At 44.6% G+C, this 115,343-nt stretch carries 107 protein-coding genes and 1 other annotated feature (1 of these 108 running past the window's edge); of the genes, 98 read left to right on the forward strand and 9 right to left on the reverse strand.

Going from position 1 to position 115,343, the window contains the following annotated elements:
• The first annotated feature begins 310 nt into the window (after positions 1-310).
• Together HF966_RS02930 and HF966_RS02935 are read left to right on the forward strand one after the other, a co-directional pair.
• Entirely contained in the window at positions 311-517 is a 207-nt protein-coding gene (locus HF966_RS02930; RefSeq protein ID WP_004911830.1) for a transposase, read from the forward strand.
• Positions 518-751: 234 nt separating this feature from the next.
• Complete coding sequence (locus HF966_RS02935; RefSeq protein ID WP_168676156.1) at positions 752-1,198, forward strand: DDE-type integrase/transposase/recombinase; 447 nt, start codon at positions 752-754, stop codon at positions 1,196-1,198.
• A gap of 189 nt (positions 1,199-1,387) precedes the next feature.
• Here the strand turns inward: HF966_RS02935 and HF966_RS02940 are convergent, their stop codons facing one another.
• Complete coding sequence (locus HF966_RS02940) at positions 1,388-1,744, reverse strand: helix-turn-helix domain-containing protein (RefSeq protein WP_168676157.1); 357 nt, start codon at positions 1,742-1,744, stop codon at positions 1,388-1,390.
• A 318-nt stretch (positions 1,745-2,062) separates the two neighbouring features.
• Between HF966_RS02940 and HF966_RS02945 the strand changes: the two genes are divergently transcribed.
• Entirely contained in the window at positions 2,063-2,638 is a 576-nt protein-coding gene (locus tag HF966_RS02945; RefSeq protein ID WP_246586644.1) for a hypothetical protein, read from the forward strand.
• A 69-nt stretch (positions 2,639-2,707) separates the two neighbouring features.
• A complete protein-coding gene (locus tag HF966_RS02950) occupies positions 2,708-3,337 on the forward strand; it encodes an NAD(P)H-binding protein (protein WP_168676463.1) in 630 nt (209 codons plus the stop codon).
• A gap of 42 nt (positions 3,338-3,379) precedes the next feature.
• Here the strand turns inward: HF966_RS02950 and HF966_RS02955 are convergent, their stop codons facing one another.
• On the reverse strand, positions 3,380-4,459 hold the full coding sequence (locus HF966_RS02955; protein WP_168676159.1) for a DNA/RNA non-specific endonuclease: 1,080 nt from the start codon (positions 4,457-4,459) through the stop codon (positions 3,380-3,382).
• A 387-nt stretch (positions 4,460-4,846) separates the two neighbouring features.
• Here HF966_RS02955 and HF966_RS02960 point away from each other — a divergent pair, with 387 nt between their 5' ends.
• Entirely contained in the window at positions 4,847-5,236 is a 390-nt protein-coding gene (locus HF966_RS02960; RefSeq protein ID WP_168676464.1) for a DUF805 domain-containing protein, read from the forward strand.
• Positions 5,237-5,365: 129 nt separating this feature from the next.
• A complete protein-coding gene (locus tag HF966_RS02965; RefSeq protein ID WP_168676161.1) occupies positions 5,366-5,584 on the forward strand; it encodes a CsbD family protein in 219 nt (72 codons plus the stop codon).
• Positions 5,585-5,630: 46 nt separating this feature from the next.
• Here HF966_RS02965 and HF966_RS02970 read toward each other — a convergent pair whose 3' ends face one another.
• Positions 5,631-6,176 carry a GNAT family N-acetyltransferase gene (locus HF966_RS02970; protein ID WP_168676163.1) on the reverse strand — a complete coding sequence of 182 codons (546 nt, stop codon included), beginning with the start codon at positions 6,174-6,176 and terminating at the stop codon, positions 5,631-5,633.
• 261 nt (positions 6,177-6,437) lie between these two features.
• On the opposite strand from HF966_RS02970, the gene HF966_RS02975 reads away from it, so the two are divergent.
• The 4 genes from HF966_RS02975 to HF966_RS02990 all read left to right on the forward strand — a co-directional run bounded on the left by HF966_RS02975 (position 6,438) and on the right by HF966_RS02990 (position 10,136).
• The gene (locus tag HF966_RS02975; RefSeq protein WP_168676164.1) at positions 6,438-8,444 is read left to right on the forward strand and encodes a hypothetical protein; all 2,007 of its coding nucleotides are present in this window, start codon (positions 6,438-6,440) and stop codon (positions 8,442-8,444) included.
• Positions 8,441-9,064 (forward strand): ATP-binding cassette domain-containing protein, encoded by a 624-nt coding sequence (locus HF966_RS02980; protein ID WP_168676166.1) that lies wholly within the window; start codon positions 8,441-8,443, stop codon positions 9,062-9,064. The genes HF966_RS02975 and HF966_RS02980 overlap by 4 nt, the downstream gene beginning before the upstream one ends.
• Before the next feature lie 96 nt (positions 9,065-9,160).
• The gene (locus HF966_RS02985; RefSeq protein WP_168676167.1) at positions 9,161-9,646 is read left to right on the forward strand and encodes a GNAT family N-acetyltransferase; all 486 of its coding nucleotides are present in this window, start codon (positions 9,161-9,163) and stop codon (positions 9,644-9,646) included.
• A gap of 169 nt (positions 9,647-9,815) precedes the next feature.
• Entirely contained in the window at positions 9,816-10,136 is a 321-nt protein-coding gene (locus HF966_RS02990; protein ID WP_010002201.1) for a DMT family transporter, read from the forward strand.
• Between the two features lie 61 nt (positions 10,137-10,197).
• Here the strand turns inward: HF966_RS02990 and HF966_RS02995 are convergent, their stop codons facing one another.
• A complete protein-coding gene (locus HF966_RS02995; protein ID WP_168676169.1) occupies positions 10,198-12,108 on the reverse strand; it encodes a sugar MFS transporter in 1,911 nt (636 codons plus the stop codon).
• A 167-nt stretch (positions 12,109-12,275) separates the two neighbouring features.
• Between HF966_RS02995 and HF966_RS03000 the strand changes: the two genes are divergently transcribed.
• From HF966_RS03000 to HF966_RS03025, 6 genes are all read left to right on the forward strand, one after another.
• Entirely contained in the window at positions 12,276-13,292 is a 1,017-nt protein-coding gene (locus HF966_RS03000) for a LacI family DNA-binding transcriptional regulator (RefSeq protein ID WP_168676171.1), read from the forward strand.
• A gap of 70 nt (positions 13,293-13,362) precedes the next feature.
• The gene (locus HF966_RS03005) at positions 13,363-15,576 is read left to right on the forward strand and encodes an alpha-galactosidase (RefSeq protein ID WP_168676172.1); all 2,214 of its coding nucleotides are present in this window, start codon (positions 13,363-13,365) and stop codon (positions 15,574-15,576) included.
• 40 nt (positions 15,577-15,616) lie between these two features.
• A complete protein-coding gene (locus HF966_RS03010; RefSeq protein WP_168676174.1) occupies positions 15,617-16,795 on the forward strand; it encodes a galactokinase in 1,179 nt (392 codons plus the stop codon).
• A 9-nt stretch (positions 16,796-16,804) separates the two neighbouring features.
• Positions 16,805-18,325, forward strand: coding sequence for a UDP-glucose--hexose-1-phosphate uridylyltransferase (locus tag HF966_RS03015; protein ID WP_168676176.1), 1,521 nt, complete (start codon positions 16,805-16,807; stop codon positions 18,323-18,325).
• A 13-nt stretch (positions 18,326-18,338) separates the two neighbouring features.
• Positions 18,339-19,373: an aldose epimerase family protein gene (locus tag HF966_RS03020; protein WP_168676177.1), complete on the forward strand. Its 1,035-nt coding sequence runs from the start codon at positions 18,339-18,341 to the stop codon at positions 19,371-19,373.
• Positions 19,374-19,397: 24 nt separating this feature from the next.
• Positions 19,398-22,466 carry a beta-galactosidase gene (locus HF966_RS03025; RefSeq protein WP_168676179.1) on the forward strand — a complete coding sequence of 1,023 codons (3,069 nt, stop codon included), beginning with the start codon at positions 19,398-19,400 and terminating at the stop codon, positions 22,464-22,466.
• A gap of 50 nt (positions 22,467-22,516) precedes the next feature.
• Here the strand turns inward: HF966_RS03025 and HF966_RS03030 are convergent, their stop codons facing one another.
• Complete coding sequence (locus HF966_RS03030; RefSeq protein ID WP_168676180.1) at positions 22,517-23,092, reverse strand: recombinase family protein; 576 nt, start codon at positions 23,090-23,092, stop codon at positions 22,517-22,519.
• A gap of 351 nt (positions 23,093-23,443) precedes the next feature.
• On the opposite strand from HF966_RS03030, the gene HF966_RS03035 reads away from it, so the two are divergent.
• From HF966_RS03035 to HF966_RS03215, 37 genes are all read left to right on the forward strand, one after another.
• Positions 23,444-26,059: a vWA domain-containing protein gene (locus tag HF966_RS03035; RefSeq protein WP_168676182.1), complete on the forward strand. Its 2,616-nt coding sequence runs from the start codon at positions 23,444-23,446 to the stop codon at positions 26,057-26,059.
• Complete coding sequence (locus HF966_RS03040) at positions 26,056-27,144, forward strand: SpaA isopeptide-forming pilin-related protein (RefSeq protein WP_168676184.1); 1,089 nt, start codon at positions 26,056-26,058, stop codon at positions 27,142-27,144. Before HF966_RS03035 ends, HF966_RS03040 begins: the two co-directional genes overlap by 4 nt.
• Complete coding sequence (locus HF966_RS03045; protein ID WP_168676186.1) at positions 27,134-28,648, forward strand: SpaH/EbpB family LPXTG-anchored major pilin; 1,515 nt, start codon at positions 27,134-27,136, stop codon at positions 28,646-28,648. The genes HF966_RS03040 and HF966_RS03045 overlap by 11 nt, the downstream gene beginning before the upstream one ends.
• Positions 28,649-28,696: 48 nt before the next feature.
• Positions 28,697-29,488, forward strand: a complete 792-nt coding sequence (locus HF966_RS03050) for a class C sortase (protein ID WP_168676187.1) — start codon at positions 28,697-28,699, stop codon at positions 29,486-29,488.
• 125 nt (positions 29,489-29,613) lie between these two features.
• Complete coding sequence (gene recG, locus HF966_RS03055) at positions 29,614-31,644, forward strand: ATP-dependent DNA helicase RecG (protein ID WP_168676189.1); 2,031 nt, start codon at positions 29,614-29,616, stop codon at positions 31,642-31,644.
• Positions 31,645-31,688: 44 nt separating this feature from the next.
• Positions 31,689-34,280 carry a DNA mismatch repair protein MutS gene (gene mutS, locus HF966_RS03060; protein ID WP_168676190.1) on the forward strand — a complete coding sequence of 864 codons (2,592 nt, stop codon included), beginning with the start codon at positions 31,689-31,691 and terminating at the stop codon, positions 34,278-34,280.
• Positions 34,281-34,308: 28 nt separating this feature from the next.
• Positions 34,309-36,306 carry a DNA mismatch repair endonuclease MutL gene (mutL, locus tag HF966_RS03065; RefSeq protein WP_168676192.1) on the forward strand — a complete coding sequence of 666 codons (1,998 nt, stop codon included), beginning with the start codon at positions 34,309-34,311 and terminating at the stop codon, positions 36,304-36,306.
• 35 nt (positions 36,307-36,341) lie between these two features.
• Positions 36,342-36,854 (forward strand): YehS family protein, encoded by a 513-nt coding sequence (locus HF966_RS03070; RefSeq protein ID WP_168676194.1) that lies wholly within the window; start codon positions 36,342-36,344, stop codon positions 36,852-36,854.
• Positions 36,855-36,921: 67 nt separating this feature from the next.
• The gene (gene ndk / locus HF966_RS03075; protein WP_168676196.1) at positions 36,922-37,335 is read left to right on the forward strand and encodes a nucleoside-diphosphate kinase; all 414 of its coding nucleotides are present in this window, start codon (positions 36,922-36,924) and stop codon (positions 37,333-37,335) included.
• Between the two features lie 119 nt (positions 37,336-37,454).
• Positions 37,455-38,333 carry a UDP-N-acetylmuramate dehydrogenase gene (gene murB, locus HF966_RS03080; protein ID WP_168676198.1) on the forward strand — a complete coding sequence of 293 codons (879 nt, stop codon included), beginning with the start codon at positions 37,455-37,457 and terminating at the stop codon, positions 38,331-38,333.
• Positions 38,334-38,337: 4 nt separating this feature from the next.
• Positions 38,338-40,434: a cation:proton antiporter gene (locus HF966_RS03085; RefSeq protein WP_168676200.1), complete on the forward strand. Its 2,097-nt coding sequence runs from the start codon at positions 38,338-38,340 to the stop codon at positions 40,432-40,434.
• A gap of 49 nt (positions 40,435-40,483) precedes the next feature.
• On the forward strand, positions 40,484-41,302 hold the full coding sequence (gene cdaA / locus HF966_RS03090) for a diadenylate cyclase CdaA (RefSeq protein ID WP_168676201.1): 819 nt from the start codon (positions 40,484-40,486) through the stop codon (positions 41,300-41,302).
• On the forward strand, positions 41,299-42,312 hold the full coding sequence (locus HF966_RS03095) for a CdaR family protein (protein WP_168676202.1): 1,014 nt from the start codon (positions 41,299-41,301) through the stop codon (positions 42,310-42,312). Before cdaA ends, HF966_RS03095 begins: the two co-directional genes overlap by 4 nt.
• 27 nt (positions 42,313-42,339) lie before the next feature.
• Complete coding sequence (glmM, locus tag HF966_RS03100; RefSeq protein ID WP_168676203.1) at positions 42,340-43,710, forward strand: phosphoglucosamine mutase; 1,371 nt, start codon at positions 42,340-42,342, stop codon at positions 43,708-43,710.
• Positions 43,711-43,789: 79 nt separating this feature from the next.
• Positions 43,790-44,491 carry a ribonuclease III gene (gene rnc, locus HF966_RS03105; RefSeq protein WP_168676204.1) on the forward strand — a complete coding sequence of 234 codons (702 nt, stop codon included), beginning with the start codon at positions 43,790-43,792 and terminating at the stop codon, positions 44,489-44,491.
• Positions 44,492-44,495: 4 nt separating this feature from the next.
• Positions 44,496-48,044 (forward strand): chromosome segregation protein SMC, encoded by a 3,549-nt coding sequence (gene smc, locus HF966_RS03110; RefSeq protein ID WP_168676205.1) that lies wholly within the window; start codon positions 44,496-44,498, stop codon positions 48,042-48,044.
• 2 nt (positions 48,045-48,046) lie between these two features.
• Positions 48,047-49,228: a signal recognition particle-docking protein FtsY gene (gene ftsY, locus HF966_RS03115; protein ID WP_168676206.1), complete on the forward strand. Its 1,182-nt coding sequence runs from the start codon at positions 48,047-48,049 to the stop codon at positions 49,226-49,228.
• Entirely contained in the window at positions 49,225-49,569 is a 345-nt protein-coding gene (gene ylxM, locus HF966_RS03120) for a YlxM family DNA-binding protein (protein ID WP_168676208.1), read from the forward strand. Before ftsY ends, ylxM begins: the two co-directional genes overlap by 4 nt.
• Positions 49,570-49,633: 64 nt before the next feature.
• Positions 49,634-51,109, forward strand: a complete 1,476-nt coding sequence (gene ffh, locus HF966_RS03125) for a signal recognition particle protein (RefSeq protein ID WP_168676209.1) — start codon at positions 49,634-49,636, stop codon at positions 51,107-51,109.
• Positions 51,109-51,288: a hypothetical protein gene (locus HF966_RS03130; RefSeq protein WP_168676210.1), complete on the forward strand. Its 180-nt coding sequence runs from the start codon at positions 51,109-51,111 to the stop codon at positions 51,286-51,288. Before ffh ends, HF966_RS03130 begins: the two co-directional genes overlap by 1 nt.
• A 41-nt stretch (positions 51,289-51,329) precedes the next feature.
• Positions 51,330-52,133 (forward strand): Cof-type HAD-IIB family hydrolase, encoded by an 804-nt coding sequence (locus HF966_RS03135; RefSeq protein ID WP_168676211.1) that lies wholly within the window; start codon positions 51,330-51,332, stop codon positions 52,131-52,133.
• A gap of 74 nt (positions 52,134-52,207) precedes the next feature.
• A complete protein-coding gene (gene hisJ, locus HF966_RS03140) occupies positions 52,208-53,062 on the forward strand; it encodes a histidinol-phosphatase HisJ (RefSeq protein ID WP_168676213.1) in 855 nt (284 codons plus the stop codon).
• Positions 53,063-53,379: 317 nt separating this feature from the next.
• Positions 53,380-54,996 (forward strand): ATP phosphoribosyltransferase, encoded by a 1,617-nt coding sequence (hisG, locus tag HF966_RS03145; protein WP_168676214.1) that lies wholly within the window; start codon positions 53,380-53,382, stop codon positions 54,994-54,996.
• Entirely contained in the window at positions 54,983-56,272 is a 1,290-nt protein-coding gene (hisD, locus tag HF966_RS03150) for a histidinol dehydrogenase (protein WP_168676215.1), read from the forward strand. Before hisG ends, hisD begins: the two co-directional genes overlap by 14 nt.
• A gap of 22 nt (positions 56,273-56,294) precedes the next feature.
• Positions 56,295-56,882: an imidazoleglycerol-phosphate dehydratase HisB gene (gene hisB, locus HF966_RS03155; RefSeq protein ID WP_168676216.1), complete on the forward strand. Its 588-nt coding sequence runs from the start codon at positions 56,295-56,297 to the stop codon at positions 56,880-56,882.
• 78 nt (positions 56,883-56,960) lie between these two features.
• Entirely contained in the window at positions 56,961-57,584 is a 624-nt protein-coding gene (gene hisH, locus HF966_RS03160; protein ID WP_141308132.1) for an imidazole glycerol phosphate synthase subunit HisH, read from the forward strand.
• Positions 57,581-58,294 carry a 1-(5-phosphoribosyl)-5-[(5-phosphoribosylamino)methylideneamino]imidazole-4-carboxamide isomerase gene (hisA, locus tag HF966_RS03165; RefSeq protein WP_168676218.1) on the forward strand — a complete coding sequence of 238 codons (714 nt, stop codon included), beginning with the start codon at positions 57,581-57,583 and terminating at the stop codon, positions 58,292-58,294. Before hisH ends, hisA begins: the two co-directional genes overlap by 4 nt.
• A gap of 1 nt (position 58,295) precedes the next feature.
• Positions 58,296-59,060: an imidazole glycerol phosphate synthase subunit HisF gene (gene hisF / locus HF966_RS03170; RefSeq protein WP_168676219.1), complete on the forward strand. Its 765-nt coding sequence runs from the start codon at positions 58,296-58,298 to the stop codon at positions 59,058-59,060.
• An 8-nt stretch (positions 59,061-59,068) separates the two neighbouring features.
• Positions 59,069-59,407, forward strand: a complete 339-nt coding sequence (hisI, locus tag HF966_RS03175; protein WP_210729349.1) for a phosphoribosyl-AMP cyclohydrolase — start codon at positions 59,069-59,071, stop codon at positions 59,405-59,407.
• A 28-nt stretch (positions 59,408-59,435) separates the two neighbouring features.
• Positions 59,436-59,762 carry a phosphoribosyl-ATP diphosphatase gene (gene hisE, locus HF966_RS03180; RefSeq protein ID WP_168676222.1) on the forward strand — a complete coding sequence of 109 codons (327 nt, stop codon included), beginning with the start codon at positions 59,436-59,438 and terminating at the stop codon, positions 59,760-59,762.
• On the forward strand, positions 59,759-60,823 hold the full coding sequence (hisC, locus tag HF966_RS03185) for a histidinol-phosphate transaminase (protein WP_168676223.1): 1,065 nt from the start codon (positions 59,759-59,761) through the stop codon (positions 60,821-60,823). Before hisE ends, hisC begins: the two co-directional genes overlap by 4 nt.
• Before the next feature lie 284 nt (positions 60,824-61,107).
• Positions 61,108-61,770, forward strand: coding sequence for a Firmicu-CTERM sorting domain-containing protein (locus HF966_RS03190; RefSeq protein WP_246586645.1), 663 nt, complete (start codon positions 61,108-61,110; stop codon positions 61,768-61,770).
• The gene (gene xrtG / locus HF966_RS03195; protein ID WP_168676226.1) at positions 61,763-62,347 is read left to right on the forward strand and encodes an exosortase family protein XrtG; all 585 of its coding nucleotides are present in this window, start codon (positions 61,763-61,765) and stop codon (positions 62,345-62,347) included. Before HF966_RS03190 ends, xrtG begins: the two co-directional genes overlap by 8 nt.
• A gap of 3 nt (positions 62,348-62,350) precedes the next feature.
• Positions 62,351-63,691 (forward strand): TIGR03111 family XrtG-associated glycosyltransferase, encoded by a 1,341-nt coding sequence (locus HF966_RS03200; RefSeq protein ID WP_168676227.1) that lies wholly within the window; start codon positions 62,351-62,353, stop codon positions 63,689-63,691.
• A gap of 3 nt (positions 63,692-63,694) precedes the next feature.
• On the forward strand, positions 63,695-64,075 hold the full coding sequence (locus HF966_RS03205; RefSeq protein WP_168676229.1) for a 6-carboxytetrahydropterin synthase: 381 nt from the start codon (positions 63,695-63,697) through the stop codon (positions 64,073-64,075).
• Between the two features lie 283 nt (positions 64,076-64,358).
• On the forward strand, positions 64,359-65,642 hold the full coding sequence (locus tag HF966_RS03210) for an adenylosuccinate synthase (RefSeq protein WP_168676230.1): 1,284 nt from the start codon (positions 64,359-64,361) through the stop codon (positions 65,640-65,642).
• A 26-nt stretch (positions 65,643-65,668) separates the two neighbouring features.
• On the forward strand, positions 65,669-66,181 hold the full coding sequence (locus HF966_RS03215) for a YiiX/YebB-like N1pC/P60 family cysteine hydrolase (RefSeq protein WP_168676231.1): 513 nt from the start codon (positions 65,669-65,671) through the stop codon (positions 66,179-66,181).
• A gap of 32 nt (positions 66,182-66,213) precedes the next feature.
• Here HF966_RS03215 and HF966_RS03220 read toward each other — a convergent pair whose 3' ends face one another.
• Complete coding sequence (locus HF966_RS03220) at positions 66,214-68,280, reverse strand: ATP-dependent Clp protease ATP-binding subunit (RefSeq protein WP_168676233.1); 2,067 nt, start codon at positions 68,278-68,280, stop codon at positions 66,214-66,216.
• Positions 68,281-68,434: 154 nt separating this feature from the next.
• On the opposite strand from HF966_RS03220, the gene HF966_RS03225 reads away from it, so the two are divergent.
• The 34 genes from HF966_RS03225 (at position 68,435) to HF966_RS03390 (ending at position 103,264) form a co-directional block, all read left to right on the forward strand.
• A complete protein-coding gene (locus tag HF966_RS03225) occupies positions 68,435-68,608 on the forward strand; it encodes a hypothetical protein (RefSeq protein WP_168676235.1) in 174 nt (57 codons plus the stop codon).
• A gap of 97 nt (positions 68,609-68,705) precedes the next feature.
• The gene (locus HF966_RS03230) at positions 68,706-69,713 is read left to right on the forward strand and encodes a rod shape-determining protein (protein WP_168676236.1); all 1,008 of its coding nucleotides are present in this window, start codon (positions 68,706-68,708) and stop codon (positions 69,711-69,713) included.
• A 73-nt stretch (positions 69,714-69,786) separates the two neighbouring features.
• Positions 69,787-70,644 carry a rod shape-determining protein MreC gene (gene mreC, locus HF966_RS03235; RefSeq protein ID WP_168676238.1) on the forward strand — a complete coding sequence of 286 codons (858 nt, stop codon included), beginning with the start codon at positions 69,787-69,789 and terminating at the stop codon, positions 70,642-70,644.
• Positions 70,644-71,171 (forward strand): rod shape-determining protein MreD, encoded by a 528-nt coding sequence (gene mreD / locus HF966_RS03240; RefSeq protein ID WP_168676239.1) that lies wholly within the window; start codon positions 70,644-70,646, stop codon positions 71,169-71,171. Before mreC ends, mreD begins: the two co-directional genes overlap by 1 nt.
• 43 nt (positions 71,172-71,214) lie before the next feature.
• Positions 71,215-71,436 (forward strand) — a binding site (T-box leader).
• Between the two features lie 175 nt (positions 71,437-71,611).
• Positions 71,612-72,253 (forward strand): amino acid ABC transporter permease, encoded by a 642-nt coding sequence (locus tag HF966_RS03245; RefSeq protein ID WP_168676241.1) that lies wholly within the window; start codon positions 71,612-71,614, stop codon positions 72,251-72,253.
• 3 nt (positions 72,254-72,256) lie between these two features.
• Positions 72,257-72,895 (forward strand): amino acid ABC transporter ATP-binding protein, encoded by a 639-nt coding sequence (locus HF966_RS03250; protein ID WP_168676242.1) that lies wholly within the window; start codon positions 72,257-72,259, stop codon positions 72,893-72,895.
• A complete protein-coding gene (locus HF966_RS03255) occupies positions 72,895-73,749 on the forward strand; it encodes an amino acid ABC transporter substrate-binding protein (protein WP_168676243.1) in 855 nt (284 codons plus the stop codon). The genes HF966_RS03250 and HF966_RS03255 overlap by 1 nt, the downstream gene beginning before the upstream one ends.
• A 117-nt stretch (positions 73,750-73,866) precedes the next feature.
• Positions 73,867-75,321 carry a cardiolipin synthase gene (gene cls / locus HF966_RS03260; RefSeq protein ID WP_168676245.1) on the forward strand — a complete coding sequence of 485 codons (1,455 nt, stop codon included), beginning with the start codon at positions 73,867-73,869 and terminating at the stop codon, positions 75,319-75,321.
• A complete protein-coding gene (gene yfmF, locus HF966_RS03265) occupies positions 75,318-76,586 on the forward strand; it encodes an EF-P 5-aminopentanol modification-associated protein YfmF (protein WP_168676247.1) in 1,269 nt (422 codons plus the stop codon). Before cls ends, yfmF begins: the two co-directional genes overlap by 4 nt.
• Complete coding sequence (gene yfmH, locus HF966_RS03270) at positions 76,583-77,854, forward strand: EF-P 5-aminopentanol modification-associated protein YfmH (protein WP_168676248.1); 1,272 nt, start codon at positions 76,583-76,585, stop codon at positions 77,852-77,854. The genes yfmF and yfmH overlap by 4 nt, the downstream gene beginning before the upstream one ends.
• 12 nt (positions 77,855-77,866) lie before the next feature.
• On the forward strand, positions 77,867-78,742 hold the full coding sequence (locus HF966_RS03275; RefSeq protein WP_168676249.1) for a helix-turn-helix domain-containing protein: 876 nt from the start codon (positions 77,867-77,869) through the stop codon (positions 78,740-78,742).
• A 9-nt stretch (positions 78,743-78,751) separates the two neighbouring features.
• Positions 78,752-79,333, forward strand: coding sequence for a CDP-diacylglycerol--glycerol-3-phosphate 3-phosphatidyltransferase (gene pgsA / locus HF966_RS03280; RefSeq protein WP_168676251.1), 582 nt, complete (start codon positions 78,752-78,754; stop codon positions 79,331-79,333).
• Between the two features lie 134 nt (positions 79,334-79,467).
• The gene (gene recA / locus HF966_RS03285) at positions 79,468-80,613 is read left to right on the forward strand and encodes a recombinase RecA (protein WP_168676252.1); all 1,146 of its coding nucleotides are present in this window, start codon (positions 79,468-79,470) and stop codon (positions 80,611-80,613) included.
• 114 nt (positions 80,614-80,727) lie between these two features.
• A complete protein-coding gene (locus tag HF966_RS03290; protein WP_168676253.1) occupies positions 80,728-81,417 on the forward strand; it encodes a response regulator transcription factor in 690 nt (229 codons plus the stop codon).
• 178 nt (positions 81,418-81,595) lie between these two features.
• The gene (locus HF966_RS03295; protein ID WP_168676254.1) at positions 81,596-82,510 is read left to right on the forward strand and encodes a phosphate ABC transporter substrate-binding protein; all 915 of its coding nucleotides are present in this window, start codon (positions 81,596-81,598) and stop codon (positions 82,508-82,510) included.
• A gap of 68 nt (positions 82,511-82,578) precedes the next feature.
• Positions 82,579-83,934 (forward strand): sensor histidine kinase, encoded by a 1,356-nt coding sequence (locus tag HF966_RS03300; protein WP_168676256.1) that lies wholly within the window; start codon positions 82,579-82,581, stop codon positions 83,932-83,934.
• Between the two features lie 104 nt (positions 83,935-84,038).
• A complete protein-coding gene (locus HF966_RS03305) occupies positions 84,039-84,920 on the forward strand; it encodes a phosphate ABC transporter substrate-binding protein PstS family protein (RefSeq protein ID WP_168676257.1) in 882 nt (293 codons plus the stop codon).
• Between the two features lie 111 nt (positions 84,921-85,031).
• Entirely contained in the window at positions 85,032-85,955 is a 924-nt protein-coding gene (gene pstC, locus HF966_RS03310; protein ID WP_168676258.1) for a phosphate ABC transporter permease subunit PstC, read from the forward strand.
• Positions 85,955-86,839: a phosphate ABC transporter permease PstA gene (gene pstA, locus HF966_RS03315; RefSeq protein ID WP_168676260.1), complete on the forward strand. Its 885-nt coding sequence runs from the start codon at positions 85,955-85,957 to the stop codon at positions 86,837-86,839. The genes pstC and pstA overlap by 1 nt, the downstream gene beginning before the upstream one ends.
• Before the next feature lie 80 nt (positions 86,840-86,919).
• A complete protein-coding gene (pstB, locus tag HF966_RS03320) occupies positions 86,920-87,759 on the forward strand; it encodes a phosphate ABC transporter ATP-binding protein PstB (RefSeq protein ID WP_168676261.1) in 840 nt (279 codons plus the stop codon).
• Complete coding sequence (pstB, locus tag HF966_RS03325) at positions 87,756-88,526, forward strand: phosphate ABC transporter ATP-binding protein PstB (RefSeq protein WP_168676262.1); 771 nt, start codon at positions 87,756-87,758, stop codon at positions 88,524-88,526. Before pstB (HF966_RS03320) ends, pstB (HF966_RS03325) begins: the two co-directional genes overlap by 4 nt.
• An 18-nt stretch (positions 88,527-88,544) precedes the next feature.
• A complete protein-coding gene (phoU, locus tag HF966_RS03330) occupies positions 88,545-89,219 on the forward strand; it encodes a phosphate signaling complex protein PhoU (protein ID WP_168676264.1) in 675 nt (224 codons plus the stop codon).
• A 270-nt stretch (positions 89,220-89,489) separates the two neighbouring features.
• Positions 89,490-90,452: an HPr(Ser) kinase/phosphatase gene (gene hprK / locus HF966_RS03335; protein WP_168676265.1), complete on the forward strand. Its 963-nt coding sequence runs from the start codon at positions 89,490-89,492 to the stop codon at positions 90,450-90,452.
• The gene (locus tag HF966_RS03340; protein WP_168676266.1) at positions 90,445-91,455 is read left to right on the forward strand and encodes an NAD(P)H-dependent glycerol-3-phosphate dehydrogenase; all 1,011 of its coding nucleotides are present in this window, start codon (positions 90,445-90,447) and stop codon (positions 91,453-91,455) included. The genes hprK and HF966_RS03340 overlap by 8 nt, the downstream gene beginning before the upstream one ends.
• 50 nt (positions 91,456-91,505) lie before the next feature.
• On the forward strand, positions 91,506-92,378 hold the full coding sequence (gene galU, locus HF966_RS03345; RefSeq protein ID WP_168676465.1) for a UTP--glucose-1-phosphate uridylyltransferase GalU: 873 nt from the start codon (positions 91,506-91,508) through the stop codon (positions 92,376-92,378).
• 78 nt (positions 92,379-92,456) lie between these two features.
• Positions 92,457-93,410 (forward strand): thioredoxin-disulfide reductase, encoded by a 954-nt coding sequence (trxB, locus tag HF966_RS03350; protein ID WP_168676268.1) that lies wholly within the window; start codon positions 92,457-92,459, stop codon positions 93,408-93,410.
• A gap of 274 nt (positions 93,411-93,684) precedes the next feature.
• Entirely contained in the window at positions 93,685-94,884 is a 1,200-nt protein-coding gene (locus tag HF966_RS03355) for an MFS transporter (protein ID WP_168676269.1), read from the forward strand.
• 83 nt (positions 94,885-94,967) lie between these two features.
• On the forward strand, positions 94,968-96,422 hold the full coding sequence (gene gtfA, locus HF966_RS03360) for a sucrose phosphorylase (RefSeq protein WP_168676270.1): 1,455 nt from the start codon (positions 94,968-94,970) through the stop codon (positions 96,420-96,422).
• Between the two features lie 62 nt (positions 96,423-96,484).
• Entirely contained in the window at positions 96,485-97,141 is a 657-nt protein-coding gene (locus tag HF966_RS03365) for a DedA family protein (protein ID WP_168676272.1), read from the forward strand.
• Positions 97,142-97,186: 45 nt separating this feature from the next.
• The gene (locus tag HF966_RS03370) at positions 97,187-98,887 is read left to right on the forward strand and encodes a phospho-sugar mutase (protein ID WP_168676273.1); all 1,701 of its coding nucleotides are present in this window, start codon (positions 97,187-97,189) and stop codon (positions 98,885-98,887) included.
• Positions 98,888-99,006: 119 nt separating this feature from the next.
• Positions 99,007-99,366 (forward strand): 50S ribosomal protein L19, encoded by a 360-nt coding sequence (gene rplS / locus HF966_RS03375; protein ID WP_168676274.1) that lies wholly within the window; start codon positions 99,007-99,009, stop codon positions 99,364-99,366.
• Positions 99,367-99,733: 367 nt separating this feature from the next.
• Positions 99,734-100,819: a DNA polymerase IV gene (dinB, locus tag HF966_RS03380; protein ID WP_168676275.1), complete on the forward strand. Its 1,086-nt coding sequence runs from the start codon at positions 99,734-99,736 to the stop codon at positions 100,817-100,819.
• A 60-nt stretch (positions 100,820-100,879) separates the two neighbouring features.
• A complete protein-coding gene (locus HF966_RS03385; RefSeq protein WP_168676277.1) occupies positions 100,880-101,872 on the forward strand; it encodes a DHH family phosphoesterase in 993 nt (330 codons plus the stop codon).
• Between the two features lie 24 nt (positions 101,873-101,896).
• The gene (locus tag HF966_RS03390) at positions 101,897-103,264 is read left to right on the forward strand and encodes a DEAD/DEAH box helicase (protein WP_168676278.1); all 1,368 of its coding nucleotides are present in this window, start codon (positions 101,897-101,899) and stop codon (positions 103,262-103,264) included.
• Positions 103,265-103,308: 44 nt separating this feature from the next.
• Here the strand turns inward: HF966_RS03390 and HF966_RS03395 are convergent, their stop codons facing one another.
• Complete coding sequence (locus tag HF966_RS03395) at positions 103,309-104,136, reverse strand: alpha/beta hydrolase (RefSeq protein ID WP_168676280.1); 828 nt, start codon at positions 104,134-104,136, stop codon at positions 103,309-103,311.
• Positions 104,126-105,337 carry a PTS sugar transporter subunit IIC gene (locus HF966_RS03400; protein WP_168676281.1) on the reverse strand — a complete coding sequence of 404 codons (1,212 nt, stop codon included), beginning with the start codon at positions 105,335-105,337 and terminating at the stop codon, positions 104,126-104,128. Before HF966_RS03400 ends, HF966_RS03395 begins: the two co-directional genes overlap by 11 nt.
• A 153-nt stretch (positions 105,338-105,490) precedes the next feature.
• Between HF966_RS03400 and HF966_RS03405 the strand changes: the two genes are divergently transcribed.
• The 5 genes from HF966_RS03405 to dltD are packed head-to-tail and all read left to right on the forward strand — an operon-like array spanning position 105,491 to position 109,931.
• Entirely contained in the window at positions 105,491-105,631 is a 141-nt protein-coding gene (locus HF966_RS03405) for a teichoic acid D-Ala incorporation-associated protein DltX (protein ID WP_168676466.1), read from the forward strand.
• 15 nt (positions 105,632-105,646) lie between these two features.
• Positions 105,647-107,179: a D-alanine--poly(phosphoribitol) ligase subunit DltA gene (dltA, locus tag HF966_RS03410; protein WP_168676282.1), complete on the forward strand. Its 1,533-nt coding sequence runs from the start codon at positions 105,647-105,649 to the stop codon at positions 107,177-107,179.
• Positions 107,172-108,380 carry a D-alanyl-lipoteichoic acid biosynthesis protein DltB gene (gene dltB / locus HF966_RS03415; RefSeq protein WP_168676283.1) on the forward strand — a complete coding sequence of 403 codons (1,209 nt, stop codon included), beginning with the start codon at positions 107,172-107,174 and terminating at the stop codon, positions 108,378-108,380. Before dltA ends, dltB begins: the two co-directional genes overlap by 8 nt.
• Positions 108,381-108,405: 25 nt before the next feature.
• Positions 108,406-108,642: a D-alanine--poly(phosphoribitol) ligase subunit DltC gene (gene dltC, locus HF966_RS03420; RefSeq protein ID WP_168676284.1), complete on the forward strand. Its 237-nt coding sequence runs from the start codon at positions 108,406-108,408 to the stop codon at positions 108,640-108,642.
• A 5-nt stretch (positions 108,643-108,647) separates the two neighbouring features.
• Positions 108,648-109,931, forward strand: coding sequence for a D-alanyl-lipoteichoic acid biosynthesis protein DltD (gene dltD, locus HF966_RS03425; protein WP_168676285.1), 1,284 nt, complete (start codon positions 108,648-108,650; stop codon positions 109,929-109,931).
• A 35-nt stretch (positions 109,932-109,966) separates the two neighbouring features.
• Here dltD and HF966_RS03430 read toward each other — a convergent pair whose 3' ends face one another.
• Complete coding sequence (locus HF966_RS03430; protein ID WP_168676286.1) at positions 109,967-110,686, reverse strand: YslB family protein; 720 nt, start codon at positions 110,684-110,686, stop codon at positions 109,967-109,969.
• Between the two features lie 90 nt (positions 110,687-110,776).
• On the opposite strand from HF966_RS03430, the gene murI reads away from it, so the two are divergent.
• The 6 genes in view from murI to queA are tightly spaced (at most 44 nt apart) and all read left to right on the forward strand, a layout consistent with a single transcriptional unit that may run on beyond the window.
• Complete coding sequence (gene murI, locus HF966_RS03435) at positions 110,777-111,622, forward strand: glutamate racemase (RefSeq protein ID WP_168676287.1); 846 nt, start codon at positions 110,777-110,779, stop codon at positions 111,620-111,622.
• Entirely contained in the window at positions 111,623-112,237 is a 615-nt protein-coding gene (gene rdgB / locus HF966_RS03440) for an RdgB/HAM1 family non-canonical purine NTP pyrophosphatase (protein ID WP_168676288.1), read from the forward strand. It abuts the gene before it with no gap.
• Between the two features lie 21 nt (positions 112,238-112,258).
• Positions 112,259-112,795 carry a YfcE family phosphodiesterase gene (locus HF966_RS03445; protein ID WP_168676468.1) on the forward strand — a complete coding sequence of 179 codons (537 nt, stop codon included), beginning with the start codon at positions 112,259-112,261 and terminating at the stop codon, positions 112,793-112,795.
• A gap of 44 nt (positions 112,796-112,839) precedes the next feature.
• On the forward strand, positions 112,840-113,898 hold the full coding sequence (gene ruvB, locus HF966_RS03450; RefSeq protein ID WP_168676289.1) for a Holliday junction branch migration DNA helicase RuvB: 1,059 nt from the start codon (positions 112,840-112,842) through the stop codon (positions 113,896-113,898).
• The gene (locus HF966_RS03455) at positions 113,898-114,755 is read left to right on the forward strand and encodes a metallophosphoesterase family protein (RefSeq protein ID WP_168676290.1); all 858 of its coding nucleotides are present in this window, start codon (positions 113,898-113,900) and stop codon (positions 114,753-114,755) included. Before ruvB ends, HF966_RS03455 begins: the two co-directional genes overlap by 1 nt.
• Positions 114,752-115,343 carry the 5' portion of a tRNA preQ1(34) S-adenosylmethionine ribosyltransferase-isomerase QueA gene (gene queA, locus HF966_RS03460; RefSeq protein WP_168676292.1) on the forward strand. 470 nt of this gene lie beyond the right edge of the window, so 592 of the gene's 1,062 nt are visible here — the first part of the coding sequence; the start codon lies at positions 114,752-114,754; the stop codon falls past the right edge of the window. The genes HF966_RS03455 and queA overlap by 4 nt, the downstream gene beginning before the upstream one ends.

Here is a 115,343-nt window from a genome sequence, read left to right on the forward strand (position 1 = left end):
AACGTTCGTGAGCTGATAAACTAGAAGACATAAGCTGCAGATCCTTTATGGTTGATTTTAGTCAATTACCATTAAAGTCTCTGCAGTTTTTTTATGCAAGGTGTTCGGTTTAATTTTACAATCTGCCATAAGTATAGATAAATTTATTTGTATCGCCAGATATTAGTGCTGAATTAAATGAATTCAGTAAATTGTCGTCTATACTTGGTGCTCTTATACTAAAAAATGGACTATTTTTATTCAGTCCATAAAATGAAAGTATAGGCGTATTTTTATGTCAATTCGTTATTCACAAGATTTCAAAGATTGATTGGTTAAACTTCATCAAGAAGGCCGTTCACTTAAATCATTAGCAGAAGAATTTGGACCGTCGAAAGATTCTATTGCTATTTGGGTTAAACAAGCTACCCCAATCATGATCAAGGGTCAGTCAAAGACTTTAAAAGACGTCAAGCAACTAGAGAAGCGCCTCGCTATTTTGGAAGAAGAAAACGAAATTCTATCACGCATAGCCTAACAGGCATTGAGCGGCCATCATACTAGCCCAAAAATAGTCCGTAATGTGGGATTGCCGCTAGTTAACCAATTTTTAGCACAAGGCTACGCGCTTGTGCAGATTTTAAGTGCACTTAAAATCAAACCTAGTGCCTATTACAACTGGCGCCATTGGTAGCCCAGTCGGCAATAAAAGCGTTGTCGCAAACTCAAAACTGTTGTAACGGTTAATCAAAAGCCCAATCTGATTAGACACTTGCATGATTTGAGCGGTGTTTGGCAAACAAATATCACTTATATTCAGTTGACTAACCACAGATGGGTCTATTTAGCGACCGTTTTGGATCCTGAGAAGAGAAAAGTATTAGGTTATAAAATTGGCGATACAATGACAGCCTATCTAGCCATAAGCGCCTTACAGATGGCGTTAGATAAGCATCAAAGGCCATTAATAGTTCATTCGGATATGGGGTCACAATACACAAGTGCTGAATTTAATATCAAATGTCAAAATTATGGTTTGAAACATTCATATTCACTCAAAGGACATCCATACGATAATGGCCGTATGGCAGCGTTACATTCAATATTGAAGCGTGAAGAGGTTTATTTAAAGGCATACCAAACATTAGCTGAAGTCCAAGCAGCCATTGGTTGGACTAGCAATTTTTATAATTGCAATCGTATCTCAAATGTCGCCTAATTAACTGAATAAAAGTAGTCCAATTTATTTACTTCTGAGCATTACTGATAGAACGGCTTTTTGTATGTAAATTCTGATATGATAAGCTTTTTAGAGTCGCTAATTCAAACCACTTCACAAAAATAAGTTGAAAGCATCACAAAATCCAACAAGAATGTGACACCAGCAAGGCAGCATTGATATCGTTGTTTATTTTTTGGGGATGGTGGTAGTTTCTGTCAGGCTTTGAAACCGCCTGAATTTCAAAAAATCGATCAAAGCTTGTCGATCGTCGTCGCTAATCCGTTGGCCATCGAACTGTAATGTCACATGCGTGTCTGCAATATCAATGGCTGGGTCATGCGTTTCAAGACAAGTATCCTCACCCAGCAAATAATCGGTGGAAACCCCTAAAACTTTCGCAACCGCAGTCAAACTGGCCGTCGATGGCATTTTTTTGTTCCAACGATAAATTGAATTAATACCGATACCAGCTTTTTTGGCTGTGGTTTGCAAGCTCCAACCTCGTTGTTTAGACAGCAGTTTTACTCGTTCAAGCGTCATCATTTCAGTGTTTCTCCCGAAGCAATGGCTCAATAATCATCACATGTGATAAAAAACACGAAAACATGTTGACTTTTTATCATTCGTTGTAAATAATGAACTCATCGCGTATTCAAGCAATAAAAAGGACAAACCTGTTTCAATCTAACTTGGCGGTCTGATGAAGAAGGGCTGTGCGATTTATTGCTTATTTTGTATGAGTATATTTTATCATCTGTGATAAAAGACTACAATCATCCGTCCATCAGATCATCACGTGTTCGTTGGCCTATGGCTCATGCATAGCATAAACGCCACGATGAGTGGGCAATGGAAGGAAAAATGAAACATAAAAAAATCTTAGTCGTTTTGGTGTTGTTTTTGGCCGCGTTTATCGGTGGGCGGGCATTGGCTGATAATTCCCAATGGCGTGGCGCACCAAACATGGCACATATTCGCAGTATTATTGATCAACTGGGTAGTAAATTAACAGTTCAATCTTACACAATTTCGACGTTGACCAGACAAAGCGCGGATTACCAGTCACAGTTGGCGGTCAGCCAACAGTCAGTCGTGACATTACAAGGCCGAGTGCGTGATTTAAGTCAACAGTTGAATCAAGCTGAAATTAATAAAAAACTAGCCATTCAACAAACAATTAATGATATGAACCACAAAATTGATGTCGCTAACAATCAAGTGACCTTAGCGCAAAAATCGCTTAGTAACGTACAAGGGCAACTTAAAATAGCTAATGAGAAAGCAAATGACTTGCAATTACAATTAGCGAAAGCCCAACAGCAATACAATGATGAAAAAGGGCAGAATGCTGACTTGACGAAACAATTAGACAACGCGATGCAATCCGTCAACGCTTTAGATCAACATGCGCAAGAAGTCTTGAACCAACACCAATAATTCATTGGATTTAACTTGTTAATCGTAAGTGAAGATGTTAATCTTAGATTAACTGGAGGAATTCAAATGATGAAGTTAGCAGTGATTGCAGCCAATGGCAAGACGGGGCAACGGGTAGTTGAAACCGCTTTAGCACATGATCTAGATGTGACCGCGATTGTTCGCCATGAGAATCGAAGTCAAGCCACACAAGTCTTGCAAAAAGGCATTTTTGATTTGACAGCCGATGATTTGGCACCATTTGATGTTGTTGTCGATGCGTTTGGTGTCTACGACCCAGAGCGGTTAGACGAACATCAAACAACGCTTGCACATCTGACTAGTATTTTAAGTGGCACAACGACAAGGCTGTACATCGTTGGTGGGGCAGGGAGCCTTTATGTGGATGACGAAATGACGATCCAATTGAAAGATACCCCAGAATTCCCAGCTGCTTATCAGCCACTTGCTGAAAGTATGAGTCGCGGTTTGGCGGTGTTACGTCAAGCTGAATCGGTCCACTGGATTTATGTCAGTCCTGCTGCTGAGTATGATAGTGAGGGGCCGCGAACGGGCCAATACGCTTTTGCCGGTGATAAGTTAACGACGAATGCGACGGGTCAGAGTTATATTAGTTATGCTGATTATGTTGACGCTTTGTTGCAAGAAATTTTACACCCAAGTGCAGACCAGCAACGCATCTCAATTTATGGCATTTAAAAAGCGCGTTAGCGCTTTTTTTTTTGTGTCAGCAAACAGGGCTTAGGGCACTTGCCAATGATAACCCGCGGGTAATACGCCGCCAGGTGCGACACGAGTTGAATGACCTTTACGAGTTTGCCAATTAAAGCCATCTTGAATTGCCCACTTGTAAGCCCCAGACTGGTTGATGTTGTCAGTAGTTGGTGCGGGAACAACGGCAGATGGGGGTGTGGCTGCCTGTGTTTGTGCAGCTTGTTGTGCGGTGGCCTCACTTGCTGCACGAGCGGCACTTTCTGCGGCAGCCGCCTGCGCTGCTGCATCAGCACTGGCTTTTGCTGCGGCATCGGAGCTAGCTTTGGCTGCTATGTCTCGATCTTGCTTCAGTGTTTCAGACTTATTGAGTGTGTTACGGGCTGTGCCGGTGGTGTAATCTATGATGGCATTTGGACTGTCATTGTTTAAATAAACGACCGTCGCATCATCCATGCCATTTTCTTCGCGAGAAGAGTGGAGATTAATTTTCACCTTATCACCGTGTGAATTGTAGCCGACATAGGCCAAACGAATTTGCCGTGGCAGCAGTTCATCGTTAAGATACATCGGGGTGACTTGATAATCGAGGCGATAGCTTTTGTGGGACTTCAACCAAGCGGCGAGATGGTTTTCGTAATAAAGCATGGCTTTCTTATTTGCACCATTCATACTTTTCAAGGCACCAGTGTTTAAATAAGCTGTTTCAGGCACGAGATTTTTTGGCTCATCATTCAAGCCGCTGAATTGATAGCCGACCAAATGGCCACGATTGAATAGCCACTCTTTACTGATTTTACCGTTAGCTTTTTCATATTTAAAACGATAATTGTGCCATCCAGCTGGATTATAAGTTAAGCGCTTGGCACGCTTGGCAGACGGTTTGTCGTGGTATGTGAGTTGGATATGCGCATCAGTGGCGCGATGTTTGTCATCTTGATTGCTTAAGATGAGTTGCTCCGAATTACTAAAGCCCAATGGCTGTTGCGTCGCGCCTGTTAGGCTCGGATCACGATAGGTTTGATCAGCTGAAACCTGTGTCATACCGCCAAAAACAAGGCTACTCGAAAAAGCAGTCAACAAGACTGCGCGTTTTATCCCGTTAAACATAATCTAATCTCTCCCAAACTTTTTAACGTGAACGTTTAGCACGTGACTCGTGTGGCTGATTAATGAAATAATTGAGGTGCTTGTCCAGCTTTCCTAACAAATTAAACCTGTATAAGGCGTAATTTATGGCAATTAAAGCGTAAATGTCCTTTTTTAGGAACATAAGTTGTGGTTATTATATGTTATTTTTCACGGGATGTATAGCGCTTTCGAGTCAAAAATTGCACGCCAAATACCACGCGGAAAGTACATCGAATGATAGCCATTCGGACAAAAAGGCGAGATTGTCACATAAAAGCGACGAATATCATCCCAGCTGGGGAGGTTAAGCTGGTGATATCACCTAAAAAGTGGCACAATAGTTTTAAGATAGAAGATTTGGAGGAAATTATGAAGGCATATCAAGAGTTTTGGACAAAAATGTTTGTGTGGCGCGCGACAGCGACGCGCAAGCAATACTGGATTCCAGTCATCGTGAATTATCTTATCGGTGGTATTTTGATGGGGATTGTTGAAAAGATACAAGGCCATAATATCGAAGATATTTATAATTTGACTGATTTATCAGTTAACACAACAGTCAAAGTCATTGGCCTTTTGGTTTGGGTGGCAACACTCACCATACAAGCAAGGCGATTGCACGATACGAACCGCAGTGCTGGTTGGATTTTCATTCAACTTGTACCAGTGATTGGCACAGTTTGGTTTTTTGTGTTGATGTTACTACCAACAGCAACAACATCACGCTGGCACGATAATCAAAGCTATGTCTACTAACGACGGCTGATTAAATGGGTGTTCTCTCATTTACTATTACTAACATGATAAGGGTAGTGATTGGAAAAATGGCAGATTTATGATAAAATGGTTTTGTACCATCAAATAAAGCTCAAGGAGAACATGTTTATGTCAGTTGAAGAAAAGTTTGATAGCGCCAAGGACCAAGTTGTCGGTAAGGCAAAAGAAGTCGAAGGTAAGGTTACTGGAGATAAGGCACGCGAAGCTGAAGGTAAGGCTCAAGGTGTACGCGGTAAGGTTAAAGATGCAGTGGCAGACGTCAAGGATGCTGTCAAGAATGCAGTCGACGACTTCAAAGAAGATAGTAAAAAAGATAGCAATCAATAAGTGATAAAAAGCCCAACAGGATTAACTTTCCTGTTGGGCTTTTAGTTTAAGCGCGACTTGTTAATTGTGAAAAAGGGATAAACGGTGCGGGTGTAGCGGTTGGTGTGATCAATGATTTTTGCAGCCAGGCAACATCAAGCCACTTGCCATGTTTAAAACCAACTTGTGTCAGTTGGCCGACTTGCTGGTACCCAAGATGTTCATGAAAGGCAATACTACGTGTATTTTCAGCAGTAATGACGGCAATGGTTTGGACAACATTTTGCTCTTTCAGATATTGTTCGAGTGCTTGGTAAAGTTGCTTGCCAATACCACGTCCCTTTGCGGTCGGGCCAACATAGACGCTGAGTTCAGCGGTCCATTGATAGGCTTCGCGCTCGTTTAAGGGATGTGCGTATGCGTAACCTAAAATCGTATCGTTTTCTTCGGCCACAAGATAGGGATGTGTTTGAAGTGTTGTCGTGATGCGGTGTTCAAATGTTTGCAGACTGGGGATGTCGTATTCGAACGTAAACGTACTATCCAATACATAGGGGGCATAAATATTAAGTAGCTGTGGGGCATCGTTTTTGGTGGCAATTCGAATGATCATCACATACACTCCGTTTGATTGATGTTCCCAGTATAGCATACGGCGCGAAGAGAAACAGCCAGTAGGTGATAAAATACATAGCATTTATTTATTACAATGTCAATAAAATGATTGATGGATTAAAGTGAGAAATTTATTGACAAAAAATCATACGGCATTGTTTATCATGGTGATAACGGTTAACAAACACCGTTGGAAAGAAGAATAACGCTGTATGAAAGAATGTCAAAAAGTTGTGCGTGCTGATGTGGTTAAGCGCGGATGAAACGTTTACGTCAATTAAGAAATAGTATTTATATTATCTTTATTTTCTGCGTGAGTGTGCTATCTGTGACGGCCGCCATGTTGTATGCGAAGGATGCAGCCTATTTTGGCACACCGACAAATATTTCAATTGTGAATAATAGTAGTGATTTACGCACGGCCACATTGAATCAAGCGATTGCCGCGTATGCAGATACCCATGATTTAGTCATTGTCAAACGTGTCTATCCGGAATTTGATGGCAAAATTGTACCAAAAAGTTATATCCTAGGTCATCAAAAACAATACATGATTGGGATACCAGACGATCGTATTGAACAGCGACAAAAAATTGCAGATCGTGATGTATTGTCTGATTACGGTGTGTTTGGGAAAGGGAATCATCAAGCATTTTTGGCATTTTTGTCTAAAAACAATATTCAATTTATGGTGTATAACCCAACAGCTTTGTCAGCAGTGATATCAGATCTCACAGGACAACTAGCTGTTTCACGACTAGATATCTTGTTAGTGATGATACTCTTAGTCATTGTGATATTGAATAGTTTCATTATTTTTAAGCAACGACGACAATTTGTGATACAACAACTTTTAAAGGGACAAACCAAAGGGATTGCAGTATTGACGATTTGGTGGTCTAACATAAAAGTCTATGTTTATGCTTATCTCGTTGGGCTACCCATTGTTTTTGGTGTTTTATGGTTGTTGCTGCCGGAGATGCTCACTTATGAATTAATCATCGTTAACGTGATCTTATTACTATTTTTTGGTGCTGTTGCTGTTAGTACGCTTATCTTAACGATTTTGTTTAATCGTGGCCAACTCGTAGCGGTTCTGAAAGGACGTGGGAAGCAAATCTTGATCCCAATCGTAGCTTGTGTCATTTTAGCACTAACATTTATGAACTTTGTGACAACATTAGATTTGGCACAAAAAGAGAATCAGCAAATTGATTTAATGCGACAAGGGCAACAAAAATGGGAGAAAATCGCTCATTTTTCAGTTTTAACTATGCATACCATGTCTAAGCAAGATGATGTGCAAACTAAAACAAGCCAGTTATTGCTTAATCAGATAGATGAATCACAACTGTTAATGAGCATGTTTGCACCATTTCAAGGTCCAAAAATAACCTTGGGACGAGACCAGCCGTACGCGCGTGATATTTATGTCAATCCCACTTATTTTAAGTACCAACAGGTACGAGCAGTGACCGGAAGTCAGTTAACAGCAGATGATTTTCATGCACCAGTGACGTTATTGACGACGGAAAATTTATCGCCGACACAAATACAGGAAAATTATGCGATACCCAATGGCATTGACGTCGCAAATATCGTAATCAAGAAAATGCAACCGACGTCAACCTATGTTTTTCTTAATGCGACGCAGGAACAGTCATTTGCTTACCAAAAACCAAAACATATATTGGTGATAAATTTTCATGCTGTACAGCGTGATGCAGTAGCGCATTTCGATAACAGTGAGACAGTTGCGAAAGAAAAATCAAGTCAATCGATTGTGCAAAATTTGTTGCCGTGGTTGTCACAACGCAACGTAATGGTTAACTTGGTTTCTGAGGAAAATAAGAACCAAGTCATGACGGTTTTAGGACCAAATATTCAAGACATCAGTAGTACGAATAAACTGCGGGCAACTTTGAAACACACCTATTTACTACGTAAAAATGTCTTATTGGGGAGTTTGATATTGGCAATCTTGGTGGTGCTATTGTGCGGTTTGTTTACCATTTATATCATATTTATGGCCTATCGCCGAGAATTATTTGTGAAACAAGTTTATGGGCTACCTTTTATGAATCGGTATCGTCACATTTATCTCATGTTATCGTGTGCGTTGTTACCAGGCATTTTGTACGCAACTTCAAAGCCTAGCGTCTTGATAACCGTTATTTTTGTCATTAGTTGTCTGTTATTGTTTTTTACGTATCGCATTATGGTGAACGAAAAGCAAAGTTATTTAATACTTAAGGGGGAATTATGACGCTAGTTTTGGAGAATGTGAGTAAGCAGTTTGGGTCACATCAAATTATCGACAACCTGTCAGTGACGTTTCATCCTGGTGTGAAATATATTTTGCGTGGCCGATCTGGGGCTGGTAAATCAACCCTCTTAAATATGATTGCCCGTTTTGATGAAGATTATCGTGGCACCATGACGTATGCTGGTGATCCTTTACAAACCATCAAAAAAAGTCGGTTTTACCGTGACTATTTGGGTTATCTATTTCAAAATTATGCGTTGTTAGAAGATCAAACGGTTTTTGACAATTTGGCACTTGTTTTTCGGCATCGTATCCAAAAACGAGAGACGCAAGAAATGGTACAGGCATTAACGGCCGTTAATTTATCAGAAACTTACCTTAAAAAACATATTTATGAACTATCGGGTGGGGAACAACAACGTGTCGCGATTGCCCGTTTAATATTAAAAAAGCCACGCATTATTTTGATTGATGAACCAACAGCTGCGTTAGATCACGATACTGCGATGGATATTTTATATCAGGTACTGGATAGTTTGACTAATGAGCAAACCACTATGATTGTTGCCACCCATGATCCTTTAGTGATTGCGTGGGGAGATGCGATCATTGATGTGTAATATGAGATATCGACTGCTGCTATTCAGATAGGTGCAATACAAAAAGGATATGGTTTGTTATAATAATCGTAATTGAAAGGACGGATGGATTGACACATGCAGTTTAGAAACGCGATACACGATGATATTGAGATGATTTTGACCATTGAAAATCAAGGCTTTAACCAAGATGAGGCAGGAACGAGAGACCAATATCTTGAGAGAATTGCCAATTTCCCAGAAACATTTATTGTGGCTGAAGATGAACAGGCAGGTGTTCTCGGCTTTATTTGTGGACCAGCAGTCAACCAGCGTTTTGTTGAAGACTGGATGTATGAAGAAAATCCGAAAAATATCGCCCAAGGGGGCTATCAGACGGTGCAAACGGTCGCGGTTCACCAAGCTGCCCGCGGTCTTGGTTTAGGAAGTCAATTATTATCACAATTAACAACGCGTGCGCAAGCAGCTAAACGGGAAGCGATTGCTTTAACCTGTTTAGCAGATCGCATTCCTTTTTATGAAAAAAATGGCTTTACGAATCTCGGCCCATCGCAATCTACTCACGCTGGTGAGCAATGGTACAATATGGAAAAAATATTGTAGTATGCCTAAATTTTTCACGTCTGGGTTCGTACCAGGCGTTTTTCTGATGTGCGGGAACATTGTCTCGGCTAGATAACCATGGTAGACTGACAGTTAGGGTATCGTGTTGGCTAAGTCAGTTAGAAGTTATCGACTAATCCAAATACAGCATGATTGAGGAGATAAAAATATGTCATGGGTATATCTGTTGTTAGCCGGCTTATCAGAAATTTTATGGGCGACGACGATGAAATTAAGTCAGGGTTTCACGAAAGTTGGCTGGGTGATTGTGACAATTATTGGGCTGATCGCCAGCATGGCGTTTTTAATCCAAGCCGTGAAACAGCTTCCCTTTAGTTTAGCCTATCCAATTTGGACAGGCATTGGCGCGGTGGGGTCTGTTGTGATGGGCGTTGTGCTATTTCGGGATCAATTCCCACCAGTCACCTGGTTTTTTATTGGGCTACTCATTGTGGCCATTATTGGGATAAAAATAACGGCTGGCGAATAACATATAAAAACGTGTAGTTGAGACAGTTTGTTACGGCATCAACTACGCGTTTTTGATTGGGTTAGTCATTAAATTCTAATAAAATATCATTTTTGGAAACGTGTGACCCAAAGGCTTTTTTAAAGGTTAATTGTGGTAAGGCATTGGCATTAGTGATCGTTACCATTACCGTGTCATCTAGCTGTGCATCTTGAATGGCTTTGTCCCAGAATTCGATGAGCAAGTCACCTCTCTTCACGCGCTGGCCTTTATCAAAGTAAGTAATGAAGCCGGTACCTTGCATGGATACGGTGTTAATACCAATATGGATTAACGTGACTACCCCAGAATCGGATTCAATGCCGACCGCATGTCGTGTGGAGAAAGTCGATCGGATGGTACCATCAAATGGCGCATACACGCGACCATCAGTTGGTTGAATGGCAAAACCGTCGCCAAGTGAACCAGCAGCAAAGGCTGGATCCGCAACGTCTGATAAAGGCATTAACGTACCGGCAATGGGAGCAAAATACGCATCAAAGTATTGGTAGTTGTTGGTATCAGGCTCATGATCTTCAAATTTTTTACCCCAAGTCTTCTCTAGTTGGTCAACAATTTCTGCATGGCGCGCTTCTGTTAAAGTGACGTGGCGGTAGAAGACCCAGGTGCCTATCATAATGATTAAAAATGGTAAACCAAACATGATAAGTTTAAACGTGAATTGGCCTGATGGAGTCACCGAACTGGCCGTGGCGCCGGTGGTCATCCCCGCAGCGACGGCTGTTAACCCGACAGCACCATTAGAAATGGCGCCAGCTAACTTATCAAGTAGGGGCCGAACAGATAAAGTGAGCGATTCGTCACGATGGTTGAGTTTTAATTGGCCATATTCAACAGCATCTGAAATAATCATCAAGACAACCAAGAAAACGAGTGGTTGTGGGATGGCGAATAATTCTGCGGCAATCAAGACCAAAGGGAGGGAACGGCCAGCAAAGGCAAAGGTTACGATGGCTAAGAGCATGATGCCAATACACCAAAAGAATAACCGGCGGCGGTTTAGTTTATCGGCTAAGATTGGGAAGAGCGCGACGGCCACAAGCCCAGTGAGAATGTTTAGACCAGCTAAAATGGAAAATGCACTGGATTGACCTAAAATAAAAGTAAAATAATAGAGCTCCAAAGAATTAACCAAGGTCATCCCTGTGGTATAAAGCCCGTATGCTAACGCAATCCACATGAGTTGATCGTTATGTGTGAGGATATAAAAGACTTGCTTAAAAGTGGTGCGTTCTTTATTTTTGCGCAAGGTGGAGTCAATTTCCTTTGTTCCAAACCCTACGACAATGGCGCTAATCCAAGCGACGGTTGCGACAATCACGGCAAACCAGAACCAGCCCTTTGCGTCGCCTGTGCCACCGTTGCTTTTCATCGAAAAGAATAAGACCAAAGGCATCACGACCACGCCAACTAAGTTCGCACCGATAGTGGAGCCGATTCGAGCAAATGTGGCTGTTTTTTCTCGTTCGCGCGAATCAAGTGTCAGGGCAGGAATCATTGACCAGAAGCCAATGTCTTTAAATGAATAAAAAATATCCATCGTGATGTAAATGAACCCGAAAAGGATTAAATATAAAAGCGGGTTACTCTTATTGATACCACCCATATTCGTAAATAAGATAATCAGTGCAATGGAACCAATTGTCCCACCGACGACAACCCAGGGTTTAAACTTTCCCCAGCGTGTCACCGTATTATCAATCGCATTACCAATAAAGGGATCAATCACGAGTTCGACGAAACGCAAGAGGAAGATGATCAAGGTGATATAACTGATCATGCGGTCGTTTTCAGCAGTGTTACCGCTGTTGAAAAGATGCGTCGTCACGAACATGATGAAATAGGTTGAGAGTGTCGCGAAGAAGACATCGTTACCGAAAGCACCGAACGCATAGGCTAAGCGTGAGGTCATCGACTGTTTGTTTGAAGGCATAATTCTTTCTCCTTTTTATTATCAGCTAACACAACCATTGTAAGCGCTTCCATTTTAAATTACAAGAGTTTTACTAAAGTTTTACTAAAAAGAAATGCCGAGTGTTTTGTAGTAGAATGGAAAGCGAAGATATTTTCGTGCATATGTGCACATGTTGGAGTACACACATGGTAACAATCAAACAAATTGCGGCAGCAGCAAGCGTCTCACCCAGTACGGTGTCCCGCGTCTTAAATGGCGACACGACATTATCAGTTTCGGCAACTACCCGCCAAAAAGTATTCGATACGGCACAGGCATTAAACTATGTTAAACGCAGTAAAAATACCACCGTGGCGCAGGATTACCATGTTGCGGTGATTACTGTTTTTTCAGAAGCACGTGAAGCAACGGATGCTTATTGGCGACAAATTTATTTAAGTATTGAGCGACATGCCCGCCGGATTGGGGTGGTGATTGATGATGTGATTCGCATGACACAGGGGATTGAGCAACAAACCATTGCGGCCTATGATGCCGTCATCATTCTAGGTGATATTTCTCAATCGGCCTTGTTGGCCATTAAGCAAATGAATTCCAGACTCGTGCTGGTGGATGGCAAAACATACGCTGATGATATTGATGTTGTTGAACCAGAAATGGCTAAAATAACGACGCAAATCCTCGATGACTTTTACACCGCTGGTCGCCGTCAAATTGGTTTCATTGGTGGCATCAATGAATTATTTGAATTAGATGGTACAACGAATGGGCAAGCTGCTGATGTGCGTGCCACCGTCTATCAACAATGGGTTGAAGCCCATCAATTGCGTGCGCACAGTTTTTCAGGCGCCTGGCATGTCGAGACTGGGCGTCAAGGGACAATGGCCTTACTTGATGCCCAACCGCGCATTGATGCCTTGTTAGTTGCCTCCGATCCCATCGCCATTGGTGCAATGAATGCGTTAAAGATGCGCGGCCTGGAACCAGGCAAAGATATTGATCTGGTGAGTTTTGACAATTTGGAACTGGCCGCCTATTTAGTGCCAGCTTTGACAACAGTTGATTTAAAGCCGGCCGCCTTGGGGCAACAAGCGCTAGAACAAGCCTATGATTTAGCGCAAGGCAAGCGCGATTGGGCGATCTGGTCAACCATTCCAAGCCAACTGATCTATCGCGAAACTTTGAAAACGAAAAAAGCGTAAGCGTTTACATTTCAGTAAACCGGTGATAAAATATGTTTGTAATTTAGTAAACGTTTCCTGGAGGTAGACGATGGCTAGTGCAAACATTTTTTTTGATGCTGAAAAAAAGGTTTTTCATCTGAACAACGCGTTGATTTCATATCTTTTCCAAGTCGAAACAGGAGACGTTTTAAGTCATCTCTATTTTGGCAAAGCGATTACAACTTATCATGATCAGCGCCGTTATCCACATTTAGATCGGGGTTTTTCCCCGAATTTAGCAGGCGAGCCAGGACAAGTCGATCGTGGTTTCTCAAAAGATACCTTACGACAAGAATTTTCTGGTTATGATACGGGCGATTTTCGGCAACCGGCTGTGATGATTCGCGCCGAAAATGGGGCTGAAGCGACTAATTTTCGTTACGTTGATTATGAGATTCAAGCAGGGAAACCAGACTTAACTGGCCTGCCACACGCCTATACGTTAACTTCAGATGAAGCAAAAACCTTGATTATTCGCTTGGTTGACGATGTCTTATCGGCTGAGTTGCAGTTGTTTTACACCATCTACGCTGATCGGCCTGTCATTGCGCGATCGGCCAAGCTGATAAACCAAGGTACACAAATTTTAACTGTGGAAAAGCTCGCTTCTGTGCAGTTAGATGTGATTGAAGACCAAGTGGCCGCAATAACGTTACCAGGCGCCCATTTGCGAGAGCGGCAAATGGAACGGCAAACCTTACGCCATGGCATCACCGAATTTGCTAGTCATCGGGGGACAAGTTCACATCACATGAATCCTTTTGTCGCCCTTGTCACACCAGAGACAACTGAAGAACATGGGCCGGCGATTGGTGTGCAGTTAGTTTATTCTGGTAACCACCAGTTTACGTTAGAGAAGGATTATATTGATCAAGTTCGAGTCCTTGCTGGTATTCATCCTCAAGGCTTTCATTGGCAATTAATGCCGGCGGAAACATTTCAAGCACCCGAGGCCCTGTTGGTCTATTCAGATCAAGGGCTAAATGGGATGTCCCAAGCCTACCACCATTTATTAAGAGAACGTGTTGCGCGCGGACGTTTCCAATATGCGCCCCGACCAATTGTGATTAATAACTGGGAAGCAACTTATTTTAACTTTGATGCGGAGAAACTTGATGCCATTTTGGCACAAGCAGCGCCATTAGGGATTGAAATGTTTGTATTAGACGATGGCTGGTTTGGTCACCGCGATTCAGACAACAGTTCACTTGGGGACTGGTATGAATACGCGGATAAGTTAAAACCAGATGGCTTGGTTGGCTTAGCACAACGTGTGCATGCGCAACACATGCAATTTGGATTATGGTTGGAACCAGAGATGATTTCCAAGGACTCCAAATGCTATCAAGCACACCCTGATTATGCCTTACAAGTCCCCGAACGTGCGATGACACCAAGCCGTGATCAATATGTGTTAGATTTTTCACGGCCGGAAGTCGTGGCAGCCATTTATGAACAAATTGCCAAAATTTTAGATGAGGTGCCGATTGATTACATTAAATGGGACATGAATCGTCACCTCACGGAAGTGTATTCATCGGTGTTTCCCCCTGAACAGCAAGGGGAGATTGCGCATCGTTATATGCTCGGGGTTTATCAGCTCGCTGAGCGTTTAACAACGACTTATCCTGATATTTTATTTGAAGGCTGTTCTGGCGGCGGTGGCCGCTTTGATGCGGGCATGCTGTATTATTTCCCGCAATCATGGGCGTCGGATAACACAGATCCGGTTGCACGATTAAAGATCCAATATGGCACATCATTAGCGTATCCAATTTCAAGTATGACTGCTCATGTATCGGCTTCACCAAACGAACAAACAGGTCGGGTGACGTCGTTAGCCATGCGCGGAGATGTCGCGATGGCCGGCGTTTTGGGCTATGAACTTGATCTCAGCCGCTTAGCGGAGGCCGAAAAAATGGCAATTCGTGCGCAAATTGATTTTTATAAGGCGCACCGTCACTTGATTCAGTATGGGGACTTTTATCGTATACAGTCCCCATTTGACCAAAACGAGGTGGCGTGGCAATTTGTGAGTGCAGACAGGACCGAAACGTTGTTGTACCAATATCGGATTTTGTCTGAGGGGCAACCAGCATTTCACACGATGAAATTAGGTCACTTAGCTGCAGATAAGACGTATGTCGATATGGCAACAGGTCAAGCTTTTGGCGGGGATGAATTGATGAATATGGGCTTTTATAACACACCAATTCAGCAGACGGACTTCACATCACGGGTGCGGTATTTTAAGCAAAAATAGTGTCGTAATGGGTCGTCAAACGTAAGGAAGGGAAAGAAAAATGACAACAATTTATGATGAACTGGCAACAGAATATGAAACGCAATTCCAATCACAGCCAACCGATCAATTCTTCTCACCAGGTCGTATTAATTTAATTGGTGAGCACACAGATTATAATGGTGGGCATGTGTTTCCGGCAGCGATCACCTTGGGAACTTATGGTGTTGCGGGCAAACGTTCAGATAAATTAGTGCGGTTGTATTCTTTGAATATGCCCGAAGCTGGGATCATCACTTTTGACATTAATGATGAGGCAAAATTACCGCACGGCTCATGGGGGAACTTTGTCAAAGGCGTTTTGCAAGCGCTCCGGGGGTATGGCAATCGGTTTGAAACAGGATTTGAACTAGTGATTTCTGGGAATATTCCCAATGGTTCAGGCCTGTCATCCTCGTCATCCTTAGAACTGTTGATTGGGGTGGTCGCCAAAAAGTTATATGACCTGAAAGTACCTAGATTACAACTGGTAGCGAGTGGCCAACGCGCTGAAAATGATTTTGTTGGCGTGAATACAGGCATTATGGATCAGTTTGCGATTGGGTTTGGCGAGGCGGATCATGCGATTTATTTAGATACGAACACGATGATGTATGAGATGATCCCAACACACTTAGGGGATCACGTGATTGTCATTATGAATACGAATAAGCGGCGTGAGCTAGCAGATTCCAAATATAATGAGCGTGTGCGCGAGACCCAGGCGGCAGTTGTTGATTTGCAACAACAGCTCAATATCCAATTCCTGGGTCAGCTCGATCGCAAAACCTTTGATCAACATGCCGCGTTGATTACAGATGAGACGGTTCGCCGTCGGGCGCGGCACGCCGTGTATGAAAATGAACGCACGCAAGAAGCGGTTAAAGCGCTACAGGCCAATGATTTAGTTGGTTTCGGTCAACTGATGAACGCCTCGCACCAATCACTTAAAGACGACTATGAAGTGACGGGGATTGAACTGGACACCTTAGCTGAAACGGCCCAACAGGTACCAGGTGTCCTGGGCGCACGGATGACGGGTGCTGGTTTTGGTGGGTGTGCCATTGCCTTAGTGCAACGCGATGCCGTGGCAACGCTGGAAAAAACAGTTGGCGCACGTTACGAAGCAGTGGTGGGCTACGCGCCCGCATTTTATACCGCAAATATCGGTAATGGTGCACACTGGGTCGGTGAAGTTTGAGGTGACGTCATGAATCAAAATGGTTTAATTGAGACATTTGTGCAACGGGTCATTGCGGCCACGGATTATACGGCCATGGACGAAACGTATTTAATCAATCAGGTGATTGGTTGGCTTGGGGAAACGCGCTACGAGATACCCAATGATTTAGCACCTTGGGAATCTGTGGACACGTTGACCTTATTAGACGCGCTTATCACGATTGCAGATGAAAATCAGTCGCTGGTCCGCCGTGAGATGAACGCAGATATGCTAGGCGCCCAATTAATGGCACTTTTTGTGCCACGCCCCTCAAAGGTTAATCAAATTTTTTGGGATAAGTATGCTGTCACTGCGCGTCAGGCTACGGATTACTTCTTTGATTTGTCATGTCGCAGTAATTACATCAAAACACGGGAAATCAAGCAAAATATGTCATTTCCCGCAACGACTAAGTACGGCACGTTACAAGTGACGATTAATTTATCGAAACCGGAAAAAGATCCTAAAAAGATTGCCGCAGCATTAAAGACGCAGACATCTTCGCACAATAATTATCCTGTCTCCCAGCTGGCCCATGAGAACGAGGGGTACTGGGGTCGCTTAGATTATCCAGCGCGCGCTAATCATCGTGTGGTGGCATTGACTTTAGGCGGGGAACCGTGGTTTTTCCAATATTCGCCGTATGCGTATTTCAACGAACACGCGATCATTTTTTCCAAAACGATTCGGCCGATGCGCGTAGATGCCGCGCATTTGGCCAAACTATTAGAATTTGTGACGCTATTTCCGGATTATTTCATCGGCTCAAATGCAGACTTGCCAATTGTTGGCGGCTCGATTCTGACCCACGATCATTTTCAGGCGGGGCGCTATGACTTGCCAATGGCGCAAGCCACGATTAAGACACCAATTGCGTTGCCAGGTAGTCCGCTGGCCGAAGCTGGCGTGTTAAATTGGCCGATGACGGTGATTCGCTTAGCTGATGCTGATCAGGCACGTTTATTACAAGCAGCAACGCAAGTCATGACGACTTGGGAAAACTACAGTGATCCGTCACTGGCTATTCGTGCGTATGATGAATCGGGTGTGCGGCATCATACTGTCACACCGATTGCACGTTTCCGCGATGGTCGGTATGAACTCGATCTCGTTTTGCGTGACAACAATGTGTCGGCGGACTTTCCCGATGGCATTTTCCATCCACACCCAGATGTTCAACATATTAAACAAGAAAATATTGGCTTAATTGAAGTCATGGGTTTGGCGATTTTACCCCCTAGATTAAAAAACGAACTGCACGAGGTAGCCGATTATCTATTGGGACGTGTCGATCATGTCGCACCAAAACATCAAACATGGGCTGACAGGCTCCGTGCACAAGCAACTGTTACACCGGATAATGTCATGGCGATTATCCAACATAGTGTGGGGCAAATCTTTGAACGGGTGCTAGAAGATGCCGGCGTCTATAAAGATGATGCTGCTGGCGAAGCCGGTTTGGCACGGTTCTTGGAAGCTGTCGCCCAAACACCAGATCAAAAAAATTGAAAGGGCAATCGTCATGGAAATTTTAACACAATCGTTTGGTGCGCAAGCAACCTGCTACACCTTAATCAATGATCAGGGGGTGGCGTTGCGGGTCACGGATTTCGGGGCACGCATTGTGAGTTTGCGGGTACCGCTGGCGACCGGTGAACGTGAGTTAGTACTCGGCTTTGATAGTGCAGCAGAATACCAACAAAAAGATACGTTTATTGGTGCTACCATTGGGCGTGTGGCTGGTCGGATCGCTGGCGCACGTTGGTCATATGATGGGGTCAACTATCAATTTGAGGCCAATGAAAATGATAATACCTTACACAGTGGTGTAATTGGGTTTGAACAACGCTACTGGCAAGCTACACCAGAAGTAACGCCAAATGACGTGCGCGTGGTCTTCACTTATGTTAGTACGGCTGGCGAAAATGGTTTTCCTGGTCAAGTGACCGCAAAAGTCACGTATGCTTTGGATAATGAGAATGTTTGGCGATTAACGTATGAAGCGGTGACCGATGCCCCAACGCTCTTTAATCCAACCAATCATGTTTACTTTAACTTAACAGGCGACCCGGCACAAAGTGTTGCCGCCCACCAACTCAAAGTTGCGGCTGACCATTTTGCGCCGATTGGTGATCAGAATTTAACGACTGGGGCAATGCAATCAGTCGCTGGCACCAGTTTTGATTTTCGGACGGCAAAACCGGTGCGTACAGCAATTGAGAGTACAGCCGACCAAAATCAACGGGTTGGGCATGGCCTTGATCATCCGTTTTTGCTACAAGACACACACGGTGCCCCACAAGCTGAGCTGTCAGCACCAGATGGCCTTATTCGGGTAGCCATGACGACAACGGCGCCAGCGGTGGTGGTCTTTACGGGTAATTTTGGAGATGATTACCATGTGCCAATGCGTCAATCCTATTTGAAAAATCATGGAGGCCTTACCTTAGAAACCCAAGCCGTACCAGGCGCTGAACGTTTTGCGCAATATGGTGACATTGTCCTGACACCGGCAACCCCCTATCACCAAGTCACCGCATTTAAGTTGGACTTTTAAAGTGGGTAATCCAAAGGAGAGCACATGACAACTTTACAAACGATATTGGCGCGTCGTGATTGGGAAAATCCAGTCGTGACCCAATGGCATCGCTTACCGAGTCATACGGAAATGACTTATGGACATCAAGTACAGTCACTAAATGGCACATGGCAATTTAACTATTTTACGCAACTAGATGCAATTGACGATACGTGGCGTGTGCAAGATTTACCGGATGCAACACCCATCACCGTACCAGGAAATTGGCAATTAGCCGGTGATTACGACGTCCCGTTGTATCGTAATGTAGCCTATCCGTTCCCCGTGACGCCACCTAGCGTGCCTGAAGAAAACCCAGTGGGTGCCTATTCAAAGACTATTCAAGTCGATGCGGCGTGGCTGGCTGAAGCAAAAGAGACCCATATTGTCTTTCATGGGGTAAGTTCAGCGTTTTATCTTTGGGTCAACGGGGCTTGGGTTGGGTACTCAGAAGATAGTCGCTTACCTGCCGAATTTGATTTAACGCCATATTTAGTGGCAGGGGAAAATCGCCTCGCCGTTTTGGTCCTGAAATGGAGTAAAGCCAGTTATTTTGAAGATCAAGATATGTGGCGGCTCTCGGGGATTTTTCGAGATGTTGAATTGCTCAACATGCCCAAGGTCCGTTTGTCAGACTTTAGGGTTGAGACCCAAGTTGCCGATGATTTGGATGATGCGATGGTCGAAGTGCACGCGGAAATTTCCGATGTGGTGAATCAGGCCTTACAAGTGCGGGCGACTTTGTCTTGGGATGGCTTAGAGGTCGCATCAGATGAAACAACATTTGGCAACGACTTAGTGGATGAACGTGGGGCGAATGCCCACGACGCCAGCTTGTCACTACTTATTCATCAACCAAAACTGTGGTCAGCTGAAGTACCACAGCGCTACGACTTAACGCTGACATTGTTTGATGATGAGACAGTTTATCATACGGAAATTAAAAAAATTGGCATTCGCCGTGTTGATATCAAGGATGGTCTATTACGCTTAAATAACCAGCCGTTGCTCATTCGCGGGGTGAATAAGCATGAATTCACCCCAGAAACGGGCTATTATGTTGATGAAGCGACGATGTTAAAAGACATCCGACTACTCAAAGAGCATAACTTCAATGCCGTGCGGTTGTCCCATTATCCTAATGACCGCCGTTGGTATGACTTGTGTGATCAGTACGGGCTGTATTTAGTCGATGAAGCCAATATCGAGACCCACGGCATGACGCCCATGAATCGACTAACCAATGATGCGACCTATTTGCCTTTGATGCTGGCGCGGGTGACACGTATGGTGCAGCGCGACTATAATCATCCTTCAGTGATTATTTGGTCACTAGGCAATGAGTCAGGTTACGGACACAACCATGATGCGATGTATCAATGGATAAAACAAGTGGATCCATCGCGCCCCGTACAATATGAGGGCGGCGGGGCCGATACCCCAGCCACTGACATTATTGCGCCGATGTATGCCCGTGTCGATCAAGACCAAGTGGCGCCGGTGAATTCAAAATGGGCGATTAAAAAATGGCTGAGTCAACCGGGCGAAACCCGACCACTGATTTTATGTGAGTATGCGCACAGTATGGGCAATAGTTTAGGGGGATTTGCGAAATACTGGGACGCTTTTGATCAGTATCCACGCTTGCAAGGTGGTTTTATCTGGGATTGGGTCGATCAAGGACTATTGAAAAATGAGACAACCGGCGAGGCTTTTTATGCCTATGGGGGCGATTTTGGCGATTATCCCAACGATCGGCAATTTAGCTTAGATGGTTTACTTTTCCCCGACCGGACGCCTAAGCCAGCCTTGCTAGAAGCGGCCTTTTGCCAGCAATTCTTTGGTTTTGCTTTTGTTCGGACGCCAACTGGTCGCATCAAAGGCTTACAAGTGACCAGTAAGTATCTGTTTAAAAGTGTCAATGATGCGGCTTTAAAAATAACTTGGCAAGTGAATGGGAAAATACAAGGATCGGAACACATGCCGTTAGACTTGGCCGCAGGAGAGACGCTGACTTTGCCTTTGACTCCACCTCAAGTTGCAGCAGGAGAGATACTTCTCAATCTGGACGTGATCCAGCTCACTCAAGATGGCATCATTCGACCACAGACCCGCTTGGCTTATCAGCAGTTTATGGTGCAAAATCAAGCGATTGCCACCTTACCACAAACTGAAAACGATGCGCGACCACCCGTTGTCACAAAGCTTGGTCAAGAGGTACGGATTACGGCTGGTCAGGAAGTATTTGTTTTTGATCAGCAAAGTGGCTGGTTAACCCAATGGTATCACGTCGGGATAGCTCAACTTTTGACGCCGTTAACAGATCACTTCACGCGGGCACCACTGGATAATGATATTGGTGTTAGTGAAGTCGGGCACATTGACCCTAACGCCTGGTATGAAAAATGGCGGGCGAGTGGGCTTGACCAGTTGCAGCCGTCTTTAGTCCATTTTGATGTTACGCCGGCTGGCCGAACAGTTGACATCTCAACTAAACATCGTTTCTTGTCCGCAATTGACCAACACTTGATGTTACAATCGGAGAAACGTTATCAAATCTCAGCACAAGGTACGTTGACGCTTGAGGTCAATGTCTGGCGCCAGGTAGCTGATCCGGCGCCAGCCCGGATCGGATTAATGGCCCAATTGGCAACAGTCCCTCAACAGGTGCAATATGACGGTCTTGGCCCAATGGAAAATTATCCAGATCGTCGCGCTGCGGCGGTACAGGGCCGTTGGACAGCGTCCTTAACAGATCTGTACACACCGTATATTTTTCCCAGTGAAAATGGATTGCGGACGGCAGTCACACGGCTTCGTTTTGGACAGCATGACATTCAAGGGTTGCAACCACTGGCCTTTAATTTATCTCAATACAGTCCGCAACAGCTGACGCACACGACACACCGTCACTTATTACAACCCGAGCCGGGAATATGGCTGAACTTAGATGGTTATCATATGGGTGTTGGTGGGGATGATTCGTGGTCACCGAGTGTGGCACCAGAATACTTACTCACTGCGGCGCAATACCATTATGGGTTGCAGTGGCAATGGCAAGAGTCGCATTAAAAGATGTGTTTTTATAACACATCTTTTTTTTTCTGATTAAAATAGGTAACTCATGCAGTTTGACTGGTTTGCCTAATTTTTTTGATACGCCTTTTTAAAGTTGAGAGACTGATCCCCGTTTTTTGGGCAATTTGTTGATATGAGAGACCATTTTCATGCAGTTGGCTAGCCGCTAAAATTTCCATATCGGAATAAGTCTCTTTACGCCCCTCGCGAAAGTGGGGGTTATGACGTCGGGCGTAAGCTTTGCCTTCTTGTGTCCGTGTCAAAATCAGATCGCGTTCAAACTGAGCAAAGGCTGAAAAAATGGTGAAGATCAGCTTGCCTGTTGGACTTTCATCTATTAGGCCTAAATTTAAAATGTGAATGGCCACACCTTGATCAAATAAATGTTGCATCACTTCTAGTGCCTCATGAGTATTTCTGGCGAACCGATCTAGTTTTGTCACCACAAGCATGTCGTGTGGTTGTAACGTTTTTAAAAGTTTTTCAAAAACCGGACGTTCGGTGGTTGTTCCGGTGTATTTTTCTTTGTAAATTTTGTCAACACCTGCTTGATTTAACTGCGCAACTTGGGCTTCGAGGTGTTGGCCTTCTGTGCTAACTCTAGCATAGCCGTATTTCATATTATCATTCCTTTATTTATTTGATAACTTTTCCAAGACGCAAAAAAGGTTCGCAACTCGAGAGATGCGAACCAGACACTTTGATAAAAGAATTATATCACAAAGTTAATTTAATTGCACATATAATAGTTATCTTGCATCATAATACGGAAAAAAAGGTAAAATTTTGGAATTTTTATTGTAGGGTTACATCTCTCGAGTTGTGGCACCAGAAATAACGGGGCTGACTTTGAAATAAAAGAACAAACGTTACTTAGGAGGGAGAGAAAGAAAATTTATATCATAAAAACGAGGCGAGCTAAAAAGCGGCGATACCGTAGTTTTTTTGTGTTATGGATGAGTGTGTTGTGTATGTGTTTGTTACCATTTGGACAATCTGTGACTGCCGCAAATATTTTGCCAACGTATCAAACGACGAACGCTGGCACCTCGCCGAGTCACGCTTGGACGATTCCAGGGCAACCGCAAGTGATTAATCATCAAGGTGGTTATGGTAGTGATGGGTGGGATAATGTGACGCAATGGGATGGCGCTCCAGACAATACGGAAAATTCCTATCTTAAATTTGGCGGCAATAATACCAATCAGTCCGATTATCAAATTCGCCAATATGCGCGTCAAACGGCGACACCCGGATTATTTGATGTTTTCCTGAATGTGAAGGGAAATAAACAAATGCAATCAAAACCGGTTGATGTTGTTTTAGTCACTGATATGTCCGGATCAATGAATGCAAGCAGTAATGGTGGATTCGACCGCGTTTCCGCCGTGCGAAACGGGATTAAGAATTTTATGAAATCCATCAATGAAGCAGGTATTGGTGACTATGTCAATGTCGGTTTCGTTGGTTTTGCGGGTCAAGATGGACCGAATATATCAGGTATTCGAACGGAAAATATTGATCGCATCAGTAATTCTAATCATGTTGATCGCATTAACCAGATACTTGCACAAGACTTTCAGAGTGGGACGTTTACCCAAAAAGGTTTGCGCGAAGGGCAGCGTATGTTGGCCAACGACCAAAGTTCAAATAAAAAGATGATGATTTTATTGACCGATGGTTGGCCCACCCAGTCTTACAAAGTGACCCAAGCACAAAAAAAAGACGGGCAAGTTATGGGCACAGCCTTCAGTCAAGAATGGGATTACCCAGGCATAAGTTCGCAATTTTGGCAATTTAACGGGAACCCGCCTTCATGGCAACAGCGATCACCTAAGTCATATTCCGTAGATGGGCAAGAAATTCGCGACACTTGGGCTGGGACATTAGGTGAAGCTTATCTCATACGTGGTGCTGGGACTAAACTACATGCTTTAGGCATTCAATTGGACAAAGATAGTGGTTACACAGATAACAATTCTGACACGTATTTAACAAAAACACAAGTGCATAATCGTATGGCTTTGATGGCCTCGCCAGGTCAGTATCAAGATGCAAATTCCGTTGAAGATGTGGAGAACTACTTAGTCGAGCAAGTCAAAGATGTTACGAGTGAGTTTTACACAGTTAAAAATGGGACGGTGCATAATCCGATTGGCGAACAATTTACCTATGCAGATGCTCAGCCAGAGGTAACAAGCGTCGGGAAAGAACCAGTTGGCACTTTACCGATTGTGACACGAGATGCGCAACAATTAGATGTTAAAGGCATTAGTTTAGGTAGAGACCAAGAGATCCAAGTTCATTACCAGGTTCACCTCAAAACAGAGGATCGTAATTTTCAACCTAACTTTTGGTACCAGGTGAGTGGAGAAACCACCTTTAAACCGACTGAAAAGAGTGGATCGGTGACATTCGGCGTCCCATCTGCCAAAGCTTCTGGCACCAAGTTTCAAGTGACAAAACAATGGATAGATGATATTGATCGGACAAAACGCCCTGACCAAATTCAGCTTGAAATTGGTCGAAAAGTGGCTGATCAGTTGACTGATTGGCGGGCGATTGGCCAATTAACCGCCGCTGATAATTGGCAAAAGATGTTTACAAAAGGCCTGCAGGACGGGCAATCAGTCTGGCTGCCCGCTTACAACAACCAAGGCCAAACATTTGATTACCAAGTGTTAAATGAGCAAACGGCAAGTTACGTGACAAAGGTTGAGCATCAAGATAATCAGGCAACCGTGATAAATTGCCAATATGGATTGTTGATTAATAAGGTTGTCGAAGGAACAACGTCGCCCGTAAAGGGCGCGAAATTTACCGTGTCATCTAAAGATGGTCATCAGGTGTTTACGGTTGAGTCAGGGCAATGTCAGCTTTTGACGCCGGGCGACTATACTATTCAAGAAAGCCAGGCACCACTTGGCTTTAAGGCAGATAGTGCGACATTCCATTTAACGCTCACTTCGGATGGCCAGTGGTTAAGTGACGGACAAGCTATTTCAGCCACTACGCCTGAACCCGATGGCGATGGCTTAAAGGATGGTTTTTCAATTGCCAAAACATTGTCACACAATGCCAGTCAGACTAACGTCGTTCAATTAACAAAGAACAATCAAGTCAAGCCATTCACATTGTTGGTTAAAAAGACTGATGCGCAAACAAGCTTGCCATTGGCGGGGGCACAGTTTGGGTTAAAGTCGCTTTCAGGTGATACCCTAATCCCGAACACAAATCGAGATGCGACAGAGTTTACCTTTACACATTTAATGCCAGGCAGTTATACGTTGACTGAACTGCAAGCGCCAAAAGGTTACTTTCGTGCTGAACCGGTCGTGATTACGGTCTCGCCAGATGGCCGAGCACAAGTGACTGGTGGGTCGAAACAATGGTCAACCACGTTAACAACCGATCAGGATGATAATCAAATAACACTGCAAGTACCGAATCGGAATCAAGCGATCTTTCCAAAAACTGGTGGCGCTGGCCAATTACCATACTTTATTGTGGCAGGCTGTTTGGTTAGTGTAGGGTTCTTACTAAGTTCTGTTTACCAGCAGGTGCAACGTAGGAGGCAAGGTAAATGATTAAAAAAATAGTTATTTTTTTAATGAGTCTTTGTCTATTTGGCATGATAGGGTATCAGATTAATCGGCCAGTTGTTGCGCAAAGTCCAGTAACAGCGGAAATTACGTTGCAGCATCAAGTTGTCATTGCAGATCTAACGGTCAATCAATCCAATCAACGGACGAGGTTTGACTTATACGATATGTCACAATTAGCAGCCAAACATCGCCAAGAAGACAACTATTTTCAAACACTTAAAACACAGTCCCAGACAATTCAGACGGTCATCCAATCCGAACACTTAGTGTTAGTTGACTCGCAAGAAACGAACGATTCAGGTCAGCTTGTTTTTCACGCGCCGCAAGCGGCGGATAGAACCTATCTGATTGTACAGCGACAGCCTGAGTACTTGACCCAAAATGGGCAAATTTATCAAGCATTGGCTGACCCTACGGTCATGAAAATGTCTGATTACCTCGGGGTGGGACAGCAAAGTACGATTCAAACAAAGGCCACGATTTTAAAGCGACAGCCGTATTTTTTTAAGTACGGGCGTACACAAAATCAAGGCGAAAAGCCCTTATCAGGCGTGATCTTTGTTCTTTATCAAATGCGACAAGGAAAAAAGTACTATCTTACGCAATCGGGCGATTGGTGTGTCACGCACACACCAAAGCAAGAGCAACGGGTAAAGAAAATTTTGTCAGATAATCAAGGCTTGGTCATGCTACATGATATTCAGTTACCAGCAGGACAATATTTTTTTGAAGAGGTTCAAACACAACCAAATTATCTCATATCACAAGCCGCACGCGCGATTGCGCTTGACGTGCCGGACTTGGGAGACGGGCACGTCCTACCAGCGATGCGGTTGAATGGCACGTCGCTATTGCAGACTGCAGCTGGTCAATTGCCAAATTCAGTGATGGCAACAGCACAACCGCGTGTTATGAATGAACAAAAACACCAACCAACACCAACGCAATTGCCAGAAACAGGGCAAGCCAAGGCGATGATGTCGCTGATTGGCTTGGTAATTTTAGTAATAAGCATGTTACTGTGCGCTGGGTTGTATAAAAAGAGAGGAATAAATCATGAAAAGTAGTATCTGGTCAAAATTGGCACACATTGGATTATTATTGCCAATTTTGATCGCCACAGTATTTAGTGCGATGCCGGTATTCGCCGATACAACGCCAAATACGGTAAACGTGACCCTACATAAACGGGTATTTGACACCGGACAAGTCCCAGCCGCCAAGGAGAATTCTGGGGTGGTTGACAATGATTTTGGTGGCGCACCTTTAGCAAATGTGACCTTCACAGCGTATGATGTGACAGCTCAGTATTTGCGTCTGCGTCAAGCAGGTCAAACAGCACAAAATGCTGTGGCAACAGTGCAACATGATGCACTGACAGCAGTGCCAAGCTATGCTACGAAATTGTCAGACGGTACAACGGGCAATGATGGGAATGTGACTTTTGCGAATTTAGCCGCTAAAGATGGGGATAAAGACAAGGTCTATTTGTTCTTAGAAACGAATTCGCCAACAAACATTACTCAACGAGCAACACCAATTGTTTTAGCTTTGCCAGTCTATCAACCAGGATCAGATTCACAAGTGAACACAGATATTCACGTCTATCCTAAAAATGAACAAACAAACGCCATTTCAAAGGATTTGACCACACAAAGTAAGTCAGATTTGACAGTGAAGTTAGCCGATGGCACATCAGTTTATAATGCCACAATTGGTCAAACATTTAGTTATCAATTGCAAGTGGCTGTGCCTTGGAATATTCATGACAAAGCAACATTTAACGTCGTGGATACCCCTAATTTAGGGATTGATGACGCGGCAAGCACAGTTAAAATCAACGGTCTGGAGCAAGGAACTGATTATCAAATCGTGGCCACAGACGCAACGACAACAAATGGTAAAGGGTTTAAAATCACCTTCAATACAGAATCAGCCAATGTGCAAGCCACTGCCGGAAAACAGCTTAATATCACTTATGATGCAGTATTGACAAAGGCGGCAGTGGTTGATAAAGGCTTGAACAACACGGCAACACTCACAATCGGAAATGGCTCAGCAATTACAACAACGCCAGTTACCGGACCAGAAATCTATACTGGTGGTGCATCATTTGTCAAAGTTGATAAGCAAAGTCAGGCAAAGCTTGCTGGGGCGGTCTTCCAATTGGTCAAGTTGGACAGCCAAGGCAATATCGTATCATACGCTAACCAAGCTGCTGACGGATCATATCAGTGGGGGACAAGTGCCAACAAGGCAACTGCCTTTACGACTGATTCACAAGGCATGCTTAAATTGCAAGGTTTGACATATTCTGCAAAATTGCCAAATAATCAACGCTATGCCTTGCTTGAAACGCAAGCGCCAACAGGTTATGCGCGATTAGCAAAGCCAGTAGCATTCAATGTGACGAAAGGAAGCTATGCTAACGATCAAACAATTAGTATTGAAAACACCAAGAAAGGCTTGTTGCCAGCTACTGGTGGCGCAGGTATTTACGTCTTCTTAGGTCTTGGGTTGGTCCTCATGGCTGGCGCAGCTTGGTGGTACAAAAAGCATCAAGTCGCTTAAATTATTGATCACGTCACCTGCGTTGTAGTAAACAAGAAAGACGTTTTTATGACATTGGCAAAAGGTCGCCGACCATACTTATTGCGGTTGTTGTTTGCTGGCATTTTTATTCTTGGTTTTTTGGTTGCGACTTACCCATTTTATGTAGGCGCCATCAACCATTTTGTCGATCAGCAACGCTTATCAACATTATCACAACAAAAACACGCCTTTAAACAGCCGAGTCAACAAGGCCATAATGGTATCGTGGCCGAAGACCCATTTTCAAATGCAACCCCGAAACAACAAGTTGCGTTAAAGCAACAGTTAATTGGGAGTATCACAATTCCTAGCATTGCGTTGCACATCCCACTTTTTAGTACCACCAACGATGTGACGTTAACATACGGCGCAACGGTGTTGCAAAATATGGATGGGCTATATGGTGGTGCTGGGACCCATTGCGTGATTGCAGGGCATCGTGGTCTGGCATCCAGAGTGCTGTTTACCAATCTTGATCGCGTGAAGTCAGGGGATATTGTCATTTTAAGCGTTGCGGGTAAAAAGTTAGCTTATCGAATTTTTGCGACGCAAGTTGTGCGACCAGCAGATTTTCAGGTGATTCAACGGCAGTCCAATCAAGATTTGCTGACACTAGTGACATGCACCCCGTATATGATTAATTCACATCGGCTGCTTGTCACTGGCAGACGTGTGCCTTATCAACCAAATTTTCAGAAGAAAATGTCGCAAACGATCGAATCGGAGAATCTTAAGCAAGGTGGGGTATTACTTGTGATTGGCTTGGCACTTTGCCTACAAATTGCCTGGTTCTGGTGGCGTTGGCGTCAACAAGTCTAATCCTGAAATTGCCTTGTCAAATTTCATAATTTTAGTGGTAAAACACGCAGGATAAGATTAGTGCAAAAGGCAACCGGCTCATGAGCTGGTCGCCTTTTTTTCAATCAAAATGTTACAATAATAGCATGATAAAACAGGTTGATAATGTTGATGTATTACCAGGTGTTGGCCCAAAACGTCTAGCAGCTTTACATGAACTTGATATTTTTACAATTGAAGACTTGTTAGGGTATTTTCCTTTTCGTTATGAAGATTTAGGGGAACGACTGCCGTCGGAAACTTTAGACGGTGAAAAGGTGACGTTTAAAGGTGTTGTCAGTGCACCACCGGTAGTGACTCGTTTTGGTAAAAAGAGTCAGACACGCTTCGGACTACTTATTGAGCATGAAAATATTCGTGTGACTTTTTTCAATCAGCCTTGGTTAGCGCAAAACGTCGCTATTGGGCAAGAAGTGGCTGTTTATGGCACGTATAATGCCGCAAAAGCAGCATTAACAGGCATGAAAATGATTAATGCGTCGGCTGATGCCTTAGATCCTATTTATCCCGCTTCAAAACAAGTGACAGCCAAGACAATTCGGCATTTGGTTGAACTCGCTTGGGCTGATGTTCGTGGGACGATGCCAGATCTTGTGCCGGCCGGCATTCGTCAGAAGTATCGGCTGTTAGATCGCAATACGCAAATTGAACAAATGCACTTTCCCACCGACATGCCGGCTGCCAAAGCCGCACGGCGAAGCGCGGCTTTTGAAGAATTCTTTATTTTCCAAATGCGCCTGCAACTCTTAAAACTAGCTGATCAAAAATTTGCTGGCGAAGGGATTGCCTATGATGGCCAGGCATTAAAACAGTTCGAGTCTGGCCTGCCGTTTACACTGACGGCCGCGCAGCAAAAAGTGATTGCCGAAATTTTGCAAGATCAGCAGCGGCCACGGCATATGAATCGCTTGTTGCAAGGGGATGTTGGTTCTGGGAAAACGGTGGTGGCGGCCATGGCAATGTATGCTGTGGTCACGGCCGGTTTGCAGGCTGCCATCATGGCACCAACAGAAATTTTAGCCCAGCAACACGCCTTGAATTTAGCTCAGTTGTTTGATCGGGCCGGCGTACAAATTCGGATTGAATTATTAACCAGTGGCTTGCGTGCTGCGGCGCGACGACAAATCTTAGAAGACCTTGCAACCGGTGAGATTGATATTTTAGTTGGCACCCACGCATTATTGCAACCAGACGTGGCGTTTCATCATCTGGGATTAGCAGTCATTGATGAACAGCACCGTTTTGGGGTTAACCAACGAGCAGCCTTACGCGAAAATGGGGTCAATCCCGATATTTTAGCGATGACGGCGACACCCATTCCACGGACATTATCTATCACGGCATATGGTGAAATGGATGTGTCCACTATTGACCAATTACCGTCGGGCCGTAAAACCATAGAAACAAAACGCCTCAGCCATAATCAGCTGGATGCCGCATTAGCTTTTGTCAAACAACAACTCGATGACGGCGCCCAAGCCTACATTGTGACACCGTTAATTGAAGAATCAGAATCACTTGATGTGCAAAATGCGACGGCGATGTATGAAGCGATGCAGTTAGAACTGCCACAATACACGGTTGGCCTGTTACATGGGCGCTTATCAAATGATGAAAAGAAGCAGTTGATGGCTGACTTCAAGGCTAATCGGATTCAAGTTTTGGTGGCCACGACGGTGATTGAAGTGGGGGTTGATGTCCCCAACGCCAGTATCATGTTAATTTTAGATGCGGATCGCTTTGGCTTAGCACAACTTCACCAATTACGAGGCCGTGTTGGTCGTGGCAGCCGGCAATCGTATACTTTGCTAGTAGCCGATCCTAAAACGGATTATGGCACGGCGCGTTTGGACGCCATGGTCGCCACAACGAATGGTTTTATTTTGGCGCAAAAAGACCTGGAACTTCGTGGTTCTGGGGATATTTTAGGCACGAAACAATCCGGTGTACCGGAATTTGTGGTGGGGGACCCGATTAAAGATCTCACCATGATGGAGATCGCGCAACAAGAAGCGATTGGCTTAGTGAGTCAAGCGCATTGGGACACGTTACCCGATAATCAAGCTTTAGTGGCTTATTTGTCTCGAACAATGGCGCGCTACCGCCATTTTGATTAAGCCTGATAACAGATTAACAAGTATTTTGAGGAGATGACCTATAGATGGTTAAACCAGCTGATACCCCCATGATGGTCCAATATCATGACATTAAAGCCCAATATCCTGATGCGTTTGTCTTTTACCGGCTAGGGGATTTTTACGAATTATTTGAAGAAGACGCCATTCAAGGGGCAAAATTGCTGGAATTAACCTTGACAGCGCGGAATAAAAATTCAGATAACCCAGTACCCATGGCCGGTATTCCGCATCACGCGGCGCAAAACTATATCGACATTTTAGTCGATCAAGGCCATAAAGTGGCCATTGTGGAGCAAATGGAAGAGGCGACCGCGGCCAAAGGCATGGTGAAACGCGACGTTGTCCAACTCATCACGCCGGGGACCAAATTATCCGGCCGTGCCGGATCTGATAAGCAAAATAATTATTTGGCAGCTGTCTTACCGGATGGTAAATCTTGGGCAATGGCCTATATTGATTTATCAACTGGTGAACTCAAAGTGACAACCAGCCGTCAGTTTAATGATGTCATAGATGAATTGCGCTCACTTGAAGTCAAAGAAGTTGTTTTACGGCAAAATGATCCTGAAACAACCAAGCAACAGCTCGCTGCGCAACTTGGTGAAAGTGGCTTGGTGATTTCAATGCAAGCAGATGTTGCCACAACGGCAACAATTAGCTTCTTAACACAGAACTTAACACGCGAGTTAGAGGTTGCAGTGACCGCCATGTTATTGGGGTATATTTTTGATACCCAACGGCGGAATTTGGACCATATCGTGCCAGCCGCTAGCTATGAACGCTTGGCTTATCTCAAGTTTAATCAGGATACTCGGATTAATCTTGATTTGGTTGAAAATACGCGCACAAAGAAACGCGCTGGTTCGTTATTGGGATTGATTGATGCCACCAACACTGCAATGGGTGGCCGCTTACTAAAACAATGGCTTTTGAAACCTTTGCGTGTGCAAGCAGACATTGAAGCGCGGCTAGATCTTGTAGCGGCTTTTCAGGCAGACTTTTTTACACGTGGCGCTTTGCAGGATCATTTGAAATCAGTCTACGACCTAGAACGTCTGGCAGCACGCGCTGCGATGGGAACAATGAACGCGCGTGAGCTGGTGCAATTGAAGCGCTCATTACGCGCAATTCCTGACATGAAAGCCACCTTGGCAAGTGCTTCAGGGCGCTTACCAGTCGCTGGACAACAGTTAGATGATATGGTAGATTTGGCCACCCTAATTGATGATGCAATCGTGGACGAACCCCCAATTAGTGTGCGGGAAGGCGATATTATCAAACCAGGTTTTGATGAGAAAATTGATGCGTATCGCCAAGTGCTCACGGATAACCAACAATGGTTGGCCCAATTAGAAACCGATGAACGCGCAGCAACTGGCATTGGTTCGCTAAAAGTCGGCTATAATAAAAACTTTGGGTATTTTATTGAAGTAACAAAGGCCAATATTGGCAAATTAGCAGAAAATCGCTATGAACGCTTACAAACGCTCACGAATGCCGAGCGATTCGTCACACCGGAATTAAAAGCACACGAGCGCCTGATTATTGAAGCCCAAGCAAAGCGAACCGAACGTGAATATGACCTCTTTGTGACTGTCCGTGAACATGTTAAGGCCGAAATTGGTCGGGTCCAAACATTAGCGCAACACGTGGCACGCTTAGATGTGGTGTCAAGTTTAGCCGATGTGGCGGACAATCACCGCTTTGTGCGTCCTGTATTTACCACCACGAATCGCATTGCCATTACCCAAGGGCGTCATCCAGTGGTAGAGTCCTTATTATCGGCCGGCGAGTTTGTGGCCAATGATGTGATGTTGGATGAAAAGACGACCATGCAGTTAATCACCGGGCCAAATATGGCGGGTAAATCAACGTATATGCGAGAGTTAGCTTTAATTGTTATTCTGGCACAGATGGGGAGCTTTGTACCGGCGCAAGCTGCCGAACTGCCAATTTTTGATCAGATTTTTACCCGCATTGGGGCCAACGATGATATGGCCATGGGTCAGTCAACCTTTATGGTGGAAATGGCTGAAGCCAACCACGCCTTGCAAGAAGCTACTGCCCACTCACTCGTCTTGTTTGATGAATTAGGGCGTGGTACAGCGACTTATGATGGGATGGCCTTGGCACAAGCTATTATTGAGTTCTTAGATGCTCATGTCCATGCCAAGACTTTATTTTCAACACACTACCATGAGTTAACAGCATTGGCGGATCATCATCCACAAATCACTAACGTACATGTTGGTGCTGTGGAAGCTGATGATGGCCAGCTACATTTTTTGCATCAAATCCAATCGGGTCCAGCGGACAAGTCCTATGGGATTCATGTGGCCGCATTGGCTGGCCTGCCTGACGAATTGATTACGAATGCCACACAGATTTTAGCGCAACTTGAAAGCCAAAATGCGCGTGTGGCAACACCAGAGGGCGTACTATCTGTGTCGACTGAGCCGACAGAATTAGCGGAACAAGTCGCGTTGTTTGACGTGACGACCACGGATGAAAATACGCAGAAATTGTTGGCACAGCTGGATGGTTTTGATATTTTAAATATGACACCCGTTGAGGCCATGAATGCACTTAATGAGTTGAAACAGTTAAGAAAATAGGAGGGGTGCGCAATGGCACTTTGGTAAAATGGGAAAAATACACGAACTCTCAAATTTATTAGCCAACCAAATCGCTGCGGGTGAAGTGATCGAACGACCTGCCAGTGTTGTTAAAGAGCTGGTTGAAAATGCCATTGATGCGGGGGCGACGCAGATTGATGTTGTCGTTGAAAATGCGGGGCAATCCCTCATTCGGGTCGTTGATAACGGGGCCGGGATTGACCCTGAAGATGTGCCATTAGCATTTACCCGTCATGCCACGAGTAAAATTACTGACCGGCATGATTTGTTCAACATTGTGTCATTAGGTTTTCGTGGTGAAGCGTTGCCTTCCATTGCAGCCATAGCGGATGTGACGTTGAACACGACCACAGATGAGGCGCCCATCGGGGTGATGTATCATATTAAAGGTGGCAAGCAAGTCAGCGCGACGCCAGCAAATGGCCGACGGGGAACGGTGATATCAGTGCGGGATTTGTTTTATAATACACCAGCACGCCTCAAGTATCTCAAGCGCCCGCAAACAGAACTGTCGCGCGTCACAGATATTATGAACCGGCTAGCCTTGGCGTATACGAACATCGCTTTTACGGTCACTGCTGATAATCGCACCTTACTCAAAACAACTGGGAATGGGAATCAACAACAGGTCATCGCCGCGATTTATGGGCGTGATGCTGCCCAAAAAATGCTGGCAATTGCCGGAGAAGATGAGACTTTTAATGTCACTGGCTTTGTTTCCTTGCCAGAATTAACCCGGGGGTCACGTGAATATTTAACAGTTCTCATTAATGGGCGCTTCATTAAAAACTTTGCGGTGTCTAACGCGATTATTCGTGGGTACGGGTCAAAATTAATGGTGGGCCGCTTTCCCATGGGGGTCTTAAATATTAACACGGATCCCTTATTGATTGATGTCAATGTTCACCCGCAAAAGTCTGAAATTCGCTTATCGCAGGAAGAGGCATTAGCCGATTTGTTGGTCACCACGATCAAAACACGACTGGCGGCAGAAAATCTGATTCCAGATGCACTAGAAAATCTTTACGGATCACAAGCTATAACAGCCGCTCAGCCACCAATCACCCAGACCAAAAGCCCAACGCAAAAGGCGCCTTGGGTCACAGCGATTGAACAAGTGGTGGGGATCCCAGAAACAACGACGCCCCAACCCAATGTTTCGGCCGACACGGCAACAGATGTCATGATCATTACCAATCGTGCACAACTCAACAGCGAGCAGGTCGACGCATTTGCGACTAAGTATGCCAACGAGGGCCTCGTACCGGTATTTGATGAATTACCCGTCAGCGAACAGGTGGCTGAGCCAAACATTAAATATGAATCGCCGATGGCCAAACCGCAACAAGAAAGCTTAGATGTGACGCCAGCGCGGCCGACAGGATTTCCAACATTGGCTTATATTGGTCAAATGCACGGCACATTTTTATTTGCCCAAAGTGAAGATGGCCTTTTCTTGATTGACCAGCACGCCGCCCAAGAGCGGGTGAATTATGAATATTATCGCCAGGTGATTGGTGATGTTTCGGCCGATCAGCAACGCTTATTGGTCCCACTCACGCTAAATTTTGCCACGTCAGACATGCTAAAAATTGCCGACCACGCAGCGGATTTGGCAGCTATCGGCTTACATTTAGAAGCCTTTGGACCCAATACAATTATTGTCCGTGAACACCCGACTTGGTTTGAAAAGGGGCAAGAGGCCGCAACAATTAGTGAAATGGTTGATTGGTTATTACGAGATGGCCATTTGACTGTCGCAGAATTTCGCGAGCGCACCGCGATCATGATGAGTTGTAAGCGGGCAATTCGTGCCAACATGCATCTCTCAGATCAGCAAGCACGCACATTACTTGAGACGCTGGCGCAGGCAGAAAATCCATATAACTGCCCGCACGGTCGGCCTGTATTGACCCAATTTACCTTGACTGAGATGGAAAAAATGTTCAAGCGCATTCAAGATTCGCATGAAAAATGGGAGACTTACGATACCCATCCATACTAAGCGCATGTCTGCGCGACACACCATAGGAGACAACCATGAATAATAACGATATTATCATTCGTTTACGTTACGCCCTGAATATCAAAAAAGAAGATATGCTAAAAGTTTTCGAACTCGGTGGCATCACCATGACAGAAGCGCAACTCAGTGAGGTGTTAACGAAACAAGCACCTGATGTGGCCCGTGATGCCAAGGTATCGATGCAAACGTTGGAAGCCTTCATGAATGGCTTAATTATTTCTCAACGCGGTCAAAAATTTGGCGCTGACCTCAAGCCGATACCACCAACCTTTGATATGGCAAAAGAAGAAGACATCAATAACGTTGTCATGAAAAAGCTTAAGATTGCGATGTCTTACACAAGTGAAGATTACATCAGCTTTTTGAAAACGGCCGGTGTCACAATTTCAAATAACGAGTTGAGCGCGGTATTACGACGGCCAGATCATCGGAACTACAAGCCAGCTGGCGATCGCTATCTCAGAAATATTTTAAAAGGCATGGCCATGACTTATCGCCCAGAGGCTGTTAAAAAATCAGCCCACTAAACGTCTTGTTTGTCATTTTTGATGCGTGTACAATGCAGGTGATATGAAAAACTGGGAGGAAACAAGCATGACAGAACGTACTTTTATGATGATTAAACCAGACGGTGTGCAACGTGGCAAAGTCGGTGAAATTATTCGCCGGATTGAAGCCAAGGGATATCATATTGTTGCCATGAAGCTCATGACGCCCACGCCAGCGTTGCTGGCGCAACACTATGCCGAACACGTTGATAAATCCTTTTATCCTGCATTGGCGGCTTATATGACTTCTGGGCCGGTCGTGGCGATGGTTGGCGAAGGAAATGAAATCATTACCGGTTGGCGGCACTTGATGGGAGCCACCGATCCGACCAACGCGCTACCTGGCACGATTCGCGGTGATCTAGCGCGTGCTTGGGATACCGCCGCCATCATGAATCTTGTCCATGGTTCTGACAGTCAGTCGGCTGCAGAACGCGAAATTGCACTCTGGTTTGATTGATAAAAAAGCTTGACCCACCCCAAAAAAGGTGAGAGGTCAAGCTTTTTTTGCGCAAGTTTAGTGGTGTGGCGCAAAGTTTGGTAGAATAGAATTAAAGACTCGGAGTTGAGATATAGAAAATGACAATAGATAATATCACAATATTAAAAAATCAACCACTTGCCCCTTACGCCCACACGCAAGTGGGCGGGGTCGTGGATTACTTAGCCATCCCCAAAACGCGTGCTGAATTACAGGCGTTATTAACTTGGGCGAAGGCAACCAACCAACCAATTCATATCTTTGGTCGCTTATCTAATTTGGTTGTGCGCAATGGGGGGTTACGTGGGGTCGTGATTTTACTGCATGAACTACGTGACATTCAGGTTCAGGGGAACACCATCACAGCTGAAGCTGGGGCCGACTTGATTTTGGTCACAGAGGTGGCATTGGAACATGGTCTGGCAGGCATGGAATGGGGTGCTGGGATACCTGGATCAGTCGGCGGGGCAGTCTTCATGAATGCTGGCGCTTATGGCGGGCAGACCGATATGGTGGCAACGTCGGTCACCGCCCTCATGCCAGATGGGTCGATCCAGACCTTTGCGGCAGACGCACTTAATTTTGGGTACCGCCAATCTGTCTTTCAGGCCAATGGGGGTGTTATTATTGAAGCAACATTCACTTTGCAACCAGATGCGCCGGCAGCCATTCAGGCGCGCATGGATGACAATAATTTCCGACGCGCCAACAAACAGCCCCTCAACTATCCGTCAAACGGGTCAGTCTTTAAACGGCCGACGGGTTATTTTGCTGGCAAGCTCATTATGGATGCTGGCTTACAAGGCAAGCGCGTCGGCGGCGTTGAAGTATCTAAGAAACACGCTGGCTTCATGGTAAACGTGGCGAATGGGACGGGGAATGATTATGAGGATCTAATTCACTTTGTCCAAGCAACCGTCGAAGAAAAATATGGCGTGGCCTTAGAAACTGAAGTACGTATCATCGGGGAGAGATAAGCCTATGGTGATCCTTGAACTTGTTGTCATTCTGATTGTTTCGGTGACCATTTCAAATATTATTTCTCACTTTGTGCCGGAAGTGCCAATTAGCCTATTTCAAATTGGGATTGGGTTAGGTTTATCACTGGTATTGGGTGTGCATGTCGATATTGACACCCATTGGTTCATGCTGTTATTTGTGGCGCCGTTGCTTTATAACGATGCGTGGCGCTTTCCAAAACGAGAACTTTGGGAGTTGCGGGGGCCAATTTTAGGAAATGCCATCCTACTTGTTTTACTAACCACATTAGTTGGGGGCTATTTCATTCACTTGCTCATGCCGCAACTGCCCAATTCAGTTGCTTTAGCATTGGCCGCAGTGGTTTCGCCAACGGATCCCGTAGCGGTGCAAGCGATTGCGAAGCGGGTTAAGTTACCTGATAATGTCTTACACATTGTTGCTGGAGAAAGTCTAATTAATGACGCCAGTGGGTTGGTGAGTTTCAATACAGCCATTAAAGCGACTGTCATGGGGACGTTCTTGATTGGGCAAGCGATTACCAACTTTTTTTGGATGACGCTCATGGGACTGCTCGTTGGGTTGGTCTTGGGCAGTGTCATTAGTTGGTTACGTGATACGTTTGACCGTGTTGGTCTTAACGATGTGGTCTTTCACACGGTTATGACGCTGTTGTCTCCGTTTTTAATTTATTGGACTGCTGAAGCAGTTTTCCATGCCTCTGGCGTGATCGCGGTGGTTGCTGGTGGTGTGTTGACCAAAATTTTAAGTGATCAGCATATTGATGCCCGGAACCCAGAAATTTCGGTCACCGCCGTGCGGACGTGGGAGATCTTTGTCTATTTGCTCAACGGCATTATTTTTGTCTTACTGGGCATTGGGTTACCGCCAATCGTGGGTGCTGTCTTCAAAAACGCCCAAATTCGGACGGATGAAGCCATATTTTATGGCTTTGTCGTCTGGTTTATTGTCTTTGCTATTCGTACACTTTGGGCGTATGGCAACCAAGTGGTTTTGTACCTCAAGAATCGGGAAAATAAACCAACAGTCATGATGGCCATTACATCAGGCTTAACGGGTGTCCGTGGGGCCGTGACGATGGCGGCGGTGATGACGGTGCCGTTGGTAATTAAAGATGGTTCGCCGTTTCCGCAGCGGGATTTATTTATCTTTATCGCTGCTGTTGTGGTAATTGTGAGTTTGTTAGTGGCAACTGTGATGTTGCCCTTTGTCACCAAAGTACGCACCTCGCACGACTTCACCCAGCCAGAAATTTCAGATGCTGAATTACCGGCGACAACCGGAGAAAAGAAGGCGGAACTTTCTGAAGCTCGGGCACGTATTTTCGCCATCCAGGTGGGCATTCAGACCTTGCGAGAACAGCAAAATGATACCAATCGCGCTATTATTTATGAATTAATTGCACGCAAGCAAGCAACAATCACGCAAATTCGCCGACAACTCATTGGGGATGATCATGAATTGTCACAATTTGATGATTCGGAATTGCGGCGCATTGGCTTGGATGCACAACGTGATCGTTTGCAACAATTACTGGTGGCGGAAGAAATTTCACCATTGACATTTTCAATTCAGTCACGGCGTTTAGAGCGTCTGGAAAAGCTCATCGGCGCGGACAAACGATACGATCGTTCAGCACACTGGGTGCGCATTTTAACGCGTCGAGCAGTGCGGAGTGTGCGTATTTGGCTATCCGATGAGACAAGTAAAAAGTTTAAGGCGGAATCGTCGCTTGCCGTACGCGAAACGGCAAAAGCGGCAATTAAGGCCTTGTCAGACCATATGGAAAAATACAGTGGCGATACGGTCTCGCACCGGATTGAAAGACAAAATGCATTTGACTTGATCGTGGCTTATCGTTATCAGATTGAACATGAAAAACATCCGGATACACCAGAGCAACGGGAACTGGATGACAAGCAGCGCATGGAACTTGAATTAATTGCTTTGAACGCGCAACGCGAAACAATTCAAAATCTGTATGAGCAGGGACGCATTACCCGACAAGCAGGCATTAACATCCGGCAGTTCATCAATTATGCTGAAACAGCAGCTCTGGCTGGCAAGAATGAAGCATAGGACGGCGTGCTTGTGACGTCATGTGTGAAAATTTTATAAAGGACAAGTTATGTTATCGTATTTAACAATCTCAAACCTGATGCACGCAATGGATATTTTAATTATTTGGTTCTTGCTTTACAAGATTATCCAATTTTTTGAAGGTACCCGTGCGCTGCAAATTTTATTTGGGGTCGGGGCAATTATTCTGGTCAAAGTCGTCAGTTGGTACCTGGGATTAACGACCCTGTCTTGGGTGATGGATCAATTGATCACGTGGGCACCGATTGCCTTGGTGGTGGTCTTTCAACAAGAGATTCGTCGCGGACTGGAAACCCTTTGTCGGGGGTTAACGGTCCGTCGAGCGCGCATTGACAACGCTGAAGAAAATCAACTCATTAAGAGTTTAGATGATGCTTTGCAATATATGTCAAAGCGACGGATTGGGGCATTAATCACGATACAACGTGAGGCTCAATTAGAAGAATATATTAAAACTGGGATTAAGTTAGACGCCTATATTACCGGGCAACTGCTCATCAACACGTTTATCCCAAATACGCCCCTACATGATGGTGCAGTGATTATCAGTAAGGGGCGCATAGCCGTTGCTGCGGCCTATTTACCCTTGTCAGAAAGTGTCCGTATTCCTAAAGAATTAGGGACCAGACATCGGGCAGCTGTGGGTATTTCTGAAGCCAGTGATGCGATCACGGTGGTTGTATCAGAGGAAACTGGGGAAATTTCGATCACCCAAAATGGCGACTTGTTGCGTCATATGGATCAAGAAAGTTATTTAAACTTCTTTAAGCATCAATTCTTGGCAACCGATGAGCTACCTCTCAGTAAAAAACATTGGTGGCAAAAGAAGGGGGGGACAACAACATGAAAAAAATTGGCCAATCAAAAATTGTGAATCTCGTGATTTCCTTAGTCATTGCGATTTTATTGTCGGCCTACGTTTTGAGTACCAAAACAGCCAGCTTGACCTCTAATGGCTCAGATAATTTTTCAACGTTGATCCCTGAAAAAAAGGCGACATTGAAAGTGCCGTTAAACTTGCAATTTGATAGTGATAACTATGTTGCAGTTGGCGCGCCAACAATGGTGTCGGTTGATATTGAAGGGTCTGGCGCCTTGATATCAGCGGCACAAAGCCGCAACGATATCCAAGCCAGCGCTGACTTGCGCGGTTTAAAGCCTGGTCAACATACGGTGACGGTGGCGTTACGTGGCGTTAACGCGTCCTTAACTTCAACGGTCACTCCACAAAAAATAACTGTCACGATTGCCAAAAAGACCACGACAACCATGCCAGTACGTGTGACGTATGATCAAAGTAAAATTGCCCGTGGTTATACAGTGAGCGAACTTGTGAGTGATCCAAAACGCGTCATTATTAGTGGGCCAAAGACAAACGTTGAGGCTGTGGATACAGTTGCAGCCCAAGTTGTGTTGCAACAGGGGATTAAAGACACGATTACGCAAGCCGTCCGTTTGGTGGCGTATGATAAGAGCGGCAATGTCGTTGAGGTTAACTTTGACCAACGGACGGTGAATGTGACAATGACGATTACACCAGCCGATAGCAAAAAATTAACCTTAACGCCAGAGATTAAAAACGCAGGGAATAATCAGTATCAGGTCAGCTTTGAACCGAAAAGTGTGACGGCCTATGGTGCTTCTGATATACTTAATGCTATGAGTGATATTAGTGTGCCGGTCGATATTAACCAACGCCAAGGTAATGGTAACGTTAATGTGACACTACCGACGATTACAGGTATTGTGAGCTATGACGTTAAAAACGTGACGGCGCAAGTGACTCAGACGACGGATGGGGGTGCGCAAAGCAGTAGTTCATCTGGTGCGTCAAGCGCGTCGTCTTCGGGTCATTGAGATAATTAAAGAGAACAGGACAAAATAATGTCAGAAATTAAATTAAAGTATTTTGGAACCGATGGCGTGCGCGGCATCGCTAACGAGACGTTGACACCAGAATTGGCTTTTCGTTTAGGTCGAACTGGTGGCGCGATCTTAACACGGCATGCCCAGGATGATAAAAAGCCAGTCGTGATTGTCGGTCGCGATACGCGTATTTCCGGAGAAATGTTGCAACAAGCCATCATCGCTGGATTCTTGTCAGTGGGGATTGATGTTTTGCGCCTTGGGGTCATTACGACACCAGCCGTGGCATTTTTGGTGCAAAATTTGGAAGCCGATGCTGGGGTGCAGATTACTGCTTCTCATAATCCGGCTGCGGATAATGGGATCAAATTCTTTGGAAACGATGGCTTCAAGCTATCGGACGAATTGGAATTTGAAATTGAACAGTTGCTTGATAGTCCAGTGGATGATTTGCCACGACCAAGTGCTGAAGGCTTAGGGGTTGTGAATAACTATCCTGAAGGGGCTTTGAAATACATGAGCTTCTTGCAGAAAACGATTCCTACCGATCTTTCGGGGATGCGGATCGCCCTTGATGGGGCCAACGGGGCAACCAGTGGCTTGTTGGCGCATTTGTTTGCCGATTTGAATGCTGATTTTGTGATGATGGGAACAGAGCCAAATGGCCTTAACATTAATGATGGCGTGGGGTCAACGCATCCAGAAGCGTTGGCGCAATTTGTAACTGAAAATGACGTGCAAGCCGGCTTGGCCTTTGATGGTGATGGTGATCGCTTGATTGCCGTTGATGAAAATGGGGCCATTGTTGATGGTGACAAAATCATGTACATCACTGGTAAATTCATGGATGCCCAAGGGCGCTTGAAGCACCATACTGTGGTATCCACCGTGATGAGTAACATTGGCTTCTACAAAGCATTAGCTGAACATGACATGACCAGTGTCAAAACGGCGGTTGGTGATCGTTATGTGATGGCTGAAATGCTGAAGTCGGGGTATAACTTAGGTGGTGAACAATCCGGACATATCATCTTTAGCGATTGGGCGACAACGGGTGATGGCTTGTTGACGGCCTTGCAATTGCTTTATGTGATGAAAGAAACGGGCAAGCAGTTGTCAGAATTGGCAGCTGAAGTACAAATTTATCCGCAAAAGTTGGTCAATATTCCCGTTGCGGATAAAGTTGGGATTCAGCAAGACCCCGCTGTCTTGGCTAAGATTGCCGAAGTGGAATCGCAAATGGCTGGTGACGGGCGTGTCTTGGTGCGTGCTTCAGGGACAGAGTCCTTGTTGCGCGTGATGGCTGAAGCACCAACGGTTGACCTTGTTGAAAAATATGTCGAAGCGATTGCTGCTGTTGTGCGTGAACGCGCCAATGGCGAAGGCTAAGTCGTCTGAAGTTTGTCAAAAATGACAAGCTTTTTTTGTTATAATAAAGTAATAAACTAGGATATAAAAGGAAAAAACCGTGTCACAAGACAGTTTTAAACAATACTTACGCACCAAATTTAACATTGTGTTTGATGATGAGAGCCTCTTGCTTGAAGCGCTCACACAGCGCAATTACCTAAACGAGCATCCGAATGAACCTGGCCGTGATTATCAACGTTTGGAATTTTTAGGCGATTCGGTGATGCAAGTTTCAGTGGCAGAATATTTATTTAAGCGTTATCCTAAGTGGCACGAAGGCCAATTAACGGAAATGCGTATTGCCATGGTGCAAACACGGTCCTTTGCACATTTTTCCCGTTTGGTGCACCTTGATGAAGCGGTGCGACTTGGTAAAGGGGAAGAAATGTCTGGTGCGCGCAATCGGGATTCTTTGCTCGAAGATATTTGGGAAGCTTTTATTGGCGCACTTTATTTAGACCAAGGTGCCTCGGCAGTCCATGGTTTCTTAGCGCAAACTTTGTTTGCGGCAATCGAAACGGACTTTTTTGATCGGTTCATTGATTTTAAAAGCCGGTTGCAAGAAAAGTTACAAGTCAATGGTGCTGTCGATATTGACTATCGCACGGAGCGGGAACAACAATTGGCGAATAAAACGCAATTGTTTGAAGCTAGCGTGTCAGTTGACGATCAGGAATTGGCACGCGGCACGGGTAAATCAATTAAAGATGCTGAAAAAGCAGCTGCCCGAGCTGCGCTAAAATTATTGGAAGAAAAATAAACTTATGAAACTTAAATCACTTGAAATCAGTGGCTTTAAGTCTTTTGCCGATAAAACGGTTATCGAATTTATGCCAGGCATGACTGGCATTGTCGGCCCAAACGGGTCAGGAAAATCGAACATTATCGAAGCCATTCGCTGGGTGATGGGTGAGCAGAGCGCGAAAGACTTACGTGGCACAAAAATGGCGGATATTATCTTTGGTGGCACCAATAAACGGGCCGCATTGAATCGCGCCGAAGTCTCGATGACTTTTGACAACTCAGATCATTATGTGAAATCTGAATTTAACGAAATTCGTATTACCCGCCGGCTTTATCGCTCAGGCGAAAGTGCCTACCAAATAAATGGTGTTGATAGCCGGTTGCGCGATATTCATGAATTGTTTATGGATACAGGCCTAGGACGTGAAAGTTTTTCGATTATATCGCAAGGCCGTGTGGAAAGCATTTTTAATGCGAAGCCAGAAGATCGACGCAGCATTATTGAAGAAGTTGCCGGTGTTTATAAATATAAGCAAAATAAGCAGCGCGCACAGAAGGATTTGCAGCAAACAAGTGATAATTTGGCACGTGTGGCAGATATTATTCATGAAATTGAAGGGCGTATAACTCCCTTAGCCGAACAATCGGCGCAGGCCACCGATTATATCGCCCAAAAGTCACGATTTGATACGTTGGACAAGTTGCGTTTGGCATTAACCCAACAGACCTTGACTAGCCAAAAGGCGACGGCAACGGCGGCGGTTACACAACAAGATACCCAAGTGAACCAGACCAAAGCCGCACTGGATGCTTTGAATCAAGATTTGGCTCAAAAGCGCCAAGCACGTACCAGTGAACAAACCACCCGAGATGATTTGCAAGACACGATTTTAAAAGCAACACAGGCACGTGAGCGTCTGATTGGCGCACAAAACCTGAGTTCACAGCAAATGGCGACCCTCCAAGGCAAGCTCGCAGAACATGAGAGCCGAGCGCAAGATGTGGCGCAACGTGTGACCAAATTAGCCGCCCAACTGGCCACTGTTGTGGCAAAGCAAGCCGCCCTCACGCAGCAACGGCAAACACTTAAAAACAAACTGGCAACATTTGATACCGCTGGACAAATGAGCCGGCAGGCCGACATTCAAGCGCAACTTGAGACGAATCGTCATGCTTATATCCAAACCATGCAAACGTTGGCGGCCTTACATAATGCCATCCAAACGGATGAGAAGACGCAGCAAGCATTGACAAGTCGGATCCAAACGTTGACGGCGCGTCTTTCAGAAGAAGTAGCGACCCGCGATGAACTGGCTGCTGCCGTTAATGTGCCAGAAACCACGCAATCAGATGTGATCACAAGCTTAACGGCTGAAGTCGGGCGTTTGAAAAAGCAATTTGATACCGCCAACCAACAATATCAACAAGATGAGAAACGTTGGTATGCGGCGTTAAATGAATTGAACAAGGCAAAAAGTCAACGCGATGCCCTGCATGCGCTTGACGAATATGCCGGCTTCTTTCAAGGGGTGCGCGCGTTGATGCAACCTAATGTGCGGCAACAATTTGTCGGGATCAAAGGGGTTGTTGCTGAACTACTTTCGGTGCCAAGTGAGTATACCAAAGCCATTGAAACGGTACTTGGTGGTGCGTTGCAACAAGTGGTTGTGGATCAAACGGCGACAGCCAAGCAAGTCATTCGTTACCTCACGCAAAAGCGTGCCGGTCGCGTCACCATTTTACCCATTGATACGATTAAACCCCGTTACTTGTCTGGTGTGGACAGTGTCAAAAACATGTCAGGCTTTATTGGCGTTGCCGCAGATTTGGTTACAATGCCTGAAAACATGGCAAATATCCAATCCAATTTGCTAGGCAGTACTGTTGTCGCTGCAACATTGGATGATGCCACACAGATTGCCCGTGCCGGCCAATATCGTTTTCGCGTTGTTAGCTTGGATGGGCAAGTCGTCAATGCGGGTGGGTCGTTGACTGGTGGTGCCAATCAAAAAAGTGGGGCCACTATTTTAAGTCGACAAGCTGATTTGAAACAAATGTCAGCGCGTGTATCAACACTAGCAACACAGGCCCAAACACTTGAAAGTGCGTTGCAAGCGCAACGTGTAGCGGGTGAAAAATTACGTGTTGCTTTGCAAACCGCTGAGGCGGATTTAGCAGCGGCAAAACAAGAAACGGCCCAAGTAGACTACGAATTATCTCGCAAGCAAGATGCGGTTCAACAGCAAACGCGCACGGTGCAAGCCTTGCAATTTGAATTACAAGAACTTGAAACACAACTCGCAGAGAGTCAGCAGCAATCAGAACAAAATCAAGCAGCTGTAACCCAAGCGACAGCTGATCAAGCCACACAAGAAGCTGAGACGACACGCTTGAATGCTGAGCTGAACAATGTGTCGCAACAATCGCAAGCCTCAAATGAAGAAAAGGTCGGCGTTCAGACGGATTTTGCAGCAGTACAAGCACAACTCGACAGTGTGACAAGTCAAGTGGCAATGCTTCAGGCACAACATGATGACTTGACACAGCAACAAGCAGCTTTGTCAGAGACGATTGCCGATTTGCAAACCCAATTAAAGGTAGCCAAGAACAATCATGATAATGCAGCGGAAGTCGCAACTGTCACAGCGCGTCTGTCGACCGCGCAAGATAATTTAGCCGAAACGACTCAACGCATTGCCGAACTCACTGATGACGTAGCGACCTTGGAGACACAACTTGCTGCCCAACAAGCAGAATTACGCCTACAAACCAGCAGTCAGACCCAGTTAGCGGCACAAGTCGCCCGCCTTGAAACGCAACTAGACCATATTCAATCAGAATTATTGACGCAATATGGCACGGTGGACGTCTCAGATTGCATTGCAGCACATGATGTTGCTGAATTGCCAGATATTGTGGCACAGCTCAGTCTTGTACAACGCAGTCTGGATGAAATTGGGCCGGTTAATCTCGGTGCCATAGAAGAATATGAAGCCGTAAAAACACGATTTGACTTTTTGACGCAACAACGAGATGATTTAAATCAAGCAAGAGAAACGTTGTTACAAACCATTGATGAAATGGATGAAGAAGTGCAAGTACGCTTTAAAACAACCTTTGATGCAGTTGCTACACGTTTTTCAGAAGTCTTTGCGCAAATGTTTGGCGGTGGGCAGGCGGAGATTCGGCTCACGGACCCCAAGCATCTCTTAACGACAGGTATTGATATTATTGCCCAACCGCCAGGGAAAAAGTTCCAACAAATGAGCTTACTGTCAGGTGGCGAGAAAGCCTTGACCGTAATGACGCTATTATTTGCTATTTTGCAAGTACGACCAGTGCCTTTTGTCGTGTTTGATGAGGCGGAAGCAGCTTTGGATGAAGCCAATGTCAGCCGTTTTGCTAAGTATTTATTAGACTTTGCTGGTGGGACGCAATTTATTGTTATTACGCATCGCAAAGGCACAATGATGAAAGCCAACCTTTTGTATGGCGTGACCATGCAAGAGGCTGGGGTGTCAAAAATGATTGCAGTTGATTTAGATAAAGCAACGGAAAGTGTAGGTTAACGATGGGATTATTTGATATTTTCCGCAAGAAAACTGCGGCCGATCACGAAACACCAACTGAAGAGAATAAGCCAGAAACAATTGAGGCGACACCGACTGATGAGGTGATGCCTGACATGACAGCCACAACACCGGTTGACACACCAACTGAGGCTGTGTCACCATTAGCCGAAGCCGAAGCCGAAGCCGAAGCCGAAGCCGAAGCCGAAGCCGAAGCCGAAGCCGAAGCCGAAGCCGAAGCCGAAGTTGTCTCCGAACAGGAAATCTATACGCAAGGGTTGACGAAGACACGGACTGGTTTTGCGGCCAAGTTCAATCAATTCTTAGCGAACTTCCGCACGGTTGATGAAGACTTTTTTGAGGACTTGGAAGAAACCTTAGTGGGTGCCGATGTTGGTTTTGACATGGCAATCAAGATTTCCGATGACTTGCGTCAGGAAGTTAAGCTGGCCAATGCCAAGCGACCCGAAGAGGTCAAACAAGTCATCATTAAAAAAATGGTTGACATGTACGAAGCAGCTGGGGTTAACGAAGATGCCACGATGCATTTTAATTCCAATGGGACCACAGTGATCTTGTTTGTTGGTGTTAATGGGGTGGGTAAAACGACGACCATTGGGAAGTTAGCCACCAAGTATCAACAACAAGGTAAGTCAGTCTTACTGGCGGCAGCGGACACTTTCCGTGCCGGTGCAACCAAGCAATTGCAAGAATGGGGCGAACGCGCCCATGTCCCAGTGGTTGCGGGTAAAGAAAAGGCCGATCCGGCATCGGTTGTTTTTGAAGCTGTGGCTAAGGCGCGTGATGAACACTATGATATTTTGTTTGTGGACACGGCAGGTCGTTTGCAAAACAATGTGAACTTGATGCAAGAATTGGAAAAAATGAAGCGCATTATTCAACGTGAAATTCCCGATGCACCGCATGAAGTGTTGCTTGTTTTGGATGCAACGACTGGTCAAAATGCCTTGCAACAAGCCAAGCTCTTTAAAGATTCATCGGATGTCACAGGTATTGTGTTGACGAAGATGGATGGGACTGCCAAGGGTGGCATTGTCTTTGCCATTCGTAATGAGATGCATTTGCCAGTGAAGTGGATTGGCTTTGGTGAAAAGGCGCAAGATTTGCGTGAATTTAAACCAGAAGAATTCATTTATGGTCTCTTTAAGGACTTAATCGCATGAATTTCTCAGAGAAAAATCAGGTAACCCGCTTATTTGGCTTTTATGGTGAGTTACTGACGCGTAAACAACAAGATTATCTGCGTTACTATTTTGAAGATGATTATTCCATTGTGGAAATTGCGGAAGCCGAGCATGTCAGTCGCCAAGCCGTTTCTGATAATATCAAACGTGGGATTGATCAATTAGTCAAATATGAACAAGTCTTACATTTACAAGCGGATTTTGAGGCACGTGCAGCGCTTGAGCAGCAAGTGCAAGATTACATTGGCTTGTATTATAATAAAGATGACCAGTTAAAGCAGCTGGTGTCACAATTAATGGCGCATGAAATAGAAGATTAGTGCCAAGACGCTAAAAAGGGGAAATATAGCACGGTAGACGACAGGCCGGTGTTATACAAAGATTATGGCATTTGAAAATTTAACGGAACGCCTATCCAAGGCAATGAAAAACCTGACTGGCCGCGGTCGTGTCAGTGAAGAAGATTTACGCGCCACGATGCGTGAAATTCGTTTGGCCTTGCTAGAAGCCGATGTCAACTACGACACGGTTAAAAAGTTTGTGGCCAATGTGCGTGAAAAGGCCAGCGGTGCCGATATTTTAGAAGGCTTGAACCCTGCCCAACAAGTTGTCAAAATCGTGAATGACGAATTGAAAGCCACGATGGGTGAGGAAGCCGTACCGCTAAACAAGTCACCAAAGATCCCAACAATCATCATGATGGCTGGGTTGCAAGGTGCCGGTAAGACAACAACGGTTGCCAAGTTGGCTTATAAATTAAAGACTGAAGAAAAGGCGCGACCATTGCTGATTGCCGCCGACGTTTATCGGCCGGCTGCCATTGATCAGTTGGAAATTTTGGGGCGTGATTTGGACATCCCGGTTTTCCAATTAGGCACAGATGTTGACCCCCGCGAGATTGTGCGACAAGGGTTAGCTAAGGCAGCGGAAAATAAGAACGATTATGTCTTTATTGATACGGCTGGTCGTTTGCAAATTGATGAAGTCTTGATGCAAGAATTAAAAGATGTCGCTGAAATTGCCCAACCCGATGAAATCTTGTTGACAGTGGATGCGATGACGGGACAAAATGCTGCCGAAACAGCAAAGGGCTTCTCTGAAGCGCTTGATCTGACGGGTGTCGTCCTCACAAAGTTGGATGGCGATACCCGTGGCGGTGCCGCTTTGTCAATCCGTGATGTGACTGGGAAGCCAATTAAGTTTGTCGGGCAAGGCGAAAAGCCAACGGATTTGGATGTGTTTTATCCTGATCGGATGGCGTCGCGCATTTTAGGGATGGGTGACGTCCTCACGTTGATTGAAAAAGCCCAACGTGATTTTGACGAAGAAGCACAAGCTAAGCAGCTGGAAAAGATGCGTCAAAACACGTTTGACTTTAATGATTTCGTGTCGCAACTGAAGCAAGTCCAAAAGATGGGGCCAATGGAAGATCTGTTAAAGATGATTCCAGGCATGGCCAATAACCCAGCGTTGGCTAATATTAATATTGATGCCAAACAGTTTGCACATTTGGAAGCCATTGTGAGTTCAATGACACCCGCTGAACGTGAGAACCCAGAGCTCATCAATCCATCACGCCGCCGGCGTCTAGCCGCTGGTGCCGGTCGGCCAATTGTTGAAGTCAATCGCATGATTAAGCAATTTGATCAGATGCGTAAGATGATGAATCAAGCCACAAACGGGAACTTTGGTGGCATTGATAAGATGATGGGTGGTGCTGGTATGGACATGTCGTCTCTGATGGGCGGCATGGGTGGTGGCATGCCGACGGGAAACTTCGGTCAAAAGGTGCAAAACTTTGCGATCAAGCAAGCCGCCCGTCGGTTGCAAAAAGCCAAGAAGAAGCGTGGTAAGAAATAATGGCTAAGTTAGAGCGGGTCTTACCAACGTTTATCTTTGTGGTGATGTTGGGGTCAAATCTACTCAATGCCACGAGCCTCACCTTGCCTGCTATTGGTTTAGCGGTGATTGGCGCATTGATTCCTGCGGGCTTGGTATTTGGCCTGATTCGGTTTTTAACGTGGTGGATACAGCACTAAGCAATATTTTTTTAAATCATACGATAAAGAAAAGGAGAATTATGTCGGTTAAATTGATTGCATCTGATCTTGATGCGACGTTTTTAAAAGATGATAAAACGTTTAATGAAGAATTGTTCCAAGAAGTACTTGATAAGCTGCATGCCCAAGGTGGCCAGTTTATCGTAGCGACTGGCAATCACGTGCAAAAGGTGCGTGACTACTTCAAAAACTTTGAAGGACAATACCAATTAATTGCTAACAATGGGGCTGAAGTGCTGCTCGATGGCGAGTTGAAGCATGTCTGGTCTGTACCAGCGTCCGCGTTAGCAACTGTTTCGCAATTGACCGATAAATATGCCGATAAATTACAATTGGGCGTTGCTTTCGTGGCAGCTGACAAGACATTCATGATTGTGAAACGGCCAAATGACAAGTATCTGGCGTTATCTGAAGCGTACTTTGAAAACATGCAAGTGATTGACGATGTTGCTGAAATACATGAGCCGATTTTAAAAATTTCATTGGTAATTCCAGAATTGGAATATGAATTCATGCGCGATGTCAAAGCCGTGTTGGGTCGGACTGTCCACGTCACAACTTCAGGTTATGGGGCAATTGATATTGTTAATCCTGATGTGAACAAAGCGAACGCCTTAACCTATATTGCTGAAACGCTGAACGTTGCGCCAGCAGATATTATGGCTTTTGGGGATGGCTTAAATGATTTGGAAATGCTTGAATATGTTGGTCAACCAGTCGCGATGACCAACGCTGACGAGGCCCTTTTTACCCATGATTTTGCCTTGAGTGTGGCGGACAACGAACACGATGGTGTTTTTAAAACAATTCTTGAAAAAATTTAACACGCTTCGGCGTGTTTTTTTTGTATACTTAAGACAACATTTTTTCAGTATTGTACCTGATAGCGGAGGATGAAATGCCTAAAAAAGACGGCCATACCCATACACAATTTTCCCATCATGGGACCACCGAACCCTTATCAGCTTATCTCTCACATGCTGTGTCGCAAGGTTTTTCTGACTATACAGTCACAGAGCACGCGCCTTTGCCTGGTGCATTTTTAGCGCAGTTTACGGGGCCAGTTGATGCACGTGATCACTCTGCCATGCATGAGGATGAATTAGCGCAGTATTGCCAGCTGGTTGACCAGTTGCAAGACGAATTTCAGTCACAATTGACGATTCATCGTGGATTTGAGGTGGATTTTCTGGTTGGGTTTGAACAGGACACGCGCCAATTTTTAGACAAAATGGCTGATTGGACAGATGAAATTGTTATATCAGTCCATTTTATGCCGAACAAAGCGGGGCAGTTGGCACCTATTGATTATACGCCAGAGGTTTTGGCCGCGGCATTTCCAGAAATTGTGACGGCACCGCAAGCTGTCTTTGCCCGTTATTTTGACACGGTGCAACAGAGCTTGGATTTTGCTAAGACGTTATCACACCCCACAAAAATCCGGATTGGGCATTTGACGTTAATTCGGAAGTATCAAAAATATTTTGAACTCCCGGTGTTTAATCATGAGAATTTATTAAAAATCACAACCATTCTAAATGACATGAAGTCAGCAGGCTGTGAATTGGATTTCAATTCGGCTGGCCTGCGTAAGCCATACAATGGTGAACCCTATCCTACAGCCTCAATTGCACGCCAAGCGGTACAACTTGGCATTCCGTTGGTCTATGGTTCTGATGCGCATCAAGTGGCCGATCAGGGTCAGGATTATGACATATTAGAAAATATTTTGAATCAACCGCTTGACAATTAAAAAATGGCGTGTAAAATGAAGATAATTTCATAATAAAAAGTTGAAGTCAGACAAGTAATCGCGACAAGTCATTACAGGAAGTGCTCAAGCTAACGCATTGAGATGAGCGCATGACCACGCGATGAACACACACTGGCGAGCTAAATGGTCAAAAACCATTTCGGAGATCCCCGATAGCGGATACACCTGTGTTAGCAGGTGAATGAGCAAATAAATGTAAATTTATTTGGAAACAAGGTGGGAACACGATCGAACGTCCTTGCAAACGATATTTTCGTTTGCAAGGCTTTTTTATTTCAACAGATATAGGTGAGCGTATGCAGAACAAGCGATTAGCCGCTGGTTCGCGTGATGAGTATGGCACGCGACTGGTCCAGAAACAACAAATTTCACAAACAATCAGCGCCACACTGAATGCGGCCGGTTTTACCCCGATTGCAACGCCCTTGCTTGAGCGTGAAAATACTTTCGAGCATTATCCCACACAAGCGGTTTTTCATCTGACGGATCAGGGGCGCGAACGCTTGGTTCTACGTCCCGATCTGACGCTCCCTATTGCCCGTTTTTTAACCACTGGGCGACGTGAGCCACGCTTTACTAAGCTCTATTACTTGGGTGATGTCCTGAAGCCAACTGATCACCTGTCGGGGGCCTATAACCAGGAGACACAAGCGGGCATTGAATTGATAGGCGATGACGGGCTGGCTTCAGAAATCCAGGCGCTTGATAAAATGCTTTATTTTGCTCAGATTTTTGGTATTGCTGATGTACAGGTCGTGCTCAGTGATGCACGGTTTATTCCCACGGTACTCTCACAGATTACGATGTCAGCGGCACAACGCCAACAGCTTCAGACGGCAATTGAGGCTGAAAATGTCACCCAATTCATCAAATACCAACAGGCCATAGCAGATTTTCCAACTTTTTTAAGCACTTGGCCGTTAGCCTTTGGGACGGCTGGTGAGGCGGTTATGTGGCAAGCACAAGACTTGCCAGGCGTCGCACCAATCGTGTCGGGGTGGCTAACCTTAGCTGATTATGTGCATACACACTATCCGGATGTGGCCGTCACGGTTGACCTGACCGCAGCACCCCCACAAGGTTATTACACTGGGACAATTATGCGTGGTTTTGTGCCAAGCTTGGGCCGTTATCTCTTCAGTGGTGGGCGTTATGACGCCTTACTCAAAGATAGTCAAGGAACCGATTTACCGGCAGTTGGGATGGGGTTGAATATTGAAAGCATATTAGCTGATTGGCAACGGCAACCAGACGAACAACGACCACATGAACCAATCGTCGTGGTACTGGGTAAGGGGCGTGTTGAACAAGATGCCCGACCATTATTACGCCGGGCAGGGATGGATACCTCACCACTCAATCATCCAGAACGTAAGCTGGTTTTTGACAGTGAGGATCAAAAATATCGCTTCATTTTAGTGAAATCCGATGATGTCATCAAATATCTGGACCGCGGCATTGGTGATATTGGCATCGTTGGCTCAGATGTGATCGCCGAACAACCTAATCAGCATCATGATGTCTTAGATTTACAAACAGGACGCGCGAAATTTGTGGTTGCGGGTTTAGCTGATTTTGATGATGATGGTCAGCGGAAAAAAATTGCCACGAAATATCCTAAAACCGCCCAGCGTTATTTTAATGCCCGTGGTGAAGATGTAGAACTGATTAAATTGGCCGGTTCAGTCGAACTGGGGCCATTAACAGGGTTGTCGGATGCGATTGTGGATATTACGCAATCGGGGCGCACTTTGGCAGAAAATCATTTGCAGATTTTAGCCGATGTTGGGCCAGTCTCGACGCATATGCTGGTCACAAATGGTGCATTTTTGAAATTTCAAGATGAAATCACGCGGATGATTACCGCATTAACGCAATTGTTAGCAGAAGGAGAGACCCATGCAGATTATTAAAAACCAAACGATTGACCAAATGGCCAAACAAATCCGGCAAGAAACGGCTGCCACAGATGACGCCATTGTTGCGGCACAAGTCGCTGATATTATCAAAAATGTGCGCGAAAATGGCGATGAAGCGCTTAAGACGTATAGTGCAACATTTGATGACGTCACGCCAGCAACATGGCGTGTTTCCGAAGCTGAAATTCAAGCAGCAATGGCCAGTGTCCCGCAAAAGGTGCTGGCGGCATTGAGGACGGCTGCGGAAAATATTCGCACGTTTCATCAACAAGAAGTTGCAGTTGGTTTTGAGGATACGCCACGTGAAGGGATTGTCCGTGGGGTCAAAGTGACGCCGTTGTCTGCAGTTGGGATTTATGTGCCGGGTGGGACAGCAGCCTATCCTTCATCTGTCTTGATGAATGCAATTCCAGCCAAAATCGCTGGTGTCCCTAACATTGTGATGGTGACGCCACCGCAAAAAGATGGGCTTAATCCCATTGTTTTGGCCGCAGCTAAAATTGCTGGGGTTGACCAAATTTTCCAAGTCGGTGGGGCGCAAGCCATTGCGGCTTTGGCGTATGGGACGGCAACGATCCCGGCAGTAGATAAAATCACAGGACCTGGTAATCGCTACGTGGCAATGGCCAAAAAAATGGTCTATGGTCAAGTTGCCATTGACATGATTGCTGGCCCCTCTGAAATTGGGATTCTCGCTGATGATTCTGCGCGTGCAGCAGACATTGCGGCTGACTTATTATCACAAGCCGAACATGATGTGAATGCCCGTGTGCTGTTGATGACAACCTCTGCGGCGTTGGCAACCGCAGTTAATGCTGCCGTGGCGCAACAGCTTGAAACTTTGCCACGCGCTGACATTGCCCGTGCGGCAATCAATGATCACGGTGTGATTTATTTGGTCAACACCATTGATGAGATGTTCACCTTGATGAATCTGGTTGGCCCAGAGCACCTTGAAGTCCAATTGACTAATCCGGCGCAATATCTCGCGAAAATTCAAAATGCTGGCTCTATATTTTTGGGCCCTTATGCCTCAGAACCGCTGGGGGACTACTTTTCCGGTCCAAATCACATTCTACCTACAGGTGGCACGGCCCGCTTTAGTTCACCCTTGGGCGTCTGGGATTTTCAAAAGCGATTGCAATATCTACAATACACACAATCAGCCTTGGCCGAGGATTTACCAGCCGTCACGCAATTAGCGCGGGCAGAAGGCCTAGAAGCTCATGCGCGTGCTGTACAAACACGGTTTAATTCAAATGTTGGGTGAAACAAAAAATGAGGAAATGACGATGACGAGAACAGCAACAATCACACGGGCAACATTTGAAACAAAAATTGAACTGACACTTGATTTGGATGCGCAGGGCATCATCGAGATTACTACCGGCGTAGGCTATCTCGATCATATGTTGACGCTTTTTGCCAAACACGGCCGCTTTGGCTTAACCATTCATGCACAAGGTGATTTAGCCGTTGATGCGCATCACTTGGTTGAAGATGTCGGGCTGGTGTTAGGTGAGGCATTTCGGCAAGCGTTGGGCGATAAGCAAGGTATTGAACGCTATGGGGCCCAATTTATCCCTATGGATGAAACCTTAACGCGTACTGTTGTGGATCTATCCGGTCGGCCGTATTTTGTCTGTCAAGCTGAATTGACAACACCGGTACTTGGCCAGTTAGAAACGGAAACCATACCTGATTTTTGGCAGGCCTTTACCAATCAATTAGCCGCTAATGTCCACATCTCAGTACTTTATGGGCGCAATACGCACCATAAAATTGAGAGTATTTTTAAAGCGATGGGGCGCACCATGCGCCAGGCAGTCACCATTAATCCCGATATTATTGGTGTGAATTCAACTAAAGGCCAGCTATAGCCGCTAGTGAGTAGAAAAGATGAGGAGGGTGTTGTCGACATGGTACAACCCACAACAACAGGATTAAATGAAAAGCCCATGATTGCAGTCATTGATTATGGGGCCGGCAATATTCGTAATGTGATGAAGGCGATGGCTTTTGTGAATCTACCAGCTAAATTAACCAAAGATCCGGCCGAAATTCTTGCAGCCGACGGGATTGTGATTCCGGGTGTCGGCGCATTCAAATCGGCCATGCAGCAAATGACTGCAGCGCAATTGGTTGACCCCATTCAGGCTGCCGTGGCACAAGGGACACCTATTTTAGGTATTTGCTTGGGGATGCAACTGTTATTTGACTCTTCGACGGAATTTGGTGCAACGCCAGGCCTGGGATTAATTCCAGGAAAAATTGTTGCTTTACCGGAAAACACAGGCTATAAAGTGCCGCAGATGGGTTGGAACCAAAATCAATCGCGCATCGCTCACCCGTTGACACGCGGCATTGCCGGCGAATATACCTATTTTGTGCATTCCTATTATGCCCAAACAGCCCCTGAATATATTGCGGCCAGTGTTGATTATGGTGTCGAGGTACCTAGCATCGTGATGAAAGATAATGTCTTTGGGGCACAGTTTCACCCAGAAAAATCTGGTGAAGTTGGCTTACGTGTCTGGACCGCGTTTGCCGAGATGATTCAAGAAAGGCGGGTACAAGTATGATATTACCAGCAATTGATCTTTTAAATGGGCAATCGGTTCGGCTACGGCAAGGGGATTACCAGCAAGTCACCCCAATTCATGCTGACCCAGTCAGGCAAGCGCAAGCTGTGAATGCCGCTGGTATCCATGCTTTGCATGTCGTTGATTTGGATGGCGCGCGAACGGGGCGTGTGGTTAATTTAGCTGTCATTCAGCAAATACGAACTGTTTTTGAAGGCTTTATGGCAGTTGGTGGTGGGATTCGCACATTAGCGCAAATCGCACAATATGCTGAGATGGGGGTCAATCGCATCATTCTAGGTTCGATTGCCTTGAAATCACCTGAACTCGTCAAAGCTGCGGTGGCACGTTTTGGTGATGTGATTGCCGTGAGCATAGATGGTAAAAATAACGTCGTGGCGACCGAAGGCTGGTTGGAAGACACCAATGTCTCATTTGATGCTTTAATGGCTGAAATGCTGACCATTGGTGTGACGCAATTCATTGTGACCGATGTGGCGCGTGATGGCATGTTAACTGGACCTAATATACCGCTACTAACGCGTTTGCAACAACAATTTCCTGAGGCCACGATTATTGCCAGTGGCGGTATTGCTGAATTATCAGACGTATTGGCCCTGCAACAGGCCGGCATTACCGATGTGATCATTGGCAAAGCGCTAGCAGTCGGGCAAATCACGTTGGCCCAATTGGCAGCAAGTGAGGTGTAAGATGACATTAGCCAAACGCATTATCCCAGCATTAGATGTTAAAAACGGTCGGGTGGTCAAAGGGATCCAGTTTAAACAATTACAAGACGTTGGGGACCCAGTCGCTTCGGCAACTGCATACCAAGATGCTGGGGCAGATGAACTCGTTTTCTTAGATATTTCTGCTACGCAAGAGGGGCGTGCGACGATGATTGAAGTCGTTGAACGGGTTTCAGCAGCTGTCTTTATTCCCTTAACGGCAGGCGGTGGTGTGACGGATCTGGCGAGTATGAAGGCTATTATTCAAGCCGGCGCTGATAAAGTCTTCCTGAATTCTGCTGCCGTAGACAACCCAGCTTTGATTACAGCAGGGGCCGCTCTTTATGGCTCTCAGGCCATAGTCGGGGCGATAGATACGAAATGGGATGACGTAGCAAAAATGTATCGCGTGTATACCGCTGGCGGGACGCGACCCACAGCATTGAATGCCCTGGATTGGGCGGAAACCATGGTCGCCTATGGTGTAGGCGAGCTGTTGGTGACCAGCATGTCAGCTGATGGGACAAAAAAAGGCTATGATATCGCATTGTATCAAGCCTTACAAGCACGAGTAAAAGTGCCAATTATTGCCAGTGGCGGTGCGGGAAGTCAACAAGATTTCACCGCTGTATTTCAAGATGGCGCTGTTGATGGCGCGTTGGCCGCCTCAGTTTTTCATTACGGGGAAATGCGTCTCCCGGAATTAAAAATGCACTTATATGAGAAAGGTATCCCCATCCGATTATGACAAACCAATTGATGCCAAATTTTAACCAGCGCTTACAAAATGGTTTAGTGCCAGCCATTGTCACAGATTTTACGACCGGTGCCGTCTTGATGTTAGCCTATATGAATGCAGAAAGCTTCCAGCGCACATGCGCAACCAAAGAAACCTGGTTTTGGTCGCGCGAGCGCAACGAATTGTGGCACAAAGGGGCGACCAGTGGACACACCCAGCACGTTGAGACGATGATGCTGGACTGCGATGCCGATACACTGCTTATTCAAGTGACACCCAACGGTCCAGCCTGCCATACTGGCGCAACATCGTGCTTTTTTAATCCGGTGTCAACCAAAGAAGCCCAGGCAGAATAGCAATAAATAGAAAGGCGAACCTTGAACAATGACAAAACAAACGCTTGAAGAATTATATGACCTCGCATATCAACGACATGTTCAACCAATCCCCGGCGCCTATACAAGTTATTTGTATGCGCAGGGGCAAGACAAAATTTTAAAAAAGGTGGGTGAAGAAGCCACGGAAGTGATTCTTGGCGCTAAAAATAATCGTGAAGAATTAATCTATGAAACGGCGGATTTATTCTTTCATTTAATGGTATTATTAGTGTCAACAGATGTCTCATTGGCAGAGATTGAAGCAGAACTTGGTGCGCGTGTGGGACAACAATCGCGCTTACATGAACGACAGAATTGGCGAGGTGAAGCATGAAAGAAACCATCAAAAACTTAACCGCCTATCAGGCAGAATTACCCGTGGATGTAGTAAAAGCAAAGTACCAACTTGCGCATTTGGCCCGCTTATCGGCCAATGAATCGCCGTATGGCCCTTCACCAAAGGTCGGCGCAGCCATTCGGACCGTTCCAGATGAGATGCTTGGTTTTTATCCCGACGGGCAAGCAACGCTACTCCGCCAAAAAGTGGCGGCTTTAGAACAAGTTGATCCAGAAAATTTAGTTTTTGGTGTTGGCGCAGACGAACTCATTCAATTACTAACACGGACAGTACTAACCCCAGGTGGAAATATGGTGGTGCCAGCCCCAACGTTTGGCGAATACGCACTACATGCACAAATTGAGCAGGCCACAACCAAGCAAGTGCCAGTTGATGACGAAACAGGGCATGTTGACTTTGCGACAATGCTGGCAGCCGTGGATGACCGGACGGAAATGGTCTGGTTGGCTAATCCAAACAACCCAACCGGTGTGTTTGAAACTCGCGCCGACATTTTGGCCTTTTTGGACCAGTTACCGGCATCAGTTGTGTTGGTAGTTGATGAGGCGTATTATGATTTTGTTGATGCGCCTGATGCCACGTTGGCTGGGGATGTTGGCAATTATCCAAATTTAGTGGTCCTCCGAACGTTATCGAAAGCATACGGGTTAGCGAATTTGCGTGTTGGCTATGGTATCATGACCGAACCACTTTATCCGGTGATGCAAGCAGTGCGTTTGCCATACAATCTTAATACCTATCAAATCGTGGGTGGGGCAGCAGCTTTAGATGATCAAGATTATTTGCAGGACGTCGTGAAAAAGGTCCAACACGAGCGCAAGCTATTCCAAGATTTCTTGCGTGAACAGGGCTTTAAATTTTATGCGTCACAAACAAACTTTATTTGGCTTCAAGTCGGTGACACCAAGCGTGTCGGGGAACTGCTCTTATCACAAGGCTATCAAGTCAATGATCGCTTAAGCGATACTTGGCTGCGAATTGCCCTGGGTACGCCAGCAGACAATGCTGGGATGCGGGACATCTTAGCACAACTTTAAAAAGCACAGGCTACGGCCCGTGCTTTTTAAATAATATAAATGTAATTGAAAATTATTAAAAAACCCCCATAAAACGAACATTACATTAATAATTATAACGGTTTTGTTACAAGCGAAGATACCTAATGAAACGTAGTCCGTTATGGGGTAAACTAATATTAGCAAAATTGTCTATCGCGTTATAAATACATAAATGTTGGGGTAAAAGTATGAATGTTTTGCGGAAAATTTTGATCATTGGATTTTTCACAATTTTTGTCGTTTTTGGATTTCATATACAAAAAGTGAGTGCCAATGGAAGTGGTATTGTCATTGACGGAAACTATAATGACTGGAATGGTCAATACCAAAAGGTACAAGCAAATAGTGATGCACAACGCAATGTCGGCATTTGGGCGGATCAAAATAACATTTATTTTTATATGGATTCAGCACCTGACTTTGGCCATAACAACCAAGGAAATGATAATAGCACATATCTCAATACGGATTTTACTATTCAAGTAGGTGGTCAGACGTACGTAGTAGGTTCAGGAAGAGGTTTTATGGATCAAAGTATTCGTAACTTTGAATCATCACCAACCAATGCAAGTACATCATTTGATATAAAATATTGGGCTTATACGGCAGCGAATCATTATACGCCGCAAGTTGTCGGGAAGGCGTTGGCGACACATGTTGTGAAAGGGAATCACTCAGATAACATTTTTGAAGCGGCAATTCCCATGAAAGCACTGGGTATTACAACAATTCCAGAAAATACGCCAATCGCCATCAGTAATCCGTCGATCTGGCGAGGGACTGTTTCAATCAATTATGCTGGTGCACCGACTGGTCCGTGGGTTCTTGTTGGGATCGGGGTGATTTTTGCAGCGTTTGGTGGTATCTGGCAAATTCGTGGCACAAAGAAAATAATGTTACATGAAATGGAAGTGGTACATGCTTAAATATATGTTACTGCTCGTTTGTGTTATGCTTTGGATGTATCTCCTAACCGTACTAAAACGTGCCAAGAATGGCGCGTTTTATTTCTTGGTGGGAAGTGCGGGCGTGTTTATTTTCTTACTGTTTATGAGTAAACCATATGGTATATGGCTTTTTGCAACAGCAATGACTTGGTCTGTGGGTTTGGTGGGACACGCCACTGGATTTTTTACAACCTTTTATTTTACGCATGTTATTCAAGTTGTTGTCGATCACCATATTAGCCTTTTTGTGATAGATTATGAGTGCTCGGGTATTATTGAGTCGACGGCTTTTATAGGACTGATTGCATTCTATCCAATATATTCAATCAAGCGTCGTTTTGTACTTGGAATCCTTGGAATCCTATGGTTTTTTATTGCAAATATTGTGCGTTTGTCTATGGTAGCTATCATGATTTATTTGTTTGGCGATAATATATTTTATTTGGCGCACGCCATTTTGGGCCGCTTATTATTTTACGGCCTAGCGATTCTACTTTACTATCTTGTTTTTACCAAGGGTCAGCTGGTGAATCACATGTTCAAAAAGTTAGGATAATCTATGGCACTTTATTTTCATCAATTTATTTATCAAATTGGCTTTTGGTTTACTTGGTTGTTGATACCAATTGTCGTCGAAATTATACCCGCTGTGAGTCATGCATTGACGTTGCAACACACTGTTAAGGCAAGTAAACAGTATCAGGTGCCATTAAAAATGCCAATGATTTCGATTGTATTGCCAGTTTATAACTCTGAGAAGACGCTATATCAATGTATTGCATCTATTGCTACGTCCTCATATCCAAAACAGCTGATTCAAATTATTGTAGCAAACAACCATAGTACAGATAATAGTTTTCAAGTCTTTCATCAGGCGCAAGCGAATTTTCCAGATTTACGGTTACAGTGGATGAATACAGATGCTGGAAAAGCAAGAGCGCTGAATGCAGCAATATATAATAGTATGGGTTCCTATGTCATGAATTTAGATACAGATGGCTGGCTCGAACGAGAAGCATTACTTAATATGGTCCTTTATTTTGAAAATAATAGCCAAATTGATGCCGCCACTGGGACAATTCTAACCCAAAAAGAAGCTATTGCAGCAACACACAAAAAGGGATTGAAGTTGTTGCAACGCAATGAGTACTTTGAATATGCACAAGCTTTTTTGTCAGGCAGAAGTATTGAGAGTCAAAATGATCGATTATTTACAATGTCAGGTGCTTTTTCGGCTTTTCGTAGAGAGGTTTTAGTACAAACCTATATGTATAATGTCGATACAATTGGTGAAGATACCGATATGATCTTTCAATTGCGTTATCGCCTTGGTAAAAGAATTGGTTTTGTTGTGGATGCAATTTTTTATGTTGAACCAATTTCTGGTCTTGAAGAGTTGTATCTTCAGCGGCAAAGATGGCAGCGCGGACAAATTGAGGTTGCCCAAAACTTCCTTCAAAAGAAACTTAATGTCAATCAAATCTTTAGTAATTTTATGATTGGGCGTTTAATGGTGGATCATACGTTTGTTTTTCCACGATTGATTTGGATGATTGGGTTAGGCATGCTGGTTTACTTGGGGTATTCCCCAATTGTGGTTAGTCTATCGCTTGTGATGATGTATCTTCTGTATGTGTTATTTGGATTGCTTAACTATTTAAGTTCGATGCAGTTATTGAAAAAGTTTGATGAGGAACGGCTGTATTATCGTAAGCAATGGCCACTGATTCTAACATTACCGCTTTATAATGGTATAAACACCGCGATTCGCTTAGTGGGAATTATCAATGCGATGACAAGCCGTGCGAATTGGCAAACCAAAAAATTTAGCGTAGAAATCGCTGAGATTAAGGCAATTATATTTTCAGACTTTACGTTGAAAAAGAAAGGTAAAAAATAGGCAATGAATCAAAAAGTTTTTACGTATAAGTTACGTACTTTTATTAATGCGAGTCATGCTGTGCGATGGCAAGGTGTGCAGGGCGCGGAACATCCGCACACATGGGAATTAATTTTAGATATTCGGCCTGTAGGTGGACAGTTTGATTTAAAATTTGAGGATATTGAGGCGGTTATCGCAGATAGTGTTGCGCCGTTTCATGGACAATTTCTCAATGAAGTGCCACCGTTTGATCAACTTGTGCCAACACTGGAAAACTTTGCGGAGCAATTGTTTGACCTGTTATCAGAAGCCTTAGAAAAGATATCTTGTCAACTACACGACTTGTCAGTGGGTGAGTCACCCACACGTTATTATAGTGTGGCAATTAATCCTGAAAAATAGGCCATTCTAAGCCAAAATAAAAAAGCTGAATCCAGCTTTTTTATTTTGGCGATCTTTTTTGTGAAATTTACACTATCGTTGTGTTGCCTTGTATGGTAAAATGATTAAGTAAAAGGCGTTGTAATCCATAATGTTCGTGTTTTACTAAAAAATAAAATGGACATCCGCAGAGGGACACTCACGGATAGGCGCAAACAAATCATGCCGATTTTGAATCACATGATTTTCTCCGACAAACCTATCCCGTCTGAAAGCAGCTGTTGGTGTACTAGGAGAAAAATATATGTCTGGTGTAATTGTTGTCGGTTCGCAATGGGGCGATGAAGGTAAAGGAAAGATTGTTGACTTTTTTGCGGAAAATGCAGATGCTGTTGTCCGCTATCAGGGTGGTAACAACGCGGGTCACACAATTTGGCATGGCGACACAAAGTTTGAATTGTCAGCTTTGCCTTCTGGTATCCTTACTGAGGGACAACTCGCAATTATTGGGAACGGTGTTGTGGTGAACCCAGAAGCATTGTTGGCAGAAATTACTGAAGTACAATCAAAGGGTATTGCAATTGATAATTTGCGTATTTCAAATCGCGCCCATGTAATTATGCCATACCACATTGCGTTGGATAAGGCAGCGGAATCATCATCAAACAACCGGATCGGGACAACCAAGAAGGGCATTGGACCAGCGTATACAGATAAGATTTCTCGTGTCGGGATTCGCGTAGCTGACTTGGTTGATCCAGAAGTTTTTGCTAAGTTACTCAAAGAATATTTGCCATTCAAAAATGCGCAATTGACAAAGTTGTACGGTGAAGAAGCGCTTGATTATGACACAATTTATTCAACGTATGTTGAATATGGCCGTCAATTAGCGCCTTATGTCACAGACACTTCTTATTTATTAGGCCAATTAATGGCGGACAACAAGCGGGTCGTGTTTGAAGGGGCGCAAGGCATTATGCTTGATGTCGATCATGGCACATATCCTTATGTTACCAGTTCAAACCCAACAGCAGGTGGCGTGATGAATGGAGCTGGTGTAGGGCCGAAGCAAGTACAAGACGTGGTTGGCGTGATTAAAGCCTACACGTCACGTGTTGGCGAAGGGCCATTCCCGACTGAATTGCACGATGATATTGCTGATCATATTCGCGAAGTGGGGCATGAGTACGGTGTTGTGACAAAGCGTCCACGTCGTATTGGTTGGTTGGATGCCGTGGCTTTACGTCACGCCGTTCAAGTTTCTGGTTTGACAAAGTTGGCGATCAACTCACTAGACGTTTTGTCTGGTTTGAAAGAACTAAAGATTGCCACATCATACACATATAAGGGTGAAGAAATTCACCATTTCCCAGCATCTGATACTTGGTTTGAAGGGCTTGATGTTAATTTTGAAACCTTACCTGGTTGGGATGAAGATATCACTGGCGTGCAAACATTTGATGAATTGCCAGCCAATGCACAAAGCTATTTGAAGCGTATTTCAGAATTATTGTCGGTTGAATTGTTGAGCTTTGCAGTTGGCCCAAAGCCAGAAGAAACGCACTTGATGAGTGATGTTTGGCAATAACGGTCTCCGTATCTGAGGTGAAAATTATGGCAGTAAAAGTTGGCGATTTATTGTTCATCAAAAATCAACATGAACCAATGGATGAAGCGATTGCAGCGGCAACAGGCAGTTATGTGCATGTTGGTATCGCTTTGGATGCGCAAACAGTGATTCATGCAAGCCCACGTTATGGGGTGGCGGTTCAAGGGTTGATGCAATTTCAAGCTGAATTTGGTCGACCAGATGTTTATCGGCCACAAATTGATGACGTGACTGATGTCATTGCCCGAGCGAAAACTTATGTTGGGCAACCCTATAATGCCACTTTTTATCCCGATGGTGACGGGCTTTATTGTTCCCAATTGGTTGAAGTGGCTTTTGGGGAGTTGATACGATTTGCACCACAACCACTACGTTTTCATGATGCCACGCATGAGATTTCAACCTATTGGCAAGGCTATTATGATAAATTAGGGGTTGCAGTCCCAGTTGGCCAGCCCGGGTCTAATCCCGAGGCGATGGCCAAATCACCACAGCTAACTTTTATTGGCACGCTATAAAAAGCACGTTCTCAAACGAGAACGTGCTTTTCTTATGCCTTAACGTAGGCTTCTTCGGAAATAACAATTTGCTTGGTTTCAGCATTTAAATCAGCATACAAATTGGTACTTTCTGGATGTAACAGATAGTAATCAGCCAGTTGATCGGCGATTTGATCTTGTATGACACGACGCAATGGTCGTGCCCCTAAAGCCGGGTTATATCCTAACTTGGCAAGTTGTTGCTTGGCAGCGTCACTGACCGTTACGTGGAGTTGATTATCCGCCAAATTAGCGTTCATATCCGCTAATAACAAATCAACAATTGTCAAAAGGTGATCTTGCGTCAAGGGATTGAATTCCACAATGTCATCAAAACGATTTAAGAATTCTGGGCGGAAATAATTTTCCAAACGTTGGAGTAATTTACTTTGCGCATCCACTTGGCTGAATCCCATTGGCGTATTGCCCGTGTCGGTTGAGCCGGCGTTTGACGTCATAATAATGACTGTATCTTTAAAGCTCACCACATGACCCTGGGCATCAGTCAAACGGCCATCATCCAAAATTTGTAAGAACATATTCATCACATCAGGATGTGCCTTTTCCACTTCGTCAATAAGGACCAGTGAATAAGGTCGGCGACGAACTTGTTCAGTGAGTTGACCAGCTTCTTCATAGCCGACATAACCAGCCGGGGCCCCAATCATTTTAGAAACTGCGTGCTTTTCCATGTATTCTGACATGTCAAAGCGAATCAAAGCGTCTTTACTGCCAAACATTTCTTTGGCCAGTTGCTTGGCTAATTCAGTTTTCCCCACCCCAGTTGGGCCGACAAAGAGGAACGAACCGATTGGTCGACCTGACTTGGTTAGTCCAATGCGATTACGGCGGATGGCCTTGGCCACGGTCTGGACGGCCGCATCTTGACCAATGACATGGGCATTGAGTTGCGCATCGAGTTCTCGCAGCTGGTTGGCTTCGTTAGCCTTCAAGTCACCAACGGGAATCTCTGTTTTATCCTCAATGATCGTTAAAATATCTTTTTCAGTAATGTCTTGCGGCTTGAACATTTCTGGATGGGCTTCGACTTGGGCTTTTTGCGATTCAAGTTGGTTGACTTGATCGCGCCAATAACTCGCTTTTTCAAAATCTTCCTTATCAATGGCAGCTTGTTTGAGTTGGTCAGCGGAATCAATTTTGGCTTGAATCGCTTTTGGATCCGCGATTTTCATGGCTAAATTCTTCCGTGAGCCTGCTTCATCAATCAGGTCGATGGCCTTATCGGGTAAGAAACGTTCCGGCAAGTAACGGTCAGAGAGTGAGACGGCCGCTGCAATTGCTTCGTCGGTGTAGTGAACGTGATGATAAGCTTCATAGCGTGTTTGAATGCCAGATAAAATTTTAATGGTTGCTTCAGTAGTTGGTTCGTTAACTTGGACTGGTTGGAAACGCCGAGCAATCGCGCCATCTTTTTCGATTTTACGGTACTCGTTTAACGTTGTGGCGCCAATCAGTTGGAATTCACCGCGTGCTAACGCCGGTTTTAAAATATTACCAGCATCCATGCCGCCTTCGGCATTGCCAGCACCCATGATTTCATGCACTTCGTCAATAAACAAAATGATCTCATCATTTTCCGCAACTTCTTGCATCAATTGGCGCATACGTGCTTCAAACTGGCCGCGCATGGCAGTGCCTTGTACCAGGGCAGACATGTCCAGGCGAATAATTTCCTTGGCTTGTAGTTTTTCAGGGACTTTGTTGGCCACAATGGCTTGGGCTAACCCTTCGACCACAGCTGTTTTACCCACACCGGGTTCCCCGATGAGGACAGGATTGTTTTTAGTTCGGCGATTCAAAATCTCGATGGTGCGCGCAATCTCGTTGTCCCGACCGATGACGGGGTCGAGCTTCCCGTCACGTGCTTGTTGTGTGAGATTAATCCCGAACTCATCAAGTAAGGTTGGTCGCTGGTTTTGTTTATCTTTTTTATTTTTTTGTTGGGCGCCAGCATTGGCTTGTTGGCTGTTTTGCGCGGCTTGCATTTGTTCATTCATGGCGCGCATCATATCGTCAAAATTAATATTGTTAAATCCAAATGGGTCTTGTGATGCCATAATAATCAGCGTATCTCAAAGCACGCGAGATACATTTCCTTTCTATAACATGTCTATAGTATAACAGGTCAAGATTAAATTGCAATTAAAATTAGCACTCGTTTATATAGAGTGCTAATTTTAATTTGTTGTATAATAGACTGGAGGTGACAACATGGATTACGAAACATTATTAAAGGCATTACGCGATGGTGAAATTGACCAAATCGAGATTACACCTGAAAATTTTCCGGCTTTTCAAAAAGTTTGGCGTGATTTCCCATCACAAAATCGTGTGCGCGGGATTGCGGGCAAAGCAGGGCACATTAAATACGTTCGCGCAAATTAATCGCAACACATTCACATTTTATGCTACAATACTATAAGTTAAGCATAAAATATCGTGCGTATTTTTCATTATTAAAGAAGTACAAAGGGGCAGCATCGTGGCATTTTCATTTGGACAACGAAACGTTGGTATCGATCTAGGTACAGCCAATACATATGTATATATTGAAGGACGCGGCATTGTGTTGCGAGAACCTTCTGTCGTTGCACGGAACACGCAAACCAATGAAGTGGTTGCAGTTGGCTCAGAAGCCAAAGATATGCTTGGTCGGACGCCGGCAAGTATTGCTGCGATTCGGCCAATGCGTGATGGGGTCATTGCTGATTATGATACAACGGTCGCAATGATTCGTTATTATTTGCAAAAAGCACTGGGTGGCCGTATTGGCAAACCTTATGTGACGATTGGTGTGCCGGCAGGGGTTACAGCTGTTGAACGTCGTGCCGTGATTGATGCTGCACGTGTGGCAGGTGCCCGTGATGCGTATGTGATTGAAGAGCCTTTTGCAGCAGCTGTTGGTGCTGGTTTACCAGTGATGGATCCAACGGGTTCAATGATTGTCGACATGGGGGGTGGCACAACAGATGTAGCCACGATTTCATTGGGTGGCATTGTTTCAAGTCGTTCAATTCGCATTGCTGGGGATAAGTTGGACGAAGCCATTGCTAACTTTGTTCGCAACAAGTACAATGTCACAATTGGTGAACCTACTGCCGAACGATTAAAGATTGAAATTGGGGCAGCCTCACTTGAGTTAGCCCGTACATTGCCAGACGCTTCAGTACGTGGCCGTGATTTATTAACAGGCTTGCCTAAAACAATTGATGTGTCTGCAGAAGATGTGGCGTTAGCTATTCAAGAACCCGTTCAAGAAATTGTGGCGGCCATTCGTGAAACGTTGGAATCAACGCAACCAGAAATCGCTGCTGATGTGATCGACCATGGGATGGTTTTGACTGGCGGTGGTGCAGTCTTGCGTGATTTTGACAAGATGATTCAAGAAGCCACAAAGGTGCCAGTTTTGATTGCCAATGAACCAATGGACGCCGTTGCCATTGGGACTGGTGAAGCGTTAAAGTCAATTGATGTGATGCGACAAGGTTAAAACAGCGGTCACATCGTGTACACTAGCGTAGCGCTTGCGCTGCGCTTTTATTTTTAAACAAGGGGACAACAAAATGCGTAAACTATTTTCATCACGCGCAGTTGTAACAATGATTATTGCTTTTATTGTGATTGTTGGGTTAATTGCTGGCTCAAACTGGTGGGCAAAGCGGACAAATACACCACCGTTTATTCAGCGCTTTGGCAATGATTTAGCTGGAGGGTTCAGTCGTGTCATTGCTGTGCCGACCACTGCAATCGGGCGTACAGCAAATAGTATTGGTAACTTACTGAATACTTTTGAAGAGAATCAGGCGTTAAAAGCAAAAATCGACGAATTTGCTCAAGATAAAGTGCGTTTACAAACCGTTGAAGAAGAAAACAAAGAGCTGAAAAAACAATTAAAACTTGAAGCCACGTTGACAGATTATAAAACGGTCTCTGCAGTGACAATCAGTCGGTCACCAACGACTTGGCAATCACAGCTCGTGATTAATAAAGGCTCAAAATCTGGATTGAAAAAAGGGATGCCAGTGCTTGCTGGTTCGGGCATTATTGGCCGCATTAGCGAAGTCAATACGACCAATGCCAAAGTGGCATTGGTTTCTGATACGAGTGAAGATGCCAACCGCTTTGCTATTACCATTAAGGGCGGCAAGGGGGATGTCAACGGGATTGTGACGGATTTCGACCGTGAATCGAACCAATTAATCATGGGACAGGTGACCTCGGATAATGAGATCAAGGCCGGAGATCTTGTCGAAACGTCTGGTTTGGGTGGCGTGATTCCGTCAGGCCTTTACGTTGGTAAAGTGGCGAAAGTGACGAAGGATGACTATGGTTTGTCAAAGCGAATCTATATTGAACCAGCGGCTGACTTAGGCAATATCACGACTGTGGTGGTTGCCGTGTCAGAGATTGGAGCGCAATAATGGCTTTTTGGCAATTAACACGGTTACGTGTCGTCTTTCCAGTGCTTTTATTACTGTTGCTCTTTGTCGATGGTGATTTGATGTCGGCGATGGGGGCTATTTTTACTGCCTTTCCTTGGCATATTTTGCCAACATTAACCTTGATCTGGTTGTTTTATGCTGTGCAGTTTGATGCGGATAGTGAAGTGCCAATCTGGCTTTATACTGCCTTGATTGGTGTGCTTTTCGATATGTACTACACAGGAATTTTTGGGACGTATACGGTGGCTTTTTTGGGTGCCGTAGCAGCCATGAAACAAATGCACGCCTACCTAGATGAACGTTTGCTGAGTGGAATGACGTTATTTTTAATTGGCTTGTTAACGTATTTAGTCATTACCTATGCCGCTGGGTTTATCATTGGCATTGCCAACGTGGGCATGGTATCCTTTTTGCTGTATGAAGTCTTGCCCACGTTATTGCTCAATTTAGTGATTGCAGCGTTGGCTTATTATCCTGTTTGGTCATTATTTCAATTTTTGCGCTAAAGACTTGACAAAACAAAAATATGGCTTATACTAAGTTTTATATTAAAAAACGTTGAGCGGAAGAGTAGACTGACATGATTTTAAGGGAGTTTGCGGGTAGTGCGAGCAAATAGTCGTGTGGGTTGAAACACATCTGCGAGTGTATGATTGAATTCAGTAGGTCATATCGGTTTTGCCCGTTATCGCAAACAGTCTTTTGACTTATTGAGGCATGGCCAGTGATGGCTTTGCGATAAGAGGTGGCACCGCGGATAACGCCCTCTGGATACATTGTATTCAGAGGGCGTTTTTGCCACTAAAAAAGACTGACAGAGTAGTTTTGCGCGAGCAAAGCTAGAATCTGAGGTGGCACCACGCTCACGCGTCCTCTTGCATGTTATTTTGCAAGGGGATTTTTTAGTAGATAAATGTTGGTATTGGCTTATAAAGAGGAGAGCGACATGAATTATTTGTTAGAAATTTTGCCCAGTCTAATGTCGGGCTTAAAAATGACCTTAGGTGTTTTTTTTATCACTATCATTGGTTCGGTACCGTTAGGCATTATCGTGTCGCTCGGTATGAAATCCCAGTATTTCACCATTCGTTGGTTGATTAACGGATATATTTGGATTATGCGTGGGACGCCGTTATTGTTGCAGTTGATCTTTGTCTACTATGGCTTAGGCATGATGGGCATTACCTTCCCACGTTTTGAAGCCGCGGTGATTGCTTTTGTGATTAACTATGCGGCCTATCTTGCTGAAATTTTCCGAGGTGGCTTACAAGCGATTCCTCGTGGCCAATATGATGCGGCCAAGGTGTTAGGCTTGACACGCACTCAGACTTTTTTCAAGATTGTCTTACCCCAAGTGATTAAAATTGTTGTGCCATCATTTGGTAACGAAGTGATTAACTTGGTCAAAGATACTTCTTTGGTTTATGTCATTGGGCTAGGCGATATGTTACGCGCTGGAAATATTGCAGCCAGTCGCGATGTGACGCTTGTACCATATTTGTTAGTCGGCCTTATTTATCTTATGATGACGGCCATTGTCACAGTCATGCTGCGTCGCAGCGAAAATCGATTGAATAGGTGGAAATAAGCGATGTTAGAAATTAAACAATTAACTAAAACGTATACAACCAACACTATTTTTAAAGCGTTAGATTTGACGGTAGCTGATGGCGAAGTATTAAGTATTGTTGGCCCTTCAGGGATTGGTAAAACAACTTTGATTAAAATACTAGCAGGCCTAGAAACAGCCGATACGGGTGATGTTACGTTGAATGGCGAAAAGTTAGCGATTGATGGGACACGTTCAGATGCTAAGGTAGGCTTAATTTTTCAAGATTTTAATCTCTTTCCTAATTATAAGGTCTTAGATAATATCATGTTAGCGCCAATCAACGTGAATAAAGTAGCCCCAGACGTCGCAAAAGCAAAAGCGACTGAGTTGCTTGAAACATTGGGGATGGCGGATAAGGGCGATTTATTTCCTTATCAGCTCTCGGGTGGTCAAAAACAACGTGTCGCGATCGCCCGCGCATTGGCCATGGACCCACAAATTTTGGCGTATGATGAACCAACCAGTGGTCTGGATGAAGCCTCAACGAAACAAGTGGCCGAAGTTGTAAAGACATTGAAGGCTCAAGGGGTGACACAGATGATTATCACGCATGATCAGCCATTTGCTGAAATGGTATCGGATCGCGTATTTGACTTTGCAACGGAGGTAAAACGCTAATGGTGAGTATGAAAAAGAAAATCATTGTGAATTCATTGGTTGGCCTGCTTTTTCTAGGCGTCGTTGTGTGGGCGATTATTGGGTTAAACAATGGGGCCAAGCGCACAGCGCAAGGTGAACAACAAACCACTCAAAATGATGAGTGGGCCCGTATTAAAAAAGCCAAGCAAATTACCATCGGCTTAGATGATACGTTTGTACCAATGGGATTCAGGGATAAAAATGGTCAAATTGTTGGTTTTGATGTCGATTTGGCCAATGCTGTTTTTAAAACAATGGGAATTAAAGTCAAGTGGCAACCCATTGATTGGTCCATGAAAGAAACTGAGCTTAACACGGGTAACATTGATGCCATCTGGAACGGCTACACAGTTACTAGCGCACGAGAAAAGCAAGTGGCTTTCTCAAAACCTTATCACCAAGCAACACAAGTGCTGGTGACGTTGAAGAAAAACAACATCAATCGCTTCTCAGACATGAAGGATAAAGTCCTTGGCGATCAAACGGCGTCAAGTGGTGATGAAGGGTTCAACAAATATCCAAAAGTCTTAAAGCAATACGTTAAAGGGCAACAAGTGGTTGGGTATGATACCTTTGACAAAGCCTTTAATGATTTAAATGCTGGCCGTATTGATGGGTTATTAATTGATGAAGATTATGCCCGTTATTATGTCGCACACCAACCGAATCCAAAAGATTACACCGTGACAGTCGGGGCGTTCCCCATTGACCAAACGGCGGTTGGTTTCCGAAAGTCAGATAAGCAACTCCGCCAAGCAGTCGATAACACATTGGCAACCTTTAAAAAGGATGGCCGTTTGCAACAAATCGAAAAGAAGTGGTTTGCTAATTAAATCTAAGAGCCAAAGTGGTATAACGCCCTTGGCTCTTTTCTCATGGCAATCAATTTTGTCACATTATCTTGAAAAATGTTAAACTAGTAATACTATAGGGAAATGAAGAGGTGAGAGATGCTTAGAGATTCGTTGTGGATAATTATCTTATTACTTTTAGTTGTCAACACACTTGGGGCAATTATCACCGTGTTTAGTCAGAAACGAGATATTGCAACAATCTGGGCATGGCTTTTGGTGTTAATTATGCTACCCGTCGTTGGCTTTGCCATTTTCTTCTTTGTGGGCAGCCGGATTTCTGACAAGCGTATTTTTCGGTTGCGGACGCAAGAACAACGTGGTTTAGAACAAATCGCTGACAATCAACGTCAACAACTCGAAGCCATCGAACAGTTATTGCCGATCCCAGATTCGGCTGCTGAATTGGCAAATCTTTTCTTACGTACGGACGAAGCCGTCTTGACGCGAGGGAATGCGATTCAAATTTATACCAATGGTGCGGATAAATTTACAGCGATGTTTGACGACATTCGCCAAGCCACCCATCATATTCATTTGGAATACTTTACCATTTATGATGACAAAATCGGCAACCAGTTAGTGGACCTACTCACGCAAAAGGCCCGTGAGGGCGTTGAAGTTCGCGTTATTTTTGATCAATTCGGTTCGCATGGCCAGCATCATGACATGTATAAACGGTTACGTGATGCTGGTGGTGTGGTTGCGCCATTTTTAATGCGAAGTTTCCAATTATTGACGGTGCGGTTTAACTTTAGAAATCACCGCAAAATTGCTATCATTGACGGTCAGATTGGTTATATTGGTGGGTTCAACGTGGGCGATCAATACCTTGGAAAATTTAAAAAGTTTGGGCACTGGCGGGATACACATATCCGGATTGAAGGTGATGCGGTGTTGTCCCTAGAAAGTCGTTTCTTAATGGATTGGAATGCCACTGCTGAAGATAATGAATTACTGGTCGACACGGCCGATTATTTTCCGGAAATTAAGCAGTTACCGGGGCGTTCCATGGTGCAAATTGTCTCAAGCGGCCCTGACAATGATTTAAAACAAATCAAACAAGGGTTCATGCGCATGTTTGCGTCAGCACGGTCAGAGATCACGATTCAAACGCCATACTTTATTCCAGATGCTGCCGTACTGGAAACCTTAGAAATTGCAGTGATGTCAGGCGTGCGCGTGCGGCTTATGATTCCAAATAAGCCAGATCATCCCTTTGTTTATCGGGCGACCCAGTATTATGCCCAAGAACTACTGGCGATTGGTGCGGAAGTGTATCGCTATGATGGCGGTTTTTTGCATAGTAAAGTGGTGATTATCGATCATGAAATTGGCACGGTTGGTTCAGCTAACATGGATATTCGTTCATTTTCGTTGAATTTTGAAGCGAATGCATTTGCATATGACCCAGAATTTGCTGGGCAACTCGAAGCACTTTTTGAACAAGATATTTTAGATTCAACAAAACTAACAATTGAGGACTTTGAGAACCAGTCATTCTGGATGAACTTTATTCAAAAATTCAGCCGACTGTTCTCACCAATACTATGAAGAAAATACAACTCAAATCGGGTGTCACGCTGGTTATTCGGCCAACCACCCAATTTAAAACGTTACATATCGCTGTTGATTTTGCAGCGCCTTTGTTAACGCACAACGTGTCAGCGCGCGCATTAGTGTCTTATTTAACGGCTGTGAGTGCCAGAAACTACCCAGATCAGCAAGCCGTTGCGCAAAAAACCATTGATTTATACGGCGCACAATATCAAACGGATGTTTTGCGCTTTGGGCAAACACACCACGTACGCTACAGTTTGCAATTGCCAGCACCGACTTACATTGATCAGGCAGAACATCTCCTTGGGGATGCTTTTGCTTTTTTGCGTGACATGATTTTTGACCCGTTGGTGACGTCACAGCAATTTGATCAAGCGACTTTTGACAAAGAACAACAAAGTCTCATCAATGAATTGGCAAGTATATCAGACGATAAACGCCGATATGCCATGCTGAAATTACGCGAATTGAGCTATAGCGAACCAGCAATGCAGCGTTCCTCATCTGGGGATGTGAGTGGGGTTGAACAGCTCACGGCGGCCACTACCTATGCGGCGTACCAAAATATGATGACTTCAGATGCCATCAGTATTGTTGTATTTGGCGACATTGATGAAGCACGTGTGCGGGCTGAACTGGAAAAATGGCCATTGACTGCACGACGTGCGACAATGTTACAGCCTTTCTATCGTCAAGGCTTACGCCCACAAACCGTTGAGCAAACGGAGAGGCAAGCAGATATCAACCAGGCCATTTTGACCTTATCGTATCAATTGCGTTTAACGCCAGATGATCCGAAACGCTTTACCGCACTGGTGTTCAATGCTTTGTTTGGCGGCTCGCCGGTCTCCAAACTATTTACCGAGATTCGTGAAAAGGAATCTTTAGCCTATAGTATCTACTCGCGCTGGCAACACGATACGGGTTTTTTAACAGTTGCTGCTGGTCTGGCTGCTGATCAAGTGGCCGAAACCGACCGATTAATCCAAGTACAACTGCAAGCCATTCAAGCTGGTAATTTTAGTGCGGCGACGTTGGCAGCCGTGAAGGCCAGTTTAATTAATGATTATTTAAGCCAACAGGATTCACCAAACAGTGACATCGAGTTGGTCTTCTCACGGCTACTTACTAACCGCCAAACGCATGTCTCAGAATGGGTGGCAGCCATTACAGCCGTGACGCCAGCTGATGTGGCGGCATTGGCAGACCAAGTAAAACTCCAAGGACGATTTACATTAATGCCAGAGGCAGAAGAATGATTGAAAAAAACTACCACAAATTAAAAGAAACCGTCTACACCACAACCCTCGATAACGGGTTAACTGTGGTGATGGTCCCAAAGCCGGACTATCATAAAACATTTGCGGTTTTGACGACGCCATTTGGAGCTTTGGATCGCCAATTTCAAATCAATGATGAGACGCCGATTGACATTCCATCCGGTACAGCCCATTTTTTAGAACACAAATTATTTGAAAAAGCACATGAAGATGCTTTTACCCGCTTTGGGGAACTTGGCGCGGATGCCAATGCCTTTACCAATGCCTATCAAACCAGCTATTTGTTTTCGACAGCACAAAACTTATTACCGGCCTTGACACACTTACTTGATTTTGTCCAAACGCCTTATTTTACCGACCAAACTGTGGCCAAAGAGCAAGGTATCATTGGTCAAGAAATTCAGATGTATGATGATGATGCGAATTGGGCAGTCTATATGGGGTTGCTCAATCTGATGTACCCTAATTCACCGATGGCTGAAGATATTGCGGGGACCAAGGACGCCATTGCCCAAATTACGCCGGAATTATTGTATCAAATCCATCGGGCGTTCTATCAACCGAATCAATTAACCTTACAAGTCGTCGGGCAATTTGACCCTGACGTTGTCCGGCAACTGATCGTGGATAATCAAGCCGCAAAAAAGATAGAAACTGTCCAGGTCAAGCGGATTGATCAACCAATACCTGATGGCAAACAAAAAGAAAAGATCGAGAATTTTGATGTTTCCCGGCCAAAAATTGCGTTGGGCTTACGATTGCCCGACTTAGCAGTTGCTGGGCCAGCCGGGACGAAATTGACGCTTGCTGCGGATATTTTGGCAGATATTTTGTTTGGAGAGCAGACAGACTGGTATCAAAACCTGTATAATAAAGGTATCATCGATAACGAGTTTGAAACGTCATTTGATCTCATGCGTGGGTACCAGTTTGTGAGCTTCTTTTCTGAAACAACGGCGTATGATGAGTTAACAGCAGCAATTCAATCACAAATTGATCATTACACGACCATCTTACAACATTCAGAGGGCATGTTTGAATCATTACGCCGGGCAACGCTTGGCGAAGGCATTCAGCGGTTGAATGCACTTGAAAGCATCGCATTACGTGGGGATGATGTGTTGTTTGGAACGAATTTATTTGATAAGGTGATGCTGTTACAAGAGCTGACGTATAGTGATATACTAAATAGTGCTGAAAAAATATACCAGCATGCGACGTTACAACGTTTCGTGCTAAAAAAATAGTATTGGATGATTATGAGTGAAACTTTGACAAATCAAATGGGTGAACAGCTAAAGGCTGCTCGCTTGGCGAAAAATTTATCTTTAGACGATGTGCAAGCTGCAACAAAAATTCAAGCACGTTATCTTGAGGCCATTGAAAATAATAACCTGAGCATTTTGCCCGGTGATTTTTATGTGCGCGCCTTTATTCGTCAGTATGCGATTGCAGTTGGGTTAAACCCAGACGATTTACTTGGGGAAACGACACCACCATCAATTTCTCGTAGTCGTGATTTGAGTCGTGCGCATCGTGATAATGATGGGGTTGTCCGAGCGGGAACAAACCCAAATCCATCACCACGTTCAAAGTTTTCGGACATGCTGCCAACGGTTTGGCTAGTCTTGCTGATTATGGTTGTTTTAGTGGCAGTCTGGTTTGCCATGACGCACTTAACAAGTGGCAACCAACAATCCAGTGATGGCGGCAATGTGTCAGTATCCACATCAACAATCCCAAGTTCGAGCTCGTCAAATTCAAGTGCCAGTCAGTCATCGGCAAAGAAGCCGGCAGAAAAACCAGCACCAAAGTTGGATCTTGGTACGCCTGAGCAAAATACGGCTTTGCAAACGACCGTATATAATCTAAAGGGTCAAGATACCAAGGAACATACGATCAAAATTACTGGACAAGGGGCCGGCACGAATGTCAAGGTCACCGCTGGGACAGCTGTTTTGACCAATGAGATGGTGACAGCGGATAAAACAATTACTGTACCCGCAGGTACTGCCGCTGTGAATGTACAATTTACCAATGTGACCAATGCGGTCATGACTTTTGATGATCAGAAGGTCACCGTGATCGGCTCGGCTACACCATTTTGGAATGTCTTAATTAATCTCAATAAATAAGGGGCTACTATGAATCTCCCAAATCAACTCACCGTTTTTCGTATTATTCTTATTCCTGTTTTTATTTTGGTACTCTCAGTACCACATACTTGGCAAATGCTGAGTGTGGCCGGTGTCATGCTACCGGTGAACTGGCTGATCGCGGCCATTGTCTTTGCCGTCGCATCATTGACTGATTTTTTGGATGGCCAGATTGCGCGTCGTCAGCATTTAGTGACAAACTTTGGCAAGTTTGCTGATCCGTTAGCGGATAAGCTACTGGTCATGACCGCATTAATTTTTTTGACTGGCTTTCAAGTTGTCCCTGCTTGGATGACGGCAGTGATTGTGATTCGCGAACTGGCGATTACTGGCTTACGGACACTCATTGTTGAAAATAATGGCCAAGTTTTAGCGGCGCAGATGCCTGGGAAAATCAAAACTTTCTCACAAATGTTTGCGATTTTCTTCCTTTATCTAAAAGATGTGCCTTTTGTCGCCATGGGCTTGCCAATTGGCGAAATATTACTATGGTTGGCAGTCATCTTTACAATTTATTCTGGTATTGACTATTTCTGGCAAAATCGTTCCGTCTTTTCAGATGGGCTCTAAAAGCGCGTGAAGCGCTTTTTTCGTATCATCAAATAGGATGCGAACGAAAACGAACAATTGTTCGATAAATGCTTGCTTTTACCTGGATAAACAGGTACACTATTGAGGTAAGATAAAAGGAGTTAGCTGAAAATATGGTCACAAAAAAGACGACTAAAAAAGATGATGCTGAAAGCCAAGCAAGCGGCCGCAAGGCAGCGCTGAATGAAGCATTGAAGCGAATTGAAAAAAACTTCGGAAAAGGGTCAATCATGGTGTTGGGTGACAACGCACTGACGCAAGTTGACACTTATCCTTCAGGATCAGTCAAGTTGGATGTTGCCTTAGGTGTGGGCGGCTATCCAAAGGGCCGCATCATTGAAATTTACGGGCCAGAATCTTCTGGTAAGACAACCTTGGCGTTACATGCCGTGGCTGAAGTACAAAAAGCGGGTGGGACAGCAGCTTATATTGACGCGGAAAATGCGTTAGATGTTAAGTACGCCGAAGCACTTGGCGTGCAAAAAGACGAGTTGCTTTTGTCACAGCCAGATACTGGTGAACAAGGTTTAGAAATCGCTGATGCCTTGGTACAATCTGGTGCGGTGGATATCATTGTCGTTGATTCTGTGGCAGCTTTAGTGCCACGTGCAGAAATTGAAGGCGAAATGGGTGACTCACACGTTGGCTTGCAGGCACGTTTGATGAGCCAAGCTTTGCGAAAGCTTGCAGGGACTTTGAACCGCACGGGCACGATTGCGATTTTCATCAACCAAATTCGTGAAAAAATTGGTGTCATGTTCGGTAATCCAGAGACAACGCCTGGTGGTCGCGCGTTGAAATTCTATTCAACGATTCGTTTAGAAGTTCGGCGTTCAACTCAAATTAAGGACGGAACAGATGTCACAGGAAACCTGACCAAGGTCAAAGTTGTCAAAAATAAGGTGGCGCCACCATTTAAGGTTGCCGAAGTGGATATTATGTATGGGAAGGGGATTTCTCAAACAGGAGAAATCTTGGACCTAGGCGCAGAACAAGAAATTATTCGCAAAGCGGGGGCCTTCTACTATTACGGGGATGTCAAAGTTGGTCAAGGCCGTGAAAAGGCCAAAGAATTCTTGGATGCACCGGAAAATGCCGCCATGCGTCAAGAAATATACGCCAAAGTTCGTAACGCCTTTGGTATTGGGGATGGCGAATTACCAGAAGATGATGCGGAAGAAGATGTTATTGATTCACCTGAAACCCTGACATTAGTGACAGAAGACGATGATGATTTAACGGATGAACCAATTGTATAAATCCTGTAAAGAATAAATGGAAACGCTAGGGCGTTCCCATTTTTTTTGTTACAATGCAATTAAGCAAACAATTAGAGAGGCAGACATCATAATTTAAAAAGATGTGTTGAGACCATGACAAAAATTTTAGTAGTGGATGATGAGGCAGCAATTTCAACGTTATTGAAGTATAACTTGGAAGAGAATAATTATGAAGTGATTGTTGCAGAAGATGGGCAAACGGCTTATCAATTAGCGAGTCAGCAGAATTTTGATGCTATTTTGTTAGATCTCATGTTACCTGGCATGGACGGGATGACCGTTTTAAAAACCTTGCGACAAGATAAAATCAGTACGCCAGTGATCCTCGTGACGGCAAAAGGGGATGAATTTGATCGGGTGTTTGGTTTAGAGCTTGGGGCCGATGATTATATCACAAAACCATTTAGCCCACGCGAAGTCGTGGCGCGTTTAAAAGCGGTCTTGCGTCGATCACAAGTGGATCATCAAGTTTCTGAAGAAGCTGATGTGATTAAAATTCAAAATTTGGTCATTGATGATAACAAGAAAGTCGTCACAAAAGATGATAAGATTTTGACTTTGACACCGAGAGAATATGAACTGTTATTGTATTTTGCCCAACGCATTGGGCGCGTGATTGATCGCGAGACGATTTTGACGGCGGTGTGGGGTTATGAATTTACCGGTGAAAGCCGCATGGTGGACATGCATATTAGTAATTTACGCGAAAAAATTGAAGTGAATCCTAAGTCACCAATGTTATTAAAAACGGTGCGAGGCTTTGGCTACACGATGGTCGTGTAGCTTTGTAAAGGCGGATTTACAATGATTTACATAACGATGACAAGTTTATGTCGCATTCTTTGACACAGCGCCAGTAGTATATAACTTGTAAACAAGGACTGGCACCCAAGAGCCACTACTACAACCGAGTTTACACTACATACGCTTCAATGAAGCCTTAGACAAGGGAGAATTACTCATGAACAAAACAGTTGTCGGTGTTATCGGCGGTGTTGTCGTTATCGCAGCAGGTGTTGCATTGTATGCCAATTCAAATAAGAGCACAACGAAGCAAGACACGCAAAAAGCAGCCTCATCTTCTTCTAACTTGAGTGGAAAAGTACTTGCTTTAGGTTCAACTGCCTTGCAGCCATTGGCTGAACAAGTGGCAACCTCATTCCAACAAAAGAATCCTGGTGTGACAGTGACCGTTCAAGGTGGTGGTTCAGGCGCCGGTTTGAGTCAAGTTGCGAGCGGCTCTGCACAAATTGGTAACTCGGATGTTTTTGCTGAAGAAAAGTCAGGTGTTGATGCCTCTAAGTTGCAAGACCACAAGGTGGCCGTTGTTGGTATCGCGCCAGTTGTTAACTCAGATGTTCAAGTATCAAACTTGTCAAAGACACAATTACGAGACATCTTTACTGGTAAGATTACAAACTGGAAGGATGTTGGCGGTAAGGACGAAAAGATTGTGGTCATTAACCGTGCCACAGGTTCAGGTACACGTGCTGTCTTTGAAAAGAATGTCTTAGACGGTCAAAATGCGGTGCAAGCAACTGAACAAGATTCAAACGGTACAGTCCAAAAGATTGTGTCAACCACACCAGGGGCGATTTCATATCTTGCCTTTGCTTACCTAGATGCTTCAGGCATCAAGGCCTTAAATGTTGATAAGGTGACACCTGATACCAAGAACGTTGAAGATAACGCATGGCCAATCTGGGCATACGAACACATGTATACCAAGGGTGATGCAACTGGTGCCACAAAGGCCTTCTTGGATTACTTTACAACAAAGGATGTCCAAAAGACATTGGTACCAAAGCTTGGATATATCGGGTTGACTGACATGAAGGTGACACGCGATGCATCAGGCAAGGTAACAAAGAACTAATTTAAGTCATTTTTCAAAGTCCGCGACCGCGGGCTTTTTTGTTATGATAGAGATATTGGAGTAAGGTGATGACAAAAAAAGTATTTAAATATCTATCATTTTGGTTGGTAATTTTTTTATTTAGCGGCGTTTTGAGTAGCTTATTGCGGTTTACCTTGAAGCAATGGCTGCTCATGATTGGTGTGATGAGTCTGGCCACTTTTGGGGTAGTTTGGGTAGCAAATTTTTGGGAAAGTCGGCAAAAGCAGGAGTTGAAAGCCATGGAAAATCGCATGGTTTCGACCGTTGCTGGTGGTGTTCCCCGTGGGGTTTTGGCAGAACCGGATTCGCCATATTATGATTTAATTCGTCAGTTTAACGACATGCAAAACTTTGTCCAACAAGCTCAACAAACAGCACAACGCGATGTGACAAATTATCGGTCATTGTTGGCCAGTTTGCCTGTTGGTGTGATCAATATTAATCGTGCGCACACGATTGATGTTTTTAATGAGACCGCAGCGGCATTATTAGGGATTCAGCGGCCAGAAACACCAATATCTGAAGGGCTCGTGATTCGCCAGTTTACGTTGTCCGAATTGATTACGCAAACGTTTAATTCTCAAAAAAACCAGCAATCAATCTTAAATTTGCAAATTAATGGCGAGATGAAACAATATGAGGTCAGCACCCTTTATCATCAAGGAGACCTTAAGCACGCCGAGGTGATGATTATTATTTATGATTTGACGTCTGTCTTGCAAGTTGAGCGCATGCAGTCAGATTTTTTGGCGAACGCCTCGCATGAACTCAAAACGCCACTGACAGCCATCACTGGGTTTATTGAGACGTTGCAAGGTCAAGCTGGCGAAGATCGCGCAACCCGCGAAATGTTTTTAGACATTGTGGCACAAGAGGCCAAGCGGCTCTCGTCGCTCGTCAATGATATTTTGTCATTGTCACGTGTGCAACAAAAGCGCGAAGCCGTGCATACTGAATTGGCGATTCATGACATGGTCACTGAGCAATGGCAGCACGTCATGCCGCTTGCTACCACAAAATCAGTCACTTTAAGAAATGACGTTGCCGATGATTTTATGATTCGGGGACTAAAAACGGATGTGGATATGATTTTGCAAAACTTGATTGGCAATGCCGTAAAGTATAACGTTTTTGGCGGTGATATTCATGTGACAGCTTACAAAGACCATCAACATTGGCAACTAAACGTCAAAGATACAGGGATTGGGATTCCGACTAACCAACAAACACGGATTTTTGAACGTTTTTACCGAGGAGATGAGTCACGACAACGCAAAATTGCGAGTGGCACTGGGCTAGGATTGGCGATTGTCAATGAAATTGTGAACAAACACAACGGTGAAATTAAGGTTCAATCCCAAGTCGCAGTAGGCACAACGGTTAGCGTGACCTTGCCTTTGTAAATAAATCTTGACACAATCTTTACATTCGGCCGCAACGACATTTACATAACTTTAAGATAATAGGAGAGTAGTAGTAATGTAGTTAAATCTTGGGAGGCATGAATATGTCGAAATCACATCGCGGGACGATTGTGTCAACAATTGTCATCGTGGGTCTTATTGCGGCCATTGGGTCGGGTTACGTGATGCGTGATAAAAGCGCATCAGGCACATCGATTACAGCTGTGGGGTCAACGGCGCTGCAACCGTTCGTCGAAGCGGCCGGTGAAGAATATACCAAAGCGAACTTGGGCACATTTGTTAACGTCCAAGGGGGCGGCACTGGGACTGGTCTCAGTCAAGTTGCCCAAGGCGCCGTTGACTTAGGCAATTCAGATGTCTTTGCAGAAGAAAAGCCAGGCATCGATGCAAAGAAACTGGTGGACCATCAAGTCGCAGTTGTCGGCATTGCCCCCTTATTGAATAAAGAAAATGGGGTGACGCAGTTAACCACACAGCAATTGCGCGATATTTTCACCGGTAAGGTCACCAATTGGCGTCAAATTGGCGGTAAAAATCACAAAGTCGTGATCATTAACCGTGCAGCTGGGTCAGGGACCCGTGCCACATTTGAAAAGTTCGGGTTGCTAGGCGATAAAAGTATCTCGGCACAAGAACAAGATTCATCTGGTATGGTCCGGTCCATTGTTGCCACAACCCCTGGTGCCATATCATATGCGGCCTTTGGTTACATCAACGATACCGTTGTGGCACCAGCAATAGATGGCGTGAAACCTACCAATGCCAACGTCATGACTGGCCAATACCCTATTTGGTCTTATGAACATGTCTACACGAATGGCCAACCAACCAAACGGGTGGCCAAATTCTTGGCATATTTAACCTCAAAAAAGATTCAAAAAACTTTAGTGCCTAAACTAGGCTATATCTCAATTCATGACATGCAAGTCACGCGTCAAGTGAGTGGCCAAATTACTCAAAAATAACACGACCTTACCTATCACGTGTGTGATCGTGAGGCCAATCATCACAATCAGAACAGTATTTGAAATGCAGTAGGTCGTGGTCATACCACAGTTACATGCTTTGGAGATAAAATGGATAACATTACACAGAAGTTGATGCAAAAGTCAGAGTCAACGAAAAAAGATGCCATGGGTCGGGCGATTAGTTTGTCAGCCTTAGCCCTGATTGTCATTGTTGTGATTTCAATTTTTGCTTTCGTTATGAGCCGTGGACTCGCAACGTTTTTCCACGATGGGGTCAGTGTCAAAGATTTCCTTTTTGGCACAACTTGGAACCCATCAGTTGTTGACCCACACACTAAGCAGCCATACATTGGGGCCTTACCAATGATTGTTGGGTCATTCTTGGTGACCTTCTTAGCAGCGATTGTGGCCACACCTTTTGCTATTGGTACGTCATTATTTATGACGGAAATTGCCCAAAAGCGTGGGACCAAAATCATGCAGCCGGTGATTGAATTATTGGTGGGTATTCCCTCAGTTGTTTACGGATTTATTGGTTTGACGGTTGTCGTACCATTTATCCGGTCAGTATTTGGCGGTTCCGGTTTCGGCATTTTGTCTGGCACAATTGTTTTGTTCGTCATGATTTTGCCAACAATTACGTCGATGACGGTGGATACGTTAAAGTCAGTGCCACGCCATTATCGGGAATCAGCGTTAGCTATTGGGGCAACCCGTTGGCAAATGATTTACAAAGTTATCTTACGTGCGGCCACACCTGGCATTTTGACTGCGATTGTTTTCGGTATGGCCCGTGCCTTCGGTGAAGCTTTGGCAGTGCAAATGGTGATTGGTAATGCGGCGTTAATGCCACAAAACTTGATTTCACCTTCATCAACTCTGACGTCAGTTTTGACCATGGGAATTGGTAACACGGTGATGGGATCACTTCAAAATGATGTCTTGTGGACTTTGGCGATGATTCTCTTGCTGATGTCGCTCGTCTTTAACTTGATTGTACGTGCAATCGGACGTAGAGGAGAATTGAAATAATGAATGCGAAAACTGCTGATAAGCTTGCCACAGGGATCATTTATACCATTTCTGGCATTGTTGCCTTGATTTTGGTGGCAATGCTCTCGTTTATTTTAGTTCGTGGTGTGCCACATTTGTCATGGCATTTCTTGACGTCACCGGCCAAGGCGTTTGAAGCTGGTGGTGGGATTGGCATCCAGTTATTTAATTCTTTCTATTTGCTGTTGTTGACGATGTTAATTAGTTTTCCCATCGCGCTGGCAGCGGCAATTTATTTAAATGAATATGCGCGCAAAGGACGTTTTACAACGATTGTGCGGACAGCCATTGAAATTTTAAGTTCCTTACCTTCCGTGGTTGTTGGCTTGTTTGGTTTCTTGTTGTTCGTGGTGAAGTTCCATTTTGGTTTTTCAATTTTATCAGGGGCCATCGCTTTGACCTTTTTCAACCTCCCTTTATTGACACGTTCAATTGAAACAAGTTTGGCACAAATTCCCAACTTACAACGTGAAGCGGGATCAGCGTTAGGTTTGTCCCGTTGGGAAACAGTGATCCATGTTATTTTGCCAGCAGCCGTCCCATCAATCGTGACGGGGGTTGTTTTGTCTGCGGGTCGTGTATTTGGTGAAGCGGCCGCATTGATTTATACAGCAGGGCAATCAGCGCCAGCCTTAAACTTTGGTGATTGGAATCCCTTTAACATTTCAAGTCCCTTAAACCCCATGCGTCCAGCTGAAACATTAGCGGTGCATATTTGGAAGATTAACTCAGAAGGGATTATGCCCGACGTTAGTGCGGTGTCTGCGGGGGCTTCAGCTGTGCTGATCATTGTTGTCTTGCTATTTAACGTCAGTGCGCGCAAGTTGGGTGCGATGTTACACAAGAAGCTGACAAGTGCCTAATGTTAAATGATAAATGCGCGTTGCCTCACAGACAACGACGATGAACTAGAAAACCTGCTCACAGGCTTTATGGAGAAAAAATGGCAAATACGATTGATTTAAAACCAGTCAGTGAATTTATTTCTGAAGATGCACCAGCGCGTTATGTTTATGACATGTCACCAGAAAAGCATGAAATTGCGCTTTCAACGCATGACTTACAAGTTTACTATGGCGATAATCTGGCGTTGAGTGAAGGTGACTTAGCCTTTGAACGTTATAAAATTACGAGTTTAATTGGGGCTTCAGGTTCTGGTAAATCGACTTTCTTACGGTCTTTAAACCGGATGAATGATGGCGTGGCGACCGTTAAGGGCAACATTACCTATCGCGGTGTTGATATTAATACGAAAGCGATTGATGTCTATGAAATGCGTCGGCATATCGGGATGGTGTTCCAACGACCCAACCCGTTTGCAAAATCAATTTATAACAACATTACTTTTGCGTTGACACAACGCGGTGTCACGGACAAACAGGAATTAGATGAAATTGTCGAAACAAGTTTGCGCCAAGCTGCCTTGTGGGATGAAGTGAAAGATGAGTTAAATAAGTCGGCCTTAGCTTTGTCTGGTGGCCAAGCACAACGTTTGGTTATTGCCCGTGCTTTGGCACTCAAACCAGATATTTTGCTCCTTGACGAACCATCTAGTGCACTTGATCCGATTTCTTCAGCACAAGTTGAAGATACGTTGCTCGAATTAAAGAATCAATACACCATCATTATCGTGACCCACAATATGCAACAAGCGGCGCGTATTAGTGACTATACGGCATTCTTCCACATGGGGAAGGTGATTGAATATGATTTGACACGTAAAATTTTCACACGACCAAAAGTTGCACTTACAAATGATTATATTTCGGGGAACTTCGGATGACAGAGCGGACACAAAAAAATATTCTTGAAACGCGTGATGTGAAATTATGGTATGGCCAAAAGGAAGCGTTGCATGGGATTAATCTGACTTTTCCTGAAAAAGGCATTACGGCGTTAATTGGCCCCTCAGGTTCTGGTAAATCAACGTACTTGCGGGCTTTAAACCGGATGCATGACTTGGAAGATAATATTACCGTGACGGGTACGTTTGACTTCAACGGGACGGATATTTATGCACCCACGACGGACACCGTTGATTTACGAAAGCGCATCGGGATGGTGTTCCAACAACCGAACCCTTTCCCATTTTCGATTTATGAAAACGTCATTTTTGGCTTGCGCTTAGCTGGGGTTAAGGATAAAAACGTCCTAGATGAAGCTGTTGAAAAAGCATTACGTCAGGCTTCGGTGTGGGATGAAGTGAAGGATGATTTGCATAAGTCTGCCCTCGGTTTGTCGGGTGGTCAGCAACAGCGTGTGTCGATTGCCCGCGTTTTGGCCACGTCGCCGGATCTGCTTTTATTAGATGAGCCAACGTCGGCCTTGGATCCTGTGTCAAGTCATAATATTGAAGAAACACTGTTGAATTTAAGAAACGATTATGCGATGATTATTGTTACCCATTCGATGTCTCAAGCATCACGGCTATCAGATCGCACAGCCTTTTTTCTTAGCGGTAATTTGATTGAAGTAGATGCTACCAAGAACATTTTCTTAAACCCCCAGCGGCAAGAGACGCAGGATTATGTTAGTGGCCGTTTTGGCTAAGCAAAAAGGAGAAACAACATGCGACGTTTATTTGATGAAGAATTAGCAGATCTAGATAATTCATTTACAGAAATGGGCATGCTCGTTGCCCAAACCATTCAAAAATCAGTACAATCATTTGTCGATCATGATCGTGAAGGGGCAAAGGCCATTTTGGAAAACGATCATAAGATTAATGAGCGCGAAGCCGCCATTGAAAAGAAGACGTTTGAAATGATCGCTTTGTACCAACCCGTGACCACTGATTTACGAGAAATTGTCACCATTTTAAAGGCGGTTTCTGTGCTTGAACGCATGGGGGATCAAGCACGTAACATTGCCAACTCAACCATTCGTGTGAAGGGCACCAAGCATATTGCCAGTGTCGAAAAGGAATTAGGCGAAATTGGGGAACAAGTTGCTGCGATGGTTTCACGGGTGATGGATTACTATGTGAAATATGATGCCTTAGGCGCTGAATCGATTGCCGAAGAAAACCAATCGTGGTCAAACCGTGCGGCTAAAGTGCGTTCAGACTCTGTTAAGGGGATGAAGGACGATGCTGAATTAGTCGATTCTGCCGCTGATTATTTAGTGATTGCGGGTTATTTGAAGCGGATTGGCGATTACACCATTGATATTGCTGAATGGATTGTCTATAAGCGCACAGGAAAGATTATCGAATTAAACCCTGGTTATAACTATTTCATCTAAATTGTATACGACACAATCGTGAGTAACTTAACCGTTAATAGCACAAAAATGACTGAACACCTTGTTCAGTCATTTTTTGCTACTCATGTCCTTTAAATGTTTGGTATAATGTAGGTGTTAGCGTTTACTTATAGGCGCATGAAACCAATGATTAAAGCGCTTACATCACTCACGCTCTTATCCAATTTTTGGTGAGTGTCAAACGTGTTAACATGATCGTTGTGTTGCGCGTGACAGCGGCTTTATCTCTAGCTATAGAAAGAAAATAACATGGCACAAAATTCAGTAACAGTAAAACAATTGGTTGAAAATACTCGGCTAGAAATCGTGGCTGGAAAAGACGACCTTGATCGGCCGATTACAACCGCAGATATTTCCCGGCCTGGCCTTGAAATGACGGGGTATTTTAATTACTATGCACCTGAACGTGTGCAGCTTTTAGGTATCACAGAAACCTCGTTTTCAGAACGCATGGGCCACGATGAGTTGCTCATGGTTTATCGCCGGATGGCCGATTCAGCCACACCAGCTTTTGTGGTCTCAACAGGGTTGCCGATTAGTGATGAATTGAAACAGGCGGCCGAAGAAGCCCATATTCCGATTTTGACATCGACATTGACGTCATCACGGATTTTATCGAACATGACGTATTATTTAGGCGGGCAGTTAGCACCGCGAGAGAACGTTCATGGGGTCTTAATTGATGTTCATGGCTTAGGGGTCTTGATTACTGGAGATGCCGGTATTGGTAAGACTGAAGCGGCGTTGGAATTAATTCAACAAGATAAGGCACGCTTAGTTGCCGATGATCGCGTGGATATTTATCAAGAAGATGAAGAACGCTTGATTGGTGAACCAAATGATGTGTTACGGAATATGATGGAAGTGCGTGGCGTTGGCATCATTGATGTTCAGCAAGTTTATGGCGCAGTTTCGGTCCGATCACACGCCACCATCGCTTTGAATATTCATTTGTCAAACGGCAAAATTGGCGAAGCAAACTTTGACCGCTTAGGCAACGATAACGATACGCTCGAAATTCTTGGTGTGAAGATCAAGCGGATGGTTGTCCCAGTGACCCCCGGCCGAAATACTGCCAGTGTGATTGATGCCGCAGCAGTTAAGTTCCGCACGGCCAACATGGGCATTGACGCCCTGAAAACATTGGAGGCACGCATGTCTGCTGAAATGGTAAAGAATGAGCAGAAAGATTTGGAGAATAAACATGACTAAAATTGCCGTCCTTGGCGCTGGCTCTTGGGGTACAGCTTTAGCCAACACAGCAGCGGAAAATGGCCATGATGTCCGTTTGTGGACCCACAACCCCGACCAAGCAGTGGAAATTAATGCGCAACACACGAACCACAAATACTTACCAGAGGCAATCCTGACACCAGCATTGGTGGCAACAAGTGATATGGCAGCGGCCGTTTCAGCCGTCGACATTGTCTTGAGTGTGGTCCCTACCAAAGCTGTCCGAGAAGTGGCACAACAACTCGCTGATGTCTTGACAGCACAACAGCACACCGTTATTTTAGCGCATGCGACAAAGGGGCTAGAACAAGGAACTTACAAACGGATTTCTGAAATGTTAGCTGAAGAAGTGCCAGCGCACTTGCGATCAGCGTTGGTAGTGGTCTCTGGCCCATCCCATGCTGAAGATGTGATCCGTCATGATTTAACAGCCGTATCAATTGGCAGTGCTGATGAACAAGCTGCGCAGTTGTTGCAAACTGTCCTCTCGAATCAAACTTTTCGGGCGTATACGAACCATGATTTGTTAGGATCAGAACTGTTTGCCGCGCTTAAAAATATTGTGGCGATTGGCTCTGGGGCGCTCATTGGCCTCGGTTATGGGGCGAATGCCCAAGCCGCACTGTTAACACGCAGCCTAGTGGAGATGCGGGCGCTTGGGTTAGCCATGGGTGCCAAGGAAGCAACGCTTTATGAGCTTGCCGGAATTGGTGATTTGATTGTGACGGGCATGTCACCTAATTCGCGGAATTATCGCGCTGGTATGGGACTTGGGCAAGGAAAAACGCTCGACCAAGTTACCGCGGACATGGGCATGGTGATTGAAGGGGTGAATACGACTAAAGCCGTCTATGATTTCGCTCAAACCTACCAGGTAGACATGCCCATCACTACGGCGATTTACCAAGTATTGTATGAGTCTAAGCCATTGGCGCAAGCCATCGCAGACCTCATGGCGCGGCCATTGAAATCTGAAGATTAAAGTCATCACAACGTGTTATAATGATAAAAAATGAAAGTGAGTTAAAAATTATGAAACCAGTACGTAAGGCAATTATTCCGGCAGCAGGACTTGGGACCCGCTTCTTACCTGCCACCAAGGCTTTGGCTAAGGAAATGTTGCCAATTGTCGATACGCCAACGATTGAATATATTGTGCGTGAAGCCATTGCCTCAGGCATTGAAGAAATCGTCATTGTTGACGGTAAGTCAAAGCGTTCAATCGAAGATCATTTTGACTCAAACCCTGAACTTGAAAACAACTTGCGCGATAAGGGTAAGAATGAACTCCTTAAGATTGTGCAAGAAACAACGGATATTAATATGTACTTTATTCGTCAATCACACCCAAAGGGGCTTGGTGACGCCGTTTTGACAGCCAAGGCCTTTATTGGTGACGAACCATTTGTCGTGTTGCTTGGTGATGACTTGATGGAAGATAAAGTGCCTTTGACAAAACAATTGATTGACCGCTACGAAGAGACAGGTGAATCAACCTTAGCTGTGATGAAAGTGCCTCATGACCAAGTCTCGGAATATGGTGTGATTGATCCTGCAGCGGAAGCATCTGATGGGCTATACCGTGTCAAGACGTTCGTCGAAAAGCCAAAGCCAGAAGACGCACCATCAGATTTGGCAATTATTGGCCGTTACTTGCTGACACCAGAAATTTTTGAAGAACTTGAAAACACGAAGCCGGGTAAGGGCAATGAAATTCAGTTGACTGACGCCATTGACTCATTGAACAATCGCCAACACGTTTACGCCCATGAATTTAAGGGCAATCGTTATGATATTGGCTCAAAGATTGGTTTCTTAGAAACTAATATTGAATTTGGTTTGAAGCACCCACAAACAAAAGACGAATTGCGTGCCTACATTAAGGAACTTGCTGCCAAGTTGTAATTTGCAAATTATGCCACAATTCCCAGTGATTCGTGTACAATAGAATTAACAAAAAGTAAGTGAAATGAGGGCGATACATTGACAGAATATAAAGAATATGATGTTGTCATTATCGGTGCCGGTCCTGCGGGGATGACGGCAGCAACGTATGCTTCCCGCGCGAACCTATCCGTTTTAATGTTGGATCGGGGGATTTATGGCGGCCAAATGAACAATACCGCTGAAGTGGAAAATTATCCAGGCTTTGATTCGATTCTAGGACCAGACTTAGCTGAAAAAATGTATGCTTCGTCAACGCAATTTGGTGCGGAATATGGCTTTGGCAATGTTGAAAGTGTTGCCCTGGATGGCGATGATAAGCTGATTCATACCGATATGGGTAGCTACAAAGCCAAAGCCATCATTATCGCCACAGGTTCTGAACACATTCATTTGGGTAAAGATGGGGAAGAAGACTATCAGGGCCGTGGCGTGAGTTATTGTGCTGTCTGCGATGGCGCCTTTTTCCGTAATGAAGATGTTGTCGTCGTTGGTGGCGGTGATTCTGCCATTGAAGAAGGCCTTTATTTGACGAATCTTGCAAAGTCAGTCACTGTCTTGCACCGGCGTGATAAGTTACGTGCGCAACAAATCATTCAAGACCGTGCTTTTGCCAATGACAAAATGGCATTTAGTTGGCATACAGAAGTGGTCGCAATTACTGGCGACGGTGACAAGGTCACGGGCCTTGATGTGATGAACAACCAGACGCAAGAAGTGTCACACATTGATGCGAGTGGTGTGTTTATCTATGTTGGGCTGAAAGCGAACACCCAAGGTTTTGAAAACTTAAATATTACCAATGATGAAGGTTGGATTATCACGGACGAACGCATGCAAACGACGATTCCAGGTGTATTTGCCATCGGCGATGTCCGCGCAAAGGATCTTCGTCAAATTACTACAGCAGTAGGAGACGGTGGCATTGCGGGTCAAGGGGTGTATGATTACATCAGCCAATTAGCCGCAACGCAAACATCTACGGTAAACTAAAAGCAAATTTGTACATAAATTTGCTTTTTTTTGTTGTCTAAAATTGAAAAAAATATGAGCCGCTATTTTCTCATAAAAAAACCGTGAAGTTAAGGGTATAAACAATGTAAAATAATGTAACTTTCTGAAAGTAAATCAGGTAAATTTTACATTTGAAAAACGTTTGACAATTAGAAAATGAGATATTATAATCATTTGTGTTGAAGTGCACAAGACAATATCGCTACTTTTAAGTTAAAAAAGGAACCGGTTCTATAATATTGAGGAGATTGTGATGCAAAGTCAGGATAAATGGCTAACAAAAGTTGCCTTTTTAAGTATTTCATTCATGTTGACCAGCGCCTATGCGATTAATGGGGCCTTGCCTCAAATGACGCGGGCACTGGGTGTTACGGCAACACAAGCACAAGCATTGGCAACAACACCGTCCATTGTTGTGACCGTGTTTGTCTTACTCAGTGCGTTCATTGCCGCGAAATTAGGCGACAAGAAAACAATTGCATTGGGCATGTTGCTCGTTGGTTTTGCTGGGGTGGTCCCATTTTTCATCTCATCTTATCCCGTCATTTTAGTATCGCGAATGGTACTTGGCGCTGGATTTGGTATTTTTAACTCGTTGGCTGTTTCGATGATTGCCGTGATGTATCAAGGGCAAACGCGTGCGACGATGTTAGGCTGGCGTGCTGCGGTGGAACAAATTGGCCAGGCGGTCTTGACCTTTATTGCCGGCCTCTTGTTGAATTTAGGGTGGCATGCGACATTTTTGGTCTATCTCTTAGCTTTTCCAATTTTATATTTGTTCTACCTACGGGTGCCAGATACGTCAGAAATGTTGGCGCATGATCAGGGATCAGAAAAGGTCGCTGATGCAAAACCAGTACAACAAGCCACAAAGATTAGTCCAACCGTGGGTGTGTTAGCATTATTTGCAGCCTTTCTGGTGATTGACTACATGGCGATTCAATTAAGCTTTCCGTTCATGGCGCAGCGTCTTGGCGTCAATGGTCTCATCGTGTCGACCATTTTGTCACTCATGTTAGTGGCTGCGATGCTTGGGGGTATTGTGTATGGCGCCATTCAAAAGTTGTTTGGTCGATTCACGTTACAAGTTGGGTTAGTCCTAATGGCGTTATCCAACTTCCTGGTCGCCTTTTCAAATCAGAATTTCATGCTACTTACTGTTGGGGTATTGTTGATTGGTTTCCCGATGCAATTAATTTCCCCATTCATTTTTAGCCAATTACCACAATTGGCACCACTTAAAAAGCAACCATTGGTCACATCGATTATTTTGATTGGCTTTAACGTGGGCGTGTTTATTGAACCGTTTATCATTGCAATGCTGTCGGGTTGGTTAGGAAATCAAACCAATAATGCTGCGTCAGCGGCTTATACCACGATGCCACTTTTGGCAGTGACTTTACTTGTACTTGCAGTTGTGACAGGCTTTACGAACCGACAGAAAAGTCGTTAATCAGTGAATATTTGCGCCAGATCGCGGCGCGTTAGAAGTAGCGCAAAAAAGTTAAATTGATAGGATTTAAAAGGAGAACCCTCATGAAAAAGCTCACCAATGAAGCGATGCTCATCACATATGCCGACTCACTTGGTAAAAACTTGAAAGAATTAGATCACGTGTTGTCAAATGAATTGGCTGGTGTCGTTGGTGGTGTCCACGTTTTGCCATTCTTCCCATCAACAGGCGATCGCGGCTTTGCCCCTGAAGAATATGAAACAGTTGACCCAGCATTTGGTGATTGGGCAGACATCGATAAGTTAGCAGAAAAGTACTACTTGATGTTTGACTTTATGTTGAACCACATTTCACCCCAATCAAAGTACTTCCAAGACTTCTTAGAAAAGAAGGAAGATTCAGAATACTATGACATGTTCTTGAAGTATTCGGAATTCTGGCCAGAAAACCGCCCAACCGCTGAAGATATTGATTTGATTTACAAGCGTAAGGACAAGGCACCATTTGCCCCTGTGACATTTGCAGACGGCACAACGGATCAAGTTTGGAACACGTTTGGTGACCAACAAATGGATCTTGACGTGACTAAGGCCGTGACCAAGCAGTTCATTAAAGACTCATTGATTAACCTTGCCCGCCACGGGGCATCAGTGATTCGTTTGGATGCCTTTGCTTATGCCATCAAGAAGTTGGATACAAACGACTTCTTCGTTGAACCAGAAATCTGGGACGTTTTGAACGACGTGCGTGAAATTTTGGCAGCCGAAGGATCTGAAGTTTTGCCTGAAATCCATGAACACTACAAGATCGTGCGTAAGATTACCGAACACGACATGTACTCATATGACTTTGCATTGCCATTGATTACGCTATACTCACTTTATTCAGGAAAGACGAACCGTTTGGCTGACTGGTTGCGTCAAAGCCCAATGAAGCAATTTACAACATTAGATACCCACGATGGTATTGGGGTTGTGGATGCCAAGGACTTGTTGACCCAAGAAGAAACTGACTTTACCACAGAAGAAATGTACAAGGTTGGGGCTAATGTGAAGAAGATCTTCTCATCAGCAGCCTACAACAACTTGGATATTTATCAAATCAACACAACTTACTATTCAGCCTTGGGTAATGACGATGCAGCATATCTCTTAGCCCGTGCTGCCCAAATCTTTGCGCCAGGTATCCCACAAGTGTATTATGTCGGCTTGTTGGCTGGTGAAAATGATATTGAATTGCTAGAAAGTTCAAAAGAAGGGCGCAACATTAACCGCCATTACTATGACTTAGATGAAATTGCGGCAACCGTTCAACGCCCAGTGGTGGCTAACTTGTTTACATTGCTTCGTTTCCGTAACACGAGTGCCGCCTTTGACCTTGAAGGCCAGATCACTGTTGAGAATGCCAACGACAATGATTTGCAGGTCACACGAACATCAGCTGATGGGCAAACGACTGCTGTATTGACGGCGAACTTTGCCACAAAGCAATTCACGGTAACAGAAAACGGTCAAGAAATTTTTGCCACTCAAGCTTAATGCAAACAAAGCGCTTCGGCGCTTTTTTAGTATATAATAGAGGCAAACAAAAGGGCGTATCTATGATCATACTAGCATCTACTTTTTCACAAACGATTTCACATATTTTGTCGGCAGACCAAGCCTTCTCATTGACGAAGTTTTTGGTGATGTTTCTGTTAATTTTTATTGAAACGGCGGGGATTATTACTGGGTTCATCCCAGGCGATACCATTTTAACGTCGGTTGGCAGTGTGGCAGGATTGCATCATAATTTATGGGAATTGTTTGCTGATGGGGTGATTTTTGGGGTGGCCTCGCTATGCGGGGATGCTGTGAATTACTGGTTTGGTGGCTTTTTAACCCAGCAAATTGGTAAAATTCCAGTGCTTAAAAAGTATTTAGACGGTGGGCTAATTGATCGTTTGGCCGTTGATTTTCATCCCAAACGCTGGTTGCTCTTTGTGGTGTTAGGTCGGTTTTTACCTTTTATTCGCGTGGCCGTGCCATTATTGGCACATCGCTTAGGCTTACCATTTGTCACTTATCTTAAAATGGCAGCCTTTGCGAGTTTTTTATGGGCGTTTACAATTACAGCGTTTGGCTATTTTATTGGGCATTTGGCTATCCCACACAGTGCCTTAATCATTGGTCTGATTGGCTTAGTCATTTTGCTACTGGTTGGTCTTAGGTCACCCAAGTTGCGCCAAGCCGTGATTAACTTATTTGTTCGGAAATGAGTTGATTTTGTTATAATGAGATTAGACAATTTATAGGAGAAAATCATGAGTTATCAAGAAGCTTTAGCACAGTGGCAGGCAGCAGATTTGCCTGAATATTTGGCCCAGGATCTTGCCGCTTATACACCAGAAGAACAAGAAGAGGCGTTCTATCAAAACCTAAGTTTTGGTACTGCGGGCATGCGTGGTATTCTAGGGGCTGGCACGAACCGCATGAATATCTTTACTGTGCGACAAGTAACTGAAGCGTTGGCACGCTATATTGCCTCACAAGGCGAAGCTGCCAAGGCACGTGGGGTCGTGATTAGTTTTGATTCGCGTCATTTTTCACCGGAATTTGCAGCGGATGCTGCCAAAGTTTTGTCGGCCCACCAGATTAAGGCTTATTTGTTTAGTAGCTTACGCCCAACGCCAGAGCTTTCTTTTGCGGTCCGCGAACTGGGGACATTTGCAGGAATCATGATTACCGCATCGCACAACCCAAAGCAATATAACGGCTATAAAGTTTATGGCGAAGATGGCGGGCAAATGGTGCCAGATGCCGTCGATGCCGTGGTGAATGAATTAGCTGGCATCACTGATATTTTCAATATTGCCTTAGATGAATCAAAGACATATGTGGAAGTGATTGATACCACTTTGGATAACAAGTATTTGGCCGAAATGAAGGCCGTGACTGTTGACCCAGCCTTGGTGGCAAAAGAAGGGCAGTCATTGAAATTTGTCTATTCACCATTGCATGGGACGGGCCAATACATTGGTGAAAAAGCATTGCAACAAGCAGGCTTTACGAACTATACAATCGTCAAAGAGCAAGCCGTGATTGACGGGGATTTTCCAACGGTGAAAAAGCCCAATCCAGAAGACGCCGCTGCACTAGAAATGGCAATTGCCTATGCGAAGCAAGAAGGCGCTGATGCTGTCGTGGCTACTGATCCTGATGCGGACCGGATGGGGGCTGCGGTGAAGTTGGCCGATGGCACGTTCCAAGTCTTGACGGGGAACCAAATTGCTGCCGTTTTGGTGAACTATTTGCTCACTGCTAAGCAAAATACGAACACATTGCCTGACAATGGCGCCATTGTCACATCAATTGTGTCGTCACGTTTTGCTTCAAAGATCGCTGAAAGCTTTGGTGTCACAACTGCCGATGTGCTGACAGGCTTTAAATACATTGCAGCGACGATTGATCAGTACGAAGCCACGCAGGAAAAGACTTTCTTGTTCGGTTTTGAAGAAAGTTTTGGTTATTTGGTGAAGCCTTTTGCTCACGATAAGGATGCGATTCAAGCTTTGGTCTTATTTGCCGAAGTTGCTGCTTATTATAAGTCTCAAGGGCAAACATTTGCCGATGGGCTACAAACGTTGTTTGAAAAGTATGGCTATTTTGAAGAAAAGACGATTAGTTTAGACTTTCCAGGGGTTCATGGCAATGATGATATGGCCAAGATTATTGCCAAGTTCCGTGAACATCAACCCGAAGCAATTGGCGGGGTAGCAGTCCGTCGTGTGCAAGACTTTGCCACCGGGCTAGAAACTGACGCCGACGGGCAAGTCACTACTTTGACACAACCCAAAGCAAATGTTTTGAAATATTGGTTAGCGGACGGTTCATGGGTGGCTGTGCGCCCATCAGGCACTGAACCAAAGTTAAAGTTCTATATTGGGGTCGAATCGGATTCACAAGCGGCCTCTCAAGCAAAAATTGATGTCATGACCCAGGACTTGATGACTTATACGAAGTAAGGCTAGACAAGCCATTGAAATTTTGCTATACTGGGAAAAGCCGTAAGGCATATTAACGATAATCCGCTGTGCGTTTAGCCTAAGGGCAAGTGTAAGATTGTCGACTAGGAGAATGACCAATGCGTCAAAACAGTATTTTAGAAAACATTACATCAGCACAATTGCGTTCTGATATCCCTGACTTCCGCGCTGGTGACACTGTTAAGGTGTTCGCTAAGATCGTCGAAGGTTCACGTGAACGTATCCAATTGTTTGAAGGCGTTGTCATCAAGCGTAAGGGTACTGGTATTCAAGCAACATATACAGTACGTAAGATCTCATCTGGTGTTGGTGTGGAACGTACATTCCCATTGCACTCACCACGTGTAGACAAGATTGAAGTTGTACGCTTCGGTGCCGTTCGTCGTGCCAAGTTGTACTACCTACGTGCATTGCAAGGCAAGGCTGCACGTATCAAGGAACGTCGTCGCGACGTATAAGCCGATTAAAGACACCAGTAGGTGTTTTTTTTTGTGGTCAAAAAGCCGATTTGGTGGGACATTTGTGCCGAGGAGACATGGGAAAATAACATGAGATATGTAGCTGTCATCTAGGTGTAATATAATAGCAAAAGTTGTGATATATCAAAAAATCTCATGAAGGTATATAATTAAAACATACTCAAAGATATTTGAGTTTCATTACTCCCCTAGTAATGTTTCAATCAGCCCCCCCAATTACTGATTGATAAATCGATAACTTCGGTTATCACCCCCTGACCATTGCCCTCTTCGGTCAGGGGCTTTTTTTATGACGTGATGTTATGGCACACGAACCAATGTTCGCTGGATGTGATAAAATAGTGGTATGACAGAGTTTTTATTGACAACTGATACACGAAAAATTCTCCATGTTGATATTGACGCCTTTTATGCGCAAGTTGAGATGCGTGATAATCCAGCATTACGGCAACAGCCATTGATCATTTCTCGTGATCCTGCGGAAACTGGTGGGCGTGGGGTGGTTACGACAGCCAACTATGTCGCGCGGCAACTGGGAGTCCATTCGGCTATGCGTTCAGCAGAAGCTCGTCGATTAGCCCCAAACGGTATTTTTATCACGCCTAATTTTGAAAAATATAAAGCCATTTCGAAACAAATTCATGATATTTTTCGACGTGTCACACCAAAAATTGAACCTGTCGCCTTTGATGAAGCTTACTTAGATGTATCAGATGCGCAACAGACTGGCGCGATGCTGGCGGCGCAACTCCGGCATGAAATCTACCGCCAAACGCGGTTGACAAGTTCGGTTGGGGTGTCACACAATAAGCTTCTCGCCAAGCTTGGTTCTGAGTTCAATAAACCTAATGGGGTCACCGTGATTACCCCGGAAAACATGCTTGCTTTTTTAGACAAGTTACCGATTAGGGCATTTCGCGGCGTTGGAGAGAAAACCTATGAGAAAATGCTTGCGCTGGACATCCACGATGGGGCGACCCTCAGAACTGTGCCACGTGAGACTTTAGTGGCACAATTTGGTAAGATGGGGGAACACCTTTATTGGCAGGCACGTGGGGTGCATTTTGGCGAAGTCAAATGGCAGCGCCAACAGCAATCGGTTGGGAAAGAAGAAACGTTTGCCGTGTTTTTGCATCACGACGCCGCGGTACACGCGGAATTTAAAAAATTGGCCATAGGGATGATCACGGCCTTAAAAAACCGCCAGCTTGTCGGCCGCACGTTAAATATTAAGATTCGTGATGACACCTTTCATACTACCACGCGGGCGATTACCCAAGCAGCACCTTGGGAACTTTCAGAGGAGCGCATTGTCAATGCAGCGCAAACAATTTTTGACGAGGTGGTGACCGCACCCTATGCGATTCGGTTGTTGGGCTTATCGATGAGTAATTTACAATCCAGTGGTTTTGAAGAAATGACCTTGTTTTAAACATGGTATACTAGTAACAGATGGATTCACGATAAAACGAGAAAGATAAAAGATAGCTGTATGTCAGTCATTGAAGAACAAATTTTAGCACAAATCAAGCGTTATGAAACGATTATTATTCACCGCCACCAGCGGCCTGATCCTGATGCCTTCGGCTCACAATTAGGCTTGAAAGCAATTTTAGAAGCGAGTTTTCCAGAAAAGAAGATTTATGCCGTTGGGAAGGCGGTGCCTGGATTAGCCTGGATGAGTGAAGACGACGAATTTATGGATGAAGTCCCTGATAAGGCTTACCGTGATGCTTTGGTCATTGTCGTCGATACGGCTAATGCCCCACGCATTGATGATCAACGTTGGCCTAATGGGCTAGAGATGATCAAAATTGATCATCATCCAAACGATGAACCTTATGGCGATTGGCAATGGGTTGAAGCAGGCAAGTCGGCAACCAGCACCATGATCTATGAATTTTATGAAGCATTAAAAGACCAAGGGCTGGTCATGACTGCCAAAGCAGCTCGGCTATTGTATATCGGGATTGTTGGTGACACTGGCCGTTTTATGTACAGCATGGATAAAGAAACATTCCGAGTTGTCTCTGAGTTATTTGGCTACCCGTTTGACTATGAAGCAGTCTTGCATCATATGTCCACAATTTCGGAAAATGCAGCGAAGTTGTCAGGTTATGTTTTGCAAAACTTGACGATTTTACCTTCTGGTTTTGCTTATTTAGTTTTGAGCAAGACTTTACTTGAAGAATTTAATTTGCAAGATTCAGGGACAGCATTTGTGGTGCCGTTGCCTGCGACAATCGATAAGGTGAAAGCTTGGGCGATTTTTGAAGAGCAAGATGAAGGCAATTATCGTGTCCGTTTACGCTCACGTAGCATTGTCATTAACAAAATTGCCAACCAGTTCGAAGGTGGTGGCCACCCAATGGCTTCAGGTGCTTGGGCCCAAACACCACAAGACATTGAGCGTTTGATTAACATATTAGATACCGCTTTGCTAGCGCAAAATGGTGTTTCAGAAGACGGCTCAGGCACGAACTGAGTCAAGTGAAAGTAGAGAAAATTGATGGCAGAAATTGCAAACCAATTTGGACAATTTAATTTAAAACCAGAAATCATTACCGCACTGACAAAAATTGGCTTTACCCAGCCAACAGCTGTCCAAGCGAAGTTGATTCCAGCTGTTTTACAAGGCAAGGATGTGGTCGGTCAATCACAGACTGGTTCTGGGAAAACACACACTTTTTTGATTCCAATTTTGAATCAACTTGAACAAAAGAAACAATACGTGCAAGCGGTGATTACGACACCATCACGTGAATTGGCTGCCCAAATTACCAAGGCTGCTAAAACGTTTGCCCAGCAGGTGAACGCAGATATTACGGTGGCTGAGTATGTTGGTGGCACGGACAAGTTGCGTCAAATCAAGCAACTGGAAAATAGCCAACCGCAACTTGTGATTGGCACACCAGGTCGGATTAAAGATTTGGTCGCATCCGGTGCCTTGAAGCTGCATGCCGTTCACACTATGGTGGTCGATGAAGCCGACATGACGCTTGATATGGGCTTCTTAAATGAAGTTGATTATATTGCAGGCGCGATGCCAGAAGACTTGCAAACCCTAGTCTTTAGTGCGACAATGCCAGAAAAGCTTAAGCCATTCTTGAAAAAGTACATGGATAATCCACGCTTTGAAGCTATTCCAGTATCAACGGTTATTGCTGATACAATTGACAATTGGTTATTGGCGACAAAGTCTAAGGACAAAAATGATGTCATTTATCAAGTGCTGACAACTGGGAATCCGTATTTAGCCTTGGTATTTGCCAATACCAAAGAACGCGCCAAGGAGATTGCGTCGAATTTGCGTGGCCGTGGGTTAAAAGTGGCTGAAATTCATGGTGATATTGAACCACGTGAACGTCGCCGCGTGATGAAAGCCATTCAAAACTTGGAGTTCCAATATGTTGTTGCAACTGATTTGGCGGCCCGAGGGATTGATATTGAAGGGGTATCTCATGTCATTAACGATGATATTCCGGCAGAATTAGAGTTCTTTGTGCATCGTGTCGGTCGGACTGGTCGTAACGGGATGCCAGGGCTGGCAATTACCTTATATGGTCCAGATGAAGAAGCCGAAGTTGCTGAATTAGAAGCGCTTGGGATTGACTTTAAGGCCATGCAACTCAAAAATGATGAATTTGTCCCTGTCAAGGATCGTCGTGCACGAACACAACGTGTGGCGACAACCAAGAAGTTAGACCCTACCATGATTGGTATGGTGAAAAAGAAGAAAAAGACGGTGAAGCCTGGTTACAAGCGTCGCATTAAGTCAGCCATTCAACGGAAAAACCAAATGGATCGCCGTATTTCTAAACGTGAAGAAATGCGTGCGGTGCGTAAGGCGAACAAGAAGCGTGGCGAATCACAATAATTTAAAAAGCATGCCGCAATGGGGTTACCCGCGCGCCATGCTTTTTATTTTTGAATTAATTTTTTATCGGGGTGAATGACTTTTGTTTGAATGAGATTCACAACTTCGGGGTTTTCTGGCAAGCTAGAATGCTCAGCATTGTCCCCAGAAACCGTAATTTGGGTGTAAGATCTGACTTTATTTTGATAGATATATTTACCAGCCAAAACACTTTCAACGGGTACAATACCATCATCGGTATAATCTTCAGTGCCCGCAACGGAATACATATCTAAATTGCTAGGGAGATGATTATTGCTTGCAATCAAATCATTTAACATTTCTGTGCGGCGCTGCAGCGACGTTTCGGAAAAATTAAACGGCGTGCCAAGCGTCATGAGGGTTGCAATATTAAATGATGACGAATCATAATCTTGTTCTAAATAGTTCGTCCAAACTAAGCCGCCATTTGAATGGCCGACCGCAGAAAAGTGACGGAAATGATATCGATTTTGTAAGGCGGAGAGTGCGGTGTTGAGCCATTTTGTTTGCCGTTTGATATTGCTGTAGCCATCATCGTTATCTTGAAAGCCAACGACGATAAAAGGCTGTCGGTCTTGCGGGTTCAGTTTGCCGTGGAATTCTAACTGATTATTCTTATTGACCTGCACTTTTAAAATGCTGTGTACGGGACCGCTAGCATTTAATTCCTTAAAAAGATCATCAAAGCGATTAATCGTTGCACTTGATCCGGGCACAAAGATGATTGGCGCCATCCGAGAATTTTGAAGTTTGGCTTCTTTATCACTGGATTGGGCAATGTTTTGGTGAGCGAAAAAACCAAGCACGATGAGCATTAGGAGGCTTAATAATAAGAGGAGCTTATTTTTCATGCGGTACCTCCAAGGTGATATGAGATAAGAAAGGACGATAAATCAGGACAGACAGGGCAAAAATGACAACTGTCACGATGGTCGCTCGAATGGGCGTTGGACTCGCAATTGAAGGTAAGAGAATATTGGGCAACCCATCGGGTGCGACAAAAACAATGGGTTGGATAAAATGTGTCCAAATTGCCAAATAACTCAGCACGAGACTCATTAAATTAACCAAGATCATTGGGATGATAAATAACGGATTAAAAAATAACGGGAGGCCGACAAAAAGAATATAGCTGCTATCAAATAAACTTGGGAGCCAAGAAATTCTTGCGATGTGACGTTGTTGTTTGGAGGCAGAAAATAATAGCAGCAGGCAGATGGCTAAGGTGTTTCCTACACCGCCAAACAAAGTAAAGGCGCCATACGTTGTGTAGACATTTTCGGGTGTGGGCAAAGCACTTTGACCAGTGGATAAGAAAGCGTGTAAATTACTGCTGACCCCGTACATGTTTGGCGAGGGGGCTGCTAATTCAGGTGGCAAGGTTACGCCAAGTAAGTAAAGGAGCGGCGCCACCGTTGTCATGATGAGCAAGCCAAGGGCGGTCGCAAAAAATTTCTGCGTCCAAATGTCAGATAAGAAAAATTCGAACACGTGTTGGCGAAAGATTTGGTGTAAAAAGAGGCTGATAATGATTATCATGCCAGACCAGATTAAATAAGGTAGACTATAGGGATTTGAAGCGTGGTAGTGCGCACAATATTGATGATAAGCATAACTACTAAATAATGTGATAAGGGTGATCACAAAGTATTGGGTCATACTAAAGATGGGAGCTTGCGTTTTGTCGCCAAAAAATAAAAAAACTGCCAGACAGTTTGTAAGCAATGGCAAGCTTGTATCGCGATGCCCCAAGTGGGTTAAATATTGATAAGTCAAAGCTGCAACAAAAATCAAGACCGCGGCGACGTCAGCAAGCGATAAAAAAGTTACCATATAAGCAAAAAATGTTTTAAAAGGGGCGGGATTGATTTTAAATAATTTGACGATTAAGGCATTGGGCGCTAGAATGAGTTTAATCGCGAGCCGTAAATAGATGTCCACAGCAATCACGGGCATGGCTTGTTGTAAGGCGGTGACCAAACTTTGAAAAGCTGGGCGCCGCCAGAGCTTTGATTCCCAATGATGCGATAAATTAACGAAGTAGGTGAGCATAGGATCTCCATAATGGCACAAAAGGTGCGATTGTAACATTTTGCTACAATATTGACACGATTATGTTATAATTAACTCGATATTTTTGTGTGTCAGGGACTGTCATACTATGTTGATTATACATGAAAATCACAAATGCGGGGTAACGTGAAATTGATTAAACAGTTTTTTCAACGTCCGGTTGTAAATTTTATTAGTCGGACGCTATTTTATTTTAGTATCATTTTGATGCTTGTCTACCTATACAGCTATTCAGGTGTCGGGCAAGGTCACTTCATTTATAACGAATTTTAATTTAGGATATTACACATGATTATTGAAAATGTCATCGCGACGATTGATGAAATTGCAACCACACATGGTGACCATGTCGCATACGACGAACTCGGGGTGACCCATTCTTATTCGGATTTGAAGCAAGCTTCAGACCGAATTGCAGCTTATATCACGAACCATCATCTCGCCACCGGTGCGCCGATTATGATTTATGGCGGCCAACAATTTGAGATGATTGCCAGTTTTTTGGGGAGTGTGAAGTCAGGGCATGCTTATGTGCCAGTGGATGTCAACTCAGCTGATGAACGTTTGATTGATATTATTGAGATCGGTCAACCAGCTTTGGTCATTGCAGTAGATGATTTACCAATTGAAATCACAGACGTGCCCGTGGTCACACCGGCACAATTAGCAGAGATTTTGGCAACACCAGTCGACTTTAGCCTGACACAACCAGTGTCAGGCGATGATAATTTCTACATTATCTTTACCTCAGGGACAACAGGGAAGCCAAAAGGGGTGCAAATTTCTCACACGAACTTGCTCAGTTTTGCTAACTGGATGTTGGGGGATGATTTTGCTTGGCAGACTGGCAGCAATGTGTTGTCACAACCACCTTATTCATTTGACTTGTCAGTGATGGATTGGGTACCGACATTGTTGTCAAAGGGGACGTTGAAGGCTTTGCCTAAGGCGACAGCCGATGATTTTAAGACACTTTTCCAAACTTTACCTACTTTAGCTTTGAACAAATGGGTGTCAACGCCATCATTTGCTGACGTGGCTTTGTTAGATCCTGAATTCACGCAAGTCAACCACCCGAATTTGGATACCTTCCTTTTCTGTGGTGAAGTGTTAACTAAAACAACGGCTGAAAAACTTTTGGCACGTTTCCCCAAGGCTAAAATTTTTAACACATACGGCCCAACAGAAGCAACAGTTGCGGTCACGGGGTTACCTATTACCAATGACATTATTGCCAATTATGACAAAATGCCTATTGGATATGCTAACGCAGACACTCAAATTATTATTCAAGATCCTGATGGGGTGGTGTTGCCTGATGGTCAAGCCGGTGAAATTGTCATTGCTGGGCCATCTGTCTCCAAGGGTTATTTGAATAACCCAGAAAAAACTGCCAGTGCCTTTACAACAGTTGATGGGCAGCAAGCCTATCGTACAGGTGATTTGGCGACACGTGATGCGGATGGTTTGCTCCATTATAAAGGGCGCAGTGATTTCCAGATTAAATTGCATGGCTTCCGTATCGAATTAGAAGAAGTGGCCCAACAGTTGCAACAAAGCCAATGGGTTGAGCAGGCTGTAGCTGTCCCACGCTACGATGCAGATGGCAAGGTGAAGCAATTATTGGCCATTCTTGTAGCCAAAGAAAATGACTTTGACAAGCCAATTTTGTTAACAAATGCCATCAAAGCAGAACTTGAAAACATCATGATGCCGTACATGATGCCAGGTCGGTTTATGTATCGAGAAAGTATGCCATTAACGCCAAATGGTAAAATTGACCTCAAAGGATTGATAGCTGAGGTGAATGGTAATGCTTAATTTACAGCCGTATGCTGACCCAAAATATTTTGTGTTTTTGTTGCTAGCTTTGGCGCCGCTGGCCATTGGGTTATACTTTGGGAAACGGTTTGTCTGGTATGAGGTTGTGGTCTCTTTGGCCTTCATCATCTTGATGTTTGATGGCAAGAAGTATCACGAAGGTTTTGCCATCATTGGCTATATGATTTGGCAATGGTTGCTGGTGTGGGGCTACACGCTGTATCGTCAAAAGGCTAATCGTGGCAGTGTATTTTATGTCGCCACAGCGTTGGCTATTTTACCGTTATTTTTGGTCAAGTTAGCCCCAGCAGCACATTGGACACATGTGTCGACCTTACTTGGCTTTATGGGCATTTCGTATTTGACATTCCGCTCGGTGGGGATGATTTTAGAAACGCGTGATGGGTCCATTAAATCATTTGATCCTTGGCTATTTTTACGGTTTATGCTGTTCATGCCGACAATTTCGTCAGGGCCAATTGACCGCTACCGCCGCTTTACCAAAGATATTACAACGGTACCAACCCGTGAAAAATACCTTGAAATGCTTGAAAAAGCAGTTTGGTACTTTTTCCTAGGCTTCCTATATAAGTTTGTTTTGGCCTATATTTTTGGCACATTACTTTTGCCACAAGTTGAAAGCTTTGCTTTAGCAGCCGGTAGTATTCATCATGGTTGGACTTGGTGGTTAATTCCAGTGATGTACTCGTATGGGTTAGACTTGTTCTTTGACTTTGCGGGCTATTCATTATTCGCTGTGGCGACAAGTTACGTGATGGGCATTGCCTTGCCAATGAACTTTGATAAGCCATTCTTATCTAAAAACTTGAAAGAATTCTGGAACCGTTGGCACATGACGCTGTCATTTTGGTTCCGTGATTATATCTTCATGCGATTAGTTTTCCTCATGATGAAGAAGAAGTGGTTTAAGAGCAAGGTCACGGTATCAAACTTGGCCTATATTGCCAACATGCTCATCATGGGCTTCTGGCATGGAATTACATGGTACTATATCACTTATGGCTTGTTCCATGGGGTTGGGCTGGTAATCAATGATGCTTGGTTGCGTTACAAAAAGAAGCATCATGTCCCACATAATAAATTCACAGAAGGTTTGGCAATTTTCATTACATTTAATGTTGTCATGGTAAGCTTCTTACTATTTAGTGGATTTTTAGACAAATTATGGTTTAAACCATAAGGATTAAAAGAAAGAGGAAATAATCATGGCAGTAAAAGAAGAAGTAATCGATATTTTAAACACAATTATTGGCGAAGATATCTCAGACCAAATGGATGAAGACTTTTTTGACAATGGCTTGCTTGATTCAATGGCCACTGTTGAATTATTGTTGGATCTTGAAGGCAAGTTTGATATTCAAGCACCAGTATCAGAATTTAACCGTGAAGAATGGAATACACCCAATAAAGTGATTGCCAAGGTTGAATCATTAATCGGGTAAAAATCATGAAAAAACGGGGACTTTGGTGGATTTTTGGGCCAGTAGTGATTGCATTTGTACTGGTAGGCGCATTGTTTTTAGCGCCATTTTCCCTCAACCACTTTTCAAAAAAAGATGTGCGTGACGCATCGGTTTCGTTTTCAAAAAATGTGTATAAAGGCGAGACAATGAAAACGGCGGCTTTTAGTGACACATCTAAGCGATATGTACCGTTTTTTGGTTCGAGTGAGTTATTGCGTTTAGATACGATGCATCCATCGATGCTTGCAAACAAGTATCATCGTAATTATCAACCATTTTTGCTGGGGCAAGCCGGAACGGAATCATTGCTTCATTATTTAAGCATGCAAGAAATGTTGCCTGCTTTGCATAAGAAGCAAGTAGTGTTTGTGATTTCACAGCAATGGTTTGTGAAGAAGCATGCCAATGGTGCTTTCCCAATCTTCTACTCACCATTGCAGACAGTGGATTGGTTGCGCAATATTAAGCAAATCTCACCAACGGATCGTTATGTTGCTGGCCAATTACTCAAGCAACCGCAAATCAAAGATAATGGGTTGTATGCCAAGATGGTGACGAAAATTAGTGAGAATCAACCACTTTCCGGTGCTGATTTGAGTGTTTTGGCCGTGCGGCATCGCATGTTGCTACGCGAAGACGAGTTGTTTTCTAATTTCTCAAGCTCAAAGAATTGGCGGAAGTATGTTCGGCCAGCCATGGCGAAATTACCAGCACGTGATGATAATGGGGCTCTGTTTAAAGAAGCCACCAAAATTGCGCAATCGGAAACGACGAATAATCCATTTAAAATTAAGGATTCATTCTACCGTTCACGCATTCAGATGAGCTTAAAGCGATTGGCTGGTTCACAAACAAAGTTTGACTATCGGCAATCCGTTGAATATGCTGATTTCCAGGCAGTTCTTGCGGAATTTGCACGTCAACACACGGATGTATTGTTCGTGATTCAACCAGTCAATCAGCGTTGGGCGAAGTATACTGGTTTGAGTGATAAGATGTATTACCAAAGTGTGGATAAGGTTAAAAAACAATTGACCTCACAGGGTTTTAACCAAATTGCTGACTTGTCACATGATGGGGCGGAAAACTACTTCATGCAAGATACGATTCATCTTGGTTGGAATGGTTGGGTCACCGCTGATGAAAAAATCAAACCATTCATGGCTAAAGGATACAAGCCAACCAATTACCACATCAATAATAATTATTTGTCAAAGGACTGGCAGAATTTAATGCCAACACCTGAAAACTTGCAACAATTCAAATAAAAAAGTGACGCACCCGCGGGTGCGTCACTTTTTTATTATGAGAAGGGTGATTGTGAATCTGTTGTGGAGGTTGTGGGGACATTGAAGGGATCAATGCTTTCCTCCTCAGACAAGGCACTTAAATTGCTTTGTTCTTCTTGAGGAAGTGCGATGTCATCGAATTTAAAGGCCAATAGCGAATCCGTAATTGACTGTTCGCGAGAGATCGCGCTGTCCGCACGCACCTCAATCAAGTTGGCTTGCTCCATACTTTCATGAGTCTGCTTCAGGAATGATTCACGGGCAGCCACGCGTTGTTTCATGTCCGAAACATCAACGGTTTCATTCAAGTCAGTGACAACCTCAAAGTTAACGCCTTCATTCTTTTTACCAAGTTTGAATGTCGCTTCGGCAATCGCACCGGTCTGTAGTTCAAGTTGTTGTGCCAAAAAACCAGCTTCTAAGCTAAAATCTGCGTTTCGGCTGAGCGCCAATCGCTGTTGCACCAAATCACCGGTCAACGTCCAGCGTTGGTTCTTGCTGTCTTGAGAAGCAATTTCTAACTGGCCAAAGCCAGCGTTGTCGAAGAATTCAACAACAGATGACAAGGCATCAAAGGGGAATTGACGGGCAATTTCTTTACCAGCCCAATAAAGGATGTGAGGATAGTCTTCTTGCAAAAGATTTTGTAGTAAACCATCGCGTAAAAGTGTCAATGCAAAACTGTTAACTTGGAAATTTGTTTGTAAAATCTTATCGTAATCGTTGATATTCATGAGCCCGTCTAAACCTTTCAGACTTTTATTATACCAAACTTTGCGGGCGAAAAACTTGCATTCTCTGTTTTTAAGGGCATAATTATAGATATGAATAAAAATAATCCAATTGGTTTTGTTGATTCTGGTGTCGGCGGCCTGACTGTTGTCAAAGCGGCCCAGAACCAGCTACCACATGAACAATTTGTCTTTATTGGCGATACCGCACGCATGCCGTATGGTCCTCGCCCAGCCCAAGAAGTCATTGATTATACCTTTCAAATGGCAGAATTTTTATTGGCTGAAAAACAAATCAAATTACTCGTCATTGCTTGTAATACAGCGACGGCACGTGCTTTGCCGCAATTACAAGCCAAACTCCCTATCCCAGTGATTGGTGTGATCGCACCCGGTGCACGCGCTGCGGCCAATGCCACTAAAAATCGTCAAATCGGTGTGATTGCGACGCAAGGGACAGTGACTTCAGGGGCCTATCAAGCAGCAATTACCGACTTTCGCCCAGATGTTGCCGTCGCCCAACAAGCCGAACCAGAATTTGTACAGATCGTTGAAGCAAATCAAGCTAGTACTCAGGCCACACAGGCATTAGTTGCCAAACATTTGGCACCATTAACAGCGCAAGGTATTGATACATTGGTGCTTGGTTGCACACATTTTCCACTGTTAACGCCCGCTATTCAAGCTGCGGTTGGACCAACCGTCCAGTTAGTGGATGCCGGCCGTGAAACGGTACAGGTAATTATTGAGACATTGACTAACCAGGGCTTGCTGACAGGCGTGACCCATCAGCATGCCAACGATGTCTTTTATACGACAAAAGACCCTGAGACCTTTAGCACGATTGCTACCGCATGGTTGGCGCGCGAAGATGCCTTAGATGTGCGCCATTTAGCGATTGTGGGGGACAAGCATGCACAACATTTGGAGGAAAACTAAATGCCTAGAATTATTTTGGCCAGTAATAACGCCCATAAAATCACCGAATTAGAGGCGATTTTAGCAGCCAGCCACATTGATTTACCTGTGGTACCAATGCGTGCATTAGGTGAGGCAGTACCTGAAATTATTGAAGACGGTGCTACTTTTGAAGCCAATGCGACTAAAAAAGCACTGACCATTGCGTCATTAGCACCGGATGATTTTGTCTTAGCTGATGATTCAGGGTTGTGCATTGATGCGCTAAACGGTGAGCCAGGGGTCTATTCAGCGCGTTATGCCGGCGATCACGATGACGCGGCGAACATTAGCAAAGTGTTAGCTAAATTAGGCACCACTACGCATCGTGATGCACAATTTCATAGTGTCTTGGTGTTAGCTGGCCCGGGACGCCCTAACTTGGTGGCAAAGGGTGAAGTGGCTGGCGTCATCACGATGACCAGACAGGGTGAAGCAGGCTTTGGCTACGACCCCATTTTTTTGGTACCACAATTTAACAAGACATTTGCGGAATTAACTGCTGATGAAAAGAATCAAGTCAGTCATCGGGGCCTTGCGCTTCAAGCACTGGCTAAACAATTGCCAGCTTGGCTGAAAGGGGAATCACACAATTGACAGGATTGTGTGGCGAATATGATGGCAAAATTTTTAATTGTTTCAGATACCCACGGTGATCGTGACATCATTGCTGACATTTTTGATCACTGGCGTGACGCGGTTGATGGGCTATTTTATAATGGGGATTCAGAATTATCAGCCAACGATGACGTCTTTGATGGGGTGTCAACCGTAATTGGAAATATGGATGATGACCCAGAGTTTGTGGCAGCTCGGGCCACAACGCTTGCTGGGGTCACTTTTTTCCAAACCCACGGTCATCTCTATCAAGCAACCCAATTTAACGCATGGGCTAATCTCAAGCTGATGGCAGCGGCAGCACATGATGCCCATGCCCAAGTCGCATTATTCGGGCATACCCATCTTGAAGGTGCTGTGATGTTTGAGGATGTTTTGTTTATCAATCCCGGCTCAATTCGTCTGCCCAAAGGGCCACACGCTGATTTGGGTGGCACTTATGCGGTGCTCACGGTAACGGATCAGGCCTATCAAGTGCGGTTTTATAATCGCGTCCATCAACTTTTGCCACAACTCTCAGTTGACGTCCCGCGATAAAAGGTCGGGTCAATTACGCGATTAAACGTGGTAAAATGATACTTATGGCAAATGCAGATAACCCACAATTTAATCAATGGTATGAAGAAACCACCGATGCGGATCGCTTAATTCGTGATGCTGCCGCTAACCAAGCTGAGCAGCACGATGAATTGTCATTGCGGCCGCAATTTTTGCGTGAATATATCGGGCAAACAGCTTTAAAAGAAGAACTGTCCGTTTATATTGCGGCCGCCAAGCAACGACAAGAAGCTTTAGACCACGTCTTATTGTTTGGCCCACCAGGCTTAGGGAAGACCACCTTGGCCATGATTATCGCCAATGAAATGGGTGTGCATATCAAGACAACTTCGGGTCCAGCCATTGAAAAGCCCGGAGACTTGGTGGCGTTATTAAATGAACTGGAACCCGGTGATATTTTGTTTATTGATGAAATTCATCGCTTACCGACAAACATTGAAGAAATTATGTACTCGGCAATGGAAGATTATTTTGTCGATATTATGGTTGGCCAAGGACCAACTGCACGAGCCGTTCATTTTCCGCTGCCGCCATTTACCTTAATTGGTGCCACGACACGACCTGGGATGTTGTCCAAGCCGCTCCGTGATCGCTTTGGTATTATTAATGCGATGGTATATTATACACCGTCGGAGTTGCAGGAAATCGTTGTACGTTCGTCAGATATTTTCCAAGCACCCATTAAACCCGAAGGGGCCTATGAGGTAGCGTTGCGTTCACGGGGGACGCCACGTATTGCCAACCGACTTTTAAAGCGGGTGCGTGATTTTGCCCAAGTACAAGGAATGGCTGCCATTGATCAGGCGATTGTGACGGTGGCATTAGATAAACTGCGAGTAGATAATCGTGGGCTTGATGAAACGGATCATAAGTTTTTGGGGACCATGATCGCTTACTATAACGGTGGACCAGTGGGCTTGAACACCATTGCGGCCAACATCGGCGAAGAAGCCGAAACGTTAGAATCAATGGTTGAACCTTACTTATTGCAAATTGGCTTTTTGCAGCGCACACCACGTGGCCGAGTGGTAACACCGGCCGCCTATGCCCACTTGAATGAACCTTATCCAGAGGAAAAATAATGGATTTTATCATTTCAGATACCCATTTTAATCATGAAAAAATCTTGTATTTTGACAAGTCAAGAGAAGCATCACTGCAGGCATTGGGCATTTCACCAACTGTTTCAGAGATGAATGCTTATCTTGAGAAGACGTGGAATGAGACGGTATCTGATGCAGATACGGTTTATTTTCTAGGTGATTTGGGGATGTTTCGCAAGAAGCAAGATTTTGTCGCCCAACTGTCGCGGTTGAATGGACAAAAGGTCTTTTTTAAAGGCAATCATGATCATTCGGATCAAATTAAGGCGGCGCTAAAAGCACCGGAAACCCGACTCATCGCTTATGAACCAACGGCCAAAGCGTTGAAAATCAACGGTATTCAAGTGTGGTTGAGCCATTATGCCGTTGATTTGCCCTATCCAATCTTGTCTGTGCATGGGCACATTCATGAGGCGGAATATCAACGCGATGGCATGGTAAATTTGTCACTGGATTCAGCCTTGATGCAAACGCGGCCCTTCGGGCAACCCATTAGCTTTGATGAACTCACGCCGCACTTACAGGCACGCTTAGCAGCCATTGAGACAAGTTATCAAATTGAATCCGAAAACAAGCGCTTTGACCGACAAGTGGAACGAGCCTTTGACGAAACGATTACAATCAATAAACCAACGGCGACCCAGCGGCATGAATTGGCCTTGTTAGTAGCCCATCTCAACGCCAATGGCCTCACGTATGCGTATGTCTTAGAGAAGTTCAATATCCCCAACGAAAACAAAGTATTAACAGCAGCAGAAAAAGAAAAAGTTGCCCAAACCGGTTTTGAATTTGAAAAAACAACCGGTATGAGCGGTAATACAGGTGGAAATAGATGACAGCACAACCTTACCAATTAGCAGATTTTGATTACGATTTGCCCGAATCCTTGATTGCCCAGACGCCCTTAAAGCAACGTGATGCGTCACGGCTTTTGGTGTTAGATGCCGATACGGGCGCGTATGAAGATAAGCATTTTTACGACATTTTAGATTATGTTGAACCCGGGGATGCCATTGTGATGAACAATTCCCGCGTGCTACCCGCACGTTTGCACGGGGCACGGCCAGAAACTGGTGGCCACGCGGAGGTTTTGCTGTTACGCCAAGATCATGGTGATGTCTGGGAAACTTTGGTAAAGCCCGCCAAAAAGTCACCGATTGGCTCAACGATTGTGTTTGGGGATGACATCAACAACCCCATCATGACCGCAACCGTTGTCGGTGAATTGGAACACGGCGGTCGTTACATCGAATTCCACTATGATGGCATTTTCATGGAATTACTCGAAAAGCTGGGGGAAATGCCATTGCCACCATACATTAAAGAAAAGCTTGACGATCAAGAACGCTATCAAACGGTGTATTCAAAGGTTGACGGCTCAGCTGCAGCCCCAACAGCTGGCTTGCACTGGACACCAGAATTAT

Origin of the sequence: Leuconostoc holzapfelii (assembly GCF_012396485.1) — a bacterium.
Taxonomy (GTDB): Bacteria; Bacillota; Bacilli; order Lactobacillales; family Lactobacillaceae; genus Leuconostoc; species Leuconostoc holzapfelii.

Coding starts and splice junctions, on each gene's coding strand:
- HF966_RS02940 (WP_168676157.1), bottom strand. CDS start 1,744: ATGATGACGCTTGAACGAGTAAAACTGCTGTCTAAACAACGAGGTTGG.
- HF966_RS02945 (WP_246586644.1), top strand. CDS start 2,063: ATGAAACATAAAAAAATCTTAGTCGTTTTGGTGTTGTTTTTGGCCGCG.
- HF966_RS02950 (WP_168676463.1), top strand. CDS start 2,708: ATGAAGTTAGCAGTGATTGCAGCCAATGGCAAGACGGGGCAACGGGTA.
- HF966_RS02955 (WP_168676159.1), bottom strand. CDS start 4,459: ATGTTTAACGGGATAAAACGCGCAGTCTTGTTGACTGCTTTTTCGAGT.
- HF966_RS02965 (WP_168676161.1), top strand. CDS start 5,366: ATGTCAGTTGAAGAAAAGTTTGATAGCGCCAAGGACCAAGTTGTCGGT.
- HF966_RS02970 (WP_168676163.1), bottom strand. CDS start 6,176: ATGATCATTCGAATTGCCACCAAAAACGATGCCCCACAGCTACTTAAT.
- HF966_RS02975 (WP_168676164.1), top strand. CDS start 6,438: ATGAAACGTTTACGTCAATTAAGAAATAGTATTTATATTATCTTTATT.
- HF966_RS02980 (WP_168676166.1), top strand. CDS start 8,441: ATGACGCTAGTTTTGGAGAATGTGAGTAAGCAGTTTGGGTCACATCAA.
- HF966_RS02985 (WP_168676167.1), top strand. CDS start 9,161: ATGCAGTTTAGAAACGCGATACACGATGATATTGAGATGATTTTGACC.
- HF966_RS02990 (WP_010002201.1), top strand. CDS start 9,816: ATGTCATGGGTATATCTGTTGTTAGCCGGCTTATCAGAAATTTTATGG.
- HF966_RS02995 (WP_168676169.1), bottom strand. CDS start 12,108: ATGCCTTCAAACAAACAGTCGATGACCTCACGCTTAGCCTATGCGTTC.
- HF966_RS03000 (WP_168676171.1), top strand. CDS start 12,276: ATGGTAACAATCAAACAAATTGCGGCAGCAGCAAGCGTCTCACCCAGT.
- HF966_RS03005 (WP_168676172.1), top strand. CDS start 13,363: ATGGCTAGTGCAAACATTTTTTTTGATGCTGAAAAAAAGGTTTTTCAT.
- HF966_RS03010 (WP_168676174.1), top strand. CDS start 15,617: ATGACAACAATTTATGATGAACTGGCAACAGAATATGAAACGCAATTC.
- HF966_RS03015 (WP_168676176.1), top strand. CDS start 16,805: ATGAATCAAAATGGTTTAATTGAGACATTTGTGCAACGGGTCATTGCG.
- HF966_RS03020 (WP_168676177.1), top strand. CDS start 18,339: ATGGAAATTTTAACACAATCGTTTGGTGCGCAAGCAACCTGCTACACC.
- HF966_RS03025 (WP_168676179.1), top strand. CDS start 19,398: ATGACAACTTTACAAACGATATTGGCGCGTCGTGATTGGGAAAATCCA.
- HF966_RS03030 (WP_168676180.1), bottom strand. CDS start 23,092: ATGAAATACGGCTATGCTAGAGTTAGCACAGAAGGCCAACACCTCGAA.
- HF966_RS03035 (WP_168676182.1), top strand. CDS start 23,444: ATGTGTTTGTTACCATTTGGACAATCTGTGACTGCCGCAAATATTTTG.
- HF966_RS03040 (WP_168676184.1), top strand. CDS start 26,056: ATGATTAAAAAAATAGTTATTTTTTTAATGAGTCTTTGTCTATTTGGC.
- HF966_RS03045 (WP_168676186.1), top strand. CDS start 27,134: ATGAAAAGTAGTATCTGGTCAAAATTGGCACACATTGGATTATTATTG.
- HF966_RS03050 (WP_168676187.1), top strand. CDS start 28,697: ATGACATTGGCAAAAGGTCGCCGACCATACTTATTGCGGTTGTTGTTT.
- recG (WP_168676189.1), top strand. CDS start 29,614: ATGATAAAACAGGTTGATAATGTTGATGTATTACCAGGTGTTGGCCCA.
- mutS (WP_168676190.1), top strand. CDS start 31,689: ATGGTTAAACCAGCTGATACCCCCATGATGGTCCAATATCATGACATT.
- mutL (WP_168676192.1), top strand. CDS start 34,309: ATGGGAAAAATACACGAACTCTCAAATTTATTAGCCAACCAAATCGCT.
- HF966_RS03070 (WP_168676194.1), top strand. CDS start 36,342: ATGAATAATAACGATATTATCATTCGTTTACGTTACGCCCTGAATATC.
- ndk (WP_168676196.1), top strand. CDS start 36,922: ATGACAGAACGTACTTTTATGATGATTAAACCAGACGGTGTGCAACGT.
- murB (WP_168676198.1), top strand. CDS start 37,455: ATGACAATAGATAATATCACAATATTAAAAAATCAACCACTTGCCCCT.
- HF966_RS03085 (WP_168676200.1), top strand. CDS start 38,338: ATGGTGATCCTTGAACTTGTTGTCATTCTGATTGTTTCGGTGACCATT.
- cdaA (WP_168676201.1), top strand. CDS start 40,484: ATGTTATCGTATTTAACAATCTCAAACCTGATGCACGCAATGGATATT.
- HF966_RS03095 (WP_168676202.1), top strand. CDS start 41,299: ATGAAAAAAATTGGCCAATCAAAAATTGTGAATCTCGTGATTTCCTTA.
- glmM (WP_168676203.1), top strand. CDS start 42,340: ATGTCAGAAATTAAATTAAAGTATTTTGGAACCGATGGCGTGCGCGGC.
- smc (WP_168676205.1), top strand. CDS start 44,496: ATGAAACTTAAATCACTTGAAATCAGTGGCTTTAAGTCTTTTGCCGAT.
- ftsY (WP_168676206.1), top strand. CDS start 48,047: ATGGGATTATTTGATATTTTCCGCAAGAAAACTGCGGCCGATCACGAA.
- ylxM (WP_168676208.1), top strand. CDS start 49,225: ATGAATTTCTCAGAGAAAAATCAGGTAACCCGCTTATTTGGCTTTTAT.
- ffh (WP_168676209.1), top strand. CDS start 49,634: ATGGCATTTGAAAATTTAACGGAACGCCTATCCAAGGCAATGAAAAAC.
- HF966_RS03130 (WP_168676210.1), top strand. CDS start 51,109: ATGGCTAAGTTAGAGCGGGTCTTACCAACGTTTATCTTTGTGGTGATG.
- HF966_RS03135 (WP_168676211.1), top strand. CDS start 51,330: ATGTCGGTTAAATTGATTGCATCTGATCTTGATGCGACGTTTTTAAAA.
- hisJ (WP_168676213.1), top strand. CDS start 52,208: ATGCCTAAAAAAGACGGCCATACCCATACACAATTTTCCCATCATGGG.
- hisG (WP_168676214.1), top strand. CDS start 53,380: ATGCAGAACAAGCGATTAGCCGCTGGTTCGCGTGATGAGTATGGCACG.
- hisD (WP_168676215.1), top strand. CDS start 54,983: ATGCAGATTATTAAAAACCAAACGATTGACCAAATGGCCAAACAAATC.
- hisB (WP_168676216.1), top strand. CDS start 56,295: ATGACGAGAACAGCAACAATCACACGGGCAACATTTGAAACAAAAATT.
- hisH (WP_141308132.1), top strand. CDS start 56,961: ATGATTGCAGTCATTGATTATGGGGCCGGCAATATTCGTAATGTGATG.
- hisA (WP_168676218.1), top strand. CDS start 57,581: ATGATATTACCAGCAATTGATCTTTTAAATGGGCAATCGGTTCGGCTA.
- hisF (WP_168676219.1), top strand. CDS start 58,296: ATGACATTAGCCAAACGCATTATCCCAGCATTAGATGTTAAAAACGGT.
- hisE (WP_168676222.1), top strand. CDS start 59,436: ATGACAAAACAAACGCTTGAAGAATTATATGACCTCGCATATCAACGA.
- hisC (WP_168676223.1), top strand. CDS start 59,759: ATGAAAGAAACCATCAAAAACTTAACCGCCTATCAGGCAGAATTACCC.
- xrtG (WP_168676226.1), top strand. CDS start 61,763: ATGCTTAAATATATGTTACTGCTCGTTTGTGTTATGCTTTGGATGTAT.
- HF966_RS03200 (WP_168676227.1), top strand. CDS start 62,351: ATGGCACTTTATTTTCATCAATTTATTTATCAAATTGGCTTTTGGTTT.
- HF966_RS03205 (WP_168676229.1), top strand. CDS start 63,695: ATGAATCAAAAAGTTTTTACGTATAAGTTACGTACTTTTATTAATGCG.
- HF966_RS03210 (WP_168676230.1), top strand. CDS start 64,359: ATGTCTGGTGTAATTGTTGTCGGTTCGCAATGGGGCGATGAAGGTAAA.
- HF966_RS03215 (WP_168676231.1), top strand. CDS start 65,669: ATGGCAGTAAAAGTTGGCGATTTATTGTTCATCAAAAATCAACATGAA.
- HF966_RS03220 (WP_168676233.1), bottom strand. CDS start 68,280: ATGGCATCACAAGACCCATTTGGATTTAACAATATTAATTTTGACGAT.
- HF966_RS03225 (WP_168676235.1), top strand. CDS start 68,435: ATGGATTACGAAACATTATTAAAGGCATTACGCGATGGTGAAATTGAC.
- mreC (WP_168676238.1), top strand. CDS start 69,787: ATGCGTAAACTATTTTCATCACGCGCAGTTGTAACAATGATTATTGCT.
- mreD (WP_168676239.1), top strand. CDS start 70,644: ATGGCTTTTTGGCAATTAACACGGTTACGTGTCGTCTTTCCAGTGCTT.
- HF966_RS03245 (WP_168676241.1), top strand. CDS start 71,612: ATGAATTATTTGTTAGAAATTTTGCCCAGTCTAATGTCGGGCTTAAAA.
- HF966_RS03250 (WP_168676242.1), top strand. CDS start 72,257: ATGTTAGAAATTAAACAATTAACTAAAACGTATACAACCAACACTATT.
- HF966_RS03255 (WP_168676243.1), top strand. CDS start 72,895: ATGGTGAGTATGAAAAAGAAAATCATTGTGAATTCATTGGTTGGCCTG.
- cls (WP_168676245.1), top strand. CDS start 73,867: ATGCTTAGAGATTCGTTGTGGATAATTATCTTATTACTTTTAGTTGTC.
- yfmF (WP_168676247.1), top strand. CDS start 75,318: ATGAAGAAAATACAACTCAAATCGGGTGTCACGCTGGTTATTCGGCCA.
- yfmH (WP_168676248.1), top strand. CDS start 76,583: ATGATTGAAAAAAACTACCACAAATTAAAAGAAACCGTCTACACCACA.
- HF966_RS03275 (WP_168676249.1), top strand. CDS start 77,867: ATGAGTGAAACTTTGACAAATCAAATGGGTGAACAGCTAAAGGCTGCT.
- pgsA (WP_168676251.1), top strand. CDS start 78,752: ATGAATCTCCCAAATCAACTCACCGTTTTTCGTATTATTCTTATTCCT.
- recA (WP_168676252.1), top strand. CDS start 79,468: ATGGTCACAAAAAAGACGACTAAAAAAGATGATGCTGAAAGCCAAGCA.
- HF966_RS03290 (WP_168676253.1), top strand. CDS start 80,728: ATGACAAAAATTTTAGTAGTGGATGATGAGGCAGCAATTTCAACGTTA.
- HF966_RS03295 (WP_168676254.1), top strand. CDS start 81,596: ATGAACAAAACAGTTGTCGGTGTTATCGGCGGTGTTGTCGTTATCGCA.
- HF966_RS03300 (WP_168676256.1), top strand. CDS start 82,579: ATGACAAAAAAAGTATTTAAATATCTATCATTTTGGTTGGTAATTTTT.
- HF966_RS03305 (WP_168676257.1), top strand. CDS start 84,039: ATGTCGAAATCACATCGCGGGACGATTGTGTCAACAATTGTCATCGTG.
- pstC (WP_168676258.1), top strand. CDS start 85,032: ATGGATAACATTACACAGAAGTTGATGCAAAAGTCAGAGTCAACGAAA.
- pstA (WP_168676260.1), top strand. CDS start 85,955: ATGAATGCGAAAACTGCTGATAAGCTTGCCACAGGGATCATTTATACC.
- pstB (WP_168676261.1), top strand. CDS start 86,920: ATGGCAAATACGATTGATTTAAAACCAGTCAGTGAATTTATTTCTGAA.
- pstB (WP_168676262.1), top strand. CDS start 87,756: ATGACAGAGCGGACACAAAAAAATATTCTTGAAACGCGTGATGTGAAA.
- phoU (WP_168676264.1), top strand. CDS start 88,545: ATGCGACGTTTATTTGATGAAGAATTAGCAGATCTAGATAATTCATTT.
- hprK (WP_168676265.1), top strand. CDS start 89,490: ATGGCACAAAATTCAGTAACAGTAAAACAATTGGTTGAAAATACTCGG.
- HF966_RS03340 (WP_168676266.1), top strand. CDS start 90,445: ATGACTAAAATTGCCGTCCTTGGCGCTGGCTCTTGGGGTACAGCTTTA.
- galU (WP_168676465.1), top strand. CDS start 91,506: ATGAAACCAGTACGTAAGGCAATTATTCCGGCAGCAGGACTTGGGACC.
- HF966_RS03355 (WP_168676269.1), top strand. CDS start 93,685: ATGCAAAGTCAGGATAAATGGCTAACAAAAGTTGCCTTTTTAAGTATT.
- gtfA (WP_168676270.1), top strand. CDS start 94,968: ATGAAAAAGCTCACCAATGAAGCGATGCTCATCACATATGCCGACTCA.
- HF966_RS03365 (WP_168676272.1), top strand. CDS start 96,485: ATGATCATACTAGCATCTACTTTTTCACAAACGATTTCACATATTTTG.
- HF966_RS03370 (WP_168676273.1), top strand. CDS start 97,187: ATGAGTTATCAAGAAGCTTTAGCACAGTGGCAGGCAGCAGATTTGCCT.
- rplS (WP_168676274.1), top strand. CDS start 99,007: ATGCGTCAAAACAGTATTTTAGAAAACATTACATCAGCACAATTGCGT.
- dinB (WP_168676275.1), top strand. CDS start 99,734: ATGACAGAGTTTTTATTGACAACTGATACACGAAAAATTCTCCATGTT.
- HF966_RS03385 (WP_168676277.1), top strand. CDS start 100,880: ATGTCAGTCATTGAAGAACAAATTTTAGCACAAATCAAGCGTTATGAA.
- HF966_RS03390 (WP_168676278.1), top strand. CDS start 101,897: ATGGCAGAAATTGCAAACCAATTTGGACAATTTAATTTAAAACCAGAA.
- HF966_RS03395 (WP_168676280.1), bottom strand. CDS start 104,136: ATGAAAAATAAGCTCCTCTTATTATTAAGCCTCCTAATGCTCATCGTG.
- HF966_RS03400 (WP_168676281.1), bottom strand. CDS start 105,337: ATGCTCACCTACTTCGTTAATTTATCGCATCATTGGGAATCAAAGCTC.
- dltA (WP_168676282.1), top strand. CDS start 105,647: ATGATTATTGAAAATGTCATCGCGACGATTGATGAAATTGCAACCACA.
- dltB (WP_168676283.1), top strand. CDS start 107,172: ATGCTTAATTTACAGCCGTATGCTGACCCAAAATATTTTGTGTTTTTG.
- dltC (WP_168676284.1), top strand. CDS start 108,406: ATGGCAGTAAAAGAAGAAGTAATCGATATTTTAAACACAATTATTGGC.
- dltD (WP_168676285.1), top strand. CDS start 108,648: ATGAAAAAACGGGGACTTTGGTGGATTTTTGGGCCAGTAGTGATTGCA.
- HF966_RS03430 (WP_168676286.1), bottom strand. CDS start 110,686: ATGAATATCAACGATTACGATAAGATTTTACAAACAAATTTCCAAGTT.
- murI (WP_168676287.1), top strand. CDS start 110,777: ATGAATAAAAATAATCCAATTGGTTTTGTTGATTCTGGTGTCGGCGGC.
- rdgB (WP_168676288.1), top strand. CDS start 111,623: ATGCCTAGAATTATTTTGGCCAGTAATAACGCCCATAAAATCACCGAA.
- HF966_RS03445 (WP_168676468.1), top strand. CDS start 112,259: ATGGCAAAATTTTTAATTGTTTCAGATACCCACGGTGATCGTGACATC.
- ruvB (WP_168676289.1), top strand. CDS start 112,840: ATGGCAAATGCAGATAACCCACAATTTAATCAATGGTATGAAGAAACC.
- HF966_RS03455 (WP_168676290.1), top strand. CDS start 113,898: ATGGATTTTATCATTTCAGATACCCATTTTAATCATGAAAAAATCTTG.